General features: G+C 53.1%; 106 protein-coding genes and 1 pseudogene (2 of these 107 cut by a window edge). 38 read left to right on the top strand and 69 right to left on the bottom strand.

Features of this window, described 5'->3' with window-relative positions; all coding sequences use genetic code 11:
* From rpoD to IT893_RS15300, 3 genes are all read right to left on the bottom strand, one after another.
* Positions 1-1414 carry the 5' portion of an RNA polymerase sigma factor RpoD gene (gene rpoD / locus IT893_RS15290; RefSeq protein WP_197145765.1) on the bottom strand. 668 nt of this gene lie to the left of the window's left edge, so only the first 1414 of its 2082 coding nucleotides appear in the window; it begins with the start codon at positions 1412-1414; its stop codon lies off the left edge, out of view.
* A 116-nt stretch (positions 1415-1530) separates the two neighbouring features.
* Positions 1531-3420: a DNA primase gene (gene dnaG / locus IT893_RS15295; protein ID WP_197145767.1), complete on the bottom strand. Its 1890-nt coding sequence runs from the start codon at positions 3418-3420 to the stop codon at positions 1531-1533.
* A gap of 160 nt (positions 3421-3580) precedes the next feature.
* Positions 3581-4036: a GatB/YqeY domain-containing protein gene (locus IT893_RS15300; RefSeq protein ID WP_008889523.1), complete on the bottom strand. Its 456-nt coding sequence runs from the start codon at positions 4034-4036 to the stop codon at positions 3581-3583.
* A gap of 368 nt (positions 4037-4404) precedes the next feature.
* Between IT893_RS15300 and carA the strand changes: the two genes are divergently transcribed.
* The 3 genes from carA (at position 4405) to greA (ending at position 9487) form a co-directional block, all read left to right on the top strand.
* The gene (gene carA, locus IT893_RS15305; protein WP_064787337.1) at positions 4405-5571 is read left to right on the top strand and encodes a glutamine-hydrolyzing carbamoyl-phosphate synthase small subunit; all 1167 of its coding nucleotides are present in this window, start codon (positions 4405-4407) and stop codon (positions 5569-5571) included.
* A gap of 96 nt (positions 5572-5667) precedes the next feature.
* Positions 5668-8910, top strand: a complete 3243-nt coding sequence (gene carB, locus IT893_RS15310; protein WP_197145777.1) for a carbamoyl-phosphate synthase large subunit — start codon at positions 5668-5670, stop codon at positions 8908-8910.
* Positions 8911-9013: 103 nt separating this feature from the next.
* The gene (gene greA / locus IT893_RS15315) at positions 9014-9487 is read left to right on the top strand and encodes a transcription elongation factor GreA (protein WP_008889520.1); all 474 of its coding nucleotides are present in this window, start codon (positions 9014-9016) and stop codon (positions 9485-9487) included.
* Positions 9488-9624: 137 nt separating this feature from the next.
* Here greA and IT893_RS15320 read toward each other — a convergent pair whose 3' ends face one another.
* The 3 genes from IT893_RS15320 to IT893_RS15330 form a co-directional block, all read right to left on the bottom strand.
* On the bottom strand, positions 9625-11088 hold the full coding sequence (locus IT893_RS15320; protein WP_197145779.1) for a methyl-accepting chemotaxis protein: 1464 nt from the start codon (positions 11086-11088) through the stop codon (positions 9625-9627).
* 17 nt (positions 11089-11105) lie between these two features.
* Positions 11106-11483 carry a hypothetical protein gene (locus IT893_RS15325; RefSeq protein ID WP_167549068.1) on the bottom strand — a complete coding sequence of 126 codons (378 nt, stop codon included), beginning with the start codon at positions 11481-11483 and terminating at the stop codon, positions 11106-11108.
* Between the two features lie 368 nt (positions 11484-11851).
* Entirely contained in the window at positions 11852-12337 is a 486-nt protein-coding gene (locus IT893_RS15330) for an Lrp/AsnC family transcriptional regulator (RefSeq protein WP_008889517.1), read from the bottom strand.
* A gap of 345 nt (positions 12338-12682) precedes the next feature.
* Here IT893_RS15330 and trxB point away from each other — a divergent pair, with 345 nt between their 5' ends.
* From trxB to IT893_RS15350, 4 genes are all read left to right on the top strand, one after another.
* The gene (trxB, locus tag IT893_RS15335) at positions 12683-13633 is read left to right on the top strand and encodes a thioredoxin-disulfide reductase (RefSeq protein WP_008889516.1); all 951 of its coding nucleotides are present in this window, start codon (positions 12683-12685) and stop codon (positions 13631-13633) included.
* A 311-nt stretch (positions 13634-13944) separates the two neighbouring features.
* Positions 13945-14877: a LysR family transcriptional regulator gene (locus IT893_RS15340; protein WP_064779685.1), complete on the top strand. Its 933-nt coding sequence runs from the start codon at positions 13945-13947 to the stop codon at positions 14875-14877.
* A 919-nt stretch (positions 14878-15796) separates the two neighbouring features.
* Positions 15797-17185 (top strand): adenylate/guanylate cyclase domain-containing protein, encoded by a 1389-nt coding sequence (locus IT893_RS15345; RefSeq protein ID WP_197145781.1) that lies wholly within the window; start codon positions 15797-15799, stop codon positions 17183-17185.
* Positions 17186-18072: 887 nt separating this feature from the next.
* Positions 18073-18543 (top strand): Dps family protein, encoded by a 471-nt coding sequence (locus tag IT893_RS15350; protein WP_008889506.1) that lies wholly within the window; start codon positions 18073-18075, stop codon positions 18541-18543.
* Between the two features lie 148 nt (positions 18544-18691).
* Here the strand turns inward: IT893_RS15350 and IT893_RS15355 are convergent, their stop codons facing one another.
* Complete coding sequence (locus tag IT893_RS15355; RefSeq protein ID WP_197145783.1) at positions 18692-19726, bottom strand: TRAP transporter substrate-binding protein; 1035 nt, start codon at positions 19724-19726, stop codon at positions 18692-18694.
* Positions 19727-19878: 152 nt separating this feature from the next.
* A complete protein-coding gene (locus tag IT893_RS15360) occupies positions 19879-20895 on the bottom strand; it encodes an aromatic ring-hydroxylating dioxygenase subunit alpha (RefSeq protein ID WP_008889504.1) in 1017 nt (338 codons plus the stop codon).
* A gap of 175 nt (positions 20896-21070) precedes the next feature.
* Here IT893_RS15360 and IT893_RS15365 point away from each other — a divergent pair, with 175 nt between their 5' ends.
* Both IT893_RS15365 and IT893_RS15370 read left to right on the top strand, forming a co-directional pair.
* The gene (locus IT893_RS15365) at positions 21071-21793 is read left to right on the top strand and encodes a GntR family transcriptional regulator (protein ID WP_040822962.1); all 723 of its coding nucleotides are present in this window, start codon (positions 21071-21073) and stop codon (positions 21791-21793) included.
* A gap of 134 nt (positions 21794-21927) precedes the next feature.
* On the top strand, positions 21928-22893 hold the full coding sequence (locus IT893_RS15370) for a PDR/VanB family oxidoreductase (protein ID WP_197145785.1): 966 nt from the start codon (positions 21928-21930) through the stop codon (positions 22891-22893).
* Positions 22894-22943: 50 nt separating this feature from the next.
* Here the strand turns inward: IT893_RS15370 and IT893_RS15375 are convergent, their stop codons facing one another.
* Positions 22944-24218: an amidase gene (locus IT893_RS15375; RefSeq protein ID WP_197145787.1), complete on the bottom strand. Its 1275-nt coding sequence runs from the start codon at positions 24216-24218 to the stop codon at positions 22944-22946.
* 245 nt (positions 24219-24463) lie between these two features.
* Here IT893_RS15375 and msrP point away from each other — a divergent pair, with 245 nt between their 5' ends.
* Positions 24464-25432, top strand: a complete 969-nt coding sequence (msrP, locus tag IT893_RS15380) for a protein-methionine-sulfoxide reductase catalytic subunit MsrP (RefSeq protein ID WP_197145789.1) — start codon at positions 24464-24466, stop codon at positions 25430-25432.
* Between the two features lie 87 nt (positions 25433-25519).
* Here msrP and IT893_RS15385 read toward each other — a convergent pair whose 3' ends face one another.
* Both IT893_RS15385 and uvrB read right to left on the bottom strand, forming a co-directional pair.
* Positions 25520-26290, bottom strand: a complete 771-nt coding sequence (locus tag IT893_RS15385) for an ABC transporter substrate-binding protein (protein ID WP_197145791.1) — start codon at positions 26288-26290, stop codon at positions 25520-25522.
* A 112-nt stretch (positions 26291-26402) separates the two neighbouring features.
* Positions 26403-28538 (bottom strand): excinuclease ABC subunit UvrB, encoded by a 2136-nt coding sequence (gene uvrB / locus IT893_RS15390; protein ID WP_197145793.1) that lies wholly within the window; start codon positions 28536-28538, stop codon positions 26403-26405.
* A gap of 316 nt (positions 28539-28854) precedes the next feature.
* On the opposite strand from uvrB, the gene IT893_RS15395 reads away from it, so the two are divergent.
* Together IT893_RS15395 and IT893_RS15400 are read left to right on the top strand one after the other, a co-directional pair.
* Positions 28855-30057 (top strand): aspartate transaminase, encoded by a 1203-nt coding sequence (locus tag IT893_RS15395; RefSeq protein ID WP_197145795.1) that lies wholly within the window; start codon positions 28855-28857, stop codon positions 30055-30057.
* A gap of 154 nt (positions 30058-30211) precedes the next feature.
* Complete coding sequence (locus IT893_RS15400) at positions 30212-31018, top strand: alpha/beta fold hydrolase (protein ID WP_197145797.1); 807 nt, start codon at positions 30212-30214, stop codon at positions 31016-31018.
* 92 nt (positions 31019-31110) lie between these two features.
* On the opposite strand, the gene IT893_RS15405 is transcribed toward IT893_RS15400, so the two are convergent.
* Together IT893_RS15405 and IT893_RS15410 are read right to left on the bottom strand one after the other, a co-directional pair.
* Positions 31111-31647: a carboxymuconolactone decarboxylase family protein gene (locus tag IT893_RS15405; protein WP_008889484.1), complete on the bottom strand. Its 537-nt coding sequence runs from the start codon at positions 31645-31647 to the stop codon at positions 31111-31113.
* 181 nt (positions 31648-31828) lie between these two features.
* Positions 31829-32356, bottom strand: a complete 528-nt coding sequence (locus IT893_RS15410; protein ID WP_197145799.1) for a peroxiredoxin — start codon at positions 32354-32356, stop codon at positions 31829-31831.
* Between the two features lie 165 nt (positions 32357-32521).
* On the opposite strand from IT893_RS15410, the gene IT893_RS15415 reads away from it, so the two are divergent.
* The 4 genes from IT893_RS15415 to IT893_RS15430 are packed head-to-tail and all read left to right on the top strand — an operon-like array spanning position 32522 to position 36058.
* Positions 32522-33445 (top strand): LysR substrate-binding domain-containing protein, encoded by a 924-nt coding sequence (locus IT893_RS15415; protein WP_197145801.1) that lies wholly within the window; start codon positions 32522-32524, stop codon positions 33443-33445.
* Positions 33446-33499: 54 nt separating this feature from the next.
* Positions 33500-34465, top strand: a complete 966-nt coding sequence (locus tag IT893_RS15420) for a rhomboid family intramembrane serine protease (RefSeq protein ID WP_063088729.1) — start codon at positions 33500-33502, stop codon at positions 34463-34465.
* A gap of 36 nt (positions 34466-34501) precedes the next feature.
* Entirely contained in the window at positions 34502-35542 is a 1041-nt protein-coding gene (locus IT893_RS15425) for a zinc-dependent alcohol dehydrogenase family protein (RefSeq protein WP_197145803.1), read from the top strand.
* Positions 35543-35545: 3 nt separating this feature from the next.
* Entirely contained in the window at positions 35546-36058 is a 513-nt protein-coding gene (locus tag IT893_RS15430; protein WP_197145805.1) for a DUF2478 domain-containing protein, read from the top strand.
* 9 nt (positions 36059-36067) lie between these two features.
* Here IT893_RS15430 and IT893_RS15435 read toward each other — a convergent pair whose 3' ends face one another.
* From IT893_RS15435 to rfaD, 10 genes are all read right to left on the bottom strand, one after another.
* On the bottom strand, positions 36068-36805 hold the full coding sequence (locus tag IT893_RS15435; RefSeq protein ID WP_197145807.1) for a GMP synthase: 738 nt from the start codon (positions 36803-36805) through the stop codon (positions 36068-36070).
* Between the two features lie 143 nt (positions 36806-36948).
* Entirely contained in the window at positions 36949-38052 is a 1104-nt protein-coding gene (gene ychF, locus IT893_RS15440) for a redox-regulated ATPase YchF (protein ID WP_063088725.1), read from the bottom strand.
* 64 nt (positions 38053-38116) lie between these two features.
* On the bottom strand, positions 38117-38911 hold the full coding sequence (gene pth / locus IT893_RS15445) for an aminoacyl-tRNA hydrolase (protein ID WP_197145809.1): 795 nt from the start codon (positions 38909-38911) through the stop codon (positions 38117-38119).
* Between the two features lie 15 nt (positions 38912-38926).
* Positions 38927-39556 (bottom strand): 50S ribosomal protein L25/general stress protein Ctc, encoded by a 630-nt coding sequence (locus tag IT893_RS15450; RefSeq protein ID WP_064787368.1) that lies wholly within the window; start codon positions 39554-39556, stop codon positions 38927-38929.
* Between the two features lie 123 nt (positions 39557-39679).
* Complete coding sequence (locus IT893_RS15455; RefSeq protein WP_063088722.1) at positions 39680-40612, bottom strand: ribose-phosphate pyrophosphokinase; 933 nt, start codon at positions 40610-40612, stop codon at positions 39680-39682.
* 315 nt (positions 40613-40927) lie between these two features.
* Entirely contained in the window at positions 40928-41941 is a 1014-nt protein-coding gene (locus IT893_RS15460; protein ID WP_197145811.1) for a hypothetical protein, read from the bottom strand.
* Positions 41942-42333: 392 nt separating this feature from the next.
* Positions 42334-43155 (bottom strand): peptidoglycan editing factor PgeF, encoded by an 822-nt coding sequence (gene pgeF, locus IT893_RS15465; RefSeq protein ID WP_197145812.1) that lies wholly within the window; start codon positions 43153-43155, stop codon positions 42334-42336.
* Between the two features lie 43 nt (positions 43156-43198).
* The gene (locus IT893_RS15470) at positions 43199-44326 is read right to left on the bottom strand and encodes a class I SAM-dependent methyltransferase (protein WP_197145814.1); all 1128 of its coding nucleotides are present in this window, start codon (positions 44324-44326) and stop codon (positions 43199-43201) included.
* Positions 44327-44328: 2 nt separating this feature from the next.
* Positions 44329-45162, bottom strand: coding sequence for a prolipoprotein diacylglyceryl transferase (gene lgt, locus IT893_RS15475; protein WP_197145816.1), 834 nt, complete (start codon positions 45160-45162; stop codon positions 44329-44331).
* Between the two features lie 114 nt (positions 45163-45276).
* On the bottom strand, positions 45277-46263 hold the full coding sequence (rfaD, locus tag IT893_RS15480) for an ADP-glyceromanno-heptose 6-epimerase (protein WP_197145818.1): 987 nt from the start codon (positions 46261-46263) through the stop codon (positions 45277-45279).
* A 210-nt stretch (positions 46264-46473) separates the two neighbouring features.
* Between rfaD and IT893_RS15485 the strand changes: the two genes are divergently transcribed.
* The 6 genes from IT893_RS15485 to IT893_RS15510 all read left to right on the top strand — a co-directional run bounded on the left by IT893_RS15485 (position 46474) and on the right by IT893_RS15510 (position 50658).
* Positions 46474-46800, top strand: coding sequence for an accessory factor UbiK family protein (locus tag IT893_RS15485; RefSeq protein ID WP_064787372.1), 327 nt, complete (start codon positions 46474-46476; stop codon positions 46798-46800).
* Positions 46801-47046: 246 nt separating this feature from the next.
* Entirely contained in the window at positions 47047-47553 is a 507-nt protein-coding gene (locus IT893_RS15490; protein WP_120224348.1) for a YbjN domain-containing protein, read from the top strand.
* A 343-nt stretch (positions 47554-47896) separates the two neighbouring features.
* A complete protein-coding gene (gene proC / locus IT893_RS15495) occupies positions 47897-48712 on the top strand; it encodes a pyrroline-5-carboxylate reductase (RefSeq protein WP_197145820.1) in 816 nt (271 codons plus the stop codon).
* 42 nt (positions 48713-48754) lie between these two features.
* On the top strand, positions 48755-49471 hold the full coding sequence (locus IT893_RS15500; RefSeq protein WP_197145822.1) for a TetR family transcriptional regulator: 717 nt from the start codon (positions 48755-48757) through the stop codon (positions 49469-49471).
* 197 nt (positions 49472-49668) lie between these two features.
* Positions 49669-50121, top strand: coding sequence for a phasin family protein (locus IT893_RS15505; protein WP_063088716.1), 453 nt, complete (start codon positions 49669-49671; stop codon positions 50119-50121).
* Between the two features lie 189 nt (positions 50122-50310).
* Positions 50311-50658 (top strand): tRNA-binding protein, encoded by a 348-nt coding sequence (locus IT893_RS15510; RefSeq protein WP_063088715.1) that lies wholly within the window; start codon positions 50311-50313, stop codon positions 50656-50658.
* 74 nt (positions 50659-50732) lie between these two features.
* Here the strand turns inward: IT893_RS15510 and IT893_RS15515 are convergent, their stop codons facing one another.
* From IT893_RS15515 to IT893_RS15525, 3 genes are all read right to left on the bottom strand, one after another.
* A complete protein-coding gene (locus tag IT893_RS15515) occupies positions 50733-52085 on the bottom strand; it encodes a PAS domain S-box protein (RefSeq protein ID WP_197145824.1) in 1353 nt (450 codons plus the stop codon).
* A gap of 224 nt (positions 52086-52309) precedes the next feature.
* Entirely contained in the window at positions 52310-53800 is a 1491-nt protein-coding gene (locus tag IT893_RS15520) for a PAS domain-containing methyl-accepting chemotaxis protein (protein WP_197145826.1), read from the bottom strand.
* A gap of 224 nt (positions 53801-54024) precedes the next feature.
* Entirely contained in the window at positions 54025-54801 is a 777-nt protein-coding gene (locus IT893_RS15525) for a ferredoxin--NADP reductase (RefSeq protein WP_063088712.1), read from the bottom strand.
* Between the two features lie 432 nt (positions 54802-55233).
* Here IT893_RS15525 and IT893_RS15530 point away from each other — a divergent pair, with 432 nt between their 5' ends.
* Positions 55234-55929 carry a nitroreductase family protein gene (locus IT893_RS15530; RefSeq protein ID WP_197145828.1) on the top strand — a complete coding sequence of 232 codons (696 nt, stop codon included), beginning with the start codon at positions 55234-55236 and terminating at the stop codon, positions 55927-55929.
* Between the two features lie 70 nt (positions 55930-55999).
* Here the strand turns inward: IT893_RS15530 and IT893_RS15535 are convergent, their stop codons facing one another.
* From IT893_RS15535 to IT893_RS15545, 3 genes are all read right to left on the bottom strand, one after another.
* Positions 56000-57334, bottom strand: coding sequence for an ATP-binding protein (locus tag IT893_RS15535; RefSeq protein ID WP_252723975.1), 1335 nt, complete (start codon positions 57332-57334; stop codon positions 56000-56002).
* A gap of 45 nt (positions 57335-57379) precedes the next feature.
* On the bottom strand, positions 57380-58108 hold the full coding sequence (locus IT893_RS15540) for a response regulator (protein WP_197145830.1): 729 nt from the start codon (positions 58106-58108) through the stop codon (positions 57380-57382).
* A gap of 104 nt (positions 58109-58212) precedes the next feature.
* A complete protein-coding gene (locus IT893_RS15545) occupies positions 58213-58728 on the bottom strand; it encodes a MarR family winged helix-turn-helix transcriptional regulator (RefSeq protein WP_008889456.1) in 516 nt (171 codons plus the stop codon).
* A 113-nt stretch (positions 58729-58841) separates the two neighbouring features.
* Here IT893_RS15545 and IT893_RS15550 point away from each other — a divergent pair, with 113 nt between their 5' ends.
* The 3 genes from IT893_RS15550 to IT893_RS15560 all read left to right on the top strand — a co-directional run bounded on the left by IT893_RS15550 (position 58842) and on the right by IT893_RS15560 (position 61719).
* Positions 58842-59738 (top strand): branched-chain amino acid aminotransferase, encoded by an 897-nt coding sequence (locus IT893_RS15550; RefSeq protein ID WP_008889455.1) that lies wholly within the window; start codon positions 58842-58844, stop codon positions 59736-59738.
* Positions 59739-59920: 182 nt separating this feature from the next.
* A complete protein-coding gene (locus tag IT893_RS15555; protein WP_197145832.1) occupies positions 59921-60874 on the top strand; it encodes a hypothetical protein in 954 nt (317 codons plus the stop codon).
* 284 nt (positions 60875-61158) lie between these two features.
* A complete protein-coding gene (locus tag IT893_RS15560; RefSeq protein ID WP_063088708.1) occupies positions 61159-61719 on the top strand; it encodes a DJ-1/PfpI/YhbO family deglycase/protease in 561 nt (186 codons plus the stop codon).
* 100 nt (positions 61720-61819) lie between these two features.
* Here the strand turns inward: IT893_RS15560 and IT893_RS15565 are convergent, their stop codons facing one another.
* Together IT893_RS15565 and betC are read right to left on the bottom strand one after the other, a co-directional pair.
* A complete protein-coding gene (locus tag IT893_RS15565) occupies positions 61820-63469 on the bottom strand; it encodes a BCCT family transporter (RefSeq protein WP_197145833.1) in 1650 nt (549 codons plus the stop codon).
* 488 nt (positions 63470-63957) lie between these two features.
* Positions 63958-65472: a choline-sulfatase gene (gene betC, locus IT893_RS15570; protein WP_197145835.1), complete on the bottom strand. Its 1515-nt coding sequence runs from the start codon at positions 65470-65472 to the stop codon at positions 63958-63960.
* A 245-nt stretch (positions 65473-65717) separates the two neighbouring features.
* Here betC and IT893_RS15575 point away from each other — a divergent pair, with 245 nt between their 5' ends.
* Positions 65718-66602: a LysR substrate-binding domain-containing protein gene (locus IT893_RS15575; protein ID WP_083952676.1), complete on the top strand. Its 885-nt coding sequence runs from the start codon at positions 65718-65720 to the stop codon at positions 66600-66602.
* 95 nt (positions 66603-66697) lie between these two features.
* On the top strand, positions 66698-67648 hold the full coding sequence (speB, locus tag IT893_RS15580; RefSeq protein ID WP_197145837.1) for an agmatinase: 951 nt from the start codon (positions 66698-66700) through the stop codon (positions 67646-67648).
* A gap of 64 nt (positions 67649-67712) precedes the next feature.
* On the opposite strand, the gene hemF is transcribed toward speB, so the two are convergent.
* Both hemF and IT893_RS15590 read right to left on the bottom strand, forming a co-directional pair.
* The gene (hemF, locus tag IT893_RS15585) at positions 67713-68591 is read right to left on the bottom strand and encodes an oxygen-dependent coproporphyrinogen oxidase (RefSeq protein ID WP_371810702.1); all 879 of its coding nucleotides are present in this window, start codon (positions 68589-68591) and stop codon (positions 67713-67715) included.
* Positions 68592-68641: 50 nt separating this feature from the next.
* Positions 68642-69121, bottom strand: coding sequence for a tRNA (cytidine(34)-2'-O)-methyltransferase (locus tag IT893_RS15590; RefSeq protein WP_008889444.1), 480 nt, complete (start codon positions 69119-69121; stop codon positions 68642-68644).
* Positions 69122-69513: 392 nt separating this feature from the next.
* Here IT893_RS15590 and petA point away from each other — a divergent pair, with 392 nt between their 5' ends.
* From petA to IT893_RS15605, 3 genes are read left to right on the top strand one after another with little or no spacing between them, the layout of a single operon-like run.
* Positions 69514-70065, top strand: coding sequence for a ubiquinol-cytochrome c reductase iron-sulfur subunit (gene petA, locus IT893_RS15595; protein WP_008889443.1), 552 nt, complete (start codon positions 69514-69516; stop codon positions 70063-70065).
* A gap of 11 nt (positions 70066-70076) precedes the next feature.
* The gene (locus IT893_RS15600; RefSeq protein WP_063088700.1) at positions 70077-71345 is read left to right on the top strand and encodes a cytochrome b N-terminal domain-containing protein; all 1269 of its coding nucleotides are present in this window, start codon (positions 70077-70079) and stop codon (positions 71343-71345) included.
* Complete coding sequence (locus tag IT893_RS15605) at positions 71338-72114, top strand: cytochrome c1 (RefSeq protein WP_197145841.1); 777 nt, start codon at positions 71338-71340, stop codon at positions 72112-72114. Before IT893_RS15600 ends, IT893_RS15605 begins: the two co-directional genes overlap by 8 nt.
* 99 nt (positions 72115-72213) lie before the next feature.
* On the opposite strand, the gene IT893_RS15610 is transcribed toward IT893_RS15605, so the two are convergent.
* Entirely contained in the window at positions 72214-73053 is an 840-nt protein-coding gene (locus tag IT893_RS15610; RefSeq protein WP_197145843.1) for an ABC transporter substrate-binding protein, read from the bottom strand.
* 76 nt (positions 73054-73129) lie between these two features.
* Complete coding sequence (locus IT893_RS15615; RefSeq protein ID WP_197145845.1) at positions 73130-73960, bottom strand: class I SAM-dependent methyltransferase; 831 nt, start codon at positions 73958-73960, stop codon at positions 73130-73132.
* Between the two features lie 378 nt (positions 73961-74338).
* Here IT893_RS15615 and gloB point away from each other — a divergent pair, with 378 nt between their 5' ends.
* Entirely contained in the window at positions 74339-75109 is a 771-nt protein-coding gene (gene gloB / locus IT893_RS15620) for a hydroxyacylglutathione hydrolase (RefSeq protein ID WP_197145847.1), read from the top strand.
* A gap of 12 nt (positions 75110-75121) precedes the next feature.
* Here the strand turns inward: gloB and IT893_RS15625 are convergent, their stop codons facing one another.
* Positions 75122-76369, bottom strand: coding sequence for an ROK family transcriptional regulator (locus IT893_RS15625; protein ID WP_008889437.1), 1248 nt, complete (start codon positions 76367-76369; stop codon positions 75122-75124).
* Between the two features lie 226 nt (positions 76370-76595).
* On the opposite strand from IT893_RS15625, the gene IT893_RS15630 reads away from it, so the two are divergent.
* The 4 genes from IT893_RS15630 to IT893_RS15645 all read left to right on the top strand — a co-directional run bounded on the left by IT893_RS15630 (position 76596) and on the right by IT893_RS15645 (position 80335).
* Positions 76596-77624, top strand: coding sequence for a sugar ABC transporter substrate-binding protein (locus IT893_RS15630; RefSeq protein WP_063088695.1), 1029 nt, complete (start codon positions 76596-76598; stop codon positions 77622-77624).
* A 173-nt stretch (positions 77625-77797) separates the two neighbouring features.
* A complete protein-coding gene (locus IT893_RS15635) occupies positions 77798-78880 on the top strand; it encodes an ABC transporter permease (protein ID WP_063088694.1) in 1083 nt (360 codons plus the stop codon).
* Positions 78877-79671, top strand: a complete 795-nt coding sequence (locus tag IT893_RS15640; RefSeq protein ID WP_064779722.1) for an ATP-binding cassette domain-containing protein — start codon at positions 78877-78879, stop codon at positions 79669-79671. Before IT893_RS15635 ends, IT893_RS15640 begins: the two co-directional genes overlap by 4 nt.
* A 34-nt stretch (positions 79672-79705) precedes the next feature.
* Positions 79706-80335, top strand: a complete 630-nt coding sequence (locus tag IT893_RS15645; RefSeq protein ID WP_197145849.1) for a nucleoside triphosphate hydrolase — start codon at positions 79706-79708, stop codon at positions 80333-80335.
* 91 nt (positions 80336-80426) lie between these two features.
* Here IT893_RS15645 and phbB read toward each other — a convergent pair whose 3' ends face one another.
* The 6 genes from phbB to IT893_RS15675 all read right to left on the bottom strand — a co-directional run bounded on the left by phbB (position 80427) and on the right by IT893_RS15675 (position 85885).
* Positions 80427-81149 (bottom strand): acetoacetyl-CoA reductase, encoded by a 723-nt coding sequence (gene phbB, locus IT893_RS15650; RefSeq protein WP_197145851.1) that lies wholly within the window; start codon positions 81147-81149, stop codon positions 80427-80429.
* Positions 81150-81396: 247 nt separating this feature from the next.
* Positions 81397-82569: an acetyl-CoA C-acetyltransferase gene (locus tag IT893_RS15655; protein WP_120224322.1), complete on the bottom strand. Its 1173-nt coding sequence runs from the start codon at positions 82567-82569 to the stop codon at positions 81397-81399.
* 312 nt (positions 82570-82881) lie between these two features.
* A complete protein-coding gene (locus tag IT893_RS15660; RefSeq protein WP_197145853.1) occupies positions 82882-83322 on the bottom strand; it encodes a DUF411 domain-containing protein in 441 nt (146 codons plus the stop codon).
* A 41-nt stretch (positions 83323-83363) separates the two neighbouring features.
* Positions 83364-84875, bottom strand: a complete 1512-nt coding sequence (locus tag IT893_RS15665; RefSeq protein WP_197145855.1) for a multicopper oxidase family protein — start codon at positions 84873-84875, stop codon at positions 83364-83366.
* A gap of 131 nt (positions 84876-85006) precedes the next feature.
* Entirely contained in the window at positions 85007-85237 is a 231-nt protein-coding gene (locus IT893_RS15670; RefSeq protein WP_147419458.1) for a hypothetical protein, read from the bottom strand.
* Between the two features lie 186 nt (positions 85238-85423).
* A complete protein-coding gene (locus IT893_RS15675; protein WP_197145857.1) occupies positions 85424-85885 on the bottom strand; it encodes an Lrp/AsnC family transcriptional regulator in 462 nt (153 codons plus the stop codon).
* Between the two features lie 173 nt (positions 85886-86058).
* Here IT893_RS15675 and IT893_RS15680 point away from each other — a divergent pair, with 173 nt between their 5' ends.
* On the top strand, positions 86059-87033 hold the full coding sequence (locus IT893_RS15680; protein WP_197145859.1) for a nucleoside recognition domain-containing protein: 975 nt from the start codon (positions 86059-86061) through the stop codon (positions 87031-87033).
* Positions 87034-87143: 110 nt separating this feature from the next.
* Here IT893_RS15680 and IT893_RS15685 read toward each other — a convergent pair whose 3' ends face one another.
* From IT893_RS15685 to IT893_RS15785, 21 genes are all read right to left on the bottom strand, one after another.
* Positions 87144-88265, bottom strand: a complete 1122-nt coding sequence (locus IT893_RS15685) for a DegT/DnrJ/EryC1/StrS aminotransferase family protein (protein WP_197145861.1) — start codon at positions 88263-88265, stop codon at positions 87144-87146.
* On the bottom strand, positions 88262-88870 hold the full coding sequence (locus tag IT893_RS15690; protein WP_197145862.1) for an acyltransferase: 609 nt from the start codon (positions 88868-88870) through the stop codon (positions 88262-88264). Before IT893_RS15690 ends, IT893_RS15685 begins: the two co-directional genes overlap by 4 nt.
* Before the next feature lie 3 nt (positions 88871-88873).
* Complete coding sequence (locus IT893_RS15695; RefSeq protein ID WP_064779732.1) at positions 88874-89815, bottom strand: Gfo/Idh/MocA family protein; 942 nt, start codon at positions 89813-89815, stop codon at positions 88874-88876.
* A 64-nt stretch (positions 89816-89879) separates the two neighbouring features.
* Entirely contained in the window at positions 89880-91016 is a 1137-nt protein-coding gene (locus tag IT893_RS15700) for a glycosyltransferase family 4 protein (protein WP_064779733.1), read from the bottom strand.
* A complete protein-coding gene (locus IT893_RS15705) occupies positions 91013-92134 on the bottom strand; it encodes an N-acetyl sugar amidotransferase (RefSeq protein WP_064779734.1) in 1122 nt (373 codons plus the stop codon). Before IT893_RS15705 ends, IT893_RS15700 begins: the two co-directional genes overlap by 4 nt.
* Positions 92134-92892, bottom strand: coding sequence for an AglZ/HisF2 family acetamidino modification protein (locus IT893_RS15710; protein ID WP_064779735.1), 759 nt, complete (start codon positions 92890-92892; stop codon positions 92134-92136). The genes IT893_RS15705 and IT893_RS15710 overlap by 1 nt, the downstream gene beginning before the upstream one ends.
* Entirely contained in the window at positions 92889-93512 is a 624-nt protein-coding gene (hisH, locus tag IT893_RS15715) for an imidazole glycerol phosphate synthase subunit HisH (RefSeq protein WP_064779736.1), read from the bottom strand. Before hisH (IT893_RS15715) ends, IT893_RS15710 begins: the two co-directional genes overlap by 4 nt.
* 2 nt (positions 93513-93514) lie before the next feature.
* Positions 93515-95467, bottom strand: coding sequence for an asparagine synthase (glutamine-hydrolyzing) (gene asnB, locus IT893_RS15720; protein WP_064779737.1), 1953 nt, complete (start codon positions 95465-95467; stop codon positions 93515-93517).
* Positions 95468-95477: 10 nt separating this feature from the next.
* Positions 95478-96116, bottom strand: coding sequence for an acetyltransferase (locus IT893_RS15725; RefSeq protein WP_064779738.1), 639 nt, complete (start codon positions 96114-96116; stop codon positions 95478-95480).
* Positions 96117-97097 (bottom strand): NHL repeat-containing protein, encoded by a 981-nt coding sequence (locus IT893_RS15730; RefSeq protein ID WP_197145866.1) that lies wholly within the window; start codon positions 97095-97097, stop codon positions 96117-96119. It lies immediately after the preceding gene.
* 3 nt (positions 97098-97100) lie between these two features.
* Positions 97101-98039, bottom strand: coding sequence for a Gfo/Idh/MocA family protein (locus IT893_RS15735; RefSeq protein WP_209272103.1), 939 nt, complete (start codon positions 98037-98039; stop codon positions 97101-97103).
* Positions 98040-98078: 39 nt separating this feature from the next.
* Entirely contained in the window at positions 98079-99488 is a 1410-nt protein-coding gene (locus tag IT893_RS15740; RefSeq protein ID WP_197145868.1) for a hypothetical protein, read from the bottom strand.
* Positions 99489-99577: 89 nt separating this feature from the next.
* Entirely contained in the window at positions 99578-100837 is a 1260-nt protein-coding gene (locus IT893_RS15745) for a hypothetical protein (RefSeq protein WP_157097691.1), read from the bottom strand.
* A 232-nt stretch (positions 100838-101069) separates the two neighbouring features.
* A complete protein-coding gene (locus tag IT893_RS15750; RefSeq protein WP_064779742.1) occupies positions 101070-102200 on the bottom strand; it encodes a hypothetical protein in 1131 nt (376 codons plus the stop codon).
* Positions 102201-102205: 5 nt separating this feature from the next.
* Complete coding sequence (locus IT893_RS15755) at positions 102206-103225, bottom strand: phosphotransferase (protein WP_064779743.1); 1020 nt, start codon at positions 103223-103225, stop codon at positions 102206-102208.
* Positions 103212-104294: an N-acetylneuraminate synthase family protein gene (locus tag IT893_RS15760; protein ID WP_064779744.1), complete on the bottom strand. Its 1083-nt coding sequence runs from the start codon at positions 104292-104294 to the stop codon at positions 103212-103214. The genes IT893_RS15755 and IT893_RS15760 overlap by 14 nt, the downstream gene beginning before the upstream one ends.
* 505 nt (positions 104295-104799) lie before the next feature.
* Entirely contained in the window at positions 104800-105525 is a 726-nt protein-coding gene (locus IT893_RS15765; protein WP_197145870.1) for a class I SAM-dependent methyltransferase, read from the bottom strand.
* Positions 105518-106231, bottom strand: coding sequence for a cytidylyltransferase domain-containing protein (locus IT893_RS15770; protein WP_064779746.1), 714 nt, complete (start codon positions 106229-106231; stop codon positions 105518-105520). The genes IT893_RS15765 and IT893_RS15770 overlap by 8 nt, the downstream gene beginning before the upstream one ends.
* Positions 106232-106240: 9 nt before the next feature.
* Complete coding sequence (locus IT893_RS15775) at positions 106241-108082, bottom strand: ABC transporter ATP-binding protein (RefSeq protein WP_197145872.1); 1842 nt, start codon at positions 108080-108082, stop codon at positions 106241-106243.
* Between the two features lie 40 nt (positions 108083-108122).
* Positions 108123-109439, bottom strand: coding sequence for an N-acetyl sugar amidotransferase (locus IT893_RS15780; RefSeq protein WP_197145880.1), 1317 nt, complete (start codon positions 109437-109439; stop codon positions 108123-108125).
* A 377-nt stretch (positions 109440-109816) separates the two neighbouring features.
* Positions 109817-110632 carry an SDR family oxidoreductase gene (locus IT893_RS15785; protein WP_197145882.1) on the bottom strand — a complete coding sequence of 272 codons (816 nt, stop codon included), beginning with the start codon at positions 110630-110632 and terminating at the stop codon, positions 109817-109819.
* 346 nt (positions 110633-110978) lie between these two features.
* Here IT893_RS15785 and IT893_RS20315 point away from each other — a divergent pair, with 346 nt between their 5' ends.
* Positions 110979-111101 (top strand): hypothetical protein, encoded by a 123-nt coding sequence (locus tag IT893_RS20315; RefSeq protein WP_353799520.1) that lies wholly within the window; start codon positions 110979-110981, stop codon positions 111099-111101.
* Between the two features lie 39 nt (positions 111102-111140).
* On the opposite strand, the pseudogene IT893_RS20320 reads toward IT893_RS20315, so the two are convergent.
* The 6 genes and pseudogenes from IT893_RS20320 to hisF all read right to left on the bottom strand — a co-directional run.
* Positions 111141-111548, bottom strand: a pseudogene (locus tag IT893_RS20320) (Gfo/Idh/MocA family oxidoreductase); the annotation flags it as partial.
* On the bottom strand, positions 111533-112360 hold the full coding sequence (locus tag IT893_RS15795; RefSeq protein WP_197145884.1) for an SDR family NAD(P)-dependent oxidoreductase: 828 nt from the start codon (positions 112358-112360) through the stop codon (positions 111533-111535). The gene IT893_RS15795 and the pseudogene IT893_RS20320, both read right to left, overlap by 16 nt.
* Complete coding sequence (locus tag IT893_RS15800) at positions 112335-113027, bottom strand: cytidylyltransferase domain-containing protein (protein WP_064779752.1); 693 nt, start codon at positions 113025-113027, stop codon at positions 112335-112337. The genes IT893_RS15795 and IT893_RS15800 overlap by 26 nt, the downstream gene beginning before the upstream one ends.
* A gap of 58 nt (positions 113028-113085) precedes the next feature.
* Entirely contained in the window at positions 113086-114165 is a 1080-nt protein-coding gene (locus tag IT893_RS15805) for a Gfo/Idh/MocA family protein (RefSeq protein WP_157097692.1), read from the bottom strand.
* On the bottom strand, positions 114159-114809 hold the full coding sequence (hisH, locus tag IT893_RS15810; protein ID WP_083996942.1) for an imidazole glycerol phosphate synthase subunit HisH: 651 nt from the start codon (positions 114807-114809) through the stop codon (positions 114159-114161). The genes IT893_RS15805 and hisH (IT893_RS15810) overlap by 7 nt, the downstream gene beginning before the upstream one ends.
* Positions 114809-115343, bottom strand: the 3' portion of a protein-coding gene (gene hisF / locus IT893_RS15815) for an imidazole glycerol phosphate synthase subunit HisF (protein ID WP_064779755.1). Its footprint extends 236 nt past the window's final position; the window shows 535 of its 771 coding nt (coding positions 237-771); its start codon lies off the right edge, out of view; the stop codon is at positions 114809-114811. The genes hisH (IT893_RS15810) and hisF overlap by 1 nt, the downstream gene beginning before the upstream one ends.

Here is a 115343-nt window from a genome sequence, read left to right on the forward strand (position 1 = left end):
TGGCGATCGAGATCACGAGACGCAGGTTGGCCTCGATCATTTCCTTTTTCGCACGACCGGCTTCGCGTTCGCCCTTGTTGACCACGCCGTAAACGCGGCGGAATTCACCAACCGGCAAACCGACCTCGGCCGAAACACCGCCGATGCCTTCGCGCAGATTGGCGATTTCTTCGGAATAGCGTTCAACAAAGGTTTTCCAGCCCTTGCCCGGCAAGCCGCCAACACGTTCCATCCAGTTCGGGTCAAGTTCATGACCCTGATACTGTTTGATGAAATCGGGGCGTTTGATCTTGCAACGATCCGCAAAGCGCAGAAGCTTGCCTTCAAGGCCGAGCAGACGGTTGTTCAAACCGGTCAGGTGATCAAGAAGTTCCTCAATGCGGAAGTTGTTCAGGTGAACATCTTCCATCAGGTCAACCATCTCGTTCTTGAGCTTGTTATAGCGCTTTTCAGTTGCGGCCGGAACGGCCTCGCCCTTGTTCATTGCCACCAGACGCTGTTCCTGCGCCTTGTGCAATTTCTCATAGGTCTTGGCGATCAGTTCGAACTTCTCGAGAACCTGCTCGGTCAGTTCCTCTTCCATTTTGGAAAGCGAAACGTTGACCTGCTCGTTCTCGTCATCGTCGTCATCATCGTCGCCGTCGCCAGTAGCCTCACCCTCTTCATCCTCGGACTTTTCAGACTCGTCGTCCTCTTCGTCCTCGTCTTCTTCGGCCTCATCGGTGAGGCCGGCCGGGGTTTCGGTCTCGGCTTCTTCGTCATCGTCGTCATTGGCCGACTCGAAGCTTTCGACATCTGCCTCTGCATCGACGTCGGTATCTTCTTCGTCTTCACCTTCGGCCGCGGCGATTTCCGCTTCCGGGCCACCGCCATAGGTGGTTTCAAGGTCAATGACGTCACGGAGCAAAAGTTCGCCAGCCTGAAGCTGGTCATGCCAGTTCACAATCGCACGAATGGTCAGCGGGCTCTCACAAATCCCGCCAATCATCATGTCGCGACCGGCTTCGATACGTTTGGCAATGGCGATTTCGCCTTCGCGCGACAGCAGTTCGACACTGCCCATTTCGCGCAGATACATGCGCACCGGATCATCGGTCCGGCCAACATCATCTTCGGAGATGTTGCCACGCGGATCAGCATCGGAATCGTCGTTGTCGTCATTGTCGTCGGCTTCATCGCCATCGATGACATTGATGCCCATCTCGTTGAGATTGCTCATCACGTCTTCGATCTGCTCCGAGGAGAAATGCTCGGATGGCAGGGCCGCGTTCAACTCATCGACCGAGATGTGGCCTTTCTCCTTGCCCTTGGCAATGAGCTTTTTTATGGCCGACTTATATGTATCGAGAAGAGGTCCGTCTGCGTTTTCAGAAGAGTTCTTTTTCTCTTCAGCGTTCGAAGTCTTAGACGACATCTATTCCCCGTTTCCCGCTGGGTACGTTCGTACCGTTGTTGTCCCAAGCGCCGTGTCTTTCAGCGCAAATCACAAATAGCCCGATCGCTGATCCAGACCACACACGTGATCAATGATCAGTCGTCGAGCTTAAACACTTTCTCCCGGCGTCGGGCCAGATCCTCTCGTCTGTGAGAAAATCTTTCCCATTCCTCCTCGCTGGTATCTGCTGCCAACTGTCGGACGGCGTATTTTGCCTCTTCGTCCTCCAGGGAGCTTACAGCCATGGAAAAAACCTGTTTCCAACCCGTCAGGGCCCGTTCGAGCGGCGTTTCGGGCTTGGCGAAAGCGGCGTGCGCAATAACATCGGCACTAACCACCCGCAAAACTGTCTCTGACAGCCCGTCGCGCTCCAATTGGGCCTTGATCGTTTCGCAATCAAGTCCAGGATCATCGTCAAGCAGCTTTAAGACGGCCCGACGAAGATTGTCAAGCGCGGAGTCCGCACAACTATAGATTCCCAGCTGTTCACCAATCTCATCATGCAACGCAGGATGGTTGATCAATGTCAGCAAAAGAATGGAGTCTTGCAGGTCACGCTTCTTTTGCATGGGCGGTCGCGACATGCCCGGAACCGCTTTACCGGCCGGACCCCAGAAATGGTCATTTTTTCCGCGTTTGCCACCCCATCCGGATTTTTTATTTTGGAAATTGCCCGAATTTCCTGACCGGTTTGCGGGCTTTCCGCCCCGATCGCCCTTGAACAGCTTCCAGATACGATCGCGGAAAAACGAATTGTATTGCGACCGCACCGCTTCATCCGCGATCACGGAAATGCGTTGATTTATCGTCGCCTCAAGGGCTGCACGACGTTCCGGGGTATCAATCTTGTGCGTGCCCGCATCCATGCGCCAGACAAGTTCGGCCAACGGCACGGCATGTTCGATGATTTTGCGAAAACTGTTAAAGCCATCCGGGGCTGCCATCAGGCTGTCTGGGTCTTCGCCCTCAGGCAGGATCGAAAACAGCAATGACTTGCCCGGGCGCAAAATTGGCAGTGCGCGTTCTGCCGCGCGCACCGCTGCGCGCTTACCGGCAACATCGCCATCCAGACACAGGATCGGCTCGTTGGTCATTTTCCAAAGTTCGCCAATCTGTTCTTCGGTCACCGCGGTGCCAAGTGGCGCCACCGCCCCGCGAAAGCCCGCACGGTGCAGGGCAATCACATCCATATAGCCTTCGGTAACAATGATCGGCGCATCCTGTTGCGATGCTTCTCGGGCCTGCGGCAAACCATATAACAACCGCCCCTTGTGAAACAGTGGCGTATCCGGGCTGTTGAGGTATTTCGGCTTGCCATCACCCATAACGCGCCCGCCAAAGGCCACCACCCGTCCGCGCCGATCCAGGATCGGGAACATGACCCGCCCCCGAAAGCGGTCATAGCTTTGCCGGTTGCCATCTTCGGGCTCGATCAGAAGCCCGGCCTCGATCATCAGTTTTTCGTCAATATCTTCGCGCTTGAGCGCTGCCTTCAGCGCGCCGCGACTGTCCGGGGCATAGCCCAGCCGGAATTCGGATATCGTTTTGTCATCCAGTCCGCGTTGATGGAAGTAATCCAGCCCTTCCTTGCCTTCTGGCATGCGCAACATGCGTTCGAAAAACGCACAGGCTGCCTCCATGACCTCGTAAAGGGTTTTGGCCTTCTGTTCGCGTTCCTGGGCTTCGCGGGATTGTTTGGGAACTTCCATGCCGACCTGATTGGCCAGCACCTCGACCGCCTCGATAAAGGTCAGGCCACGGGTATTCATCACAAAGCTGATGACATCGCCATGCGCACCGCAACCAAAGCAGTGATAGAAACCCTTTTGCTCATTGACCGTAAAGGACGGGGATTTTTCAGAATGGAACGGGCACAGCCCGGAATATTCCCGGCCGCGTTTGATCAGCTTCACCGATGTACCGACGACATCCGCCAGTCCCACCCGCGCCCGCAGGTCGTCTAGAAACGACTGGGGAAAGCTCATGTGTGCCCCGTTCCCGTAATGTCACAGCAGTGTGCTGCAACTCTGTTGATTGGTCCCTGCCCCGGTCGACCTGATTGATGTGATTATTGTCCGGTCCCGGGACGACGAAAGCCGGACGATTTTACACGCCCGGCTTTCAAATGACATAGTCCTGTTGCGATTAACCCAACAGTTTTTTGGCGACACCACCGGCTTTGCCGAAATCCATCGTGCCGCTATATTTTTCACGAAGGGCTGCCATGGTGCGGCCCATATCCTTAAGGCAGGTCGCACCGATTTCCGAAACAGTGCCACGCACGGCGTCTTCGATTTCTTCATCGGACAGCTGGGCCGGCAGGAACTTTTCGATGACCTCGATCTCGGAGGCTTCCTGTTCGGCCAGTTCCGGGCGATTGCCCTTGGTGTACATTTCAATGCTTTCGCGGCGCTGTTTTACCATCGCCTGAAGCAGATTGATGATTTCATCATCTGAAATGCCATCGGTGTTGCCGTCGCTCCGTGCGGCGATATCGCGTTCTTTCAGTGCCGCCAGAATAAGGCGCACGGTGGTTACGGAGCAGGCATCCTTGGCAAGGACGGCCTTTTTCAAAGCGTCGTTAAGCTGCGATCGCAGCATGGCTCATCTCTGATTCTGTGGAAGAAAGGAGCGAACATACCGCAAAACGGCATTTGACGCAAAGAAAACGTTAACGCATAAGTTATTGATATTATTGCAAAAATAAAAGTTTAGATGCGTCCTTGACATGCCATGGCGACTCCCGTAGACATCCGCCAATTTGCCTGCCGGGATCACGCTTTGCCCCGCTTTCCGCAACCCCTTGCTGACGCTTTTGCGCTGTCGGCATACCTTGCTGGAAACCACTTGGCACGTCTGCATGGCCGGTATGCAGGTTAACAGCAGCCGTTTTTGTCGGCCTGCGCAGAATTATTATATATAAAAAGAATCCGTGTTTCACCGTGGAAAGATCGAAAGGACATTTGCCAATGTCAGCGCCCACGCACACCCCGCCCCCTGGTGCTTCTGCCGTTCTGGTTCTCGCAGATGGTTCAGTTTTTTGGGGACGCGGCGTCGGGGCCCGAGGAGAGGTCGTTGGTGAAGTCTGCTTCAACACGTCGATCACGGGCTATCAGGAAATCATGACCGACCCTTCCTATGCCGGTCAGATGATCACCTTTACCTTCCCCCATATCGGCAATGTCGGCACCAACGACGAAGATATCGAAAACGCCAAACCGGTCGCCCTTGGCTGCATCCTGCGCCAGGACATTACCGAGCCGTCAAACTACCGCGCCCAGAAACATTTCAACGACTGGCTGGCTGAACATGGCCGGATCGGGATCGCCGGTGTGGATACCCGCCGCCTGACCAAACGCATCCGGACCGAAGGCGCGCCAAACGGTGTGATCTGCCACAGCGAAGATGGCAGTTTTGATATCGAAGCCCTGATCGCCAAGGCCAATGACTGGCCGGGCCTCGAAGGCATGGACCTTGCCAAGGACAACAGCTGCACCACCGGTTACGACTGGGACGAAGCGCTTTGGACCCGCGAAGGCGGATACGGCAAGGTTGGCAATGCCAAGCACCACGTCGTTGCCATCGATTACGGCGTAAAGCGCAACATCCTGCGCAACCTGGCAAGCCTTGATTGCAAGGTCTCGGTTGTTCCGGCCACCACCTCGGCCGATGAAATCCTTGCGATGAACCCGGATGGGATTTTCCTGTCCAACGGCCCGGGCGATCCGGCGGCCACCGGCGAATATGCGGTTCCGACCATCAAAACCCTGATCGATAGCGGCAAGCCGGTATTTGGCATCTGCCTGGGTCATCAGATGATGGCGCTCGCCCTGGGTGCGAAAACCATGAAAATGGATGTCGGCCATCGTGGTGCGAACCACCCGGTCAAGGACACGACCACGGGTGTTGTTGAAATCACATCCCAAAACCATGGCTTTGTCGTCGACAAGGACAGCCTGCCGGCAAACGTCGAAGCAACGCACTTCTCGCTGTTTGATGGCTCCCTTGCCGGTCTGCGCCTGAAAGACAAGCCGGTCTTCGCTGTTCAGTATCACCCCGAAGCATCGCCGGGGCCGCATGACAGCCACTACCTGTTCAAACGTTTCGTTGGTCTGATCGAGGACGCCAAAGCCTGATCCCCGGATCAGGATACGCCCGAGATTACGCGATTAACGGACTTAAACGAGGCGGTGCAGCCATAGCGCCTGCCCTTGCGAAAAGCGGAAAACGACATGCCGAAACGTACAGATATCAAATCAATCCTCATCATCGGTGCCGGCCCGATTGTTATTGGCCAGGCTTGCGAGTTTGACTATTCCGGTGCCCAGGCCTGCAAGGCCCTTAAGGAAGAAGGTTACCGCGTCATTCTGGTCAACTCGAACCCGGCGACCATCATGACCGACCCGAACCTGGCCGATGCCACCTATATTGAGCCGATCAAACCGGCCATGGTCGCCAAGATCATCGAAAAGGAACGTCCGGACGCGATCCTGCCGACCATGGGTGGTCAGACGGCGTTGAACACCGCACTCGCCCTGTTTAACGACGGCACGCTGGAAAAATACGGTGTCGAGATGATCGGTGCGAAAAAGCACGTCATCGAAAAGGCCGAAGACCGCCAGCTGTTCCGCGAAGCCATGGACAAGATCGGCCTTGAAAGCGCGCGCTCAGCCATGGTTCGCACCTTTGAAGATGCGGTCAAGGCACTCGAAGTCACCGGCCTTCCGGCAATCATCCGCCCAAGCTTCACCCTTGGCGGCGAAGGCGGCGGCATTGCCTATAACCGCGAAGAGTTCGAACAGATCGTGCGCAATGGTCTGGCGATTTCGCCGACCCACGAAGTGCTGATCGAAGAATCCATTCTCGGCTGGAAAGAGTATGAAATGGAAGTGGTCCGCGACAATGCGGATAACTGCATCATCATCTGCTCGATCGAAAACGTCGATCCGATGGGCATCCATACCGGCGACTCAATCACTGTCGCCCCGGCGCTCACCCTGACCGACAAAGAATACCAGATCATGCGCGACGCCTCGCTGGCGGTTCTGCGCGAGATTGGTGTTGATACCGGCGGCTCGAACGTTCAGTTCGCGGTTAACCCGGATGACGGTCGCCTGATCGTGATTGAAATGAACCCGCGCGTTTCGCGTTCTTCCGCCCTGGCATCCAAGGCAACCGGCTTCCCGATTGCCAAGATCGCAGCCAAGCTTGCGGTTGGGTATACTCTGGATGAGCTCGATAACGACATCACCGGCGTCACCCCGGCCTCGTTCGAGCCGACCATCGACTATGTCGTCACCAAGATCCCGCGCTTCACCTTTGAAAAATTCCCGGGTGCCAAGCCGCTTTTGGGGACTGCGATGAAGTCGGTCGGCGAAGCGATGTCCATCGGTGGCTGCTTTGCCGAGAGCCTGCAGAAAGGTCTGCGGTCGATGGAGACCGGGCTTACCGGCCTGAACGAAGTCAAAATCGAAGGTGCGCCGGACAAGGCCGCCATCCGCGCCAAGCTGACCCAGCCGATCCCGTTCCGTATCCTGTATGCGGCCCAGGCCTTCCGTCATGGCCTGACGCTTAAGGAAATTCAGGGTGCGACCAAATTTGACCCCTGGTACCTCAAGCAGATCGAAATGCTGGTCGCCGAGGAAGAAAAAGTTCGCGCAAACGGCATTCCGACCGACAAGCAGGAATTGCTGCGCCTCAAAAAGCTCGGTTTCTCGGACGCACGTCTTGCCGAACTGGCTGGCAAGGACGAAGACGCCGTTCGTGCGGATCGTCACGCCCTTGGCCTGCGCCCGGTTTACAAGCGCATTGATACCTGTGCCGCCGAATTCCCGTCGCGCACCTCGTACATGTATTCCATGTATGAAGGCGATGGTTTCGTTGAGCCGGAAAACGAGGCAGAAGTCACCGACCGCAAGAAAGTCATCATTCTTGGTGGCGGCCCGAACCGTATCGGTCAGGGCATCGAGTTCGATTACTGCTGTGTTCACGCGGCCTATGCGCTGCGCGAAGCCGGCATCGAAGCCATCATGGTCAACTGCAACCCGGAAACGGTTTCAACCGACTATGACACCTCGGATCGTCTGTATTTCGAACCGCTGACCGCCGAAGACGTGATCGAGCTTTGCCAGCTTGAACAAAGCAACGGCGAACTGCTGGGTGTAATTGTTCAGTATGGCGGCCAGACCCCGCTGAAACTTTCTGCGGCCCTTGAAAAGGCTGGCGTTCCGATCCTCGGCACCAGCCCGGACAGCATCGATCTTGCCGAAGACCGCGACCGGTTCCAGGCCCTGATCAACAAGCTTGGCCTGCGTCAGCCGGCAAACGGCATTGCCCGTTCCGTCGACGAGGCCGTCAAAATCGCCGAGAGCATCGGATACCCGATCGTCATCCGCCCAAGCTACGTTCTGGGTGGCCGCGCGATGGAAATCGTTCACACCACCGAAGACCTTCTGCGCTACATGCACGAAGCGGTTCAGGTATCAGGCAAAAGCCCGGTTCTGATCGATAGCTTCCTGCAAGACGCGATCGAGATTGATGCCGACGCCGTATCTGATGGCGAGAACGTCTTTGTCGCCGGCATCATGCAGCATATCGAAGAAGCCGGTATCCATTCCGGGGATTCGGCCTGCTCGCTACCGCCCTACTCGCTTGATGAAACGATGATCGAACGCCTTAAGGAACAGACAGTTCAGCTTGCCAAGGCGCTTGACGTTATTGGCCTGATGAACGTTCAGTTCGCGATCAAGGATGACATCATCTATCTGATCGAAGTGAACCCGCGTGCCTCGCGTACGGTGCCGTTCGTTGCCAAGGCAACCGGCAACCCGATTGCCAAGATCGGCGCGCGTATCATGGCCGGCGAAAAGCTCGGCGACTTTGAAATTGATCATGGTCCGTTCAAGCATATCGCAGTCAAGGAAGCGGTCCTTCCGTTCAACCGCTTCCCGGGCGTTGATACCTTGCTTGGCCCGGAAATGCGTTCGACCGGTGAAGTCATGGGTTTGGACACCGATTTCGGTCGTGCGTTTGCCAAGGCACAGATGGCTGCTGGCCATACCCTGCCGCTGGAAGGCAAGATTTTCATCTCGGTGAAAAACTATGACAAACCGGCCGCTGTTCAACTGGCGCGCGACGCCATTGCGCTTGGCTTTGGCATCGTTGCGACCCATGGCACGGCAGAAGCTCTTGAAAAAGAAGGGCTAGACGTCACCCCGGTCAATAAGGTACAGGAAGGACGTCCCCATATCGTGGACATGATGAAGAACGGCGATATCAAGCTGGTGTTCAACACCACCGAAAGCAAGCAGGCCGTGGTCGACAGTTTCTCGATCCGCCGTACTGCGCTTACCGATGACATCCCGTACTACACCACTGTCGCCGGTGCCCGCGCTACCCTGCGCGCCATCGACAACCTGAAACGCGGCGCACTTGAAGTCCGTCCCGTTCAGGAATATCTTGGGGACAAGTACTAAGGTTCTTAATCTGAACCTGACAGAAGAATTCAGACCGCCCGGCGGGATGCCGGGCGGTTGATTTTGTAGTATCGACCGCTAATAAGAATAGGCTGTGAGCGCGATGGAAAAAGTACCAATGACCCCCCAGGGGCATCAGCGTCTCGAAGAAGAACTGAAGCATCGCAAGTCCGTCGAACGCCTTGAAATCATCAAGGCCATCGCGGATGCCCGCGAGCATGGCGATCTTTCGGAAAATGCCGAATACCATGCCGCACGCGAACGCCAAAGTTTCTGCGAAGGTCGTATTGCCGAGCTCGAAGACGTGCTCAGCCGCTCCGAAGTTATCGACATCAAATCCCTTGCGGGTGATGTCGTGAAATTCGGCGCCAAGGTTCAGCTCGTTGACGAAGACACCGACGAGGAAACCACCTATCAGGTGGTTGGCCCGATCGAAGCCGACATCAACGCTGGTCGCATTTCGACCACGTCACCAATCGGCCGTGCGCTGATAGGCAAGTCGGTCGGTGACTCTGTCGAAGTCACCGTGCCCGGCGGCACCAAAAGCTATGAAATTCTCAAGGTCGATTTTTCCTGACCGGGAAACAACTGATGCGTATCAGGGCCCGGGCATTCCCCGGGCCTTTTTCATTTCAGAATTTCATCCGAGACACAGACAAAGAAAAAGCCGGGCAAATGCCCGGCTTTTTCGCAGGTTGGGACGCGTATTGCGATTTATCCCGATTTCGCCAACTGATCGAGGACCTCTTCAACATTTTGGTTCAGATCGGATGCTTCCGAACCCAGGTGATCCGCACTGCCCAAAAGCTCTGTCGCGGTTTCCCCGGTCTGATCGGAAATTTCGGAAAGCTGATGGATCAGGTCCGACAGATCGCGGGTGGCGTCAACCGTCACATTCAGGCTTTGCGCAATCTCACGCGTTGCGCCTTGCTGTTGTTCCATCGTCGCTGAAATCGTGGTTGTGACTTCAACCAAATCGCCAATGGTTTCAGAAACCCCGTTTACGGCCGAAACGGAATCCCCCGTGGCAGCCTGGATTTCGGAAATCTGCTGGGCAATCTCGTCGGTCGCACGTGCTGTCTGGTTGGCAAGGTTCTTGACCTCGTTGGCCACAACCGCAAAACCTTTGCCCGCTTCACCGGCACGCGCCGCCTCAATCGTGGCATTGAGTGCCAGCAGGTTGGTCTGGGACGCAATATCGGTAATCAGGTTGACGACTTCACCAATTTTCTCGGCCGCCTTGGACAACCATTCGATCCGCTCGCTTGCGGTTGAGGAACGCGCAACCGCGTTATCGGTGATTTCACGCGCCCGAACTATCTGACGCGAAATCTCGTCGGCGGATGCGTTGATTTCTTCCACGGCTGAGGCCGCTGATTGAACATTCTGCGAGGTTTCCTCGGACGCATGAACCGCACCGAGCGATGCTTCGCGGCCCGTGCGTGCGCGATCATTCAGACGCTGCGCACGCTTCTGCAATTGAACCGATTCCGCATCCACGGCACCAGCAGATTTCCCAATCATCTTGGTGATCTGATCTGCCAGTTCGCGCTTGAAGTTATCGCGTTCAATGTTGCGCTGTTTACGGAGCTGTTCGTTCTGGGCCAACAAATCCTGTGCAGATTTGGCGGCCTCTTCGGCTTCGCTGCGCGCGATATCGGCATGTGCCAACGTCGAATAAAGGCTTTTGCACGACCAGACCAGAACCCCGGCCTCAACAATCACCACCACCGCATGCAAAACCACACGGAAGAAATCGGCACCTTCCGGAAATACCCAATAGGGCACAACAAAGTTCAGGATCAGGTGGTGCAGGGCAATCACGCCGGTTGCAACAACAATCGTTCTCCAGCACACCAGCGCGCCAAGCACAGCAAGTGCTGCAAAGAAATACATATGAATGTCGATCTGCCATTCATGTCCGCGGAAGGCATAGACCAGCACCGCGACCTGCAAAATCATCGCAGAAGAAACAATAAAGCGCGAAATCTGGGCCTGCGGTCCGGCAGCACGGCAAACGACGAAGGCAACAGCCGCAAAGATCGCACTGGCGATCAATGGCGAAACCGCATCATTGCTGGCGAAATATCCGGCGACCGCACTTAGCGGAATATGGATTGCCAGAATAACGAACAAGGCCTTGATCGCATTCGCGCGAATTTCGACTAACTTTTCCATAGGTTCAAACCCGATTATCAAAAGGCGTTTTTGGAGGCGTCAGCATCAAAACAGACCGACGCAATCAAGGGAGAAAGGGTAAACAAAGCACCGAAATCGTCGGCTTCTGGCACCACACCATCGTCATGCACGACAACAGCCATATGCCCAAAACCGCCAAACCTCGTAACGCGACCGCCAGAAGCACCCACCCGTTCAAGGATCTCTGCCTCGGTCATGTCAAACGGGAACACCATCCCAACCCCCTGAAGCGATTCAGAAGGGCGATAGGACAGAATTACAAGCAGCACCACACCCGCAAAGGCAAACAGCCCGGTTGGCACAATCCCGCGCCAGCCATCTTCTTCCGAAGACAATCTTGGCGTCACGTCCGTATGTTTTTGAAACAATTCCAATTACTATCCCAAAATATAAAACTGATCTCGAATGGATAGGCACTCTTTATGTATGCACTATACCGGCAAGCAACAAGGACACTTTGGCGAGATGTTTCTGCGCCCTAAAGAAAATGTTCTTTGAAATCGGAGAAAATGGCCGTCTATCTGGGATTATTTACGCAAACCATCTGATACGGATCATGTTAACTGCCAAATAAATGGCGTCTTTGATCAGGCGCAATGGCACATAGCAATATGTATAGGTCGATTAGGATTGATTAGATTGCCCGCGCGGTAAAATGGCGCAAAACAAATAAACCGGCGCTTCTGGGCGCCGGTTTCTGCGGGGTTCGTCAGGGATGTCAGATGTCGTAAAAACTGACTAATCAGTCTTCGACCTCAATATCGATCGGCACACCGGGCATGTTTTTCGCGGTGCGAATCGAAAGTGCCGATTTAACGTGATTGACGTTCTCGGCAACTGTCAGTTCGGTGGTCAGGAATTTCTGATATTCATCCCAGCTGTGCGAGACGATTTTCAGAAGAAAGTCCATTTCACCCGCCACCATGTGGCATTCGCGGACTTCTGGCCAAGCGGCCGCACGGGCTTCAAATGCACGCAGATCATGTTCTGCCTGGCTGGCAAGCCCGACCATTGCAAACACAGTCACGTTGTAACCCAGCGCCTGCGCATCCACATCGGCATGGTAGCCCTGAATGAAACCGGTTTCCTCGAGTGCGCGCACACGACGCAAACAGGGGGGCGCTGAAATACCTGCACGGCGTGCAAGTTCCACATTGGTCATGCGGCCATCTTCCTGCAGATCGCGCAAAATTCTGCGGTCGATCTTGTCGAGTTTGACCCGTTGCATTTATTCCTCGATTCTGTGCGCGAAACTTACCCCGATTGAAACAATATTACAGCGAGGCAAGTTGCTGGCAATAATATAATCCGCATCAGAATGCAATCTTGTGCTTGGATGCCGTAACTGAAAACGCTGAAAAATCTGCTTTTTGGCGCAAATTTCCGCCATCCTGCACGACCATTCCGATACGCTTCGATGCCACAATGAAACTACCTGTTTCAAACGTAAAATTTCACCATTCAAAAAACGCGAAACAAGGCGCTCAAACTTTGCGTGAAGCGGTTGCGTCTTGGCCGGACTGCCCATATGTTCGATCTCTGTTTTTACTCATCTCGGACGTATACAAAGAACATGGCCCAGGAACATCAGACCAAAGTCCTCATCATTGGCTCCGGCCCTGCCGGGTACACCGCAGCGATCTATGCCGCGCGCGCGAACCTTGAACCTATGATGGTGATGGGTCTTCAGCCGGGTGGCCAGTTGACGATCACAACTGATGTCGAAAACTATCCGGGCTTCGCGGATGTCATTCAGGGTCCGTGGCTGATGGACCAGATGAAGGCACAGGCTGAGCATGTCGGCACCAAAATGGTGCATGACCTGATCACCGAAGTCGATTTCTCCAAACGTCCGTTCGTCTGCAAGGGCGACTCCGGCGATACCTATATCGCAGATACGGTCATCATCTCGACCGGCGCGCAGGCACGCTGGCTTGGCCTTCCGGGCGAAGAGAAATTCAACGGCCGTGGCGTTTCGGCCTGCGCGACCTGTGATGGTTTCTTCTATCGCAACAAGCCGGTCACGGTTGTCGGTGGTGGCAACACCGCGGTTGAAGAAGCCCTTTATCTTGCCGGTATCTGCTCCAAGGTCACCCTGATCCACCGTCGCGATGAACTGCGTGCGGAAAAAATGCTCCAGGACCGTTTGCTGAAGCATGAAAAGATCGAGGTCGTCTGGGACAGCGTTGTTGAAGACATTCTTGGCGGTGATGGTCCGATGGACGGCGTCGAAGGTGTGCGCGTTCGCAATGTCAAAACCGATGCGCTGCTTGATATCCCGGCGGACGGTTTCTTTGTTGCCATCGGCCATGATCCGGCAACGGCTGTGTTCAAAGGCCAGGTCAACATGGATGACGAGAACTATATCCTCGTCAAACCGGGCAGCACGGTGACCAATATCGAAGGCGTCTTTGCCGCAGGCGACGTTACCGACAAGGTCTATCGTCAGGCGGTGACTGCGGCTGGCATGGGCTGCATGGCCGCCCTTGAGGCAGAAAAGTTCATCGCAGAGCAAGAAGCCTGATCTTCTGGCGTAAATGAGCTTAAAGACCAAAGGGGACGCATCTGGCGTCCCCTTTTTTAATCGTTTCAAACGGCCGCGATCCGGCCAATTGACTGACATTGCGTCGAAAACCGCACCCCGCCATGGACTTTGCAGGAAAATGTCTTCTTGCAGAAAATGTCACAGGCCTCATATTGATTGAATAATCATGCACTTGGTCAAAGCTTGTGATGCACTTAATAGTGTGGAAACCAAATTGGCCATAAAAGAAGAGAACAATTATCAGGGGTCCTGCGCATCGACCGTGCGCTGGCACATCTAGGAGCAGGTCTATGGACTGGGACAAGCTGCGTGTTTTTCACGCTGTTGCCGAAGCCGGGAGCTTCACCCACGCAGGGGAAAACCTTAATCTGAGCCAGTCGGCCGTCAGTCGACAGATCAGCGCACTAGAAGAAAGCGTGAAAGTCCCGCTTTTCCATCGCCATGCGCGTGGCCTGATCCTGACAGAACAGGGCGAGTTGCTGTATCGCACGGCACATGATGTTTTTGCCAAGCTTTCCATGGCAGAAGCCCGCATTCGCGAATCAAAAGAACGACCAAGTGGGCCGCTCAAGGTCACGACAACGGTGGCCTTCGGTTCGACCTGGCTGACGCCGCGCATCAACGAGTTCCTTGAACGGTATCCGGAAATCGAACTGTCGCTGGTGCTCAATGACGAGGAACTCGACCTTGCCATGCGTGAGGCCGATGTTGCCATCCGCATGCAGCCGCCCCGTCAGGCCGACCTGGTTCAGCGCCAGCTGATGACGCTGCGCTATCACGTGTTTGCATCGCCGGAATACATCAAGCAGCACGGCATGCCCAAAACACCAGAAGACCTCAAGGACCATCGCCTGATCATCTATGGCGCGGATGCCCGTCCGCCGGTTTCCAACGTCAACTGGATGATGGCAACCGCACAGCAGTTCAAACCGGACATGCGCCCGATCCTGAAGCTCAACAATATCTATGGCATTTTCCGCGCCACCGAATCCGGTCTTGGTATTTCGGCACTGCCCGATTACTTGCTGCCAACCAACAGCAATCTGGTTCGCATTTTGCCGGAACTCGAAGGGCCAAGCTTCGATGCCTATTTCGTCTATCCGGAAGAACTGCGGCACTCCAAACGTATCGCCGTATTCCGTGACTTCCTGATCGAGGAAATTTCAAAGGTCAAGGCAAAGGCCGCGGCAGCCGCCAGCGCAAGTGCCACGACCGAGAAATAGAATTCCGGATATTTTCTATCCGATTCTGCAACAGCCCGGCCCTGCCGGGCTGTTGGCGTTTATGGGGTGTTTTACCAATATCGGGGCACATCAAATATCAGTCGTGCCATAATGTCTTAAAATTGCTGACATTTTATTGTCATGCGCCTGACGCATGGTTGACTTGTAGTCATTCTATTTTTGGTCCACCTAAGGATCACTTATATTCATATCATAAGTTGTGAGCATACGCACAAAGCGAGCTTGCTCCGGCTTCCCGATCTTTGGACGATCCGTCCGCCGGAACGATATCCGGCCTGGAATCTTCAAGAGATTCCCTACGTCTCCCAGACGTAAGCCTCCCTGTTGATCTTGCCGGTAGCTCCCCCGCTACCGGCTTTTTTTTGTGCCCCTGCACAATGAATTATCCCCGCAAACAGTGATCTAGCCAGAAAACCGTCGGAACGAACTCGTAAAATCGTATAAATATCAAATACTTGACATCATTCTAAACGTCCCCATATATTTATGCAGAAAATGCATGGCTGAAAAAGCAATTTGGCAGTGGTCATTATCGTCAAAAACGCTATCTTCTCCCTCGAACCGCAGCGGAACACTCCGCACCGCGGTACAGAGTTTTCTCCCTGACCGATTATGTCGGTCTTTAGCCGGACGCCCTGTCCGGCTTACCCAGGGCCCTGCGAAGGGTCCTACGTCTCCCAGACGTGAAGCCTCCCTGATAAACTTGCCGGGCACATTTGTTGCCCGGCTTTTTTTTTGCTTTATCACCTCCTCGCCTTCTCCCCATTGCGCCTACTCGCACGCAGCTGTGATCAGCCGTCACCCGATCTCGACTTGGCAAGTGCCGCCCTTGGTTTCACTATGGGCAATCACTGTGTCCAATAGGGACACCCATCTGCATGATCGGGACATCGGCTCCATGAAAAGCACGCTGAGCGCCTTCCTGTTTGGCAAGAATGCCAACAGTCACCTGCCAGAGCGCGTCCAGAGCGCGATCGAAAAGCAACAATATGAAAGCGAAAAGCTGATCGGATGGGTTCAGCTGTTGCTGGTCACGATCTTTGCAAGCCTCTATGCCATCTCGCCCAAAACCGTGATGTCCGATGGCATCCATCCTGTGCCATGGGCATTGGGCCTGTATTACCTGTTTACCCTCAAACGCCTTGCCCTGACCTATCGCAACAAGCTATCGACCTGGTTTCTGACTGCTTCAGTGATCGCCGATATCGGTCTTCTGATGGTCCTGATCTGGAGCTTCCATATCCAGTACATGCAACCAGCAAGCTTCTATCTCAAAGCACCGACCGTGCTCTATGTCTTCATCTTCATTGCCCTGCGCAGCCTGCGCTTTGATCCACGCTATATTCTGATAGCTGGCGGGACAGCGGCGGCAGGCTGGATCATCCTGACTGGCTATGTCATCTGGTCGGAGGGCGGCAAAAGCATGATCACGCGTGATTATGTGACTTACCTGACCTCAAACTCGATCCTGATCGGGGCGGAAATTGACAAGATTATCGCAATTTTGCTGGTTACCGCTGTTCTGACCGTCGCCGTGATGCGGGCCAAAAGATCGTTTATTCGGGCTGTCACGGATGAAATTGCCGCGCGCGATCTGTCGCGCTTTGTGTCACCCGAAATTGCCGATCGCATCACCCATGCCGAACAACAGATCCGGCCGGGCGACGGTGAAGCAGTCAACGCGACGGTAATGTTCACCGACATCGAAGGATTTTCATCAATCGCCGAAAAGCTCGCGCCAAAAGAACTAGCCACCATGCTCAATGAATATTTCACCGAAACCAACGCGGTGATTTCGCATTTTGGCGGGGTCATTACCCAGTTTGAAGGCGACGCGATGCTGATCACCTTTAATGCCGTGACCCCCGATGCCGATCACGCACTCAATGCCGTGCGCACCGCCCTTGCCATTCAGGAACTCGCCAATCGGCGCATTTATTCTCATGGCGGGCAATTGAAAACCCGCTGCGGGATCAATTCAGGTGAAATTGTTCTGGGTGCGGTCGGCTCCGAAAGCCGCCTGACCTTTACGGTGCATGGTGACAACGTCAATATCGCATCCCGGCTTGAGGCACTGAACAAGGAGTTCGGCACCTATATCCTTGCAACGGAAGATACAGTGCGCGCGTGTGGCAACCACGACGATATTCCGGCATGGACGCCGCGCGGCGATGTCACGGTGCGTGGTCGGGAAAACCCAACAAAGATCTTCTCGCTCACACCAATCAAAATCACCGATCAAACCCCAGCACAAGACACGGCCCACCAGACGGTATCACGCGCCTGAAAATCGTGACAAACGGCACGTCCCGGACAAATTAAAAGCCCGGGGAGCTGCAAGCTCGCCCGGGCTTTGGGGACAGATGGTCTTGGGGAGACCTGTCAGATGCGTTGCCTTGCCCGTGGGGTGCATGACGCCTTGGGGGATAAGGGCGTCCGTTCCGGGCCTCGATGCGCCGTGAGGGAGGGGCACGGCATCGATGTTTTCGCATCCGACAGTTAGGAATATGCCTTTGAAATGCGGCTCAAAATACGGTGTCTGATGACCATTTGGGGGCAAATTGGGGCAATTGCGGCGACGCTTATATGGGGTGATCTTGCTGCCCCGCCATCCGGACAAAAAAGTGGGGCGGGATAAAACCCGCCCCAATCTATTCGGGGTCATTCATGGTCTTGGGGAGACCAAGTCAGCCGGGGTATTTCAGGTGGGGGAACAACCTGAAACCATTTGGGCCAGTATCGTGAGGGGGGACAGAGACTGCTGACCACGTCCTCGACTGACAGTTGTGAATATGCCCGGAAATCAAGGCGGGAAAACAGGTCACATTGGGCCATTTCAGGGCGAATTGTGTTCCAATAAAGGCACCTGAAACTCAACCTGTTGATTTCATTGAATTCAACTGTCGCCCACTAGGCCCAAAAGCATCATATCGGCTTTTTTCAAGATCAGTGACACAGGCAAATACCCGGCTTTTCATCGGGTTTGGATGATGCCAAGCGTCTGGAATCCGCGTTGCGGGCACCTTAAAAATAACCCCACTTCCAGTAATAGAATTGCCCTATCGCAAACAGTTAGACAATCAATTGGTGTAACTAACAGCTGTCATTCATACTGCCTTCAACACGAAAAAGCACAAAGCCCGCTTGGATTGAAAGCGGCGAAAGGAGATAAACATGCAGATCGATATCGGCATCAATGAATCCAACCGCACCGCTATCGCCGACGGACTTGGCCGCGTTCTGGCCGACAGCTATGCGCTCTATCTGAAAACGCACAATTTCCACTGGAACGTGACGGGTCCGATGTTCCAGACCCTGCACACCATGTTTGAAGAACAATACACCGAACTGGCCACCGCGATTGACGAGGTTGCGGAGCGTATCCGTTCGCTGGGTGCCTATGCGCCGGCCAGCTTTTCGGCCTACGGCGAACTGACTGCGATCAAGGAAGAAAAAGGTGTGCCTGCCGCCAAGGACATGATTGCGCAACTGGTCGAAGGCCATGAAACCGTGATCAAGACTGCGCGTTCGCTCTATCCGATTTGCGATAGCTCGGATGACGACGCCACCGCAGACCTTCTGACCGCCCGCATTCAGGTCCATGAAAAAACCGCCTGGATGCTGCGCTCCCTGCTTGAAGGCTAAGCACCAACTTTTCGCGTCCCCAACGCAAAACGGCCCGGAACATTCCGGGCCGTTTTTATATATGTGCGTCACAAGAACACCACACCCCTGCGACGCACGAAGCCTGTGACCAGGAAAGGAGCAACCCGGTCAGCAGGCTGAAAGCTTCTTACTGGCTGTGCTTGGCAATCGCCTCACGTGCCGCCGCGACAATGGCCGCACCATCAACACCTTTGTCGTTCATTTCCGCGATCCAGCGATCAATCACTTCGTCGGCCTTTGCGGCGAACTTTGCGGTTTCATCTGCTGAAAGCGTCACCAACTCGCCCGATTTGGCGAAAATCTCTTCACCGCGCGGTTCAATCGCATCCCATGCCTCGCCAATTTCGCGCGCGATGTTCTGGCCAGAGTTATCATCGATAACCTTCTTCAGATCATCTGGCAGGGCTTCATAGCGATCCTTGTTCATCGCGAACATGAAGACCAGCGTTCCAAACCGGACACCCTGATCACCCTCGATGGCATACTGGGTCATATCCGGGATCTTGAACGGAATGGCGACCTCGTGCGGGATCAGCGCACCATCCACAACCCCAAGCGACAAGGCCTGCGGCAAATCAGGAACCGGCATGCTGACCGGTTGTGCCCCCCAGCTTTCGAGCATCCAGGCCCCGGTGCGTGACGGCGCACGTAGTTTCATGCCTTCGACATCGGCAAGACTTTCGATCTTTTTCTCGGTGGTGAAGATCGCCTGCCCGGTATGGACATGGATCAGCAATGGCTTGATATCGTCAAAGTCCTGCGACAGGTGCTCTTCATAGATATCCTGAATGGCCATGTTGGTGATGGCCGCACTGCCGGTATGAACAAATGGCAGCTCGAACACTTCACTGCGCGGATAGACACCCGGCGTATAGCCAAGTGCGCTCCAACCCAGATCCACCGCGCCATCGCGGATATGACTGTAAAGTTCGGTCGGTTTGCCACCAAGCGCCATTGCCGGATAAATCTCGATCTTGATGCGACCGTCAGATTGTTCCTCGATCCGCTTGGCCCAGGGCTCAAGGAATTTGGCCTGTGCCGTTGCCTTTGGCCCCAGCACATGTTCCAAAACGAAGGTAAATTCCGGTTCGGCCTGCGCGGAAAGCGCGCTTGCCAAACAGCCAGCAGCAACTGCTGCCGATACAAACAGGCGTTTAAACATTTTCAACCTCAGACGTTTTCCCTGAAAATGCGCTCAGCACCCCCGCCCGCTTGGCACGGTTTTGGTGCGGTGTTTCACAGCACTGAGCGTCTCTCTCTTTTGGTAGCGTTCTTTGACCGGTTCGGATCCGGCTTTGTCTTTTTATGCGTTGGTTATTCCGCCGCAGCAGCAAGTGCCCGATCAATCAGACGCCGTGCACGCACACCGCCCGCATCAATATTGAAGTTCAAAAGCTTGCGTTCCGGATGGCGCAGCATGTTGGCCTGCTGGCCTTCCACAACTTCAAGATCCTCATAGAAAACCTTGGCCTGCGCATCTTTGATGTTTTGGGTCAGCCCGTTATCATCGATGTCAAAGTTGCGCACCATGCCCCAGTAATAGCGGCACGTGGTTTCTGTTTCCGGCGTCATGCAGTTCACGACAATACCGGTTACACCTTTGGATCGGTCGCCCTGTTGCGCGCCGGTCCCGGCAAGCGCAACACCGACATCAATCATCACATTGGATGGCAGGGTAAAGGTACAGATCTGCCAGCGATCGCAGACTTCCTTGGATTTCAGGTTATTGGCCCAGAACGGCGGCGGCACGATGTTTTCCATCCAGCGTTCGACCGTGACACTTTCGTCATCGGACCGTGTCTGCGGCAGGCTCTCGGTGATTTCAAGCTGACCGATGCTGGACGGATGCACATAGGTCTCGTGGCTCAGATCCATCAGGTTATCGACCAAAAGCTCGTACCCGCATTTCACATCATAGGTCCCGCCGTCAAAGACCCAGCCTTCTTCGGATGCATGCGGGATGTCGGGCACAAGCGCCTCGTCGGCCTTTTCCTTGTCGCCGATCCAGACCCAGACAAAGCGGTCCTTCTCGACCACCGGATAGGCGCGCACACAGGCCTCGGGGTGGATGCTTTGCTGGTTGGGCATATGTACGCATGCACCATCACCATCAAATTCCAACCCGTGATAGCCGCACACAAGACGATCGCCTTCGACATAACCCTGGCTCAGCGGCAGAAGGCGATGCGGGCAGCTGTCTTCAAGTGCGACCAGTGACCGGTCGGCACGGCGATACAAAACGACATTTTCATTGCAGATCGTGCGCGCGACGGGGGTGCGACCAATTTCGCCATCCCAGCCTGCGACGTACCAGAAGTTACGCAGGAACATGTTTCTCTCCCTTGGCGCAAGGCCAATCAAGGTTGCTTGCAGGTGGAATTTTTACCACCAAGATTTCTTGTTATGCTTCTAAGCGTAATGAAATTGGATCCAATTTGGCAAGATGCTTTTTAAACAATTCGATCTGAACTATGATCGCCCGGCAGTCACAAAAACGGAAACCGGCATGAGCAAACACGGCCAGCGCGTCCTGATCACCTTGCGGAAAATGATCGCCAACGGGGAACTTCCACCGGGCGAACGGGTTGCGGAAATCCCGATTGCTGAACGGCTTGGCGTATCGCGCACACCGGTCCGGATTGCCTTTCGAACCCTCGAACAGGAAGGCCTGCTGCGCAAAGGGGATCGTCGCGGATACACGGTGCGCGCTATCACCCCGACCGAAATAGCCGATGCCATCGAAGTGCGCGGCGTGCTCGAAGGACTTGCCGCCCGCCTTGCCAGTGAACGCGGTATCTCCCTTCCGGCGCGCAGCCATTTGATTGAATGCCTGTCGACGGGTGACGCCTTGTTTTCCAAGGGATTTCTGACCGATGAAGACATGGAAATCTATCATGATTTCAACATGCGCTTTCACAACACCATCATCGAGGCCAGCCGCAACATCGCCATCGAAGATGCCCTGTCACGCAATGATCACCTGCCATTTGCATCCGTGTCGTCCATCGCCTTTAACCGCGATGACATGACCGGCGAATTCCGCCGATTCAATTTCAGCCACATGCAACATCACATCATTTTCGATGCCATCGATAATGGCCAGGGGGCGCGCGCCGAAGCCCTGATGCGTGAACATGCCAATGCGGCACTGCGCTATACGCAAATCCTTGGTCCGACACAGGATATGCCCGACAACTTCACCGTTATCGAACGCGAAGATACCGCATAATCCACCCCGACCCGCATTTTCCGATCCCATCAGGTTTGACAAAATTGGATCCAATTGGTCTAATCCGGATCCAGTCAAGCCCAACAGACAAACACACTCAGAGCTAATCTGAGGACCTGGGAAGGAAAATCGCCATGCCTGAAGTTACCGTTCAACAGGTCCACGACCTGACCGACCGCATACGCGGTTTTGATCTTGTTGCCACAAATGGCACAAGCCTGCCGCCCGCCGAACCGGGCGCACATATTAAACTCACCGTCACCGACACAGCCGGCCAGTCTGTTAAGCGGTCCTATTCGATCATCAATCCGGGAGAGACTGATCTCTATCGGATCGCCGTGCTGCGCGAGGAAGGCGGCGAAGGCGGGTCCATGTATATGCATCAAAAGGTCAAAACCGGCGATGTCCTTGAAATCGACCTGCCGCAAAACGACTTCCCGCTTGTTGAAAGTGCGGCCAAAACCATCCTGATTGCCGGCGGCATTGGCATCACGCCCATCCTTGCGATGGCGACCGCGCTCCAACAGGCCAGCAAGGATTTTGTCCTGCATTATGCCAGCCGCAACCACGCCGACATGGCCCTGATGACCGAGGTTCTTGACGCCGCCGACGGGCGATGCGCGCTTTATTTCGACGGCGGCGACACGTCACGCAGCATGCCGCTCGCCAGCCTCCTTGGCACCTCAGAAGCCGGCAAACACGTTTATGTCTGTGGCCCGGGCGGCCTGATTGATGCCGTGCTTGATACCGCACGCCGCAATCGCTGGGCGTCGGAGAATGTTCATTATGAACGCTTCACCACCCCTGCCGCCCAGCTTGATGACACCAGTTTCGAAGTTCATCTGGCGCAAAGCGGCCAGACATTCGAAGTGCCGGTTGGCAAATCAGTTCTCGATGTCCTGATCGATGAAGGCATCGATCCGCTTTACGACTGCAAAAAGGGCAATTGCGGGATCTGTACGTCGGTTGTGATTTCGCATGATGGCGATCTGTCGCATCGCGACGCCTATCTTAGCGACAGCCAGAAAGCCCAGAACGATCAGATGTGTATTTGCGTCTCCCGCATGCAAAGCAGCGGTCGTCTGACGCTGGATCTCTAAACGAAAACGGCCCGGAAGTTCCGGGCCGCTTTCTTGTTAAGTCAGCTTCTTCAGGAAAAAAGCGGATCAATCAACCGGGCCGCTGCCAGGACCGCCTGATCATGACCGTGTGGCGCCCCGATCATAAGGGCGGCCGGTACAACCTCGCCTTTGATCTGAACCGGCATCGACATCGCGCAGGCATCGACCAGGTTCAGGTAACCGGTATTGCGCAGCATCAGCGCATTCAGGTTATCAAAGTCGGCCTCGACCTCGGCAATCTTGGGCGCCATGCGCGGCAAAGCCGGGGCGATCATGACGTCAACATCCGCCATCGCCGCCCCGAACATTGACACGATATCGGTTCGCTTGGCATAGGCGTCGATCACCTCATCACTTGATAGCGTGTCGGCAAACTTCATCCGCGACAAAACGCGCGGATCGCCCAAGGTTTCAAGCTTTGCGAAATCCTTGGCATAGATCCGGTGCGCTTCAAACGACACCAGCATCTTATTTAGGATCGCGTTCTGGGCGATGAAAGCAAAATCAATCTCGATCAGCTCATGCCCGGCCTCTTTCAGCTTTGCACAGATCATTGCAAAGTCTGCCTTCACCCGGTCATCCAGCCCATCGACAAACGCGTTCATGGGCACGCCAATGCGAAGCGATTTTGCCGCGTCTTCTGGCGGTGTCACGGTGATGTCTGTCAGGACTTCAAACGCACGAATGGCGGTTTCAAGATCGCCCGCCAACGGCCCCGGCGTATCAAAGCTTTTGGCCAACGGATGAATGCCCGCCCCCGGCACCGAAAGGCGGCTTGGCTTGATGCCATAAAGCCCGTTGATCGCCGATGGAATTCGGATTGATCCGCCCGTATCCGTGCCAAGCGCCAAATCAACAATCCCATGCGCCACAGTCAAACCACCGCCCGATGTTGAGCCACCCGGAATGCCCTCGGCATCAAAGATATTGCCCGGCGTACCGTAATGCGGATTAAGCCCGACACCGGAATAGGCAAATTCGCTCAGCGTCGTTCGGCCAAACGGAATGGCCCCGGCGGCCTTGATCCGACGCACGCATTCGCTGTCGGCCTCGGCCGGCGCACGCCCCTTCAAAAGTTCGGATGCCGCCGTGGTGGCAATGCCCGCCTCGTCATACAAATCCTTGACCGATACCAGCATCCCGGCAAGTGCGGCGCCGGGATTTTGCGCGCAATATTGCTCCGCCTCGCCAGCAGCCTTTAAAATCCGCTCAGAATCAAACTCGGTAAAGATCTTGTTCTTAAGCTCGCCAAGTTGATTGACCTTGTCGATTGCTTGTCTGGCCTTGTCGATCATTGCACCCATTTGGCACCCCGATTTGTTGTTTTGGCGCGATCCGACGGCCCCATTCGATCCGCGCCGCGCATTTGTGTTTCACTGTCATAGGATGGCACCCGTGCCTGATCAAGGATCAGATCGGCAATTTCGCCCGTACAAAAAGGGAAGTAGCCCGAAATGATCACCATTTCACCCGCTGATCACCGAGCCGTGACTTGCCCAAAGCCGGTTTTCAAAGGACATTTAGAAAACCCGCGCAATTGGAGGACGACATGCTGATACGCCGCAAAAAGGGTTGGGAAATCCCCGAACGAGACGCAACGCCGGAATCGATCTATAAAAACCGCCGCCAATTCCTTAAGGGAATCGCCGCCGGATCGATCGGCGCAACAGCATCAAGCCTCCCGCTGGGCTCTGCATTGGCCCAAGGGTCGGGATCAACTGCCGATCTTTATCCGGTGGATCGCAACCCGGCCTACACGGTCGAACGCGAAATGACCGAAAAGTCCAAGGCGCTGACCTATAACAACTTCTATGAGTTCGGATCGCACAAATCGATCTCGCAGGCAGCCCAGGCCATGCGCATCCGTCCCTGGACCGTGGTGATCGACGGATTGGTTGAAAAACCGATCGAAATTGATTTCGAAGAACTGGTGCGCAAGATGCCGCTCGAAGAGCGCGTCTATCGTTTCCGTTGTGTCGAAGCCTGGGCCATGACCGTGCCCTGGTCCGGTTTCCCGATGAAGGCACTGGTGGATTTCGCAAAGCCCCTGTCAGGGGCGAAATATGTCGAAATGGAAACCGCCAGCCAAAAGGACACCATGCCGGGCCTGCGTCAGTTCTGGTATCCGTGGCCCTATATCGAAGGCCTCACGATGGCCGAGGCCACCAATGAACTGACCATGATCGCGACGGGCATTTACGGCGAAGAACTGCCCAAACAAAACGGCGCGCCGCTGCGTCTGGTGACACCGTGGAAATACGGCTTCAAGAACATCAAATCGATCGTGCGCTTCACCTTCACCGACACGCGCCCCAAAAGCTTTTGGGAAGACATCAACGCCGACGAATATGGCTTCTGGGCCAACGTAAATCCGGAAGTCCCGCATCCGCGCTGGTCGCAGGCTTATGAGCGGCTGCTGAATAACGGCGAAAGCGTGCCAACTCGGATCTATAACGGTTATGGCGAATATGTTGCCGATATCTACAAGGGCATGGAAAACGAACGGCTGTTTATGTAGCCCGCACGCCAGTAGCGCCCAAACGCAAAAGCCGGTGTTTTACGACACCGGCTTTTTTCTTGGCGATTTTCTTGGTCATCGAACACGTTACGAATCAGTATTGGCGTACCGGCCATAGATTTCCTCAAAGGTGCCGTCCTGGCGCATATCGATCAGGTGTTTATCAAGTACGGTAAAGCTGCCATCGGTGAAAAAGTCCGACTGGCGCGATATCGCGATGAAAGATGGCTTTCCCTGTAACAACAAATCAGATCGTTTGATCCGAAACGGCCCGAACTTGCGGATATGAGCAACGGCAAGAAGCTCCGGCACAATCAGCGCATCAATCCGGCCAAGATCAAGCATTCGAAATAGCGTCTCGTAATCCGCAGCTTCGACAAACCGGATATAGAGCGCCTCACTAAACTGCCAGCCATAACTGGCCCCGCGCAGCACACCGGTCAGTTTGTGTTCAATATCCTCGATCTCGATCACGTTGGCATCCAGTGCGCCGGTATAAATCACCTTCGGTTCACTCGGCAGGGCTGCGCCGAAATAATACATGTATTGCAGACGATCATCTGTGCGATTGGGACCAAGCATCAGGTCCGCCTGCCCGCTCTCCATCAAGTGCGAGGCACGCTTAAACGGCACCACCTGAAACACAAGATCAATCCCCGCACGTCGGGCGGCTTCGCGCACGACATCAACATAGATGCCGCTATAGACCGGCTCATCAGTTGTTTCGGTCACAATCCGATAAGGCGGGGCATCATTGATCGCGACGATCAATGTACGCGCGGCAACCTCGTTGCCATACCATCCTGCCCCAAGCAGGAACGCCGTGAAGACCAAACTCCAGGCTTTCAAACGCCACATCAAGTCTTCTCCATAGCGATCACACAGCGATCTGTGTCGCTGTTGTTATATGTGATCACGACAAATATTCTCAACGTCGAATGCAACCTGTATTTGTAATTTTCTAAATATCCTAAGCCCCTTTTCTACGGCGCCCTTTGTATTTCGGTTTATTGGCCGATTTTGACCCGGGGCCAACAGTGCCAATGGTGCGGGCCATCGGTCCGGCCTCGGCCAGCCCCAGTTCCTGATCCTCAAGGCGTTTGATCTCGTCACGCAGACGGGCTGCTTCCTCGAACTCAAGGTTCCCGGCGGCATCGCGCATGCGTTTTTCAAGATCCTCGATATGGGCACGCAGGTTATGGCCAACCATGATGTCGCCCGACACCCCGGTATCAACCGTGACGTAATCCTGTTCAGCAACACTTTCGAGGACGTCATTGATCCTTGAGCGCACGGTTTCCGGCGTAATGCCATGTTCCGCGTTATAGGCCATCTGCTTTTCACGCCGGCGGTTGGTTTCGCCAATCGCGTATTCAAGGCTGTCGGTCATCTTGTCTGCATAAAGCAGCACCCGACCTTCAACGTTACGCGCCGCACGGCCAATCGTCTGAACCAGCGATGTCTTGGAACGCAGGAAACCTTCCTTGTCCGCATCCAAAATCGCGACCAGCGCACATTCCGGGATATCCAGACCTTCGCGCAGAAGGTTAATCCCGACCAAAACGTCAAACACGCCAAGCCGCAAATCACGGATGATCTCGATGCGCTCCAGCGTATCAATATCCGAATGCAGATAACGTACACGTACGCCATGCTCATGCAGGTATTCGGTCAAATCCTCTGCCATGCGCTTGGTCAGGGTGGTAACCAGAACACGCTGTCCCTTGGCGGCACATGCCTTGGCCTCGCCCAGCAAATCATCGACCTGGGTTTCAACCGGGCGCACGATACAGATCGGGTCAATCAGACCCGTCGGGCGAATAACCTGTTCGGCAAACACACCACCGGTGCGTTCCATTTCCCAGTTACCCGGGGTTGCGGAAACAAACACGCTTTGCGGGCGCATGGCTTCCCATTCCTCGAATTTCAGCGGTCGGTTATCAACGCAACTTGGCAGGCGGAAGCCGTGCTCGGCCAGGGTAAATTTGCGATTATAGTCCCCGCGATACATGCCGCCGATCTGCGGCACAGCCACGTGGCTTTCATCGACAAACAGCAATGCATTTTCCGGCAAATATTCAAACAGGGTCGGCGGCGGCTCCCCCGGATTACGGCCCGACAGCCAGCGGGAATAGTTTTCAATCCCCTTGCAGTGGCCGACCGTTTCCATCATTTCCAGATCAAAGGTCGTGCGTTGTTCGATCCGCTCGGCGGCCAACAGCTTGCCCTCGGCCTGGAACTGCGCCAGACGGTCTTTAAGCTCCTGCTTGATGCCGGCCATCGCCTGTACCAGCGTCGGCCGCGGGGTGACGTGGTGCGAATTTGCGTAAACCGTGACCGAGTCCATGCTGGCAAACTTGTGCCCGGTCAGTGGGTCAAATTCGGCCAGCTCCTCGACCTCGTCACCAAACATCGAAACGCGCCATGCCCGGTCCTCGGCGTGGGCCGGGAAGATTTCCAAAACATCGCCGCGCACCCGGAAAGTGCCGCGCGAAAAGGCCGCGTCATTACGGGTATATTGCAACTCCACCAGACGCTTCATGATGTCGTTGCGATCAACCTCGTCACCAACCGAAATACGCTGGGTCATCTCAAGATAGGTTTCCACCGCCCCGATACCGTAAATGCACGATACCGATGCCACGATGATACAGTCGTTGCGCTCCAAGATCGCACGCGTGGCTGCGTGGCGCATCCGGTCGATCTGTTCGTTAATCGAACTGTCTTTTTCGATATAGGTGTCGGATCGCGGGATATAGGCTTCGGGCTGGTAATAGTCGTAATAGGATACGAAATATTCGACCGCATTATCCGGGAAGAAATACTTCATTTCCGCATAAAGCTGGGCGGCCAGCGTTTTGTTGGGCGCCAGAACAAGGGCGGGTCGCTGCGTCCTGGCGATGATGTTTGCCATCGTAAACGTCTTGCCAGACCCGGTCACGCCAAGCAGAACCTGATCGCGCTCGCCCTCATCAATACCCGCCATCAGCTCGGCAATTGCTTGCGGCTGATCACCGGCGGGCTCGTATTCGGTCACCAGTTTGAATTCCCGTGATCCTTCAACAGGCGGGCGACGTTTGGTCAAAAATTCCGGTAGCGCATTCATCGGGCAGATCCCTTTTCATTCCAACCCTAGTTATAGGTCAGATACGCCCAACCGCAAGCCCCCGCCCTGACAGTTCCTGTCAGGAAGTGTCAGGAGACGTCAGGATGTAAATCCGGGAACAACGCGTGTTTTGGCACGTTTGCAAAACAGTTCTTTCCGCTCGGACTTCTGAAAGGCTGCAAAATTGGATAAAATCATCCCAAAGAACCCGCAGAAGGCCCTAAACAGCCTTGAATTGGAATTAAGGCAGGCGTAGGGTCCGAACCGAAAGAACACGATTCTTTTCACTTCTCATAAATTCCAGGGAAACAGACCAATGGCGTTCATTGCCGACCGTTTGAGCCGTATCAAACCCTCTCCCACCATTGCTGTCACCACCAAGGCTGCCGAACTTAAGGCTGCTGGCGTTGATGTGATCGGACTTGGCGCAGGTGAGCCGGATTTCGATACCCCCGACAATATCAAGGAAGCTGCCAAAGCCGCGATTGACGCTGGCAAGACCAAATACACTCCGGTCGCCGGCACGCCGGAGCTTCGCAAGGCCATTGTCGAAAAGTTCAAGCGTGAAAACGATCTGGAATACACCATCGACGAAATCACCGTCGGTTGCGGTGGCAAGCAGACCCTGTTCAACGCGTTCTTCGCGACCCTGAACCCGGGCGACGAAGTCGTCATTCCAGCACCATACTGGGTATCTTACCCGGACATGGCGCTGATGGCCGAAGGCACCCCGGTCATTGTCGAATGCCAGGAAGAGAACGACTTCAAAATTACCGCCGCCGAACTTGAAGCCGCGATCACGCCGAAAACCAAATGGGTTGTTCTGAACTCGCCGTCGAACCCGACCGGTGCGGCCTATTCGCGCGCCGAACTGCGCGCGCTTGCCGACGTGCTTCTGAAACATGAAAACGTCTACATCATGTCTGACGACATGTATGAGCACCTTGTCTATGACGGTTTCGAATTCACCACCATCGCCCAGGTCGAGCCAAAGCTGAAAGACCGCACGCTGACCTGTAACGGTGTGTCGAAATCCTATGCCATGACCGGCTGGCGCCTTGGTTATGCCGCAGGCCCGGTCGAGTTGATCAAGGCCATCAACAAGGTTCAGTCGCAGTCGAGCACGCACACTTCCTCGATCAGCCAGGCTGCTTCGGTCGAAGCACTCAACGGTGCGCAGGACTTCCTGGCAGAACGTGCTGAAGTGTTCAAAAAGCGTCGTGACCTTGTGGTTGCTGCGCTCAACGAATGCGAAGGCCTGTCGTGCAAGACGCCTGAAGGCGCGTTTTATGTCTATCCGTCCTGCGCGGGCGCGATTGGCAAAACCACCCCGGATGGCAAGAAAATCGAAACCGACACCGACTTCGTCACCTACCTGCTTGAGGCAGAAGGCGTTGCTGCGGTTCAGGGTTCGGCATTTGGCTTGGCACCGTATTTCCGCATTTCCTATGCGACCTCGGACGATGCCCTGATCGAAGCCTGCAAACGCATCAAACGTGCGTGCGCAGCCCTGAAATAAGGTCTGCTGTCCCGATCTTCGGGATTAAATCGTATCAAACAGGGTCCGGCACTTGCCGGGCCCTGTTTTTTTGGTCATGATCACAATTAAATAATTACGCACCGAATTACCGATAAATCATCCGAACAACGCCCCAACAAAGATTGCCCCTCACATGAAGATCGAAAATTTCTATGCCACCGTGAACGGTATCAGCTTGTCATGTCAGCGGATCATCCCCGAGGACGTCCGCCCTGATGCACCAACCATCCTGATGCTGCACGAAGCCCTTGGCACGATTCGCATGTGGCGGGATTTCCCGGCCAAACTGGCGACGGCGACCCGTCATCCGGTGGTTGTCTATGAACGGCGCGGCCATGGCAGATCCGACCCGCATGCCGAGGGCGATATTCCGCGCGCGATTGATTTTCACAACACCGAAAGTGATGTCTATCTGCATGGGCTGATCACGGAACTGGGCCTCGCCAAACCGATCCTGTTTGGCCACAGCGACGGGGCAACCATCGCGCTGAAATATGCCGCACGCTTCCCGGATAATGTGACGGCGGTGATTTCCGAAGCCGCCCACGTTTTTGTCGAGGATGTCACGGTTGCCGGCATTACCGAGGCGGCAAAAATCTATGCAACAACGGATTGGAAAACCAAACTGCAACGCCACCACTTTGCCCAGACCGACGATGTCTTCCGCGCCTGGGTCGATACATGGCGGCACCCGGATTTCCTTGACTGGAACATGGTCGATGAGCTTGCCAACATCACCTGCCCGCTTCTGGTCATTCAGGGCGATGACGACCAGTTCGGCAGCGACGAACAGGTCCACACCATCTGCGCACATACCGGCGGCCCGGTGACCAAAATGCTGATCAAGGATTGCGGCCACATCCCGCATTTCGATCAACCCGATCAGGTGGTCAAAGCCAGCCTCAACCATCTTGGCATTACAGAACCCGCATCAGCTTAACGGATGCCCCGACAAATCGACGCAAAACAAAAGCCCCGGCACCATAAGGTGACCGGGGCTTTCTGCTGGGCGATTGCCCGAATATTTTAGGCTTATTCGGCCAGTGCGTCTTCTGCATCAATCACGACCGCAACCGCATGGATAACCGATGCGATGCGGATGGCGTTCTGGATGGTTTCCTTTTTAACGCCAGCGTTCTTCAGCACCTTGTCATGGGAATCGATGCACATGCCGCAACCATTGATCGCCGAAACCGCGATCGAAAACAGTTCGAAGTCGGCCTTATCAATACCCGGCTTGCCGATGATGTTCATGCGCAGGCGGGCTGGCATGGTGCTGTATTCTTCATCCGATACCAGGTGGTTGAACCGGTAATAGATGTTGTTCATGCCCATGATGGCAGCCGCACCTTTGGCAGCTTCAATCGCCTCAGGCGTCAGTTTTTCTTTTGCTTCTGCGGCAACGGCCTTGGTCAGTTTGGCGTTGCGCGATGCAAAGGCACACGCAAGGGCGGTGCCATAAACCTGCTGGTCGGTCATGCCCGGATTGTTGGCCATGCTCGAAAGGTTCAGTTTAAGGTCCTTGGCATAGGCCGGCATGGAGTCCTTGATTTCAACGATCGACGTCATGGAAAAAATCCTCTGAAGCTGTCTGAAACGATAAACGCGTAATTCAATAACGAATGGAGGGATTGTCAGCCGTGGCAGTGCCGCACTTGGTCGGGCGCACAATGCGCAAGTCGGCGAAAGTCACAGGCTGAAAGGCGGGACCGGGCCAAGGCCCGATCCCACAAATAGGTCCGGACTGGACTTACAGGGTTTCGTCGCCCTGGTTCCAGTTGCACGGGCAAAGTTCGTCGGTCTGCAGGGCGTCGAGAATACGAAGCGCTTCCTGCGGGTTACGACCAACGTTCAGGTCGTTGACCTGTACGTGACGGATGATGTTGTCCGGGTCGACGATGAAGGTCGCACGCAGGGCAACACCGGCGTCTTTCGCCAGAACACCAAGGGCGGTCGAGAGTTCTTTTTTCTCGTCAGCCAGCCATACGAACGGGCTGTCGCCCAGGTCTTCGTGGTGGGTACGCCATGCAGCGTGCACGAAGTCGGTGTCGGTCGAGCAACCCAGAAGAACCGCATCACGGTCTTCGAAATCACCATTCAGTTCGCCGTAACCAACGATTTCGGTCGGGCAAACAAAGGTGAAGTCTTTCGGCCAGAAGAACAGGATCTTCCATTTGCCTTCATAGGACTTGTCGGTAACCGGTGCGAAGCTGTCCGGGGTTTTGCCCGAAACGCCGGTAAGATTGAATTCTGGAAGCGTATCACCAACGGTAAGCATTATGGTTACTCCTAACCCAGTTTGTAAAAACAATGAGCGGCCCCCGACAGGCCGCAAAAACTTTTGTGTGCAGTTGCAAAAAATGCACTGCTTGCTAGCGATTTGTAGAGAAATGCATTACCTAAGACAAATAGATAAAACTTGGATTCTTGATAGGAAAAATTTATGGCTGCCCAACCAAGCATCAAGCAGCTCAAATACCTTGTCGCGCTGTCCGAAACCGGACATTTTGGCCGCGCTGCAGAGACTTGCTTCATTACGCAACCAAGTTTGTCGGCTGCGATAAGCGAGCTTGAGAACCTTCTGGGTGCCCAACTGGTCGAACGCAACAAGCGCCAGGTCCTGATGACGCCACTCGGTGAAGAGGTCGTCTCGCGGGCGCGAAATATCCTTCAGGAAGTTGATGAATTAACCACCATGGCACAGGCCGCCTCAGACCCGCTTTCGGGCCCGATCCATATCGGTGTCATCCCGACCATCGGCCCCTATCTGTTGCCCGATGTGATGGCCGCACTCAAGGCGGGCTTCCCGAAATTGCAGCCGCTTTTGCGCGAAGACCAGACCGCCAAGCTGGTGGAACTTCTGATGGCTGGCAAACTCGACATCGCCCTGATCGCGCTTCCTATTGATGAAAACTGGCTTGAAGAGTTCGAACTGTTCGAGGATCGCTTTGTCTTTGCCTGTGCGCCAAACAATCCGCTGACCCACAAAAAGTATCTCGAAATCAGCGACATCAAGGATGAAAAACTCCTGCTGCTTGAAGACGGGCATTGCCTGCGCGATCAGGCGCTTGAAGTCTGCCAAAAGGCCGGCTGGAACAAGTCGGCCGATTTCCAGGCCAACAGTCTGTCGACACTGGTTCAGATGGTCGGGGCCGGCATCGGCGCCACACTGTTGCCGGAAATGTCGCTTGAAGTCGAAGCCCGTCGGCCGGATCTGCTTAAGATCGTGCCGTTTAAAAATCCGGTGCCGATCCGGCGCATCGGCATGGTCTGGCGGCGTAGCTCGGCCCGCAAGCTGGAATATCGTCAGCTGGCGGCCTACCTGCGTGATCGCCTTGCCCCGCGTGATCAGGCCGTCGTCGCCTGATCGGCAGCCCTTTGCCCGCCGTACCACTTAGGACACAGACAACAGACATAGCCAATGCTGCCGATCAAGGACAATAACCCGACCACCATCACGCCATGGGTCACCTACGCGATCATTGCGATCAATGTCGTGGTGTTTCTGGGCACCGTCACCCTTGATCCGCGCGCGGCCATTCTTGTGAACCTGCAATATGGTGCGATCCCGGCCGTGCTGTTTGGTCATGCCGAACTGCCACCGGGTTTTTCCCCCTTCCCCGCCGGTTTCGGGTTCCTGTCGATCTTTTCGGCCATGTTCATGCATGGCGGCTGGATGCATCTTGGCGGCAATATGCTGTATCTCTGGATCTTCGGGAACAATGTCGAAGACGCGATGGGTCATTTCCGCTTTCTGATCTTTTATCTTGCCTGTGGCGTTGCCGCCGCCCTTGGGCACGGGTTGCTTGATACCCAGTCGGAAATCCCCATGATCGGGGCATCCGGTGCGCTTGCCGGGGTGCTGGGTGCCTATTTCCTGCTTTATCCCAAGGCCCGCGTGCTGGTCTGGTTCTTCTGGGTGTTTATCTTTTATGTCCCGGCCGTGGTCGTGCTTGGCTTCTGGTTTATCACGCAGGTGATCAATTTCGGCAGTGGTGCTGGCGGCGGCATTGCTTGGGTTGCCCATATCGCGGGCTTTGTCGCAGGCGTCGCCCTGATCCCGCTCTTCAAGCATCGCAATGTGCCGCTGTGGCATGATGGCTCGCCCGCACCGGCCTTTGGCATCTATCGTCCCGGACGTAAAACGCGTGGCAGCACATCGAACATCCCGCCCTGGGCGGCTGCCTATGAGGCAGAGCGCGCAGCCAAACGTGCCAATATGCGCCGTGATCAGCGTGGGCCCTGGGGGAAAGAGGGCGAGGAGCGCGATGCATCCCCGTGGGGTCGCTATCAGCCGAAATCGTCACCAAAACCAAAATCCAAACCATCGGTTGGCGTCCCGAAAGTTGTCCGCTTGCATCCGGACCGCAACAAGGACGATACTTAGCCCAAAGAAAAAATATCGTCCCAGGAGGATACCGTCATGCGCGCAGCCTACTTCACCGACTATCAGGGCCCGATCGAGGTTCAGAATGTCGCCGATCCGACCCCGCAAAATGGCGGTGTGGTCATCAAGGTCGAGGCCACCGGCCTGTGTCGCAGTGACTGGCATGGCTGGATGGGCCATGATTCCGATGTGCAAGTCCCCCATGTACCGGGCCATGAGTTTGCCGGCACCATCATTGCGGTCGGCAAGGACATCAAACGCTGGCAGGAAGGTGATCGTGTCACTGTCCCGTTCGTATCTGGCTGCGGTCACTGCCCGGAATGCCATAGTGGTAATCATCAGGTTTGCGATCATCAATTCCAGCCGGGCTTTACCGGCTGGGGCAGCTTTGCCGAATATGTCGCGATTGATTATGCCGATACCAACCTTGTGCGCCTGCCCGATGAAATGGATTTCGCGACCGCCGCCAGCCTCGGCTGTCGCTTTGCCACCAGCTTCCGCGGCGTGATTGATCAGGGCAAGGTTTCTGCTGGTCAAATCGTCGCCGTCCATGGCGCGGGTGGTGTTGGCCTGTCGGCGATCATGATTGCCGCGGCCGCCGGTGCCTATGTCATCGCGGTCGATATTGATGATGCCAAGCTCGACTTCGCCAGAGAAATCGGTGCCAATGCGGTGTTAAATGCCCGCGCAATTGACGACATTCCGGCTGCGATCAAGGACATCACCCGGGGTGGTGCGCATGTGTCGGTCGATGCACTTGGAAGTGCCGTGACCTGCTTTAACTCGGTCGCATCCCTGCGCAAACGCGGCAAACACATTCAGATCGGGCTGATGACCGGTGATCATGCCCATGCCAAGGTACCGATGGATCGCGTTGTTGCCCATGAACTTGAAATTCTCGGCAGCCACGGCATGCAGGCATTTCGCTATGATGCGATGCTCGACATGATCCTGTCTGGCAAGCTTGCGCCGCAAAAGCTGATTGCCGATCGCGTCACCCTTGCCGAAGGCGCAACGGCACTGATGAATATGGACAGCTTCTCCTCGACCGGCGTCACCGTGATTGATCGGTTCTGATCCATGCTGGCCGGGATTGCCTTTCAGCCCAAAGACCCGATTGATGATCTTCTGGCCGGGATTGCCGACGCCATGTTGGCAAACGGCAAGTCGGTTGCCGGTTACGTTCAAAAACGCCGCAAGGATGCCGATTGCGGAACCCTTGTGCATGTCCGCAATCTGCGCAGTGGCGATGAAATGCCAATCACGAAAAACCGTGGCAAAATGGCCAAGGGCTGCAAGCTGGATGGCGATGCGCTTTCGACCCTGGCCGCGCAGCTTGCCCGCGATGTCGAAGCCGGGTCCGATATCCTGATCATTGCACGCTTTGGCCGAAGCGAGGCCGAGGGGCGCGGGCTTCGTGATGTGATTTCGCGCGCGCTCGATCTGGAAATTCCGGTTCTGGTCGGGGTGCGCGATGAATATCGCAATGCGTGGGATGCCTTCCATGGCGGCTATGCCGATGTGCTCGCCCTTAACACTGAAGCCATCGAAAACTGGCTGTCGCAAACACCCGCAGATACGCTGGCGGTCTGAGGATAGCGGCTAGCTGCTCTGCCCGACATCGCAGGACATACGGTTCTTGACCAGAACCTTCTCGGCAAAGCGTTCAAACCACGCTCCGAACGCCGCATCATATTTCGCCCGCCCTTCCCGCTGGGTATCCGGGCACTGTGCGTTCGGACGATCCGTCTTGTCGGCCGCATTCGAAAGCCAGCGTTCATGGGCTTCGTCATCCACCTCCGGGTGGAACTGAATGCCCCAGATACGCTCGTCAATGTGATAGGCCTGATGGGGGAATGTCGGGCCGGTCGCGACCAACTCCGCCCCGTCGGGAATGCCAAATCCTTCACTGTGCCAGTGATACACCATCAGTTCTTCGGGAAACAGGTGTTCGCCTGCTTCTGTCGCCTGCACCGGGTAATAGCCGATTTCGGTCATGCCTTCGGGATGGGGCACAACATCCGCACCAAGATGGCGCGCCATCATCTGTGCGCCAAGGCAAATGCCCAGACACATCGCATCACTGGCTACCACATGCGGCAGCCAGTTCATGATCGCACGCACATTATCCAGATGATCATCATTGGCACTCATCGGCCCGCCAAACACGACAACCAGATGATATTTGCCAAGATCGGTCGGAAGTTGATCGCCTTCGCCGGGACGGCGAATATCGAACTCAAACCCGTAGCGGCGCATCACCGTTCCCAACCGCCCCGGCTGTCCGGTGGCAGAATTGAAAACAAGTAGAATGCGGTTTTTCGGGCTCAGGTCGTTCATGCGGTCCTCATTGCTGCATTAGCGAAGGTAGACTGCACCACGCCGTTTTGACAAGCCCCGCGTCACCAAAACAGCCCGACCAAAACAAAAGGCCACCGCGCAATTTACGGTGGCCTTTGGAATGTTTCCGAAAAAGCGGACGCTTAGACATTGAATTTGAAGTGGAAGATATCGCCGTCCTTGACGATATAAGTCTTGCCTTCCTGACGTAGCTTGCCGGCATCGCGCGCACCCGCTTCACCGTTAAATTCGATGAAATCGTCATAGGCGATGGTTTCGGCCTTAATGAAGCCGCGCTCGAAATCGGTGTGAATGACACCGGCTGCATTCGGGGCGGTTGCGCCCTTGAACACCGTCCATGCGCGTGCCTCTTTCGGGCCAACCGTAAAGAAGGTCAGAAGATTAAGCAGCTTGTAGCCTTCGCGGATGATGCGCGCGAGGCCGGTTTCCGAAAGACCAAGACCTTCAAGGAACTCTTTCTTGTCCTCAGCACTGTCAAGCAGGGCAACTTCCGCCTCGATGGCCGCAGAAATCACCACCGAACGTGCACCCTGTGCCTCGGCCATGGCGGCAACCTTGGCCGAAAGTTCGTTACCTTCCGCCGCACTGTCTTCATCGACGTTGCAAACATAAAGGATCGGCTTGCTGGTCAGAAGCTGCAGCATACGGAACGCCTTGGCTTCGTCTTCGCCGTCAATCTCGACCACGCGGGCCGGCTTGCCTTCACGCAGCACTTCAAGCGCGCGCTCGATCAGATCCATCGCCAGCTTGGCGTCCTTATCGTTCGAACGCGCCTTTTTCTGCAGACCCGGAATACGTTTTTCCAGGCTTTCCATGTCGGCCAGCATCAGTTCGGTTTCGATGGTTTCCGCATCACGGACCGGATCGACCGAGTTGTCGACATGGGTAATGTCGTCATCTTCGAAACAACGCAGCACGTGAACGATGGCATCGGTTTCACGAATGTTGGCAAGGAACTGGTTGCCAAGGCCCTCGCCCTTCGATGCACCACGGACCAGACCGGCAATATCGACAAATTCCAACTGGGTCGGAATGATGTTGGCCGAATTTGCGATCGCCGCAATCTTGTCAAGGCGCTCGTCCGGGACGCTGACACGACCGGTATTGGGCTCAATCGTGCAGAACGGGAAGTTTGCTGCCTCGGCTGCTGCCGTCTGGGTCAGGGCGTTAAAAAGGGTCGATTTACCAACGTTGGGCAGACCGACAATACCGCATTTGAATCCCATCTTTCCGGGCTCCGTCACTTGAATTTCTGTTTATCAGGATCGGTTTGCGCATGTGCAAACCAGACTATTTCTTTTTGCCAAATGCCTTGGCAAGCGCTTCGGCCATGGCCGAGGCTGCATTACTTACCGGGGTATCGGCGCGCTCAAGCCGCACCTTTGCTGCCCCTGAAAGATCATTGATGCCTTCACCTGCCTGCGGCTCGGTTGATGCATCTTTGTTTTTCTCGCCCTTGTCGCCCTTGGATTTGTCGGCGGCCGGTTTGTCTTTTTTCGGCGCCTTTGGCTTGGGCGGTGAAACAATGGCGGAAACCTTACTCATAAAGCCGCCATCATCGCCCTTGGTCAGGCGCCCGAATTCCGCGGCCACCGCATCCAGAAGCGTCATCAGCCAGCCATCCTGTTCGGCCTTGGAGAAATCCCCAAGCACATGACCATGCACGCGGGATTTATCCCCCGGATGACCAATGCCCAAACGAACGCGGCGATATTCCTTGCCACAATGGGCGTCAATCGATCGCAGACCGTTATGGCCGCCATGGCCGCCGCCGCGTTTGACGCGCAGCTTGCCCGGTGGCAGGTCCAGCTCATCATGCAGGACAATAACGTCTTCGACCGGAATCTTGTAAAAGCGCAGCACTTCGCCAACGCTTTGCCCCGAAAGGTTCATGAAGGTTTCCGGTTTCAGAACCAGAACCTTTTGGCCGTTCAATTCACCTTCGGAAATCTGGCCCTGGAACTTTTTGCGCCAGGGACCAAAAGAATAGCGGCGGACGAGTTCGTCCGCCGCCATGAAGCCAATGTTGTGACGATTGGCGGCATATCCCGATCCCGGGTTTCCCAATCCAACCACCAGAAACATCGTAAGACCTCGATCTTATTCTTCGGTCGCTGCTTCTTCTTCGCCTTCTTCGTCAGAAGATTCGTTCTCTTCCGAACGCAGAGCAGACGGCGCAGCAACGGTTGCGACCGTGAAGTCACGATCGGTAATCGTAAGCTCGACACCTTTCGGCAGTTTGATCGCCGAAATGTGGATCGAGTCACCAACTTCAACACCGGTCAGGTCAAAGACCAGCTCTTCCGGAATTGCAGACGGTGCGCAAAGAACTTCGACGTCGTGACGAACGATGTTCAGAACACCGCCTTTTTTGAGGCCCGGGGATTTCTCTTCGTTTACGAAGCGAACCGGAACTTCAACGTTGATCGTCTGGCCTTTGGAGAAGCGCAGGAAGTCAACGTGCAGAATTTCGTCAGATACTTTGTCGAACTGAACGTCGCGCGGCAGAACTTCGTATTTCTCTTTGCCAACCTGAACGGTCAGAACGTGGGAATAGAAGCCCGGCGCATGCAGAAGTTTCCAAAGCGGACGCGGGTCAACCTGGAACAGAACAGCTTCCTGTTTTGCACCATAGATAACACCAGGGACCATACCGGCACGACGCACGGCACGGGCGGCCCCCTTTCCGGCCCGTTCACGGATTTCCGCAGTGATAACAGAATTTGCCATCGGAAAATCTCCTTGAACTAAAAGTAGTTTGTCCCCGCAGGTTGGTGAGAATCACCGCTGAAAGCCTGCGAAAACAAGTGCGGTGGCCTCCAGGGGTGCCACCGCAGCGAGGGCCTTATACCCTCAATCGAAAAGAACGGAAACAGATTTTTCTTCCGAAATGCGGCGGATGGCTTCTGCCATCAGCGGTGCAATCGGAAGCTGTCTGATTTTTCCACAATCACGCACCGCATCGGATGCCTTGATCGAGTCACTGGTGACAACTTCGGTCATCGGGGAGTTGGCAATACGCTCAACCGCCGGACCCGACAGAACACCATGCGAAACATAGGCCGCAACCGACGATGCACCGCGTTCTTTAAGCGCACCGGCCGCATTGCAAAGCGTGCCAGCCGAATCAACGATGTCATCGACCAGAATGCATGCCGCGTCCTTGACGTCACCAATGACGTTCATGACTTCGGAAACACCGGCCTGCGGACGACGTTTGTCGATGATGGCAAGTTCCGCATCCAGGCGTTTTGCAACCGAACGCGCACGAGCCACACCGCCAACGTCCGGGCTGACGATGACCAGCTTCTGGCCGTCAAACTTGTTGCGGATGTCGCTGGTCAGAACCGGCGATGCAAACAGGTTATCAAGCGGAATATCAAAGAAGCCCTGAATCTGACCGGCATGGAGATCCATGGTCAGAACGCGGTCTGCACCGGCAACCGTGATCAGGTTGGCAACCAGTTTCGCCGAAATCGGGGTACGGGGGCCCGATTTACGGTCCTGACGGGCATAGCCGAAATACGGCATCACAGCCGTGATACGACGTGCCGAACCGCGGCGCAGCGCATCAAGCATCACCAGCAGTTCCATCAGGTTGTCGTTTGCGGGATAAGAGGTGCTCTGAATGACAAAAACGTCCTCACCGCGGACGTTTTCCTGTATTTCGCACCAGATTTCCTCATCAGAGAAACGCTTAACATCTGCGCGGGTAAGCGGCAGATTAAGATGGTCAGCAATTGCCTCAGCCAACGGGCGGTTACTGTTACCAGCGAGGATCTTCATATCGGGGCCTCGGTTAATGGGTGCCGGGAAAGCGAATAACTAAATCTTTTGCGACTCCGACCCGAACAGATAGCCGTCCCTAGCCTTTTGTTGCCCTTGCCGCCCAACAGCCCGGAAACTGGGAATTTCCCGACCAATCAACGACGCCTTCACGACACTCAAAGACCAAATCCTGACACTTCTGCATACCGGCAGATCGCGGCGGCTTTATAACCAGCCGTTAACAGTCTGTAAATGGGCCCAATGCCGAATAACGACAAGGCAGTCATGCATGTCCGGCCCATCGGCCTCTGGCATCACCAATCACAACGGCAATCAACGCGCCAAAGCTGTCCTGTTATCGGGACGCAGTTGAAGCTTCTTGCTGGTTGCGATCTGTCCCAGAACACCTTCAAGGGTTTCAACCGCCGCCTGGGCGGCAAGGGACGCCACCGAACCCCATCTTTCATCAAGCTGGCCGCGCGGCACGACATTGTTCTGGTTCATCTGGCCCAGTTCCGTGCCATCGACTTCCATGATGATCCATTCAATCGATACACGATCCAGCGGTGTGGTGGTTTCTTCCTCGACCGGGCTGACATCAATGGTGGCAGACAGGATGACACTGTTTTCATCCATCTCGCGGTTATCGACCGTGATCCCGCGCGCCTTCAACAATGCCCCGGCCGACCGTGCCAGGGCCGTATTGCCATCGCCCGGCGCACCAGCAAAATCAATGAGCGCCACCTTCATAAGCGGCGCTGCCCGCAACGAAGACCGGTCACCGGTAATCATGAAGGCAATCTGATCGGCAGGTTCGGCGACCAGCCCTTCATAGGTTTTCGCCACCGGGTCCTCGGCCTTGCCTTCAAGTTCGCGGACTTTATCAACCAGCTCTTTCGGGATGGCGAGGTTGCTTTCCTCGGGCCCGGTGGGTTGATCGGCAAACCACTGATCGGCGGCCAGTTCGCCGGTTGACCGGGTGGTATCAATCGCAAGCCCGTCCGGGCGCATCAGAACCCAGGTGATATCAAGATCAGCACCGGTATCACTCAGGCTGGCCTGAACATTCGGGCGCAGGATGTAATCGCCGCCCGTCTCAGATTCGCTATAGGCCGGAATATCACGCAGACGAAGGGCACGTGCCATCGCACGCGCCAGATGGGCAGATGCCCCTTCGGGCAGGTCTTCGGTATTTTCCACGCGCACGGTGCCGGTATCACGCAGCTCAAGCAATGCCGGATCACCGGCCCGACCTGCCCCCTCGAACGGGCGTGGCAAATCGCCACAGGCCGCAAGCAACCCAGCCAGACCGATAACCAAAACAAAAGAACGCAGGAAAGACTTCATAGGGGCACTTCTAAAACGGGATTTACGCCATCACATGATGACGCAACCAACCATGGTCGCGATGATCATAAAGAAAAAAAGCATTATCAGATGTGGCATGGCATATCCCCCGGGGTCCGCATAAGCACCCTAGGGTCCAAACTAATTCAAATGACCGTTCCGGTCTCCCGGATTTGTGCGGATATGCGAAGCAAAATCGCAGGAAGATATGCATCTTTCAAGGTTTTGCGACAAAGTAGCCCGTACAAATCCGGGTGATCCTAAGGACAACTGATATGAGAGAAAGCCTCTGCGTCAAATTCCTTGATTGGGGATCACCCCAATCTGCGGGCTTTTCCTTGCTTTTTCTCTCATATCCGTTGCCGGATCGATCATTTGAATGAGTTTGGACCCTACGCCTCTGTCAACATGATCGCCGAAAGCTGCCGACCGTAATCGAGCTCCTTGCGAAGCGTCGTGCGGCGATAACTGTAAAAAAGATCTTCCTCGGCCAGTGTATCGCGCGCCACAAGCTCGACCGAGGCAACCCCGGTGGCAATCGTCCGCCGCCTGACATATTCCGGCAGATCAAACATGAAATGCCCGTCGCGGGCCGATGGATCAAACAGGTCTTCCTGGCCTTCCGGTCCGGCAAGGATGGTATCGCGGAACGCGCCATCAACCTCATAGGATTTGCGCGCAATGCAGGGCCCAACAGCGGCGTGAATGTTTTCGCGCTTGGCCCCCAGTTTTTCCATCGCATCGACCGTGCTGGCCGACACCCCGCCATGCGATCCGCGCCAACCGGAATGACAGGCCCCGATGACACCGGCCACCGGATCATGAAACAGAACCGGCGTGCAATCAGCAGTCAGAATACCCAGCATGATGTTCGGGCGATCTGTCACCATCGCATCGGCCTTTGGTGCCTCGTCACGCGACAGCGGCTTATCCAGAACGGCCACATCAATGCCATGCACCTGATACACCGTCGTCAGACGATCAGGGCTGGTGTCAAACGCGGATGCCGCGCGCGCCCGGTTTTCAGCCACGCGGTCCTTGTCGTCATCGGATCCGAAACCGACATTAAGCCCGCCGTGGATACCATCACTGACCCCGCCTTTGCGGCTTAAGAACCCGTGGCGCACTCCATCCTTGTCCGACAGGTTTGCGGCTTCAAACCACGTAAGCCCGTTGGCGCTGCGTTCAATCCCGTCGGTAATCGGATATGTCATGCTGGCCTTCTCCGTTCCCAAAGGCGTTGTGCTTGCGGTCAATTTAGCCCGCCACGCCACTGACGCAAGGCGGCGGGGTGGTATCGCGACCATACGCGATCAGAACTTTAAAAAGCGTTCCCATCTGATCGGCATCAATCAACCGCGACAACGCCTGATCAATTGCTGTTTTCTGGGCGTCATCTGCACTGGTTTTCAAATGCTCGGCTCGCTGTTCGATGCCAAGCATCCGCAAAAACGTCCCTTGGGTCAGGACGGCACCGGTGCGTGCCCCCGCCTCGTTCATTGCCCGCCCGATGGCGGCAAAATCAACATGCGCGGTCAGATCGGCATCGCCCGGATTGCTCAGAACCGGGTGATATTCATGGCCCTTGAGCGCCTGGAATGTATCGCCAAACGCGCTGCCGGGATGGCCGTAATCAATAAACAGCGCCCCACCGCCCGTTTCATTCAGACGCCGTGCAATTTGATCGGCAATGGCAATTGCGGGCGCACAGCTTTCAAAGATATCACCCTTTTTCGCAGCCCCGCGCATGGTGGCCGGGATCAGCGCATCCGTGATCGGTGTTTCAGCACCTCGGACAAAACCAAGTTCGCCGGTTTTGGCATCAACGCTTACCAAACGCTCGGCCCAGCCTTTCTCGCCGCGCTCGAACTGACGGATCGGCAGCGCGTCAAAGAACTCGTTGCCAATCACAATTGCCGGGACGTTGGCACGGGTCGAAATGTCATCAAACGTTTCATGCCAAGTGGCGGGAATGCCGTACGCCATGATCGATGTTTGTTGGTGGGTGCGCAAAACCGGGCTGGTTTCGACAAACCGCACGGTCAATGCATCGCCAATGCCCGGCACATTGCGGACCGCACGCAGCGCGTCCGACATCAATGTTCCGCGCCCCGGCCCCAATTCGATCAGATCTATTTTCGGCGGGCTGCCCATCTGTTGCCAGGTGACCGCCGCCCAAAGGCCGATCAGTTCGCCAAACATCTGGCTGACTTCCGGTGCGGTGATGAAGTCACCGGCACGCCCGAACGGGTCCTGCTTGCGGTAATAGCCATGCTCCGGATGGGCCAGTGCCTCGGTCATGAAATCGGCAATGGTGATCGGGCCCGATACATTGATCCGGCGTTTGATATGGGCCAAAAGCGGGCTGTCGGTCGCAGAAGTCATAATTACGCGTTTTCGGCTTCTTTGGGGTGAATGCGGGTTTCAATCGGTTTGGATTTCAGCGCATAGACAATGCAGCCAACACCGACCAGCACCATCGGGATAGACAGGGTCTGCCCCATGGTAATGCCCCCGGCAAGGTAACCAAGCTGCGCATCGGGCTGGCGGAAGAATTCGACGATGATCCGCGAAATGCCATAACCCGCGACAAACGTTCCGCCAAGTATCCCCGGACGGTGGCGCACGAACACCTTGCGCGACAGGATAAACAGCACAACAAACAGGATCAGACCTTCAAGCGCTGCTTCATAAAGCTGGCTTGGATGGCGTGGCTCCGGCCCGCCATTGGGGAACACAATTCCCCATGCCACATCGGTCGTGCGGCCATAAAGCTCGCCATTGATGAAATTGGCAATCCGGCCAAAGAACAGCCCAATCGGGGTGGCGACGGCTGCGGCGTCCAGCACGGCAAGGATCGAAATATTGCGCTTTCTGGCAAACAGAATGATCGCAACAATCACGCCCATGAACCCGCCATGGAACGCCATGCCGCCCTGCCAGACCTTCAGGATGTTGGCCGGGTTATCCAGATAATAATCCAGATTGTAAAACAGGATATAGCCCAACCGCCCGCCAAGGATCACGCCAAGCGTCGCCCAGAACAGCAAGTCATCAACATCGCGCTTGCTCATGATGTTGGGTGTTTTGGTGCAGTAATAGACCACATATTTCCAGCCCAGAAGCAGACCGGCAATATAAGCCAGCGCATACCAGCGAATGGCAATCGGGCCGATGGAAATCGCAATCGGGTCTATCGCCGGAAAGGCAAGGCTCAGCATCTGGAATACTCCGGATCAGCAGATTGGGTGTTTATCGGCGAGGTGTTTGCTCTGAGGTCGCAAAGGAGTGGGGCAGCATCATGGCAAACCCATCCCGAACCATGCAGGTCGCACTCAGCGGAACGGGTCCTCGGTCGCAAGATAATCCTGCACATAAGACCGCACGCCTTCTTCAAGCGATGTCATTTCCTTGCCATACCCTGCTTCGCGCAGCTTGGTCATATTGGCTTCGGTGAAATACTGGTACTTGTCGCGGATCGATTCCGGCGTCGGCACGAACTTGATATCAGGCTCCTTGCCCATGGCGCTAAACACTGCCAGTGCCAGATCCTTGAAACTGCGCGCCTTGCCGGTGCCGATATTGAAAAGATCGCTGACCTGCGGATTGTCATAAAGCCACATGATGATATCGACCACATCACCGACCCAGACGAAGTCACGCAACTGGCCGCCATCTTCATAATCGGGATGATGCGATTTAAACAGGGTCGCGGTTTCGCCGTTTGAAAGCTTGTCAAACAGCTGCGACACCACGGACCGCATGCCGCCCTTATGATATTCGTTCGGGCCATAGACGTTAAAGAACTTAAGCCCTGCCCACTGTTTCGGCCGGAAACCGTTCTGATCGAGAATACGGCGGAACCGGCGATCGGTGGCATGCTTGGACCAGCCATAGGCATTGAGCGGTGCCAGTTTCGCCAGATCGGCGTCATCAAAGCTGTCATCAAAGCCCTGCTTGCCATCGCCGTACGTTGCCGCCGACGATGCATAAATCAGGCGCGATGAGTGGCGCGAACACCATTCCCACAGCCAGGCCGTCAGTTTTAGGTTGTTGACAACAATCTTGTCGGCATCGGTTTCCGTGGTCGCGGAAATCGCGCCCATATGGAAAATCGCCTCGACATTGCCTGCATGCTCTTCAAGGAAATGCGGCAGTTCATCGGGATGAACAATGTCACGCAGGTTCCGCTTGGCGATGTTTTTCCATTTGATGCCATCGCGCAGGCGATCAACGACGACAATGTCGGTTTCGCCACGCTCTTCAAGGGCAGCAACAATATTGGAACCGATAAACCCGGCACCACCAGTGACGATAAGCATTGCATTCTCCTGACGGGGCCGCCCTGCCCCGATGGGCCAAGGCGACTGATCACGTTTGTCGACACTTTATAAGACCGCCCCTGATCTGGAGCAAGAAAAGCCATGCAAAATAACGATATCGTCACGTCCGCTTCATGACGTGCGGCTTGCCCTGAGCCGATGATGCGCCATATTATGCCCAACAACAGTTTAAAAAAGCCGGAGACCACCATGCAGATCAACAACCGCATTCTCGATGACCTGACCCGTGTCACCAATTCCGCATTGGGCACCATGACCGGTGTCAAAGGCGAAGTAGATGCCATGATCCGCCAGCAGTTTGAAAAGATCCTGCTTAATATGGATCTGGTCACCCGCGAGGAATATGACGTCGTGCACGATGTTGCTGTTCGTGCTGCTGAACGCATTGACGCGCTCGAAGCCAAGATTGCCGATCTTGAAAAGCGCCTTGATGCAGCTGAGCCCGCCAAGAAACCGGCCGCCAAACGCAGCACCACCAAGGCTGCCCCCAAAACGGCGGCAAAAAAAGACGCCTGATCGGGGCAACCATCCCCATATAATTCCCATATATGCGAAATGACGCGGGCGTTTTACGCGCCTGCGCCAACATTTGCTGTCACAAGCAGGGCCGCTTGACGGTCGATCAGATAGACCGGGTAAACAGGCCGGGTGACAATGATCCGAATATTCATTGCTGTCCTGCGCGCAGCAGCGGTTGAAACAAAGCGTTCACCGGCATATAGTGCGCGCCCTTTCGCACATGCTTGAACAGGCTGGGTATTAATGAACGACCAAATGGAAGATATCGGCGACATCGGCGATGAAAACCCGCTGATCCTGGTCGAGGATATCGCCCGCACCAACCAGTGGCATCTGGAACGCCGCAGCTCGGACGAGATTGTGGTCGAAATTCCGGCCCACTGGTGCACCTATCTGGTCTATTTCACCTGGCGTGAAGATGCCGAGGCACTTCATATCGCGTGCTGCTTTGATCTGTTCGTGCCCGAACCGCTGCGCCCGCGCATCTACGAACTGGTTGCCAAATGTAACGAGCAACTCTGGATCGGGCATTTCGGTCTGTGGCTTGAAGAAAACATGCCGCTGTTCCGCCATACCCTGCTGTTTGGCGGCGATGTTCCGCCGATGGTCGAACAGTTTGAAGAGCTGATCGATATCGCGCTTTCGGAATGCGAACGTTTCTTCCCGGCGTTTAACTTTGTCCTCGGTCAGGGCAAAACCCCGGACGAAGCCCTGATGCACGCGATGCTCGAACCGGCCGGGCAGGCCTGATCACATCAGCCCATCCAACCTGCCAAGGACGGCCTCATCGCCGTCCTTTGTCATTTTCGGCTGATTTTTTTTGGGGCCTTTGCCGCCAGACGCCAATTCAACACAAAACCGGCAAACCGGCTTTCCCGGCCGCCTTTCACAACAGAAAATTCCTTAAAAGCCGCACCTTGCCCACCAAAGTATCCTTATCAAGGCTAATCGCCTGCAAACACAGGCTGTTTTCACGTCCCTCTTGCCCTCTGCGCTGACTTGACCCACCTTGAGAAGATCGCTACGGCATTGCATCATGTGCGTTGATCCCCCACGATCAACCAAACCCGATGGATAAAGCGGAGCAGAATTTATGAATACGCGTCTTTTGCTGGTTGGCTGTGGCAAGATGGGCAGTGCCATGCTCGAAGGCTGGCTGGCCAGCGGGCTTGATGCCGCCAATGTCTTTATCGTTGAACAGACCGAAACGGCTGAAAAGCTCGAAGCGCAATACGGCATCAATGGCGTTCCTGATGTTGATCACATCCGCGAAGACTTCATTCCGCAGGTTGTCTTGTTTGCCGTCAAGCCACAGGTCCTGCCCGATCTGATCGACGCCTATAAACCGCTGGTGCGCGCCGAAACTGTCTTTTTGTCCGTCGCCGCAGGCAAAACCATCGACTTCTTCACAAGCCACCTTGGCGAACATGCCCGCATCGTGCGTGCCATGCCCAACACACCGGCTGCCGTTTCGCGCGGTATGACCGTGATGTGCCCGACCGAAAACGTCAGCATCGCCCAGCGCGACATGTGCCAGACCCTGCTTGAAGCCGTCGGCATGGTCTCCTGGATCGAGGATGAAGGCCTGATGGATGCCGTCACCGGCCTGTCGGGCAGTGGTCCTGCCTATATCTTCCATCTGGTCGAAGCCATGGCGCAGGCGGGCGAGGCTGCCGGCCTTCCGGCCGATCAGGCGATGACCCTTGCCCGCCAGACCGTGGTGGGTGCGGGCTTCCTGCTTGATGCCAGCGAAGAAAGTGCCGCCACCCTGCGTGAGAATGTCACAAGCCCCGGCGGTACGACAGCGGCCGCACTCAACGTTCTGATGGATCCGAAAACCGGCCTACCCGATTTGATGACACGCGCGGTCGCCGCCGCCCGTGACCGGTCCAAGGAACTGGCAGGCTAATACCCGCCTACGCCCGAAGACACCCAACCCAAGGAGAACATCATGCCACCCAAAAAGGATATCCCCAATCTCCTGATCGATGCGGCCCTGAAGCTGGCCGCAGAAAAGGACTGGCATGATGTCACTCTGCTTGATATCGCAACCGAAGCCGGCGTTTCGGTTGCCGAATGTTACGACCATTGCCGCAGCAAGGGCGATCTTCTGCGTCGCTTTGTCAAACGCGTTGACCGCGAAGTTTTGGCCGATATCGACTCTGAGGATTTCAACGAACCCGGTCATGACCGCCTGATCGCGGTGATCATGGCGCGGTTTGATATTCTCTCTGATTACCGCCCGGCCCTGCGTTCGATCATCAATGCCGGGGGCGACCTTGGCCCGGCCGACGGGCTGCGGGCGATCAAGACCCATTTTGGCGCCATGCGCTGGATGCTCGAGGCCGCCGGTTTTCAAACAGCCGGCCTGCATGGCAGCATGCGGGTTGCGGGCTTGACGGCGGTTTACGCCAAGACCTTCAAACACTGGCTTGATGATGACAGCACCGATTTTGGCCCGACCATGGCCTACCTTGATCGCGAACTTTCCAAGGCCGCCAATTGGGACCGTCAGGTTGAAAAGGGTCTTGGCAAAGCATCATCGATTTGTGGTAAAATCAGGAAACGGTGCCGGAATTTTTCGATCAAAAAATCACCGTCCCCGGGCGATAACAGCCCTGCCGATGCACCATCAGATCAGGCGACGTCAACCACGGCCAACAGCTAATTCCCTGATCTGAAACGCAAAAACCAGCTATATACCCAAGGTTATGATTTTGACACAAAACAATAACCTATAAGTTTTTGTGCAGTGCAAAATAATCCTTGACGACAGGCGATCATTCCGGCATATTGCAGTTGAATTTGTGCGGCGCACAATAGCGCCTCATTGCATATCTGTCGCAAACTAATGGAGTGCAAACCATGACCGCCGCAAAAAAGGCAACCAATCCGTTCTTTGATCTCGACTTCACCAAATACACTGCGGATTTCAAAGTTCCGGGTGTAGACGTGAACGAAATGATGGCTTTCCAGCGTAAAAACGTGGAAGCCCTCACCAAAGCCAACAAGGTGGCCTTCGACGGTTTCCAGGCTGTCGCTCAGCGCCAGAGCGAGATCTTCAAAACGCTGCTGGATAAAGTTCAGACCCAGGGCAAAGATTTCGCTGCTACTTCCGCTGACGACCCGATGGCTTCGGCTGCAAAACAGACCGAAGCTGCAAAAACGGCTTACGAAGAAGCCCTTGCAAATGCCAAGGAACTGTCAGGTCTGGTAACCAAGTCACAGGAAGAAGCGCTTGCTCTTCTGCAGACTCGCTTTACCGAATCCCTTGACGAATTCAAAGCTGCTATCGAAAAGACCGCAGCTTCGAAATAACAGCTTTGGCTGTTAAATTCCCGTAATCTACTTGATGGCAGGGCCTTATGGTCCTGCCATTTTTCTTTTGTGGTCCCGTCCGCAATCACGCGTTTTTGCTCAAACTCCGGAATTCATATCGCATTGATGGTTTGGGCTTATCAGTCTCGGCTGATCTCACTAAGCTGCCTTCATAACAAGGAGACAGCTATGAGCACCGAAATCAGTTTTGATGATTTCCTGAAGGTCGACATTCGGGTCGGCACCGTGATCGACGCACAGGAATTTCCCGAGGCCCGCCGCCCAGCCCTTAAGCTCTGGGTCGATTTCGGGCCCGAGATCGGGACAAAGAAAACATCGGCACAGATAACCAAGCACTACACACCCGAAAAGCTGATCGGCCGTCAGGTTGCCGGTGTGGTCAATTTCCCCAAAAAACAGGTCGGTCCCTTCATGTCGGAATTCCTCTGCCTTGGTTTTCCTGACGGGGATGACGACAAGGGTATTGTCCTGATTCGTCCGGATCAGGATGTGCCAAACGGGTCGCGCCTGTTCTAACCACAAAAGAAAAGGACGGATATCGTCATTGCGATACCCGCCCTTTTCCCGCTCGTGCCACGCTCCCGGCAGGGTTAGCGTGCCAAAATGCCTGATGCTTCACGCGTTCGACCAACGATCAGGGGAATATCTTCTGAGGCCTTGATCATGTCGTTGAACGAACGCTGGGATGTCTCAAGGGAAGTCTGTACGCCGCGCATCTCGCTGCTGACCTGATGGGTGATTTCAGCTTGCTGTGAAACAGCCAGCGACACCACCGCCACCCGACTGAGCATCGCCTTAAGATCCCCCCGGACAGCTGTCGAAACACGTGCCGTTTCACCGACGCATTTTTCCAAAACGTTGATCTGCTCAATAATGGCGGGATCATCACGTGCGCAGTCGCGCAACACATCAAGTGCCTTTTCAATCGATGCAATGGCCCCGTCACTTTCAATTGCATGATCGAATGCGTGATCGGCAACCGATCGCAGCTCGGTCATGCGTTGGGCTGTTTCATCCACACTGCTGACAAGCCGCCCGGCAACCATCGCACTGACTTCCAGATGCGCATGCGCCCGACGCCATGACGCAGCGATATCCTCGTAACGCTGGTCAATCTTGCCAACGGTCTGATCAATTTCGTCGAAACCGGCTTCAAGTGTCGATTTCAAATTGGCCAGTGACGTGACCTGTTCGGTAATATCGGTGGCAAGTTTGACGATCTTGCAAACTTTCCCGTCGGCGCCGTAAACCGGGCTATAGCTTGCTTCAAACCAGACCTCGCGACCGTCCTTGCCAAAACGCTTGAACTGGCAGGCCCGGTTCCTTCCCTTTGCCAGCGTCCGCCAGAATGTACGGTACTCGGCACTCGCGGCATATTCGGGATCAACAAACATGCTGTGATGTTTGCCTGCCACTTCCGACAGGCTGTAACCCATGGCGACGAGGAAATTGTAATTGGCTGTCAGGATGTTGCCCTTGGTGTCGAACTCAATCACGGCCTGGCTATGTTCAATCGCGTCCACTTTGCCTTGCAGATCGGCCAAACTGTCATGACGCTCGGTAACCTCAACGCCAAGCCGGACAATGCGGATGACCTTGCCATTGCGATCCTTCACCGGACCGACGGTTTCTTCAACCCACTTGCGCTCCCCGGTCTTTGTGATCCATGGCAAGATGACACTTTTGGATTTACCGGCCCGCAAATCAACCCAGCACAGACCATACTCGGCCGCCTCGACCACATCGTCCGACAAAAACATCGAATGGTGACGGCCGAGAACCTCTTTTTCGTCATATCCGGTCAATGCAATGAAATTGTCATTTACACGGATGACATTGCCCGTCAGGTCCAGCTCCGCAACAGAAAACGACGCGTCAATCATGCCGAAAACGTCATCGAACTCATCAGCGGGTTCAACAGTTATGGATGTCAGTGAATTCATGGACAACTCCGGCATATCGCAACTACGCTAAACGGGTTCATTTGATGTGCCGACTATCGCCTGACCATGCCTGATACGATATCCCCATTTGGGGAGGGTTAATATACATCAGTATATATATTGGTATAATTTTTATAGCAAGGCACTAACGTATAAAAAGGGGCAGAATGCAAAAGCATCCTGCCTCTTCTGTTCAAATGGTCTGAGCTTTGGGCTTGAGGCTCTTAGCGCGCAAGCACCAGTGCTGCCTCTCGGGTGCGCCCGACACTGCCCGATACGATCGAGGATGCATCACGAATAAAGTTCACGCTGCTCGCGAACTGCTCAACAGAGTTCGCCATGCTTTGCATGTTGCTTGAAACCTGCTGGGTCACAGCACTCTGTTCCTCGACGGCCGAGGAAATCGTGGTGACATTGTTCAACACGTCTTCAACTTCCGTCCGAATTGACCCCAGTACGCCGGCGACTTCGCCAGCGATGTTCTGGACACCTTCGATCTCGCCAGTAATCTGTTCGGTGGCCTTGGCAACCTGATTGGCCAGGTTTTTGACTTCATTGGCGACAACCGCAAAGCCTTTGCCTGCTTCGCCAGCACGGGCGGATTCAATCGTCGCGTTGAGTGCCAGCAAATTGATTTGCCCTGCAATACCCTGAATGACATCAATGATGCTGCTCATCGCCGTAACGACTTCGCTCATTTTTTCAGTTGATGCACCTGCGGCAATGGATTTTTCAAACACCTGATCTGTTGATGCGCGCGCCTCTGCCATACTGCGAGAGATTTCCGCAATAGATGCAGCAAGCTCTTCAGCCGCCGCAGCAACTGTTTGCACATTCGAAGATGTTTCTTCACAGCTTGAATGCGCAACCGTGGAACGCTGTTCCAGCTCACCCAGGCTCTGGTCAATTTCGCCAAAGTTGCTGTCGATCATCTGCTTCAGGTCGGTCAGAAGTTTGACCTGTTCTGTGATGTCACTGGCATATTTCACGACCTTATAGGGCACTCCATTGGCATCAAAGATCGGGTTATAGGATGCCTCGATCCAGATTTCCTTGCCACCCTTGGCAAACCTTTTGAATTGCTGGGAGGTAAAGTTACCTTTGGCGAGTTCACGCCAGAAATCGACGTATTCACGGCTATTGGCATAATCAGGATCAACAAACATGCGATGATGTTTACCGACAATTTCTGATAGCTGATAGCCCATCGCGTTCAGGAAGTTGTCATTGGCATCAAGGATATTGCCATTCAGATCGAACTCGATCACAGCCTGGCTGCGATTAATCGCATTCACCTTGCCCTCGAAATCGGCCAATGCTTCCTGACGCTTGGTGATGTCAGATGCAAATTTCACAATCTTGGTAACATTGCCCTTGCTGTCGCGCACCGGGTTATAGGTTGCCTCAATCCACACCCTTTTTCCGGTTTTGGTAATGCGCGGAAACGCTGCACTCTTGAACACACCTTTGCGCAGATCAGACCAGAAAGCGTCGTAATCCGGACTTTTGCGGATTTCCTCTGGCACGAATACCGCATGCTGCTTGCCCACGATCTCTGAAAGCTCATAGCCCATGACATCAAGAAAGTTCTTGTTCGCATGCAGGACTTTCCCCTGCAGATCGAATTCGATCACTGCAAGTGATTTGTCGAGTGCATCCAAAGTCATGGCAGCACTCTGGGAACCGGAACGTTTGAAAATATTGAGAAAGCCCATTTTTGTCTCCATTGACACCGCACCAGGACATTGAACAAGTTTCCAAACCTGACGCTTCATGAGCTCAAATTACGCGACTGCGAAAATTCCAAACATCCCCATTTGGGGAGGCATATATACCTACGTATACAACCAAGTATAAATCCCGGATTTCGCCAAAACAAAAAAGGCAGCACCCGACGGATGCTGCCTTCTGATCTCGCGGCCAAAATGTGGCCAGCTACTTATTTCTCGACGAACGCCTTTTCGATGACGAAGTGGCCCGGTTCGTTCATGTTGCCTTCCTTGCCACCCCACTCAAGAAGCATCTTGCGGGTGTCGGCAATCATCTGCGGGTTGCCACACAGCATGAAACGGTCGTTTTCAAGTGTCGGCTTTTCCAGACCAAGGTCATCATAAAGCTTGCCCGATTCCATCAGTTCGGTGATACGGCCCTGATGCTTGAACTCTTCACGGGTCACGGTCGGATAATACAGAAGCTTGTTCTGAACATCTTCGCCGAAGAATTCGTTGTTCGGCAGTTCGCTGTGAATGAATTCCTGATAGGCCAGCTCGCGGACTTCGCGGCAACCATGCACAAGGATCACCTTCTCATAGCGCTCATAGGTCTCGTAATCGCGGATCACGCTCATGAACGGTGCGAGGCCCGTACCGGTCGACAACAGCCACAGGTTCTTGCCCGGCAAAAGGTTGTCATGGATCAGGGTTCCGGTCGGCTTGCGCCCAACCAGGATCTTGTCGCCAACCTTGATGTGCTGCAAACGTGATGTCAGCGGACCGTTCGGCACCTTGATCGAGAAGAATTCAAGTTCTTCATCATAATTCGCACTGACCATCGAATAGGCGCGCAAAAGCGGCTTACCATCAACTTCGAGGCCGATCATGGCGAACTGACCATTGATGAATCGGAAGCCCGGATCACGGGTGGTCTTGAACGTGAAGAGAGTGTCAGTCCAGTGGTGGACATAGGTGACGGTTTCTTCGTTTAAATTGCTGGCCATAACGCTACATCAATCCGTTTCGTCTGTCTGAGTGTGGAACCGTGGCGGGAAACACGGAGTATATATCCCGGCACGCATTCCATGCCAAGTTGCCGCGATTTAACATCAATCAATCGTATATCGCAAGCAAACAATCAAAATTTATTGTCATTTTGTGTGAATTACATAATTTTATGTATATTTAGTGTGAAATACCCTTTTGCGAACCGCCCGCCCCCGGGACAAGTTGGTTTCACGCCAATTGCTTCTGTACGATTTGATAAGCCCGCCTGTCACTTGATGCAATGACACATCGCAATGAATGCGGGCGAAGTTGGTGCGTAATTGCTCGTCTCTCACGTCTGTGTGTCTATTGGCGTTTGGCCTTGTCGCACAGACCAACGCTTCATAAGATCAGGCTATATCCATAAACAAAAACAATCAGGAAGCGCCATGCCGTCGAACAAGCCTCTGACCACAGATTTCATTCCCATTCCACTGCCCGACTACCGCGAATATGACGTGGAAGAAATGCGCACCCGCGCGCAAGAATTTTACGACGACATCAAAACCCGCCATACCGTCCGCGATTTCTCTGACCGCCCCGTGCCACGCGACATTATTGAAACCTGCATCCGTGCTGCGGGCACCGCACCAAACGGGGCCAACCATCAGCCGTGGCATTTCTCTGTGATCGGCGATCCGGCGATGAAACGCAAAATCCGTCTGGCGGCAGAGGAAGAAGAACGCGCTTTTTATGAAGGCCGTGCTGGCGAAGAATGGCTCGATGCCCTCAAACCGCTGGGCACAGATGACGCCAAACCGTTTCTGGAAACCGCCCCGTGGCTGATCTGCATTTTTGGTGAACGCAAAAGCACGTCGGCCGACGGCAAACTTCGCAAAAACTATTACGTGCCGGAATCGGTTTCGATCGCCACAGGCTTCCTGATTGCCGCCCTGCACCGCGCTGGCCTTGCCACCCTGACCCATACACCAAACCCGATGAGCTTCCTGACCGATATCTGCGGCCGCCCGGACCATAACAAGCCCTACATCCTGCTGGTCACAGGCTACCCGGCGGCGGACGCCACCATCCCGGCCCACGCGACCGAGAAAAAGGACCTCTCGGAAATCGCGACCTTCTTTTGATCACCCGCACCGCTCAAACAAAAAGCCCCGCCGTTCAATGGCGGGGCTTTTGCAATTCAATGCTCAGAACTTAATGCCCGATCGGCAGAACCAACCGCACGCGAAGCCCACCGCCCGGCGCATCTTCAAGCAAGACCTCGCCACCGTGACCACGTGCGGAATCACGCGCGATGGTCATGCCAAGCCCGACGCCGCCGGTCGCCTGATTGCGCGACTCTTCAAGACGGTAAAACGGCTTGAACACCTCTTCGCGTTTGTCGGCCGGAATGCCGGGACCATCATCGTCAAAGACAATCTCGTAATCCTGCCCCCGGCGCCCCGCACGCACTGACAGGTTTGTCGCATACCGCCCGGCATTGGACATGATGTTTGCAATACAACGTTTCATCGATTGCGGACGCAGCTCCATCTCCAGGCTGTCTTCGATGTGAAGATCAATCTGCTGCCCGTCACGCAATGCCTCGCCAACCTGATCGGTCAGAAGCTTGCCAATATCGGTCAGAACCGCCTTTTCGCCCTCTTCGCCGCGCGCAAACGCCAGATAGGCATCGACCATGCGCTCCATATCGATGACATCCTGTTTCAGGGCATCAACACCGGGCGAACTTTGCTGCATGGCCAGTTCAAGCTTCATGCGGGTTAGTGGCGTGCGCAAGTCATGCGACACCCCGGCAAGCAAGGCCGTTCGTTGCGACAAATGTCGCCCGATGCGATCGCGCATCGACATAAAGGATGTCGCCGCCATACGCACCTCGGCGGCGCCTTCGGGCTTGAAGTTATCAACATCAACACCGCGCCCGAACTGATCGGCGGCCTTTGCCAGACGTCGGATCGGACGCACCTGATTGCGCATGAAGATCACCGCCACCCCATAGAGGATCAGGGCAGACCCTGCGATCCACATAAAGAAGATATAGGTGGTCGAGTTGTACAGGCGCTTGCGCGGGGCGATGATCGACATCACCCCGTCTTTCAACTGTACGCGGATTTCAAGTTTGCGGTCATCAAGATCAAGATCAAAGAAGAACGGTCGCTGCAAACGCTCCGACAGGGCGACATACAGTTCCTCGGACACGAAACCGAGTGGTGGTTCGGTAATCTGGCGCTCAAGGATGGCATCAGGCTCGAAAAACAGATCAAGCTCCATCCGTGCGCGTGCCGTGCTCTGAATCCACTCGTAATGCTCCGGATCAGGATACTGGCCCAGATAGTCGATCACGAAAACAACATCCCCGGCAAGCCCCCGGCTCAGTTGCCGGGCAACCGTGTCCCAGTGCCGTTCAAAGAAGATCAGCACCGTAACAATCTGCAAAAGCAGCATCGGCGTCATCAGGATCAGAAGCGACCGGCCCAAAAGCCCCGTCGGCATCAATGACTTGATCCGTCCGTTCTGTTCGCTACCCACGCTGCTTATCCCTGTCCGTTTTCATGGTCGCTCATTTTGCGTTCCTCAATCCGTATACAGGACATAGCCCTGACCACGTACTGTCTGCAAGTATCTTGGTTGCTTGGGGTCTTCTTCGAATTTGCGCCTAAGGCGGGTGACCTGCACATCAATGCTACGCGACGCCGCGGGATCAATGGCATTGCCGCTGATCATGCCCTGAAGTTGCTCGCGCGATGTGGTCTGACCGCGGCGTTTGACAAGCGCTGCCAGCAAGGCCTGCTCAGCCGTCGTCAGATAGATATGCTCATCGCCACGTTGCAGGATCATGCGTGTCATATCAAACCGGAACGCGCCAAAGGATGCCGTATTGTCAGATGGGTCTGGCGATCCTGAGTTTTCCGGTTCGGGCAGCTCGCCATAGCGACGCAGGATTGCCTCGATGCGAAGCACCAGTTCGCGCGGCTCAAACGGCTTGGCCAGATAATCATCCACGCCGGCTTCAAGCCCGGCAATGCGGTCTTCGGTCTCCGACAGTGCGGTAAGCAGAAGGATCGGAACCTTTGATCCGGCGTCCCGCAGGCTGCGCGCCAGATCAACACCCTTTTCGCCAGGCATCAGAACGTCAAGAACGATCAGATCAAACTGTAATCCCGACAGGCTGGCACGCGCATTCGCCGCATCTCGTGCGGCAGATACGTTAAAGCCGTTCTCGCCCAGATAGCGGGTAAGAAGGTCACGCAAACGGTCATCATCATCGACCACAAGTACATGTGGCTGATCAGCACCGGTCATCGGATTTCCCTGGGTTCAGGATCGCTGGAGAACAATTTGGCTGCAAAGTCTTTCAAAAGCGTAAGCATGACGACGTCAAAATTATGACAGATCTCACACCCGCCTCACCCGGCACGGCGGCGCAGGCCACCGGGACCATCATCCTCGAACCGTTTGCGGTCCTTTTCATCCATCATGCCCATCATGACCTTGCGGAACCCCTCGACCGATTCTGCCCCGGCCTCGCGATAGGCCGCCGCAATCAGGGCACGTTGCTGTTCGGTCAGCTCGCGTTCAAGCGCCTCGCCCTTTTCAGTCAGGGTCAGCAAACGCTGGCGCCGGTCCTGCACACCGGTCTTTTGTTCGATGAAGCCTTCACGCACTAACTGGCCCAGCACGCGCGACAAGGACTGCTTGGTGATCTTGAGAATCGACAACAGGTCACTGACCGTAATACCGGGGTTGCGGCTGACGAAATAGATGACCCGATGGTGGGCGCGACCAAAATTATATTGCGCAAGCATCTGATCCGCGACTTCAGTGAAATCACGGTAGGCATAGAACAGCAATTCAATGCCTTGTCTAAGCTCTTCTTCCCTCAGGAAAAGAGGGTTGACCTTGCGTGTAGAGATATCTGCCATGCTTATCCGTTATGTCAGTTATATTGACACATTAATCTATGAATGTTACCCCGACCAGACAAATAAGGACATAAAGTTACGTCCAGGAACGTTCTTGAAATGGAATTTGGCAAATGACAGCTCCGACCTTTGATAACCGTGATGGTTATATCTGGTATAATGGTGAACTTAAACCATGGCGTGAAAGCACTTTGCATGTGCTCAGCCACGCTGTCCATTACGGGAGTGCGGTTTTTGAGGGCGAACGTTCCTATAACGGCAAGGTTTTCAAGCTGGCCGAGCATGGTGAACGCCTGATCAAGTCCGGCGAAATCCTGGACATGAAAATCCCCTATAGTGCTGCCGAACTCGATGACGCTGTCATCGAAACGCTGGCGGCCAACGACATTACCGATGGCTATATCCGTCGTATTGCCTGGCGCGGCAGCGAGATGATGGGCGTTTCGGCCCAGACCACGCGCATCAATGTCGCCATCGCCTGCTGGGAATGGCCGAGCTACTTCAAGCCCGAAGAACGCCTAAAGGGCATTCGCCTTGATCTGTCGAAATGGGCCCGCCCGGCACCGAATACCGCGCCAACCAATGCCAAGGCGGCCGGTCTTTACATGATCTGCACCTTGTCCAAGCACGAGGCAGAACGCAAAGGCTATGCCGATGCCCTGATGCTTGATTACCGCGGTCAGGTTGCGGAGGCGACCGGTGCCAACGTGTTCTTTATCAAGGACGGTCAGATCCATACGCCGAAGCCTGATTGCTTCCTGGATGGCATTACGCGGCGCACTGTCATTGGACTGGCCAAGGCGCGCGGCTATGAGGTGATTGAACGCGCGATTATGCCAGAGGAAATGGAAGGCTTTGAAGAATGCTTCCTGACTGGCACCGCAGCCGAGGTCACGCCGGTTGCGGAAATCGGGCAATATACCTTCACCCCGGGTCAGGTCTGCAAGACCATGATGGAAGACTATATGGCGCTGGTGCGCGGTGAAAATACGGCTGTTGCCGCTGAATGATTTTTTTGAATAATCAGATCGATTATTCACATTTTTTGAAAAACACCCCGGATGTTTCACACCGGGGTGTTTTTTATTGATTTTGTCACATGACAAAATTTTACCCGGCAAAGGATGTAATCGGGTGTGCGCGTCCTCACATTGTGGCAATCACCACCAAAACATCGTGACCGGACCACCGCATGAGCCCCCAGACTGGTGCCAACAGGCCAGCAGACACAACCAGAACCGGCATTCTTGTTGCCCTGATTGCTATGCTTTGCTCATTCGCTGATTTTGGCAGCTACAGTGCAAACGCCACAGAAACCATCGACATCCGCTTTCCGGTGCGTGAAAGCGAGTTTGATACGGTTTTTTCCTGCCAGAATGACAACAATCCGGACTGCCGGTCCTGCCTTGCCAATCGCCCCGACAGTGCGTCGCTGGTGATGTATTCCATCTTGCAGGAAGCGCTGAATGCCGGGGGGCTTGCCGCCCGGGTACAGATCGTGCCATCGCCCAATTCCGAACGCAGCCGCAAGATGGTCAGCGAAGGCTTTGCCGATATCAAATCGGACTGGGATTTTAATATCGATGCGGATCCTGATGTCTTGAAATCGCTGCCGATCCTGCGCCGAGGCGAGGTGGAGAAAGGTATTTACGTCAGTCAGGACACCTTCGCACTTAGCAGTGATACGCCGGTTTCCGATGTGCATCACATGAGTGCGGTATCCATTCGCACCTGGCGACTGGATTGGGAAGTGCTTGAAAGTCTGGCCCCTGCAAGCCTGACCAATGCGGCGACCAAGCAGCAGATCTATGCGCTGATCAATGCCGGTCGGGCCGACTTTACCTTGCTGGAATTTTCAAGCGGACCCGGCATGGTGCGCAGCAGTGACGGGATACGGTTATACCCGATGCCCGGCGTCAAGGTGATCCTGCCCGCCAGCCAGCATTTCATGATTTCACGTCATCTGCCAGATGCCGAAAAGATCGTTGCGGCGCTCAATACCGGGATCGATGCCCTACACGCCAATGGGTTCATCCACCAATGTCTGGTCAATAGCGGGATCATCAATGAACAGGTCGAGAGTTGGCAGATCCTGAACCCGACAGAAGACCAGATCGCGCACCAGAAAACCGTCCCGTCAAACTGAGCTTCCCCCGCCCGGCCGTAAACACGCCGTATTCCTTAAAGTATGAGGATTAGAAGTCGGCTGTTTTTCAGACGGATACGCGGGATTGCCGCCCTTTGCCCCGCCGCCAGACAGACCACTGAGAAGGCGGGATATAAATCCTCATACAATTTAAAAGCGCGTCAGAGGCAATTCGGTGTTTCACATCACCTCTGCAGCCGTGCCACAAAATGATCACATTGAAATCCGGAACGAGAGCAGGTCGCAGCCGTTGGCAAGGTGTCACCAATGAAAGGAGCGACATTATGCCTGCGATTGATACCGCAAAGATTCTGATTCTTGCCACCGATGGCTATGAACGGTCTGAACTGCGTGTTCCGCTTGAAAAATTGTCAAACCACGGGGCCGACGTCAAAATCGCATCGCCCAAATCTGATCCGATCAAGAGCTGGGATAAAAGCGATTGGGGCGACACGGTCGATGTCGATGTCGAAGTCAAAGATGTCGATATCAAAGACTATGACGCGCTGGTCATCCCCGGCGGGCAGATCAACCCGGACCTGCTGCGCAATGACGAAGCGTCTGTCAGTCTGGTGCGCGAGTTTGTCGCATCGGGCAAACCGGTTGCCGCCATTTGCCATGGCCCGTGGCTTCTGATCGAGGCCGGAGCACTGCGTGATCGTCATGCAACGTCATTTGCATCAATCAAGACCGATATGCTCAATGCCGGTGCGCTGTGGCGCGACGAGGCTGTGGTCTGCGAAGACGGCATTGTGACGTCGCGTTCACCGCAGGACCTTGATGCCTTTGTCAGCAAAATCGTCGAGGAAGTCAGCGAAGGCACGCACCACCAGCGCGCGGCATAAGACCGACCAAGATGGTCTAAACACCCTCAAAGCAACGGACGGATGGCCTGTGCCATCCGTCCGTTTTGTGTTTGTGTGTCACCGTACCAATTTGGCGTTGTTATTCAGCGTGCCGTGGTGCGGTGATCGACGGCCCCGGGTGAACATCGGGGAGTTCGGTTTCGTCGACATAGGCATTGGGCAGGTTGTGTTCTGCCTCATGCTCGGTCTCGTACCATTGCTTGTAGCGATAGAGCACAAGGGAATCGCGCCCAAGGCCACGCAACAAGCCATACATCATCACGAGTATCACGGCCGCAAACGGGAAGCCCGCCACCACGGCCGCGGCTTGCAGGGCCGATAGCCCGCCTGCGATCAGAAGGACCGCGGCAATCACGCCTTCGGTCGTGGCCCAGAACAGGCGCTGAATACGGGGCGGATCGGCATCACCACCGGCGGTCAGCATGTCGATCACAAACGAGCCACTGTCAGACGAGGTCACAAACCAGATGACGATCATGACGATGACAACGGTGGTAACAAATTTGGTCAACGGCATGAATTCAAGCAGCTTGAAGATCGCACTGCCGTAACTGGCCTTGGTGGCCTCGATCAAACCGGGATTGCCGATCATTTCCATATGGATCGCAGCCCCGCCAAAGGCGGTAAACCAGAAGAACAGGATAACGACCGGAATGAACAACACGCCAAGGGTGAATTCACGCACCGTACGACCCCGCGAAATGCGGGCGATAAAGATGCCGACAAACGGCGACCACGACACCCACCAGGCCCAATAGAAGATCGTCCAGCCGGCCTGCCAGTTGCTGTCGGTGTAGGCTTCGCTCCAGAAACTGATGACGACCAGATTGCTGATATAGTTGCCGACGTTTTCAACAAAGCTGTCGAAGACGAAAAGCGTCGGGCCGAAGATCAGAACAAAGCCGAGCAACACAAAGCTGAGCTGAATGTTGAGGTTACTGATGCGTTTGATGCCGCCATCAAGACCTGCCATGACCGAAATGGTCGCAAACACGGTGATGATGGCAATCAATACGATCTGAACCGGCAGCGTATCGGGAATGCCAAACAGCGAATTCAGACCGGAACTGATTTGCATGACGCCAAGACCAAGGGTCGTGATAATGCCAAACATGGTGCCAAACACGGCCAGAATATCGACCACGTGGCCCCAGGTGCCATAAATCCGTTCGCCAATGATCGGATACAGTGCCGAGCGGATCGAAAGCGGCAGGCCCTTGCGATAATGGAAATAGGCAAGCGACAGGCCAACGATGCAATAAAGCGCCCAGCCATGGATGCCCCAATGCAGGAACGAAATCATCATCGCCTGTTCGGCGGCCTCGATGGTTTCGGGTTCGGCCGTGGGGGGTGCGAAATAGTGATAAAGCGGTTCGGCCACGCCCCAATAGAGCAAGCCAATGCCGATACCGGCACTAAACAGCATCGCCGTCCATGAAAACAGACCATATTCGGGCTTGTCAGTCTGACGTCCCAAACGCACTCGCCCATAGGGGCCGATGGCAAGATAAAGACTGACCACCACGGCCAGATTGGCAACGATGATCAGGAACCAGCCAAAATAGTTTGCGATGGCGGCCTGTGCGGCGGTGAAAAGCGCGCCCGCGGTTTCCGTAAACACCGCCCCGAATATGATGAACCCGACGATCAGGATTGCCGAGACGGAAAAGACCGGCTTGCTGACCCGCGGGAAGGGCCCGAGTGGCCCCACCTTCATTTTGTCGTCCATGATTACCTCACTGTTTCGGGTACCCAACTTTTCGTTGTTTATGCCCCCCGATCAGCGCCGGGGGTCTCCCGGACGATAGGGTCAGGACCTACTAATCTGGTCTGACTGGTTCACCGGATTTGTGCGGATACGCGAAGCAAAACCACAGGAAGATATTTATCTTTCAAGGCTTTGCGACAAAGTAGCCCGTGCAAATCCGGTTAATCCGAAGGACAGACGTTATATTTGCAAACTCCGGCGTCAAAACCCTTGGCCGGGATACCAGCCCGACCGGCGGGCTTTTCCTTGGATTTCACAAATATAACGTCTGCCATTCAAACCAGATTAGTAGGTCCTGACCCTAATGATCAAATATGCTGTCCGTACCCGAGCCGGACAGCAAGGCGGCTTTGATTAGGCACTCCAGGTCTTCCTTTCTTCAGCTCTTGCTACACAAGAGTTGAGGCAGCGCCGGCCCGCCGTCCCACATGGCTGGCCGACGCTGCTTCTTACTCCCCTCGCGGGAAGCGCTGTTTGTCTTCGAGTTCGTTCAGGTCCATATGATTGCGCATATAGCGTTCGGATGCCTTTTGCAGCGGCTGGTAATCCCACGGGAAGTAGGAGCCGTTGCGCAGCGCCTCATAGACGATCCAGCGACGTGCCTGACTTTCGCGGACCGCAGAATCAAATGCCTCCAGATCCCATCGCGCAGCCCGCTGGGCACGAAATGCTTCAAGCTGGTCGGCGCACGCCGGATCGGTTGCAAGGTTGGTGAGTTCCTTGGGATCGGCTTCAAGGTCAAACAGCTGTTCGGGATCAAGCGTGCAATAGGTGTATTTCCATTTGCCTTCGCGGATACAGACCAGCGGGGCATAGGACCCCTCGGCGGCATATTCCATCAGGACAGGTTCGGTGCGTGCCTTGCCCGCCAGCATGCCACACAGCGACATGCCATCGGTCCAAGGTGCTACTTCATCCATCGAAATGCCGGCAAGATCGGCCACGGTCGGGGTGACATCAAGGCTTGAGACCGGATCGGTATAAAGGCCCGGTGTGATGTTTGGCCCGGCCATCATCAGCGGCACACGCGCCGAGCCTTCAAAGAAGCTCATTTTGAACCACAGACCGCGTTCGCCCAGTATATCGCCATGGTCAGAGACAAAGATGATGATGGTGTTATCGAGCTGACGGGTGGTTTCAAGCACCTCCATGATCTGCCCGACCTTGTCATCGATATAGGAGATGTTGGCGAAATAGGCCTGACGGGACCGTCTGACATCTTCCTTTTTGATGTCAAAGGCGGTGTAGTCACTGGCCTTCATCAGACGCTGGGAATGCGGGTCCTGATCATCGAAATCAAACGGTGCGACTTCGGGTTCGAGTTCCGGGCAATCTTCATACAGATCCCAGAATTTCTTGCGCGCGACATAGGGGTCATGGGGATGGGTGAAGCTGACCGTCAGGCACCACGGGCGTTCATCATGGCCGCGCGACAGGTCATAAATCTTGTGCGTCGCGTTATAGGCAACCTCGTCATCATATTCCATCTGGTTGGAAATCTCAGCCACACCGGCACCGGTGACAGAGCCAAGGTTATGATACCACCAGTCAATGCGCTCGCCGGGTTTGCGATAATCCGGGGTCCAGCCGAAATCGGCCGGATAGATGTCAGTGGTCAGGCGTTCTTCAAAACCATGCAGCTGATCGGGGCCAACGAAATGCATCTTGCCCGACAGGCAGGTGTAATATCCTGCGCGGCGCAAGTGATGAGCATAGGTCGGAATGTCTGATGAAAATTCGGCGGCGTTGTCATAGACCCGGGTGCGATTGGGCAACTGACCGGCCATAAAGGATGCACGTCCCGGCGCACAAAGCGGGGAGCCTGTATAGCAATTGCGGAAACGCGCCGAGCGCTCAGCAAGCTTGCGCAAATGCGGCGTATGGAGGAAATCCGCAGGACCATCGGGAAACAGGGTCCCGTTCAGCTGGTCGGCCATCAGGATCAGGATATTCGGGGACGTCATTTATCATGCACTCCTTCACAGGGTGCAATCCGCCGATCACCGAGATGGCAGCATTGACGACAAAAGCACCCCTGGGTCGTTTGGTGCGAGACAAAGCAAGCGCAAAACTGCCCCTTTTCGGGTGTCTTTTATCGGGTCTTGTCGTTAATCCGCTTGACCTTGATCGCGTGACAGACATTAAATCCATAAATCAACTTTCAAAGAAACCCGGTGTTTTTTAATCACTTCCATAAAGAATTTTTATAATGCAAAGACCCCTCGACATTGGCTGGCTGAGAATTTTTGAGGCAGTCGGGCGGCTTGGCAGCCTGACACGGGCTGCCAATGAGCTGGGCTTGAGCCAGCCTGCGGTGACCTATCAGATCAAGCGGGTCGAGGATCAGCTGGGTGTGTCGCTGCTGCATCGGTCCCAAGGCGGCAGTCGATTGACAGATGCGGGCGAAATCCTGTTTGAGGCGGTGAAAACCAGTGTCGAGAGCATCGACAAGGCAGCGCGCGATACACGACGCACCACACAGGATCATGCGGTGCGGATCTTTACCGATTTCGGCTTTGCCGCCTTCTGGCTGATGCCACGCGTGACCGATTTCCGCCGCCTGCATCCCGAGGCCGAAGTCCATATCATCGCATCCCAGGGTCTTGATGATGCGATGGCGCGCGAAACCGATGCCGCCATGCTGTTCGGGGCGGCGGATGATTTCCCCGATACCGCACAGCTTCTGATCCCGGAAAGGGTGGTGCCGGTTTGCACACCGGGCTTTCTTGAACGCTATGGTCCGTTTGACGATCCGGCCAAGTTTGCCCGTGCCCCGCTTTTGCATCTGGAAGTCGCCGGCAAGTCACGCTGGCTGACATGGGAAAGCTGGCTTGCCGATCACGGAATTACCCGCAAACCGGCCCAAGGTGATCTGGGGCTTAATACCTATGGCTTTGTCATTCAGGCTGCCCTTGCCGAACAGGGTGTGGCACTTGGCTGGCGGGGATTGGTAGACCATCACCTTGAACAGGGCAGCCTCGTTGCCATTGGACGCGAAGTGGCGCGCGCCGATCGCGGATACTGGGTGGTGCCGGGTGCGTCAGTCAGCACTACCACCACCACGCTGCTTGATTGGCTGATCAACGAGACGTGATTGCCGCCAAGCACCTGAATTGTTTTGCTGTATCACAGGCGGTCCGTCCCCTAGAGTAGTGGTTTGCGCGCACCACTTTCGACAGGGGATTTTTCATGTCTGAGCATGGCTATAACAGCGGGCGGTTAAACCTGCCCTTTGTGGGGATTTCGACCTTTTCCAAAAGCCCCTATGTCGAAAACTGGGATGCGATTGACGCCGATGTTGCCATTCTTGGTGCGCCGTTTGATTTCGGCACCCAGTGGCGATCCGGTGCGCGGTTTGGGCCGCGTGGCATTCGCGAGGCATCGACACTTTTTGCCTTTGGCCATGCCGGGGCCTATGACCATGAAGATGACGTGACCTATCTTGAAGGGATTCGGATGGTCGATATTGGCGATGCCGATATCATTCACACCGACACGATCAACAGCCACGCCAATATCGAGTTTGGCGTCCGCAAGATTTTGGCCGCCGGTGCCCTGCCCGTGGTTCTGGGCGGCGATCATTCAATCAACATTCCCTGCATCAATGCCTTTTCCGAACAGGAACCGGTGCATGTGGTGCAGTTTGATGCCCATCTGGATTTCGTTGATGAGCGCCACGGGGTGCGCAATGGCCATGGCAACCCGATGCGCAGGGCAATTGAAAAGCCGTGGGTCACGGGCATGACCCAACTTGGCATTCGCAATGTGTCCTCCACCGCCAAGGAAGGATACGATTATGCTCGCGCGCAGGGATCAGACATCCTGTCCGTGCGCCAAGTCCGCAAGCTTGGTGTCGAGGGTGTGCTGGAACGCATCCCGGCCGGGAAGCGATACTACCTGACGATTGATATTGACGGGTTTGATCCGTCGATTGCGCCGGGTACCGGCACGCCAAGCCACGGCGGGTTCCTGTATTATGACGTGCTGGAAATCATCGCAGGCCTTGCCAAGCGCGGCGATATCGTTGGCATTGATCTGGTCGAAGTCGCGCCGGATTACGACCACACCGGGACAACCGCCATTCTGGCCGCCCAGATATTGCTTAATACCATCGGGCGGATTTTTGCTGCGCGGAAGTAGTGGTTAGCCCGAAGAGCCCGCTGGGCGAGATCCCCCGCCTTCGTGGGGATGACGGTGTAAGGCGTTATGGCCAGTTGGCTTCGGGCGGGAGCGACATCAGGATGGCTTCGGTGTTGCCGCCGGTCATCAGGCCAAAGCGCGTGCCACGGTCATGGAGCAGGTTGAACTCGACATAGCGGCCGCGCTTGATCAGTTGGGCGCGGCGTTCGTCATCGGTCCAGGATTGGTTGTAGTGGCGTTTGACGAGTTCCGGATAGATATCGCGGAAAGCACGCCCGACATCCTGGGTAAAGGCGAAATCGGCATCCCAGTTGGCATCAAGATAATCATAGAAAATCCCGCCAACCCCGCGCGGTTCGTTACGGTGGGGCAGCCAGAAATATTCATCGCACCACTTTTTGAAACGGTCGTAATAGTCATCACCATGGGCATCGCAGGCAGATTTAAGCGCGCCATGGAAATCAGCGGTATCTTTTTCCTGCGGGAAGACCGGGGTCAGATCGGCCCCACCGCCAAACCATGCCTTGGTAGTGACGATGTGGCGGGTGTTCATGTGCACGGCCGGAACATGGGGCGAGCAAGGATGGGCGACCAGTGAAATGCCCGCGGCCCAGAAGTTGGGGTTTTCATCGGCACCGGGGATTTCCTTGCGGAATTTTTCGGAAAATTCGCCATGCACGACCGAGATATTGACCCCGACCTTTTCAAACACCCGGCCCTTCATGACCGACATTTCGCCGCCGCCTTCGTTTTCACCGCGTTCCCATACGGTGCGTTCAAAACGCCCCGGTGCACGATCAGAAAGCGGTCCTTCGTAGCTGTCCTCTAGCGCCTCGTAACTGGCGCAAATGTCATCACGCAATTGGCGGAACCAGTCCCGGGCGATCTGTTTGCGTTTGGCAATCACGGCATCGTCGACCTTATGGTCGGTGCTGGTTTTCATTGCCTGTTTTGCAGCAATTTTTGCGTCCGTCATTGCGTTACTCACTTGGTTCATTCACTCGGTCGGCTTGCAGGAAAGCCATCGGTCTGTCGGAGCGCTTCGCCCAATGTCATTGCGGTTGCCATGGCGACATTCAGCGAGCGCATTTGCGGCTTCATGGGAATGACGACGCGGGCATCGACATAGTCATGGACGCTATCGGGTACCCCTTTGCTTTCGGATCCCAGCATCAGGATATCATCGGCGCGAAATTCAAAATCGCAATAGGGTTCGGCCCCCTTGGTCGTCAGCAACACCAGACGCCCCGGCACCGTGCCGTCCTGGCGGGCTTCGACAAAGGCGCGCCAGTCAGCATGGCGTATATAATCGGCCTTTTCGAGATAATCCATCCCGGCGCGCTTAAGCGCACCGGACGTCAGAAGAAAGCCGCACGGTTCGATGATATCGACCGGCAGGCCAAAACAGGCCGCCATGCGCAGGATGGTGCCGGTGTTTTGCGGGATGTCGGGTTCGAATAAACAAATTCTCATGGCTTCTTTTAGAATCGTTGGTGAACAAATGTCGAATCAGTTCATCAGCGACATATAATTACCCGTTAACGCCGCTATTAGACTTTTTTGGAATATGAAGAACTAAAGCCACAAGTCCTTGGCGCACAAAGGGCGCGATACCCGCAATTACGCTATGTTTTACCGAATTGTGCAGCGCAAAACCCAATGATCTTGTTGAATGCAAACAATTTGCAACTCCAAGTTCTCCTTAACAAACCGAATTTTTGTTAGTATACGGACCGTCAAACAGGCCTAAGGGCTTTGAGCGGCAAGATTGTTTGATTTTCATCAATGGAATGTAAACATGAATGCCCTAAGTCTTGGTTTGGCATTCCGCATGCCTGTTTTGGGGGCAGAAAGAGGGATTAATTATGTCGCAAACGGTGCATTCCTCCGGCGAACACCAGCCGGACGAGAACCGCAGGGATTTCCTGACCTTGGCGACCACAGCAGTTGGCGCCGTTGGCGTTGGTTGCGCGTTGTTGCCGTTCGTGGACAGCATGAACCCGTCCAAGGACGTTCTCGCACTTGCCTCGGTTGAGGTTAATCTGGCCAACATCCCGGTTGGTCAGGCAATTAAGGTCATGTGGCGAGGCAAACCTGTCTTCATCCGCCATCGTACCGAACGCGAAATCAATGAGGCCGAAGACGTCGCATTGAACGAACTCGTCGATCCGCAGACCGACGATGCGCGTGTCGAAAAGAAAGAGTGGCTGGTCGTCGTCGGCGTCTGCACCCATCTGGGCTGCATTCCGATGGGCACCGCCACAGGCGAAACCCGTGGTGATTATGATGGCTGGTACTGCCCATGCCATGGCTCGCACTATGATACGTCGGGCCGTATCCGCCGCGGCCCCGCGCCGTTGAACCTTGTCGTTCCGGAATATGAATTCCTGACCGACACGTCGGTCCGGATCGGGTAAGGAGCAGGTTTATGAGCGCACCTCAGTGGAACAACAAAGTGGTCAAGTGGGTTGACGACCGTCTTCCGGTCATCTCCATGTTGCACCACTCTGCATACGAATATCCGACCCCGAAAAACCTGTCCTATATGTGGAACTTCGGTTCCCTGGCCGGTTTTGTTCTGGTGACGATGATCCTCACCGGTATTTTCCTGGTGATGAACTATACCCCCCATACCGATATGGCCTTTGAGTCGGTCGAGCGCATCATGCGTGATGTTAACTATGGCTGGCTGATCCGCTATATCCATATGAACGGCGCATCGATGTTCTTCATCGTTGTGTTCATTCACATTTTCCGTGGCCTGTATTACGGGTCATACAAAGCACCGCGCGAGATGCTGTGGTGGATCGGTATCCTGATCCTGCTTGCGATGATGGCAACCGCGTTCATGGGCTATGTCCTGCCGTGGGGCCAGATGTCCTTCTGGGGTGCAACGGTTATTACCAACCTGTTCTCTGCCTTCCCGATCATCGGTGATCCGCTGGTGACCTGGCTTTGGGGTGGATTCTCGGTTGATAACCCGACGCTGAACCGGTTCTTCTCGCTGCACTATCTGATGCCGTTCGTCATTCTGGGCCTTGTTGTCCTGCATGTCTGGGCATTGCATACCGTGCGCTCGAACAACCCGACCGGTGTTGAGATCAAGACCCCGGCGGATGCCATTCCGTTCCATCCGTACTACACGATCAAGGATCTGTACGGCATGGGCGTGTTCCTGATCTTCTTCTCGGTGTTTGTGTTCTTTGCACCTGACTTCCTGGGCCACCCGGATAACTACATCCCGGCAAACCCGCTGGTCACACCGCCGCACATCGTGCCGGAATGGTACTTCCTGCCATTCTATGCGATCCTGCGCTCGATCGACTTCACCATCTTTGGCATCCCGGCAAAACTGCTTGGCGTGCTGGCGATGTTTGCCTCGATCGTGATCCTGTTCGTTATTCCGTGGCTTGATACCTCCAAGGTGCGCAGCTCGAAATTCCGTCCGGTTTACAAATGGTTCTTCTGGCTGTTTGTGATCGACACCTTCATCCTCGGCTATTGCGGGGCGAAGGCACCGGATGACTACTTCCTGGGTATTCCGGGTCTGAAAGTCATCGTGATGGGTCAGCTTTCGACGCTGTATTACTTCGCACACTTCCTTGTGGTCATGCCGTTGGTTGGAAAAATGGAACGAACCAAGCCGCTTCCTGCAAGCATCAGCGAATCTGTTTTGAAGGAGGGTGCAAATGCGTAAGTTCGCACTGACCGCAATTGCTGCCGCCTTCGCGGTAACCGCATTCACTGGTGGTGCAGCCAAGGCTGCCGGCGATCAGCCGGCTCCTGCGGCACAGGATTGGAGCTGGCAGGGTCTGTTTGGCACTTATGACCGTGCCCAGCTGCAGCGTGGCTTCCAGGTCTACAAGAACGTCTGTGCCGGCTGTCACAGCCTGCGCTTCATTGCCTTCCGTAACCTTGAAGGCATTGGGTTCAACGAAGACCAGATCAAGGCGATTGCCGCCGAGTATGACATCGAGGACGGCCCGAATGACGATGGTGACATGTTCACCCGTCCGGGCGTTGGTTCGGATTACTTCCCGTCTCCGTTCCCGAACGAAAAGGCGGCGGCCGCATCAAACAGCGGCGCCATTCCGCCTGATCTTTCGCTGATGACCAAAGCCCGTGTGGGTGGCCCGGACTATGTGTTCGGCCTTCTGACCGGCTATGAGGAAGAAGCACCAGAGGGCTTCGACCTTGCGGACGGGAAATATTACAACCACTACTTCCCGGGTCATCAGATCTCCATGGCACCGCCGCTTTATGATGAAGCGGTCGAGTACACGGATGGCACCCCGATGACCCTGGAACAGCATGCACGTGATGTGACGGCCTTCCTGAACTGGACGGCACAGCCGGAACTTGAAGCCCGTAAGGCGCTTGGCATGAAAGTGATCCTGTTCCTGCTGGTTCTGACGGCAATGCTGTATGCGGTCAAACGCAAGATCTGGCGCGACGTCGAACACTAAGACGTCCTGATCTGCCCGATATTGAAACAGGCCACCGACATTCGGTGGCCTGTTTTTTTGTGCGCTACTCAAACACCCCGAAGCATATGGCGGGCGATATCAATAAGAGAAATAGGACACAACCAGCCGGTCGATCTCGCCGCTTGCGAGCATGTCACTCAGCACGCGATCAAGGGCGCCGACAAACTGGTCGCGGTAGGGCCATTTGCCTTCCGGGTCCGGGCCATAGGCCACGTAGCCAAATTCGTGCCCGATGACCGCGGCTTCGTCAAACAGGCGGGCGACTGCCTTGTCGACGGCCAGTTCGCGCATCCCGGCCAGAATGGCCATGCGTTCATTGACATAACAGTCGACACGACCAGCCATCAGGAAACGCAGGTTGCTTGCGGTGGTATTGGCTTCTTCAAGGGTAATCTCGCCCGCCTCGACCATGTCAAAGAATGCAGGCCCAGCCAGACGATATCCGGCGTTGTTGGCAAAACGTGCCCCTTTGAAATCATCCGGGAAGCGCTTCAGATCGTTGCTTTGCGCGTAATCCTTGCTGCAGATTGCCACGACGGTTTCGCGCAAGATCGGGATGGAATAGCGTTCGATCCAGTCGCGATCCCCGCGCGCGTAAGGCGGAAAGAACCCCATGATCTTGCCATCCTTGAGCAGCTCCATCCCGCGGCGAAACGGCACATTGACAATATCGAGCCGATAGCCCGGCAGGCGATCAAATGCTTCCTGCAGGATGCGGACATAAATGCCTTCGGGGCTCACCCCATCAAGAAACGCATAGGGTGCGTTGCTGTCTTCGGCGTACAGCGTGATGGTGCGGGGCATGTTGCTGTCTTGCACCGGCTCGGCCACGGCGTGCAATGGCAGAAACAGCGCACCGGCAAATAGCGCGCGTCCGGTAAACCTGACTGTGTTTCGCAAAACAGATTTGAATGACATGACGTTATTATGCAGCCAATCATGGCGTGCCTGTCAATTATCATCATGTAACAAAACCTGCCGTGATTTTGCGGACTTACTGGTCCAACTTGGACGGCTGTGTTGGTTTGTCTTCGTCCGACGGGTTGTTTTGGCACTCATCCGTCTGGTCGTGCGACACACGGTGCTGTTGATTGCCATCGGCCGGGCGCAGCGGCGGGACCGTCACCGGGATATGCACCAGACGGCGTTTGCGCTGTGGCGTGCCGGAGCTGGCGTAAAGCTGCTTACCGGCTTCGACAATCGAGACACCGGCAAAGGCCTTGAACAGGCGCGATCCGATATTTTCAAATACCTGCGACCAGCGCAGCAAAAGCCGCATGTTGGTCGGCGGCATGAAAAGGGCGCGGCTGTGCTGGATCGGCAGGAACATGTTTTCACGCAGCAGGTTTTGCAGCTGTGAGACGCTATGGGGATGGCCATAGCCAAAGGGCGTTTTTTCCGACCATGACCAGAGCGAGCTTCGGTTCGGCGTCACCACGACAATCCGGCCATTGGGCGTCAGTACCCGCCAGCATTCGCGCATCAGGCGACGCATCGAGTCTGTATGTTCGACCAGATGCACAACCAAAATACGATCCACCGAACTGTCAGGCAGCGGCAACATGGTTTCTTCGGTCAGCGCCACACGGTTATCTTCACCGGCAGGCCAATGAACGCAGCCCTGCTGGGCTGGCATGAAGGCCATGACACGCTCCGCCTCGCCAATAAAGGGGCGCAAGTACGGCGTGGCATAGCCAAAACCAAGGACGCGCATGCCCCGGACATCCGACCACATGACGCGCAAACGCCTGCGGATCAGACGCCGTGCGGCTTGTCCGATGCTGCTTGCATAAAAACGGTGAAGATCAACGACATCCTGACGCATGCGATCAGCCTATCATCCCCGATCCAGCACGGGAATGTTTTTGCGTGATTGTTTCAAGACACTAGGCTCAGGACCTATTAATTTGGTTGGAATGGCAGACGTTATATTTGTGAAATCCAAGGAAAGGCCCGCCGGGCGGGCTGGTATCCCGGCCAAGGGGTTTGACGCAGGAGTTTGCAAATATAACGTCTGTCCTTTGGATTCACCGGGTTTGCACGGGCTACTTTGTCGCAAAGCCTTGAAAGATACATATCTTCCTGCGGTTTTGCTTCGCGTATCCGCACAAACCCGGTGAACCATTCAAACCAAATTAATAGGTCCTGAGCCTACATCCTGATAGTCTTGCCCCAACATAGAAATTACATTTTGAGGTACGCCATGGCTGCCGGTGAAGTCATCGTCATTCCCTGTCTTTCAGACAATTACACTTATCTGGTGCGCTGCCACCGCAGCGAAGTCACCGCCATCGTTGATCCGGGCGAAGCGGCCCCTGTGATTGCCGCCCTTGAAGAGCGTGACTGGAACCTTGATCTGGTGATCAACACCCATCACCACCATGACCATATCGGCGGCAATGCCGAGTTGATCGAGAAATACGGCGCGAAATTGCTGGGCCCGACGGCCGAAACCGCGCGCATCCCCAACATGGATGAAACCTGTGCCGAGGGCGATCAGGTCCTGATCGGGGATCTGGAAGGACGGGTATTTGATGTGCCGGGCCACACCAGCGGGCATATCGCATTTTATTTCTCGGCCATCACCGCGCTGTTTTCCGGCGACAGCCTGTTTGCACTGGGCTGCGGGCGTTTGTTTGAGGGCACACCCGAACAGATGTGGCATTCCTTGCAGAAGTTTCGCAATCTTCCGCCCAGCACGCAGGTCTATTGCGGCCATGAATATACCCAGGCCAATGCAAAATTCGCCAAAACGATCGAGCCCGATAACGCCATTCTGATTGCACGGTGCCAGGATATTGACGGGCTTCGCGCACGCAACTTGCCGACCATTCCATCACGTCTGGATGTCGAGCTTGCCACCAATCCGTTCCTGCGCGCCGATGAGCCATCGGTTGCCGCGGCACTGGGCATGAGCGGCGAAAGCCCGGTTGCGATCTTTACCGAGATTCGCAAACGCAAAGACAATTTCTAAGCTGATGTTGGATCAGGCCATCTGTTTGAACAAAACGTTCTGATCAAGCAGATAGCGCGAGAACAAGGGCAGACTTGCCGCACCGATGGCGCGTGCGGCACTGCCCACCCGGCCCTGTTCGATGCGGGGGCGTTCGATGCCTTGCAGATCGAGCTCGGAAATCGCAGCACGGGTTGCGGCAACCACCCGTTCGCAGACATCGGCCGGGAAGCCGCCATCAACAATCACGGCTTCGAAATCAATCACCGAACAGACCGAGGTGATGGCAATCGCCAGACTGCGCGCGGTGTGTTCAATCCAGATATCAAGCGTCTTGCCAAGGCCATGCCAGTAATCGGGATCGCGCCACAGCATCGCCGGATCGCCGCCTTCGCGGGTCAGCATCTGTTCAAGCACAAAGATCGAGGCCTGATCAATAAGCTGACTGGGATGGCCGCTGCGCGAGGAGACCGGCATGGAGCCAAAGGCGCCTGCATTGCCCGTCCGCCCGGCATAAAGCGCCTGATTAAGCACAACCCCGCCGCCAATAAACGACCCGATAAAGAAATAGGCGAAATCGGAATAGTTCGGGCCAAGACCAAAGACCAGTTCTGCCCCACAGGCCGCGGTGGCGTCATTTTGCTGAAAGACCGGGAACGGCACGATGGCGGCAATGGCGTCGACCAGATCAACCTCGCGCCAGGCATTCATGTCTTCGACCGGGGCGCCGACCTCATCGACCCAGTTCCAAAGTTCAAACGGGGCCGCGATACCGACCCCGGCAATGCGATCAATCTGGTTGCGATCAAGGCCGGTCAGGATGTCATCGACAGCACCACGAACGAACCGGCGAATGCCATCGGGGGTGGGATATTTATACGCTTCGCGTTTGGTTGCCCGCACCGATCCGACAAAATCCATCAGGATCAGTTCCGTGCTGCGCCGCCCGATCTTTAGCCCAAAGGAATAAACCCCGTCGGGATTAAGCGCCATCGGCACCTTTGGCTTGCCAACATTGCCGCGTACCGGCGTGCCGCGCATCAAAAGCCCATCCTTTTCAAGGGCGCGCATGATGACGGAAACGGTTTGGGCCGACAGCCCGGAAAGCCTTGCAATTTCGGCCTTTGAAAGACCGGCGTTACGACGCACCAACGACAAGACAAGCCGTTCGTTATAGGCGCGCACACGCAACTGGTTTGCGCCCCCGCCCGGATGCAAGGGACGCGCGTTGCGATCATCCGCCCCGATATTGTCCGGGTTCGCAGAGATGCTGTCAGTCATTGGTTCCTCCCACTCGGGATCCTTAATGCCCGATTAGGGATCATGGTGACAGGAATAATTAATAAATCAATCGGATTTATTAATTGACAGGATCGCCGGTTTGGTGTGTCGTAAGACCATACAGATTGAAGACCCGCGACAAAAAATGTGCGTCACGATCTGTTGGAAAACAGCAAAATCAGGCCAAAATGGCCAAATATTCAGGTTCAGTCCTGGGAGGAAACAAATGAAGAAAGCACTTCTTGGCGCCGCCCTTGGTGCGCTTGCACTGGGTATGACTGCGGCCCCGAACGCCGCAAAAGCCGACGAAATCGGCGCCTGCCTGATCACCAAAACCGACATCAACCCGTTCTTCGTGAAAATGAAGGAAGGTGCGTCTGCCAAGGCCGAAGAACTTGGCATTAACCTGTCGACCTATGCCGGCAAGATTGATGGCGACCATGAAACACAGGTTCAGGCCATCGAGTCTTGCATCGCATCGGGTGCCAAGGGCATCCTTCTGACCGCATCGGACACCAAGGCGATTGTTCCGGTTGTCAAAAAGGCCCGCGATGCTGGCTTGATCGTAATTGCACTTGATACACCACTTGAGCCGATTGATGCAGCCGATGCCACCTTTGCCACCGACAACTTTAAGGCTGGTGAACTGATTGGTCAGTGGGCCGCGGCCAAGCTTGGTGACAAGGCAGCAGATGCCAAGATCGCCCTGCTTGACCTGACGCCGAGTGCGCCGTCGGTTGATGTGCTGCGCGATCAGGGCTTCCTGAAAGGTTTCGGGATCGACATCAAGGACCCCAACAAGATCGGGGACGAGGATGACGACCGGATCGTTGGCCATGACGTGACCAACGGCAACGAAGAAGGCGGCCGTACTGCGATGGAAAACCTGATGCAGCGCGATTCCGACATCAATGTTGTTTACACCATCAACGAACCGGCCGCTGCCGGTGCCTATGAGGCACTGAAATCGTTCGGCATGGAAGACGGCGTTCTGATCGTGTCGGTCGATGGTGGTTGCCCGGGTGTTGCCAACGTCAAGGATGGCGTGATTGGTGCGACCTCTCAGCAGTATCCGTTGCTGATGGCGTCCAAGGGTATCGAAGCGATCAAGGCATGGGCTGACAGCGGTGAAAAGCCGCAGAACAGCCAGGGCCTTAACTTCTATAACACGGGTGTCAACCTTGTGACCGATCAGCCGGTTGACGGCGTTCCGTCGATTGACGTTGCCGAGGGCATGGATCGCTGCTGGGGTTAATCCGGGGTTTATCCTGACCTGCTTCGAAGGAGGGCAGCATTATCCCCTGCCCTCCTTGTCCCACTTTGCTTTACACTTGGTATGTCATCCGAACCCGCCACAAGAGCCGGGCGGAAGACAGCGAACGGATCAGGGATGCCTGATCCTGTTTTCGACCAGGTCCGGAGGAAACGATGAGCGAGACACCCAAATCGTCGCGCCAGAAACAGGAATTCGAGCACGCGCTTGAATCCAGCGACCGCAACGTCGCGCAATTCGAACATAAACACCGCAGTCTTTTCGGCAACGTGCAGCATTTTTTGCATGGCAACCCGACCATGGTGCCGGTGATTGTTCTGATATTTTCGATCATCATTTTCGGCTTTGTCGCCGGCAGTAAATTCTTTTCGCCCTTTAACCTGTCGCTGATCATGCAGCAGGTATCGATCATCGGCATTCTGGCCGCGGCGCAAAGCCTTGTGATTCTGACCGCCGGGATTGATCTTTCGGTCGGTGCGATCATGGTTCTGATGTCGGTCATTATGGGCCAGCTTGCCGTCACCATCGGCATTCCAGCCCCGATTGCCATTATCATTGGCTGCATCGGCGGGATCTGTGCCGGGGGACTGAACGGGTTTCTGGTCACCCGGATCAAGTTGCCGCCGTTTATCGTGACACTCGGCACCTGGAATATTTTCTTTGCGCTTAACCTTTGGCTTTCGGGCGCACAATCAATCCGCAGCCAGACACTTGATGAAATCGCCCCGCTTTTGAAGTTCTTTGGCGAAAGCATCGCGCTTGGCGGGGCTCGGATCACCTATGGGTCGATCCTGATGCTCGTGATCTTTGCGGTGCTTTGGTACATCCTGAACCACACCAGTTGGGGGCGGCATGTCTATGCCATTGGCGATGACAAGGAAGCGGCCGAACTTTCGGGCATTCGTACCAACCGCACCCTGATCACGGTTTACTGCCTTGCGGGCCTTGTTTGTGCGATTGGCGCCTGGGCATCGATCGGACGTGTTGGATCGGTTTCGCCACAGAGTTTTCAGGAAGCCAACCTGCAATCGATTACGGCTGTTGTGATCGGGGGCATTTCGCTGTTTGGCGGGCGTGGATCAATCATTGGCCCGTTGATCGGGGCGTTGATCGTTGGCGTGTTTAATTCCGGCCTTCGCCTTGCGGGGGTGGATGTTCTTTGGCAGGTCTTTGCCATCGGCTGGCTGACCATTATTGCTGTCGCCATTGACCAGTGGATCAGAAAGGTGTCGTCATGAGCAACACTTCCCAATCTGTGCAACCTGTTCTCAAGGCACGCGGCATCGTCAAACGATATGGTCGTGTCACCGCCCTTAACTATGCCGATTTTGATCTTTATCCCGGCGAGGTTCTTGCCGTGATCGGCGATAACGGGGCGGGGAAATCATCGCTGATCAAGGCGCTTTCGGGGGCTGTGACGATTGATGAAGGCAGTATCGAGCTTGATGGCAAGCCGATCCAGTTCACATCGCCAATGGAGGCCCGCGAAGCCGGGATTGAAACGGTTTATCAGAACCTTGCACTTTCGCCGGCACTTTCGATTGCTGACAACATGTTCATGGGCCGCGAGCTTCGCAAGAAGGGCTTTATGGGCAAGTATTTCGGGGCGCTAGATCATAAGGAAATGCAGCGTCTGGCACGTGAGAAGCTGACCGATCTTGGCCTGATGACCATTCAGAACATCAATCAGGCGGTTGAAACCCTCTCGGGTGGGCAGCGCCAGGGTGTTGCGGTTGCCCGTGCGGCGGCATTCGGATCGCGCGTGGTGATCATGGATGAACCGACCGCCGCCCTGGGCGTTAAGGAAAGCCGTCGCGTGCTGGATCTTATTGCCGATGTGAAGGCGCGCGGCATGCCAATTGTGCTGATTTCGCATAACATGCCGCATGTGTTCGAGGTCGCCGATCGCATTCATGTGCATCGGTTGGGCAAACGCCTTTGCACCATCAAACCCGATGATTACAGCATGTCAGACGCAGTTGCCTTCATGACGGGGGCCAAAGAGCCCCCGGCAGAAGACGCCGCATAAAACATCGTACCCCGGATATGAGAATCATAGTTTCATGACACCTGATCTCGACGCGTTGGCAGACGCCATTCGCGCCAAGCACGCCGACAAGGGCCGCATTCTTGTGGCCATTGTCGGTGCACCAGCCTCGGGAAAGTCAACCTTGTCCGACCGGCTTTATCACCATCTGGGGGGTGATAAAGCCGGGGCTGCTGTGGTGCCTATGGACGGGTTTCATTTTGACAATGGCATTCTGGAAGACCGCGGCCTTCTGGCCCGCAAGGGTGCGCCGGAAACCTTTGATGTTGGTGGGCTCAAGCGCACCTTGATGGCCCTGCATGACACGCCAAACGATGACGTTTACGTGCCGTTGTTTGATCGGACAATTGAAATATCACGTGGGTCGGCCCGGGCGATTACACCAAACCACAAAATCATTCTGGTCGAAGGCAATTACCTACTTCTCGATCAATCCCCGTGGGACCAACTTCACGGCCTGTTTGATCTGTCGATCTATCTTGATGTACCGGAAGACACGCTGCGTGCCCGATTGATCGCACGTTGGCGCAGCTTTGGCTTTGACGACGCCACCGCCACCCACAAAGCCACCAGCAACGATCTTCCCAATGCACAGACCGTGATACGCGGGACCGGGAAAGCCGATATTCGCGTGCGGATTTCCTGATCCGTCACATTATATGTCTAAAAGAAAACGCCCCGCATTCCTGCAGGGCGTTTTGCTTTATCAGTGATGTTTCGCCCAATGGGCCAAAGCATCAGAACATATGCTGACCGCCATTGATTGACAGGCAGGAGCCGGTGATGAAGCCTGAATTCGGGCCGCAGAGATAGAGGATCGCCTGCGCGATCTCGTCTGCTTCGCCCAAACGGCCGACCGGGATTTTGGAAATGATGCCTTCAAGGACCTTTTCCGGAACGGCGGCCACCATGTCGGTATTGATATAGCCAGGCGCGATGGTGTTGACCGTAATGCCTTTACGCGCGACTTCCTGGGCAAGTGCCTTGGTAAAGCCGTGCACGCCTGCCTTGGCAGCGGAATAGTTGGTCTGGCCCAACTGACCGGCCTGCCCGTTGATCGAGGAAATGTTGACGACACGGCCAAAGCCGCGTGCACGCATGCCCTCAAGAACCGGTTTGGTCATATAAAAGAGCGAGCTTAAGTTGGTGTCGATCACCGCGTTCCAGTGCTCGGTCTCCATCTTGTGCATGAAACCGTCGCGGGTGATGCCGGCATTGTTGATCAGAATGTCAATCGGGCCGACTTCGGCTTCGACCTTGGCGATGCCAGCGGCACACGCATCGGCGTCGGCCACACTCCATTTATAGGTCGCAATGCCGGTTTCCTCAGAGAAGGCCTTGGCGGCCTCGTCATTGCCGGCATAGTTCGCCACAACGGTGTAGCCCGCGTCCTTGAGTGACAGACTGATTGCCTTGCCGATCCCGCGTGTTCCACCGGTTACCAGTGCTGTTTTTGTCATGGTCGCCTCCCTAAACTTCGTTCATCAAACGTGTCATCATCGCGATTTCCGTAGCTTGCCCTTCTACGACTTGCGTAACTTTAATCCATAAATTGCGTTATATACGTAACTTTATTACTTCTCCATCCTCGAATTCTACAAAAGCGCTTAGTCTTTCGTCGCACTGCAGCAAATTCTGCATCAATGCAAACGGGGCATCCCCATCAAGAGGACACCCCGCATATGTTATTTGCCGGCAAAAGGTCGCTTAGCGTTCAACGCAAAGCGCAACCCCCATACCGCCACCAATGCAGAGCGTCGCCAGACCTTTTTTGGCATCGCGTTTCTGCATTTCGTGGAGCAATGTGGTGAACACACGGGCGCCGGATGCGCCGATCGGATGGCCAAGTGCAATCGCACCGCCATTGACGTTAACCTTATCGGTATCCCAGCCCATGTCGCGGTTAACCGCAATCGCCTGGGCGGCGAAGGCTTCGTTGGCTTCGATCAGGTCAAGGTCGGCTGCGGACCAGCCGGCCTTTTCCAGTGCCTTTTTCGAAGCTGGGATCGGGCCGGAACCCATGATCGCCGGATCGACACCCGCCGTCGCCCAGCTTTTGATCGTCGCAAGCGGGGTCAGGCCACGCTTGGATGCCTCAGCCGCCGACATGACAACAAGGGCGGCCGCCCCGTCATTGATGCCCGATGCGTTACCAGCGGTCACCGTGCCTTCCTTATCGAAGGCCGGGCGGAGTTTGGCCATGCCGTCGACGGTGGCACCGTGACGCGGATATTCATCGGCATCAAAGATGGTTTCACCCTTGCGATGCGCGATGGTCACAGGCGCAATTTCATCATTGAAGCGACCGGCTTTCTGGGCGGCCTCGGCCTTGTTCTGAGAGGCGGCGGCGAATTCATCCTGCTCTTCGCGGGAGATACCCCATTTCTTGGCGATGTTTTCAGCGGTGTTGCCCATGTGATAGCCGTTGAACGCACACCACAGGCCATCCTTGATCATGCTGTCGATGAATTTGACATCACCCATTTTGTGCCCGGCGCGCAGATGCGCAACATGGGTTGAAAGCGACATGTTTTCCTGACCACCGGCAACGACAATGTTGGCGTCCCCCGTCATGATCTGCTGTGCCGCAAGGGCAACGGTACGAAGCCCCGAACCGCAAACCTGGTTGATCAGAAACGCGGTTGTACGATCAGAAATGCCCGCACCAATGGCGGCCTGGCGTGCCGGGTTCTGACCCTGACCACCTGTCAGGACCTGACCAAGGATCACTTCGTCAACAGCATCGCCTTCGACACCTGCGCGTTCGAGTGCAGCCTTGATGGCAATAGCACCCAGATCGTGCGCCGGTGTATTGGCCAGCGTGCCACTGAATGCGCCGATTGGTGTCCGTGCGGCACCCACAATTACGACGTCGGTCATGAGATCCTCCGATTAATCCTGATTACGTTTCCAAAGATCGGGCGAAGGTCGTTACGAGCCTTGCTCAGATCCAGCCTCGATCTTACCGCGCCGCAGCAAATTTCCAAGCGCTGATACCTACCACTTTCGGGTCAGTCGAATATGTACAACTTGCAAGCGAGGAGCATCAAAGGACTCCCAGCAGGCGATACATAGAGTGTGTGCCTATAGCGGCGAGATCGCAAGCCCTGTGCGCAACTTTAAGGGCAATGTCACGCATAATTTCGACTTATAAGGCCCGGCCCCTTCACCGGAGCCGGGCCTTACAGGCGGTTAGCGGACGTCGTAGACCTCGGCGGCGTTGTCCTTGATCTGATAGACTTCGAACGGGGCATTCTTGACCCCGCCCATACCGGGCGAGCCCATCGGCATGCCTGGCAGGGTATATGCCTTGACCTCAGGCCGTTCTGCGAGAATGCGGTCGATGGTTTCAAACGGGACATGACCGGAAATGGCGTAGCCTTCGATCATGGTCAGATGGCAGCCCTGCATTTCTTCGGGAATCCCCATCATGCGTGACATCTGAACAACCTGATCGCTTTCGATCACTTCGACTTCATAGTCCCGCGCAACAAGATAATCGGCATAGATCGCACAGCAGCCGCAATTGGGATCCTTGTAGACTTTTGCCTGCAAGGGATTGGCGTGGCTGTGGCCGGACAAACTCATCGTTGCCAGGCCAAGGGTCAGCATAAATGCAAAGAAACGTTTCATGGTTTTGATCCTGTCGTTTTTCGATTGCAGCTTTGCGGCGGTCAGGCGGTCCGGATGAAGCCGGACATGCCGCCGAATTTGTGTTCGAGAATGTGACAATGAAGCATCCAGTCGCCGGGATTGTCGGCAACAAAGGCGATTTCGGCCTGTTCTGCCGGGGCAAGAAGGACGGTATCCTGCCATTCCTGATAGCGAGTTGGTTGCCCGTCGCGTGAAAGCACCCGGAAGGCATGACCATGCAAGTGGATCGGGTGATACCAGGCCGTGGCATTGGTGACGGTCACGACACAGCTTTCCCCGCGGCCGAGTGAAAATAGCGGGCCGAGATCATCGCGTTCGGGATCGCGGCCATTGACCATCCAGATGCCACCGCCGGTCATCATCCCCATCATCGATTGCGCCATGCCGCGCACTTCACCAAGGAAGCCGGCATCAATTTTGGCGGTTTCAACAAGATGACGCAGCACACCACCGCCCATCATGCCGCCAGTATAAAGCAGCTGTTCGCGCCGGGCATTTTGCAGATCAGGTTCGGGCAACGGGTTATCGGGCAAGGTCATGCTGGTTTGCGCAACGTCGCCACGCACCGGATCCCCCGCGACCCGGAGGTTTGCCAACGGGTTTTCAAGCCCGTCATAAAAACGGTCGATCAGGGAAAACTGGCCACTGGCATCAGGCGGGACATCAACAATAAAATCAGCCCGCATGCCGGGTGCAAACAAAAAGACCGGCAGGTCTGGCACATGCGGTGTGACCGGATGACCATCAAGGGCAATCAAATGCGGAGACAAACCTGCAAAATCGATGGCAAAGACACGCGCATTGGCCGTGTTGATCATGCGCACCCTGATCCGTTCGCCGGGGCGTACCGAAATATCGGGATTTGCCACACCATTGATGGTGACAAGCCCGCCCAGACGCCCGGCATGACCAACATCATGCCCGGCGTTAAACACCGGATCGATTTCGCCATCTTCCCCAAGACGCCAGTCATCGATCAGCCAGACAAATTCCCGATCGACGCTGACCGGTTCGGCCTCCTCGACGATCAGGGCACCATAGAGGCCACGGGCAAGCTGGGTCGGTGAATTGATATGCGGATGATACCAATAGGTTCCGGCATCCCGGGCGTTAAAGCGGTAATCGAATGTGTCGCCTGGGGCGACCGGCTTTTGGGTCAGGCCCGGTACCCCATCCATGGCATTGGGAACACGTACCCCGTGCCAGTGGATGCTGCTTGGCTCCGCAAGCTGATTTTCAAAGCGGACATGGACGTCTTCGCCCTGTTTGACGCGCAGAAGCGAGCCCGGCACCGTGCCGTTAAATGCCCATACCGGTGTTGGCACAGCACCCCCGGGAAGAAGGCGGGCAGTGGCGGGTGCGGCGGTCACTTGCTGGACGCCCCCTGTCTCGGCGGCGTGGGCCATGCCGCGCCCGATGCCCGGAATCATGGCTGGCAAACCGGCAGACAGGGCCGCGGCGGTGACGCCACCGGCACCCAGCGATTGCAAGAAACGGCGCCGTGACGGGCGCAAAGTGGAAAGGTTCTTCATGAGGATGACTTTCCTGACAGATGACAGTTTCCCGGCATTGCACATGCCGGAATGGTTGGCGCGCAGCACCGTTATTGGGGCGCGCGCACTTGGCCGGTCTGTGGGGCAATGCCGCCAAGTACCGGGTCGGGTCAGGAAAGAAGGCGTGGCGGGGCGATTTCCGGGCGTTGCGTAATGCCAGCGGCGCGATGGGCCACGGGCAGGATATGAAGCTGTTTGACCGAAAGGAGGTTTGCCAGCGGTTCCTTACGCGCAATCACGGCCGGGACAGCACAGATGATATCGCAGGCATCGGCCACCTGTGGCGAGGCCGCGCAATCATCGCAATCGGCCATCATCTGTTCCATGGTTCCATGAGACATGCTGGCCCCTGCGATCGGCATTGCCGAGGCGGAAGCAGATATATGTGTCATGCCCGCGACCGAGGCGCTCAGCAAACACAGTGTCATGAAGATATGGAGCAGCTTGTTCATAAGCCAAAAACTATCGCGAACCGGTGGGCGCGTCCATGATCTTGATCATATCGACCACTGACATTCACATGAAAGCTAGATCGCCGGTCCGAATTCATCCTTCAGCGTTTCGGTGATGATATAGGTGCGGTACCAGACGATGTTGTCGTCGGCATCAAAAAGCGTTTCGCAAAGGGCGGTATATTCCGCCATGTCACGCATCTGCAAAATCATCACCCCGGTGACTTCGCCGGTGACGACATGGCATTGGCGTACGGCATCAAGTTTGCGGACCTTGCGGATGAAGTCTGGGCGGAACTGATTGCCGTGACGATGGAATTCAAGATTGATCACCGCCCCCAGCGGACGTCCGACCTGTGCCGGGTCGATCACCGCGACGGTTTTGCGGATCACACCTGATTGACGCAGCTTGGCCACGCGCCGCAAACAGGCCGACGGCGACAAGCCGATCCGGTCAGCCAATTCCGCATTGGGGATATCGGCGTTTTCCTGCAACTGGCGCAGGATTTTGGTATCGATCTGATCCAGTTCGGGCATATCACGCAACTCCACCGCGCCAATCAGCTTAATAACGCTTCCATATTGCACGAAGATGCGCAAATACGCTGCACAAAAATCAAAAACCCGTGGCATGATCGCGGCCTTGAACGACCTTACATGCGCCTACCACCAGCATTAAAACCCTCAATACCTAACCGGATTGCCGCCCCATGCATCGCTATGCCTTTGACCTGATCAACCGCAGCCAGAAACTGTTCATCACCCTGATCAAGGTGATGTTGCCCGTGATGGTGGTTGTCCGCATTGCCGAGGAATTCGGGGCGGTTGAACTGGTATCCAATTGGCTGGCACCGGTGATGGCGCTGATCGGACTGCCGCCGGAGGCCGGGCTGATCTGGGCGACCTGCGTTTTGGTCAGCATGTATGGCGCGGTCGGTGCGTTTGTCGGGCTGGCAGCACACCTTGATATGACCGCCGCACAGCTGAGTGCGCTGTGTGCGATGATGCTGTTTGCCCACGGCCTGCCGGTCGAACAGGCGATTGTCAAACGGGCCGGGGCAAGTTTTTGGGCGACCACCGCCCTTCGCGTCGGTGCCGCAATCGGATATGCCGCACTGGTGACCTGGGTGAGTGATATCACCGGATGGCTTTCCGAGCCGGTTGATTTTTCCTGGATGGCGGGGAGTGAAACCACGACTGCCGCCAGTGGACTGGCCGGTTGGATCGACTGGTCGATCCAAATGTTCAAATCGCTTCTGGTGACCTTTGGCGTGATTGTCGGATTGCTGATCCTGCTTGATCTGCTCGAGAAAACCGGGGTCACGGCGCGCATCACACAGGCGATGATGCCGGTCCTGCGTATATCGGGCATTTCACGCGACGTAGCACCGGTAACCACCATTGGTGTGCTACTTGGCATTACCTATGGCGGGGCGCTGATCATTGATGAGGCGCGCAAGAACAACTATCCGCCAAGGACGCTTTTCCTATCACTCAGCTGGTTGTCGCTGTCGCATTCCCTGATCGAGGATACGGCGATCATGCTGGCGCTTGGGGCCGATATCTGGGTGGTTCTGGTCGGGCGGGTGATCCTGACCCTGATCATCATCGCCCTTCTGGCGCGCCTGACCCTGCGCTGGGCGCCGGAGCGCGCCCAACTTGCCACGGAGAGCTCAGTTAAATGAGTTCTACAGAACTTAGATTTCAGGGCGCATAAAGACGAAGCACCACCCAACTTGTTGCTACCAAGGGACAAACCCAAATCGATTTGTCGCGAAGTTAGTACCCAGGGTATTTATTGGGTTATGGCATCAATAACGTGCTCTATAATCTGCTGCTGGGTCTTTTCAGGCATGTATGCGTGCATCGGCAAGCTGAGTACTTGGCTAGCGAGTTTTTCTGACACGGTTACGCCGCTAGAGACTACAGGGTAATGCATGTATGCGTTTTGCTGATTCAGTGGTTTTGGGTAGTAAACAGCAGTAGGAACCCCTACCTCTTTAAGCTTGGACTGAACCTCGTCTCTTCGCTCTAATTTGATGGTATATTGCGCCCAATTTGAAATTGCACCTTCTATCAAAGAAGGCGTTTCAGCAAATTCTTCAAGACTTTTACTGTATCTTTTCGCTATTTCGTTCCGCGAACTCAGCTCATCTTCGAATACTTTGAGTTTCTCAAGAAGAATAGCAGCTTGGATCGTATCAAGGCGGCTGTTTAAACCGATATTAACATTATCGTACTTTTCACCCCCCTTACCATGCTGCATTAATGATCTGATAAGTGTAGCCTTGCCATCCAAGTCTGTTAATATCGCACCACCATCGCCGTAGCACCCCAACGGTTTGGCCGGGAAGAAACTCAACGTAGTGTAATCGGCCAAAGTACCTACCCTTTTGCCGTATAACGATGCGCCGAATGCTTGCGCTGCGTCAGCAACTAGTATCAGACCATGTTCTTCTGAAACGTCTTTTATTGAGTTGTAGTCAGCCGGTTGACCAAACAAATCAACAGCGACCACCATCTTAGGTTTTAGGCCAGCCAATTTTGAGTCAGCAATTCCCTGTTTCAGGCTCTCCACTGACAAGTTGAACGTGATAGGGTCAACATCTATCAGATATGGAGTTGCACCGAGAACGCTGAATGCTTCAGCAGTAGCGACAAATGTAAATGCTGGAACAAATACAGCATCTCCGGCGCCCAAGCCCTCGGCCATACCGACTAAAGTGAGCGCATCAGTGCCATTACCACATGTCAAGGAGTGAACTGCACCGGTAAAAAGGGAAAGAGCTTCTTCGAACTCTTGAACCTCCTTTCCCTGAATGAAATCTCCACGTTCTAGCACACGCTTAATAGCTTCATCTAGAAGCGGCCCCAAAGCTTTTCTTTGGGCCTGCAAATCAATAAAAGGAATACTCATTCTGGTTTGCCGCCTACAAATTCCAGCGTCCCACAATCGTTTAACTGATACTGAGAGCCATCATGTGGGCATACGAGGTCTTTATCTAGCTTCATACCGGCACGACTAACCCAACCAACACGTTTGGCTGGAACTCCAACCATCAGCGCATAGTCAGGAACGTCCGTTGCTACAACGGATCCTGCAGCGACGAAACAATACTCACCTAAAGTATGACCGCATACGATTGTAGCATTTGCGCCGATGCTCGCACCTCGCTTGACTAAGGTCGAGCGAAACTCATCCTTGCGCTCGATATTAGCCCTTGGATTATTCACATTTGTAAATACACATGAAGGACCACAAAAAACGTCGTCCTGCAGCGTCACGCCCTTATAGACACTAACATTGTTCTGGATTTTAACCTGATTACCGATGGTTACATCCGGGCCAACAACAACATTCTGACCTAAAACGCAGTTTTCACCAATTACCGTATTCTGCAAAACGTGCGAGAAATGCCAGATTTTGGTTCCCTTGCCAATTCTAACAGGCATGTCCACATAGGCACTTTCATGAACTGTCACCGAGGCAAAATTTGGGGCACGAGATCGAGAATCTTCCATACGTTAGTTTCGCTCTATAACAAAGGAATGCATATCGCCTTTTTGCGGTTCCAAAGCTTTGCTGCGAATTGACGATACCAACTCAATTGATGGACGCACCTGATCTATACCAAACCCACCGCCGTTAAGAATATCTTGGTAACTCCGCGTATGCAGGTCTGTAAACCCACCAGAGAACTCAACTTCATCACCATCGACGGTGATTGATCGATAGGTCGTTTGACCATCTGGGGTTTGGGTTGGAAGGTCATTTCGATCGACTGAGAGGAACCAGCGGACACGCGCACGTTTGAATTCTAGATATCCTGCTGCATGGCTCGGCTCACGAACATGCACATTATTACACTGCAACTCACCGAACACAAATGAAAGCATATCGTAAAAATGCACCCCAATATTCGTAGCAATTCCGCCTGATTTCGCTTCATTTCCTTTCCATGACACATAGTACCAAGCACCGCGCGATGTAATGTAGGTCAGGTCGACTTCAAATATCTTATCGATTGGAGCCGCATCAATGCGTTGTTTTAGAGCCATAATCGCGGGATGGAGTCGGAGCTGCAAAATTGTGTAAAGCGTCCTGCCGGTATGCTGCTCCATCTCTTGCAAGCCATCAAGGTTCCATGGATTCAGCACCAACGGCTTTTCACATATTACATCTGCCCCGGATCTCAAACCGAAGCGTGAGTGCGCATCGTGCAAATAGTTCGGCGAACAAACACACATGTAGTCCACACCGTTTCCTGAACGGGATAGGACATCAATATGACGGTCAAAGCGCTCAAACTCCGTAAAAAAACTTGCGTCTGGAAAATAACTGTCCATAGCCCCAACGCTGTCTGCAGGATCAAAAGCCGCAACCAGCTCACCCTGAACTTCCTTTATCGCCCTCATGTGCCGTGGCGCGATATATCCGGCAGCTCCGATTAACGCGAATTTATTCATATCGAGAAAGTCCCAGAATCTTTATGAAATAGTGATGAGATATGCTACTTTTGTAGTATCTATTTTACGTTGCCTTAAATGAAAGAACGGCCTGAAGAACACTATCTGTGTCCTTAGCCCTAGCTAGCCAAGAATGGCTTTGAACAACTACTCTCCGCGCATTTTCAGACCATTTCAGGCGCTGATCTTCTGACTCGACGAGCTTCGACACGGCATTTGCCAAAACCTCCGGCTGCCCTGGCTCGATAACTATGCCGCAATTCTCTTCACGTATGAGTTCTGCTTGAAACGGCTGATTGGTAGCAATTACTGGAACGCCGGACGACAAACTTTCGAACAACTTGAGGGGGGCCAACCCTGTGACTGCCCGTCCCTCCAAGTTTTCGGGGCAGACTAAAGCCCCTGTCGCGCGCGCAACAATTGTAGCTAATGTCTGATAAGGCACCCGGCCATAATAGTGCACGTGGTCTAGACGTTCTGCTGCCATTTCGACAAATTCACGATCTTCGCCATCACCCGCAAAAACCACATGCATCCCAGCTGGCCAAGCAGGTTCTTCGATTGCTTCTAGGATAGTTCGAATACCCTGCCAACGAGCCATGGTGCCAAAAAAAATCAAAAACCTTCTAGGCAATATTTCTGTTAAACCGTTCACTTCTTTGGCAGCCTCAGGAGAAAACACATCTGTATTTGCGCCGTTTGGGATTAACGAGACAAACTTCTCTTCTCCGCAGATTTTCTTGGAAAGACTTACCAGACCGGGCGTAACAGCCACCACAGCATCCGACCAATTGAGTTGACTCTTCATCAACCAAGAGAAGAATGCCTTGAATCTTCTTGTATGTGGCCAGGCGATAAACAAATCATCTATTGGGCCGTTGACTTCTACAACGGTTGGAACACCGCCTATTTTAGCCCAAAGCGCCAATGGCCAAGCCGCGAAATGCCAGCGCATGTAATAAATGTCTGGCTGCCTCCTGAAAATAATAAGCGTTAAACTACGAGCAATCCCCGCCACCCGAGACAAAGCCCCGGGCAACCTACTCTGCTCATAATCAGGACAAAACAGATCAACCTGCCACCCTATATCCCTAAGATGGCGAACAATTTCGTGAACATGCGTATAGGACGCATGGCCCTCTCTGTTAGGCTCAGGACTGAGATAAGCCAGACGATATTTTTTGGTAGCCACCTGCGTCATAGCCCCAATTTTTCCGCTATATCCTTAATTATAATGCGAATATTCTTATCCGTGCGGTAGCAACTGTGGGGAACAGGGTCTGCCGCCATGACAGTATCAAACTCTCCCTGGCTTAGATTAAGCTTTTTAAGGACGTAGGCTTGATCTCTGCGAAGTTCATCTTCTTGGTACAAAGGTTTTTCGAGCTCCAACAGCGCTTGCGCTCGTGTGAGCTCACCATTTCTAACTAAAGCTGACAGATGGACTTTTCGTTTATCAATATTAAATTTGACCGGTAAAATGTACGCTTGGTAGAATTTCGTAAATATCGATTCGTAGTGTTTTCCTCCATAATATGTCCATCCAGTTTCCTCACTCAAAACTTTCATAGCAGCATCTTTGCGAAAATTAACTAGATTAAGAATTTCGACAAACTCGAACCCCATGTGGAATTTTCGCCGAATTGTACTCTTTAATAAACCCATACGAGGAAATGACGTTAGCTTAATTTCGCCAAATTTTCTGTGGATGTCTTCAATATTCGTAAGGTCATTCTTGTTCCACACCCAAGTTCTAGGCATACCGTGTTCTGTGGCAATATTGGTGCCCGAAAGAACATACCGAACGTTATGACGCTTAGCTAAATCAAACATTGACGCCATAATTGCGTGGTCGGAGAGCATCTCTATGTCGACGACACCGGCACGGATAAAACTCCGTTGTAAATCCCTGAATTCAGGCCAATTAATTACGTAGGTTTCGAGGTCAAATCCGAAAGCATCGACTAGGGTCTTAATATTCTTCACAGCAACTTCGGAATTCCATCCATTGTCGAAATGCACCGCCAAGACTCTCAAACCAAGTTTATGAGCGAGCAATGCAACGTAAGATGAGTCTACCCCGCCAGACATACCTACAACTGCATCGTATTTCCGATCAGCTGAGTAGCTGCGAATTCTATCCACCAGTTGACCGATCTTCTGCCGAGTTTCGTCTGGTGTTAGTTTAACCTGTGCCAGGCTCAACTCTGCCTGTTTGCAATGGTTACATACCCCAAACTGATCAAACGAAATTTCGGGATCTGAGGTGTCCATTACACATTTCGAACAAATTTGGCTGTCTAAAGTGCGATCATTCATTACGGTAAGACATTCTCAAGTTCACTACGGTTCGGATACGATATCAGCACGGCACGATGAGGGCCGTGATAAATGAAGAAGCTTCCGGCAGCCACGGCAGATGCGCCAGCTTTCGTTGCTTTTTCAAAATCTGCGATATCTCTAGCACCACCGCAAGCCACTATCGGAATGTCTACACAACTTGCAACCTCATTAATCAGCTGCAAATCATATCCCGATAGAGTTCCATCTTGATCAATTGCATTCAGAAGTATTTCCCCTGCTCCGCGCATAACCATTTCCTGTGCGAAGTCCTTCGGCTTTTGCCCGGTCTTCCGCGTGCCACCATGGGTCATCGCATGATATTGCCTCGTAATCCCTTGCTTTTTTACATCGATTGAAACGACAACACTTTGCGACCCGAAGCGCTTAGCCAAAATACTGACCAAGCCAGGATCATCGGCAAGAATACTGTTGAGAACGACTTTCTCCACTCCCAGGGCAAGCAACTCACCAGCCTGCCTCTCGGTTGTTATACCTCCTCCATATGCAACCGGCATAAATGCCTCGCTTACGATCTCACCAATGGCATTAAAGTCAGGAGCTCTTCCTTGCTTGCTTGCCGATATATCAAGCACCATTAATTCATCGACTTCTTTACTGTTAAATATCCGGACAGCGTTAATCGGATCACCCACGTAAGATGGTCTCTTGTAGCCCGTTGTCTTAACAAGTCCTCCATCAGCGATCAGGAGGCAAGGAATCACTCTAGTTTTCATCCTGCTTCAAGCCCTGAAAACCTCTCAAAAAGCTTCATGCCGAAACGATGGCTTTTTTCCGGGTGGAACTGTGCGCCAAATATGTTTCCTCGTTCCACAACCGCTGTTATGTCGGAGCCGTGCCACACAGTCCCTATCACATCTTCAGCCTTATGACAGACGACATGATAAGAATGCACAAAATAGAATCTGTTTTGATCTGCCGTGTCATCAAACAGACGACCACCTCGAACGAGTTTCAACTCGCTCCACCCCATATGAGGAACCCGCAGTTTTTGAGCATTATCTTGAAGGTCAAAACGCTTTGCCCTGCCATGAATCCACCCCAAGCCAGCAAGGTCGCCTTCATCGCTACCATCACACAACAATTGCATTCCGAGGCAGATACCAAGAACAGGCACTTTGCGATCCAGAACAGCTTCATTTAGTGCCTCTGTGAAGCAAAGCTCGTTTAGGCTTCGCATACCGTGATCGAATGCTCCCACACCCGGCAGGATAATCTTTTCGGCAGTTTTTATCTGTTTCCAGTCGGTCGCTATCTCTGCCTTGATCCCGAGATAGTTTAGCATATTGGTTATAGAACCAATATTTCCTGCCCCCCAGTTCACTACGGTAATCATCTCTATACCCGAACTTTAAATCGTTTCATCCACAGCCCAAAGCAAATCATTCTCCACAGCCTAGAATTGTATGGAAGATCACCATCAATCATCGCCGAGCCAATGTTGAACGCTTCTTCTTTCAGTATCCCCTGAGAGTTTTCTACGGCATCTTTGAGCATCCTTTTGAAATCGGCAGGACTGTCCTTACACACCCAAATTTCCTCCGGCGTTACAAACCCCATCTTATCTTTTCGGTTTCGAACCTTTTCCGGCAGCAACTGCTTCATTGCGGAGCGCAGAATTCTCTTAGATACCCCACCATCAAACTTATATTCATCCGGCATGCTGAGCACTAACTCAATAAGACGATAATCCATAAACGGTGCCCGACTTTCTATGGAATGCGCCATAGAGTCCCGATCCACCCACTTTAACTGCATCGGCAAGCTGGTCGCAGTTAACTGAGCGCGAGACAAACCTGAGAGATTTGGTTCCTGTCGCTTTTGAAGGCTCTGCATCGGATCGACAGGCATAATTCCCAATAACTCGGTGTTGATCCACGAAGGGCAAGACACTGAGCGCCCGCTTAATTTTCTAGCAAATTGCCGTAACCAATTAGGAGCCAGGTTATCAAGTATCTCGACAAGTAGAAAAAGAAGAGCTTTGTTCTGATATTTTCTTTGCGCTGAAAACTCTTTCAAGAACTGCCCAAATTTTCCTCTGGTGAGAAGGGAGGATAGGAAAAAACCAACATTACTCTTATATCCTGCAAGGGTTTCGTCAGCACCATGACCGTCAAGCACGACCTTTATCCCCGCCTCTTTTGATTCCTTGAAGACTCTCCACTCTGCGTAGACACTGGTCGATCCGAAAGGCTCATCATGGTGCCAGATAAGCATGTCCAAATCACGCCGCAAGCCATCATTATCAGGATAAATCATATGTTGAACGGTTGATGTTTTTGATGAGACAGAATCAATAAAATCGCCTTCATCAAATCGTTTGTCGACAGCTCTGGCTGAGAACGTGTGCATTGTTTTAGCGTCGCTTTCTCGATTAAGCACATCCGCCACACAAACGATAGATGAGGAATCTAGCCCCCCTGACAAGGCAGCACCAACTTCAACATCTGCATTTAGCCGAAGTTTTACAGCATTAACGAAGACGTTTCTAAAATTCACAACCGAGTCTTTATAAGGCTGCCTCCAACACTTTTGAGGTAACTCATACCACTGCTTTATTGGTAACGCGGAAGCTATTTCATCAATATTGCATTGAACGTAATGGCCCGCAGGCAATTGCCAAACACCTTCAAACAAGGTTTTTGAAGTATGGTCGGTTAAACCCCAGTTCAAATAATCGAATGCAGCCTTGCGTTCCAACTTGGGAGCCCAATTGGATAGAAAGGTAAATTGTTTTATTTCAGAAGCTAGAGCCAGAGACTGAGCATCCGGACGCCACCAGTACAGAGGCTTGACCCCATATCGGTCACGAGCAGCGAAGATGGTTTCGGAAATCGAGTCAAATATAACAAATGAAAACATGCCGTTAAGATGACGTAGGCAATCATTCCCCCATTCAGCGTAGGCGCAGATTAGGACTTCGGTATCAGAGTCCGAAGTGAATCCGTAACCTTTAACCTCCAACTCTGCTCGAAGTTCCTTGAAGTTATATATCTCGCCATTGAATGTGATCCAGTATCGTCTTTGAGATCCAAAACTCATTGGTTGACTCGCGGCACTGGACACATCAGTAATCGCCAACCGCCTGTGTCCTAGAGCGACTCTTGTTCTCTCTGACTTCAGTTGAAGTGCCTCTTTGCGAGTGCAAGTAAGTTTCTGTCGGCCATCTTGACTGAAAAAAGCATAACCTTGACCGTCGGGCCCCCGATGAACGATCGCATCGCACATTTTCACCAAGTCATGTGCTTGGCTTCTTGCAGTTTGTGAAATAAGCGCAGCAATTCCACACATCTTCCAAACCTTATTGTTTAGGGGATTTAGCGATCTGGCGAGCAGGAACACCTACCCAACAGGTATCCTGTGGAAGAGATCGGATTACAACTGTCCCTGCTCCAACGACAGCGTGTTGGCCTACCTCTAGATTCGGAGAAATTACTGCGCCCGCGCCAATCATAGCACCGCGCCGCAAAGAAACACCACCCGTCAGTATTGCTCCGGGAGATATCGAGGAAAAATCCGCGATATCGCAGTCATGATCAATAGATGAGCTTGTATTAACAATGACATGACATCCAATCCGGACACCTACATTTATTGTTGCGGAGGCAGCAACGAACGAACCATCGCCAATCTGCACATCGTCGGCCACAACAGCATTAGGATGAACTACGGTTGCAAAGTCTGTTATACTAATCTTAGCTGCGACCGATTGTCGTAAAGCGTTATCTCCAATCCCCACAATCACCTTTAAATCAGCTATACTTTTCTTGAGATTTGTAAGTATATCGTCTCCACCGAGAATGGGCAGCCCGTCTACAAGAAGTCCTGCAGGTAAGTTGTTGTCAAGGTATCCAAGGACGGAAAATTTCCCGGATTTCTGTGCCGCAGATGCAATAACGCGAGCATGACCAGAAGCACCGGCAACTACTAGACTATCCATTTAAAGTAAACTCTTTACGTAAACTTCGCCTTTTGCTGAGTTTGCCACTACGCATCTACCATCAAATATTTGTGCATCATATGGGTTCTCAAGCGGGAGACTGTAATCATCAGCCACAAAGCGCCCTTCGGCGTCGAACCACTGCAATCGACTGTTCCCCCAGTCGGTAACGACTAAGTTTGCGTGGCTATCGAAACTTATCGATACAGGTGCGTAAAAAGCTCCGAGGCTCTTTGACGCTTCCACGGACTTTGCAGTACGTACCCACCCCTTTTTCTCACCTCCAAGACATCCGATAAATTCGCCGTCAGGGCTAAATTTCTGCAACCGGTGATTCCATGTATCGACAACGATCAGGTTTCCTTCATGATCAGTTCTTGCCATATGCGGCCGATCAAAGAAACAAGCACCACTTCCAGGCATGAAACCTTCACTTTCTCTAAACCCAGGCCTCCCGCCCCCAAGTGCGCCTTTCAGTGACATTGTATAAGTGTCATATGCAAACACTGCGTTCAAGCGATACTCAGTAACCCAAAGAAGACCATTTGCACCTAAAACCCCGGTGGCGGGTCCAGCCAAAGTAGGCTCATTATCCTCTCCTCTCCCCCATACTTTAAGGAGGCTCCCCTCCGAAGAGAGCATAATGACGCCGGGATCATAATATGTGGTAACAAACATCGCACCATCAGCCGCAACTGCAATCGAATGCGGGCCATTAAAGTCCAAAGGTTTTCGACGCTTGTGTGATTGCACCCGACCATTTAGCACTTCGACTGGGGATGACCACCCGGCGACATTGTCTAGCCACTGAAAATATTCGAGTTTCGCATCGAACCGAAAAATACAATGCAAATCCATGTCTGCAACGTAATATCTTCCCTGCAGATCTGCAGCTAATCCAAAAGGCCTTCCAAAACCAGTGAGACAACACGCTCCCGAGATAGTTTCTCGGCTGATGACCGGGCGAAACCGCGAAAACAACTGTCAAACACCAAAAATCTGGTTGATGAGCCGCATCGTATGAAGGCTATCTTCAAGGCTAACCGCGTGACTTTCCTCCCCCCTCACCCGAGCGATGACAGCCTCGGCCTGACGCAAAAAACCGGCCTTAAACTCAACATCAATCGGATCAATTTCCACGGGATTTTGAACGCGTTCATTCACATTTTGGTAAGCTGCTTTTTCCAGTGGTTGCATTACCCACCGGCGGCTTGGAGTACTCAAAGCACAAGCCCATGGCCCAGGCCCCTTCCAAATCCCTTCATATAAAGCGCTATCACCACTATCAAAGTTTATGTGAGCCAGAACCACTTCAGTATCTGCACCCTTCCAAGGCATAACAGGCTGAACATTTGTAACTTTCCCTCTGCATAGGCAAAGCATCATATCAATGACGTGAATAGAATTGGCATACATAAATTTCTGCACAACCTCTTCAGGATGCCCATGCAAGCGAGCCTCTTCGTAATTTTGTTGATCCTGAACATGAACGTAGCGGTGCTCATTTCGTTGTTCAACATCGAGAAGAATATTTTGCAAGCTGCTGTAAAACCTGCGATTAAACCCGACCATAACAGGTTTATCTCGCCCTTTTGCCGCAGCAGCTATATCTTCTGCATCACTCAAGTCGTAGCCAGCAGGTTTCTCTAGTAAAACGGCCCAATCATGAACGAAGACCTCCTTAGCGACAGCATTTGCTGCGAGCTCAGGAACAGCAACTACCACCAGATGTGCAGCACTTTTTTCCTTTAGCTCCGCAATGTTGTCGCAGACATTGCCAAAGTTGTGCTCTTGTGCCAGAGCTTCGGCTTTCGCACGGGTCCTGCTGTAGATCCCGGTAACTTGCACACCATTCAGAGCACTAAAAGCCCGAATGTGCTCCTTTGCCATCGACCCTGCGCCGACTATTGCCACATTAATCATTTAACCTCTCACAACTAACAGCAGCTATCTAACACCGCATTACTCAGAAGCTCTAACAACGTCCTCGTATGCGCACATTTCTTCAATAAGGGCGACAATTCGATCTGCAGACTTCCCATCCAGCATCCCCCAACGATGGGCGGCCAGCTTTGCATCACGCTGAAGATCCCGAAACTTGTCACAATTAGGCCTTAGGCTTTCAAGCGCATTCTTGAAACTATCCTCTGAGGCAACGGTAAGCACGCCCGGCACCCCCTTGAAATCGTCATAGTCGTAGTGGAAAAGGTCATAGTTAACAACGGGCACTTCGCAAGCAATGGCCCACCTGATCGTAGCCGAAGCAAAAGCCAAATAAACATCAGACAAAGCTACTAGCCTAGCTGTATCAAATTCAGTAACAATAATCCCATACTTTTCGAGCCCGATTCCCATTTCCAAATTATTGGGGTGCGGGCGGAAAATTACATCATAAACATTCGTGAGAGGTTTAAGGAGAGTTCCCAAGCGAACAATGAACTGGTGGAAGTCGCTGTATTCGAAACCGGAAGGACAACAACCGGATTGATCAGGGCATCCCCCAACAACCAATATAGGCTTATCCCCCTCGATATGCAGGTCGCCCTTCAATCTGCTCACTTCTTGTGCTTTATTATTTTTAAACTGTGCCAGATGATCATCCGAAATTGACCCAACCACTCTTATTTTTTTTTTCGGAATTCCGGACTGCAGATAATAATGTTTCATTGCCAAATTTTCGACCGCGATCACGTTTGCAAAACCCGAATTCATCATCCAAGGATTTGGCGGAGAGGTTTTAGTGAGAATCTGCCCCAGAATATAAGGAGCTGGCATTCTTACCAAAGATACCCCATCTTGGCTCATAACCCAATTCGGGAATAGTTTTCCCATTGCGCGGTTCCAGATTCCTTTCAAATGATAATGCGCATTTCCACATAAACTCTTGAATGCCTCTTGTTCATTTGCAATCGTGTATGGAATTATTACTGTCGGTATATTTAACTCATGCCCAGCTTTAATTATTAGCGGAGATATATACCCAACTACATCTTCAGGAACGATGATAACATCTGGACTTGATGTTTTGACGACCCCCTTCAACGCTCTTTTTTCAGATAAATAAAAACAAACAATTCTAACCGAATTATACAGAATCAATAAAGTCGTATATTTTGTCAAAAACTCCTTTATTTTTCCCAAAAAAATTCTTTTAGAGAGCGCTAGAAGATAATCATATAATCTTGTGAAACTAGATAATCTATCTGACGATGCTTCTGTTTTAGAACGCCTTCCCATACCAATTTGGCGTAACTCAACGTGAGAGAAGTCACCTTCATTCTCCTCTTGTTTAATGGAAGCAATGATATCAGTATCACTTCCGGTTTCCCCATGAAAATACAGGAAATGAATTTCCCAACCTTTATTTTTCAAAGTTTTAGCGCATCTCCTCATTTCGACATAGTCTGATGGTCTCTGAGAAACAAGAAGAGCCCTGCCTGAAGAGGCCTTATGGTTTATCTTCAAAGCACTAAATCCTCAACTGAAGGCGCATCAACGCTATATATACCGACTTTAGCAGTCAAATATGAATTGGAAACATCAGAAACATCGCTATTAAGCTCTTTGTTAAACTTCCCAACTATTTGGAAAAATTCGCTTTTGTCAAAGCAAGGAACAACGAATTCCGCCAACTCTGGCATTCTAAAGGTCTCGTCAATCCCCATTCCACTATTACGCTCTTGCAGCCCAATTACCGACAACCCGATTCCGATTGCTTCAACCATCATCAATGAAGTGTATCCAACAACTACATCTGAGGCTATGATTGCATCGAAAGCCTCAACGTCATCAGGCACAACCGAAACAGTGCTGGGATATTTCTTGGCTAATTTGCGGTATTCTCGCGCGCTTTGCCGCTCAAGCGGGTGAATTTTTATACTTAAATGGAACAGGTTACTTTGTGCACTTGTCATGCCTTCAAGCACATTCGTCCAGAAACTAATAGCATCTCTCCGGACGTAACCTTGAGTGGGGAATAGTAACTTTAATGGTCTAGGGCCACCCGGTTTTTCAAGTTTCCTTTGCTGCGACCACAGTTGCCGATACTCTTCAATCAGAGGATTTCGCGCGACAAGGATGTTTTCTGGTGACCAGTATCCGGCTTGGCGTAATTGCCTTGCCCATACCTCCCCAAAGACTACTTGGGAATCTGGGATCGCCCGCATGAAAGGCACATACCTGTGGCGTTTACTCCAAGAGTAGTCTGGCTCCCTTGTACTAAACATGCCGTGCTGGATTTCAGTTACATGGATCCCCAAAGATTTTGCGGCAGCAAGTTCGGGAACTTTTCCGTCGGCGTCTAAGACGATGACCTTACTGACCCGAGAACGAGCCAAAAGGCACCTAGTAAATAAAAATCTACAGCAAAAGCGAGCTAGTTGGTCAGAAATTAGATTAAATACCTCGTTCACATCAAGATGTGGGAATTCTTTTAAGAGCTCATCGGATAGAAGCTTAGCAATTTTTTGTTCCTTCTCTCTTTTTCTGAGGACACTCGCAAAAACCGCAACTACCGAACTAATTCCATAATCTTCAATTTCCCCGGGAAAAGGAAACCGCTTTCCTGCACGCCCCCAAGGAAAGCGATAATGTATCCATGATCGATTTCGTTCTATTCGCTCAAGATTTCCAAGATGAGGGTGAAGTTTCTGACCACTTGGCAATAATACAGGCCGCGCCTCATAGAATACAGCGCCACTCTTATGAGAGGGGTACGACAAGTTGGCGACAACCTGCCATAAGCCTGAAGATATTCTAAGGACAACCTCCGAGAACGCTATCCGGCTCCCCCCTTCAATAGCAACCGAATTGTTGAGACAGTATAGCCATAGTCTCTCTTTAACTATCGGCCATGCCCACCAACCGCGGAATGAAGTCTCAAGAATTACAGGATTATTGTCTAGACGAATAAATCGCGAGTTTACCTCTTCGTGACTTGGATTGGGGAGTACCTTAGCGTGCATTGGTTGCTACAAGAGAACTATGAATGTGATTAAGAACGATTTCAGGGGCTTTAATAGGACTTGGCAAGTGCTTTGCTGCAGACCAATACTTCTCTTTAACCCGCTTAGAACCGGCCAACGCCAAAACACTCGATAGGTCTCGAACGTCGTTAATTGCCAGGACCAAGCCCGATTTTAAGTACGGAAATTCATCGAGTTTAACCATCTTGTGGAAATAATCGATAATCTCTGGATCAAAAAACAAGGAGACCGGTGTGATAAGTGGAACCTCAGAAAAATAGTTCAAATAGGCAACATCATAGGTGCAATTTGAAAATGCGCTACATACGACATCACACGTCAAAAGAGAGTGCTCGACATCTTGCCCCTGGCAGATAACACATGGCATCCCAGCATCCGCAAAACGCTGAACGGTCCAACGTATATCGCCTTTATCTTCTCTGGGATGTGGTCGGTATAGCGCTTTGTATTCTCCCTTTTGAGCGATCATTGCATCGACCCATGCATTCAAAGTATTCCTGTATCCTTTAACCCAGTGCAATGCCTGCCCATAAAACCCAACGACAGTTGTTTCTTTGGATGCACCAATTCGCCTTCTTTCTTTTTCTCTAATCGCATTAATATCCATGCTTTGGTAGGCGGAGTGCCGAGGGGACCCCACACTGACAGCATTAAGCCCATGACGGTTTTCGCTTAGACGCACAGCCTCATCGTCCAGGGCGAAATATAGCTGAGCTCGGGCCCCAAAAAACTGGTTAGCCTCCCCCCAGAAGTCTTGCATAACGAATTTTGGCCCCTTGAAAACAGCTGTAATTGCTTCATCCAGCCCCCCATCAAATGGAGTAGACAATCCACTCAAAACAGCGTCTGGCTTCAAAGAATCGATCAGATCCCGCGATTTTTGAAGTAGATTTTCCCCTTCAACCGAAGGCATTTCTTTAGCGGGCGGAAGATCCACTACGGTGGTTAGAAAGCCTGCCTCATCAAAATACCTGCTCGCCGGCTGCTGCGTAACGATATCGATATGAAGGTCATCAAAGTTCCTAGAACACTTAGCTATTTCGATTAGATGAAGAGCTGCTGCAGGATCTCTTGCTGTAAGAAGTATTTTGTATTTCAAAGATATTAGTCCTTAAAAATATTTAGAATCACTTCAGCGCGATAACGGGACATTTTCTCAAGAAAGAAGAATTTTTTCCATTCACTTTCTAAAACTTTTGACCCGGAAAGCTCTCCATTGACAAGAACCATCAATGATCGAAGTGCGAGGGATCTAAGAACTTGAACAGGTTCAATATAGACGCTTTGTAGTTCTGTCTTTATTTGAGATCTATATCCATGCAGGAACGCCTTTCCTAATCGGCTTGCTTCCAAATCGTTGTCTACACGAACTAAAACAAAACGCTCAATTGCAAATAAAACCTCGTATTCAACAGGAAGAACGCTATGAGCAGTATCTTCAAAATCCATAAAAACAGGAGTGTTGTTCAAAATCAGCACGTTACCGGGGTTAACGTCCCCATGCAAAGGCTGTGTGAACCATTGAGATCTCTCAAAATCAAGTTCTGCGTCGTTCGCTAAGTTTAAAAGACGTTGCGGATAGGGGCCTAGTTCCACTCCACTACTCACAATATATTGTCGAGTTTTTGATAAGGCCTTTAATCTTTGCGCAGTCCTAAGCCTCCAACGTTCACGATGAGGCACGTTCCTTAGAGCCTTATGCAACTTAGCAAGGCTAACACCAAATGCAAAAAGCTCATCTACAGCTAACCCAACACGACGCCCCTCAAGATAGGGCATTTTGACGATGACTTCGCCACTCGGCAGTCGGTACTGACCTGACGCAACAACTACAGGAACTTTGTTAGAAGCGAGCCACGCGCTGGCTTTTTCTGCCTCTTCTGATTGACATACTTCACTGTCTTCTAATATTTTAAAAATGAATTTCCGGCCGTCTGGCTCGTCGAGCCTAAACATTCGATCAGACACAACGTCACCAAACTTTGCTGCCCAGAACTTCCCTTCGGAACCAACAACTTTTGCTATTTGGAAAGCGATATCTTTGGAAGCGACCTCCCAACCTGGTATCGCTGGCTCTAGCCCTTCCCAAGCTGGTGGGCGAATACTAAAGTTACTGGGCGACATCGGCCCACTGAATCGGCAGCCCAGCCAACACTTTTCTCGAGAGTTTCCGACCGCGAACACTATCCCAGTCTTGAACTGGGATGCCGCGACACGGAAATGCAAAACGCACGTTACCGAAATCAATAGGGTCGCCAACACTCATATCTTTGGCCGCCACTAGGCACTGACGCTGTGAAGTTCCTATCACTCCCTCAATCGGAATCCCTATGTCTCGTTCGAAATTACCGAGAGATAACCAAACATTATGTACCGAACGCAGGACTTCTGGCAGATCATCAAGATCCATGGTGTGTGAAATATCAATATCGAGATCATCAGGATCGACATGCACCCCCTTTTCGACAACAGCAGCTCCGAGAGCTATTGCTGCATAGAGCATTTCAATGCCGGTGTGATGATCAGACAGGCCTACAGGCAGATTGAACCTCTCCCTGTAGGTTTGAAGTATCCTCAGGTTATGCGCTTTTGGCAATGCTGGATGGCCATCGGGACTGTGTTCGACAACAATGTCATTACATCCGGCCTCCCTCGCCGCTTTGACCGCCATTTCGACTTCCAAGAGAGTTGCACGGCCAGTATCTATTACAAGAGGCAGCCCCTTAGTAGCGCAGTGCCGAATTAGTGGAATATGCACCAAATTTGCTGAGGCTATCTTTAAGGAGCAAGCTCCTATTTCATGCGCAAAGTCTGCTCCTTTGAAGTCGTAAACAGATACAATAAAGGGCGCCCCTGCATCACTACAATTACGCAAGATCTTCTCGTAGCTGTTGAGTGAGAGTACCTTACGCTCTATTAAATCTCTGTAGTTTTCCTGCTGTACTCGGCCATCTTTAGATGCATAAGTTTCAAGTGTGTCACCAGGCAAACATATCTCCGCATCGTGGAGAATTTCCGTTTTTAGTACCATTGGCTGTTCAGCGATTGATTGCCCAATGCCAATTATCCGCTGGACCATTTCTGAAGCCAACTCAACATCTTGACCAAAAAAACCCCCGATTTCCGCTAAAAACACCGGTGGCTTATCTTCCGAGTTGAGCTCATATCCGCCCAGCGAAAAAGAATGCACCATTCGAAATAACCCTTAACGTTAGTTTATCTGTTGGAAAGCCGAGATCAGATGCTTGACTTTATTCAGTTAATTTTGGCAAAGCCACGCTTGGGGCGTTTTCCATCACGCCCCAGAGCTTCTGCTTTGTACGATTGAGAATGTGCTCGTTCTTAATGTATACTCCGTTTTAAACAACTTCTTCGAGAAGTTTACAGTAGACGGAACCCCTTCTCAAAAACGAATTAAAACGCAGAATCACACTTGTGCACTTTCAACCAACACACTTCGTAATTCACCACATAGCTTTCGCAACCTAGCTATTTCGTACGATGGTGACAAAATACGTCAAAAGACATCATGTTCAACAATCGATCCAAAAAATTAAACCAAGGCGATCGTGAGGCTACAACAAACAGTATATCCCAGCACCTCTCGGGTAGCTATTATCCCGGCAAATTAAAGTTCACCCATTAATTTTACGTAGGGCAAAAGCACGTAGTCGGGATAGAAGACGCACCGCTATAGCTTATTTTTGGGGCTTGTGTACGATCATAAAATAGTGATCAATCATAATCTTAAGGCCATTGGTTAGCTGCAAATCTCGATATTGCGTCTGCATTGTCCAAGTTCTTATTGGATCCTCCCGTCTTGGAATATCGAACGGTATCTGGAAACGCTGTAGCTCGAGCCTTGCCCCCAGGTCCGCCACTAATTCTTCAATGGTCTCCCTACTGAATATATTCCAACCAGTCTCCCAAGAACCCGGAGAACCATCAGGTCGCTTACGATGACGTATCATCGCGTCAACACCAAACTCGTTCAGAGGAGATAAGACGACAATTAACCCCCCCGGTTTAGTAACTCGATAGAGATTGTCCCAGTACACATTTATTTCTAACTCATTAAAAATAGACATACAGCCTATTGAGGTAACGAGGTCAAATTTTTCAAACAAAGAGGCGGGTAACTCCAGCGCTGAGGCACGCGTAAATTGCGCCTCAGGGAGAAGCCTTGATCCCACATCTAAAAGGCTCTGAGTTACATCAACACCAACTAGTTCACACTCTTTAAATTCCGTCGACAAGAATCCAAGTAATTCGCCAGCGGCACAGCCTACATCCAAAACACTAGAACAATCCTCACCAATGCGCTTCTTTAGGATGTTTAGTAGCGACTTAAACGTCTCCTTCGGCTCATTACTCCAACCTTCATCTATGTAATGCTGATGATTTCTGTAGGTTGCATTACTCAAAATATGCCTCCTTACGAGCCTTCAAAATTAGTTCAGCCAACTGGAAATCAAATTCGTCGTCAATATCCACGCTATCAATTCTACTCATCAAATAAGGGACGCTTGGTTTACAATAGAATCTTTGTTCAGCTCTAAAAATGTCTGCATTTACTACATATATAGCGCCATTCTGCTGGTAGACGTCAGTCATATTTTGTCTGCGCGCTTCCATGTCCCGGTCAGTTGTAAACGGGCGAATTTCTGAATTCTCAATGAGAACCGTTTTCCCGGGATGCACAGCCACTTCACAAATGCTCATTGCCGAAGCCCCGTTGGCGTTTTCATACGCGCTAATACATTCGTCAATATTTTCCGCTGTCCTCAATGGAGATGTCGGTTGCAACAAGACCACAGTTTCTGGGTGAACACCCTGACTATCTAAAGTCCGCAATGCGTGGATAACTACTTCGTGATTTTGGGCAGTATCTGATGCTAGTATACTAGGCCTTTCAATTACGTTGGCCCCAGCAGCTGCAGCGCAAGTAGCTATTTCGATGTCGTCAGTAGACACATAGACTGCGTCTATTGCTTTAGCACTCAAAGCTGCCTCAATTGAGTACACCACAAGCGGTTTGTTCAATAGTAATCTTACATTTTTTCGCAGAATTCCCTTTGAGCCCCCGCGAGCCGGTATTATTGCGACAACTTTCGCGTTTTCTTCTTCCATGTTCACCAACTACTTCGAAGGAGCCATTTGTGAGAGATCAACAAGGGATCGGAATTGTAGACACTCATTATAAAGTTGTTCAAACGTTCCTGTCTGCAGTATACGCCCACTATCAAGCATAATAATCCTATCGCAATCACGTAATGTACTGAGCCGGTGAGCAATCATTATGATTGTGGAGTTTTTCCTGATTTCACAAAGGGCATCACTGAATGCCTTTTCATTAGCCGAGTCCAAGCCGGAAGTCGCTTCATCAAAAACCAAAAAATCTGGTCTCTCATAAAGCACGCGGGCAATCCCCAAACGCTGTCTTTGCCCACCGGAAAAACGGGAACCATCCTCTCCTACGAACTCGTGAATCCCATTTGGGAGGGTGCTTACAAATTCCTTCATTTGAGCTATCTCGAGGGCTTCCCAAACTTTCTGCTCATCAATATCTTCCGAAGCTTCGCCGAAGGCCACATTACGAGCCACCGTATCTTCGATAATAAAAACCGATTGAGGAACAAAACCGATATGTTTGTGCCAAGCACGCAAGTTTTTTTGCTCGCTAAGAGGCACATCATCAACCAAAATTGTCCCATTTTTGGGCGCAACCAAACCCATAAGAAGGGCAACTAGAGTGCTTTTCCCAGCTCCTGAGGCACCCGTAATCCCAATAGTTTCTCCCTTGAAGATCTCAAAATCCGCGCTCTCCACCGCGCAAGCCTGTGATTCTGGGTAGCAATATGAAACATCTTTGAAAGTAATTTTTGACTTGAAGGGTAAAGGATCAGGCTCAGTTACAGGCTTAAATATTCCTCGCTCAAGCTGATGGAATTCGTCAGCAATTATATCCACTGCATTGTTACTGATGTTCATCAATTGTAGCGAACCTAAAATTCGGTTTATTACCGGTGTCAGGCGAAAAAACGACGCCGCAAGGAGACCCAAAATAGCTAGTCCTGGCTGCTCTTGAGTGCTAAAAAACATCACATAGGTCACGACCGACAATATGCCAACGATAACCGCTCCCTCTGTTACCAGAGGAGGAATAGTTGCCATGAAGTTATAATGGGCTTGCCTTCCAAAGTTTCTAAACTCCACTTTCGCATATGCATCTAAAAAGAAATTTTCTTTTGCAGTTAATTTTGTTTCTTTAATCATACCAATAGACTGACGCATTATACTTTGGCGAACTTTGAAAAGATCGTTCAGCTCAGCCCCGATTTTCTTAAAAGGCCCTCTCATGAAAGCGTAAAGTGCCCAAGAAACGAAAGCGATTAGCAACAAGCTAAGCAACATTTCTACAGGCAAAACAAAAGTTAGTAGAATACAAAGCCCAATTAATATTGCGAAATTAACTAGTAAATTAATAAAAGGCGCAATAAATTGATCATATACAGCGGCCGTCAACGCCATATTTCGAATGATTTCTGAACTAGACTTGGCTAAGTGAACGCTATAGTCAGAGAAGAGATAAATATTCATCAATCTCTTTGAAAGATCTCCCTTCCATTGCGCTAAAGAACGCATCTGCATCCAATTGAACATGAGCATATAAGCGTTCTTACCAAGCAAAACTAGCCCAATCAGTCCAATAATAGCTATCGACAATGTAGTGTCTGATTCAATTCCAACAAAGTCGACTACTTGAGGAAGATACGGAATATTGGCAATTTTGTCAGGTGCAACTATAACGACTAGGAGCGGGAACACCAACCCCACCCCTGTCATTTCTATAAGTGCAGCAACAAAGCTTAGAACGACAAAGCCAAAAAATTGAGCCCAGCGAACAGATATTTCAGCTGCCACAAAGTCTAGCCCAACGGGAGACAAAGTTAGCCTTAGAAGTTTTAGCAGTTTTGACATGTAACCCTACTCGTCACGTTCTGCATATTTAAGCTTTTCACTAGGCGTCGTCACAAACAGTGCGCCTTAATTGCCATTGATTCCCTTCAAACTTCCAAAGGTGTGGTGAACGAAAAGTATTAGTTAACCTATCAAAGTATTCTCTATTCATTTCCGGGTGCTCAAACATTTTCGATGCTACAGGAAAATCTTTTGGGCTAATACTCAGGTAATCGAAGTTTTCCTTCTCAAACCTTTCGGAATATTCCCCATCAAATCGACGCACTAGACTAATTGCTTCATCTCTATCAATTTCGCCATTCCTAATTTCTTGCGAAGAATCATAGGTTGCGCGCCCAATACCAAACTTGATGAAAGTAGTATAGTAGTGCAGGTCATCAATCTTATCGTCAATGGAGCTATATTTGCTGTAGGTTCCTGCAGAACGCTCAGGAGCGGCCTCAAAACCACCATGCTCGACAGAGTAGTAGTAACATTCTTGCGGGTGCCACGGAATGTAATAACCAAGATAGTGCACGTCGACGTTTGCCTGCTTCAGTAACTCTGGATTTGGTGGCATATATGGCTTCAAATCGTGCTCACTCAGACCAAATGAGCTTTTGAGCTCAGCAACGGAGGTTCCCGCCAAGTAAATTTGGGATTGGTCTGGACTAGAAAAGAATTCCCAGTCTTTTGTCGCTTTGTCATCGGCAGCAGACGAATTGCCATATTCCGTCGGATTCTCGCCATAAAACACCAACGGGATGCCAAGCTGAGCAGCCATTTTAGGGGGGAAGTACATCTGTCCCATAATAAACGGCTGGAACGGATGGAACATCTGCTCCAACGCCAAACGCGTTAGAAGCCTATGAGCACGTCCATTGGGAGTGAAAAGATAGTTGTCGAACCCTGCATGCATCCAAGCTTGGAAATTTCGCCAGCCCCAATCAGTATATATATGGGGGGCCCAAGTAACAGTCAGTGGGTTCATTCCATATTCATACTTGAGCTTGTGAGCAGCAAAAAAACTATCCTTGCCTCCCGACCCGGGCACAAGACAATCGTATCCGCCGTCGTTCCGTCTATATCTGTCACATAGTTCACGGAGCCGTTGTTCACGCTCAACCCAATCAATATTCTTCTTTTTCTCAGCAATTCTGCAAGCGGCGCACACACCTTCATCGTCGAAGTCAACAGTCGGCTTGTTTGAAGCCCTAGTATGTTTGTACTCCTTTTCGGAGTTTGGCTTCTGGTTGCTATACGTACACGATTTGCAGAACTTCACGTTAGATGGCAGGCCATAAAACGGCTTGGCATCTGAAACATCTGCGGCGTATTGCGACAAATCTACGGGCTTTGGGTACGGAATGCGTTCCATAATGCTATCCTGTTGTTACTGTTTCGCTACAAAGGGCAGTTTTTTGGGGCTTCATAGCGACCTATATAGGCATTAGTCGCCGCAGCGTTCTCGCGGCTTTACTTTGGCTACGACTCAGAACAACATCATTCAGATGTCGGCAGTCTAATCTGGTTGCAGACGGTCATGATGAGTTAAATTAGGCAAGCTATCCAATAGGTACAAATTTAGCTCTGCAGTAACTGATTTTGAAGCCACCTTCAACCTGTATGAGGAGGGAAAGGACTCCAATGCGGCTCAGAGTCTTGTGAGCTAGTAATATCGAATGCTCAGCGACGGCAAGAAAAAGGCAGACGTTTCCCAAGTTACCCTTAAACACCAACCTTTAGAGCGACGAATCACCAAACCGATAGACCTCCATCGACCATCACATTTTGGCCGGTGAAATAGCTTGAAGCGTCTGACGCTAAGAACAAAATGGCTCCGTGCAGTTCGTCATCCCTACCCATACGCCCTAGTGGAATGCGTGCGCTGTACTTTTTTTTGAAGGTCTCGTTTTGCCCACTTTCAACTCCTCCCGGAGACAAAACGTTCACACGAATGTTTGCTTCTGCCCAATATGTTGCGAGATAGTTAGAAAGACCTATCAAGGCTGCTTTTGAGGCGCTATAGACTGCGGGTGTGTTAATTGCCACCCCCATGTATTCAGAGCCTTCATAAATCCTTTGGTCAGGCGCCAATACACCGTAAATTGAGGACGTATTAATTATACTCCCCCCGTTCCCCTGCTTGACCATTTGTGCGCCTACGGCCTGAGCGACCAGAAATGCGCCGTCGATGTTTATCGACATCACCTTACGCCAAAGATCAAGGTCATAGCTTTCGAACGGAGCAAAAAAGGCATTGAGATCGTCTGCTTTACTTGCTGCATTGTTCAATAAAACATCGATAGAGCTAAATTGTCTAACGGCAGAATTTACCATTGATGTCACACTATCCTTGTCCGCAACATCACATGCCAAAGGCATTATCTGAGCGCCTGGAACATTTTGGAGAATGTCCTCACAGGCCTTTTTAGCTCGCTCAATGGTTATATCGACAAGCACTACTGAAGCACCATACTCGGCGAGTACCTTGCAAAACCCCTTGCCTAAAATACCTCCACCGCCCGTAACTAGTGCAGTTTTTCCCGTCAGGTCAAAGTGTTTATGCATTGGAGACCTCAAGCATCTGAGATGGGGGCATCGATTTTGCCAGTCGAATCAAATTCATCGTACCGATAACGCTGTCTGGTGCTATTGGAGGTTTACGATCGACAACCATATTAAAAAAGCGCTCAAGAGTTCGCCGGAATGCCATAAAGTTATTGGCTAACTCCAAGTGCAAATTTCCGTTTTCTCCGTAAATGTTTATTCGAAAAGTCTTAGCAACCTTTCCGAGGCAATCCAAGCGAAGCGCAACGTCATTGTCGTAGCGGATATCATAAGACTCGTAGCCGGTATCCGCCCGAGAAATAAATCTCGGCTTACTGAATCCAAGTCCAGAGAGAGCATCCAAGATATGAATGCCGTACTTATCAAGGTCATTCACCACCGTCGCAGATACAAATCGAATATCGCCAATTTTATCCTTATTCTGTGTATATTCTTCAAGTTCGATCGCATAACGAAGGCCAGAGGTTGACATCAGCAAGCCAGCCTTGAGATATGGCTGGAAGGCCTCCAGTTCTGAAATATCCAGACTCAAAGGTTTATCAATGAAGACAGGGATACCAGCTTCTAGGAATGGCATTGCAAATTTCGCATGCGTCTGCCAATCGTCCCTGGCAATAATTAAAGCGTCAATTTGCCCCAGCATTTCTTCAGGCGCTTTAACTGCCCGCTCAATATTGCAAGCTGCGCATAGCTTCTGAGTCAAGGAGTGATCCTGCGTCCACGCACAACAGATTCTCGCGTCGCCAACCCCAAACCTGTCAGCAGGCTGGCGACTTAGATAATCAAGAATAACTGGCCATCCGGCCTCAGAAAATGCTTTGCGATCATAGCCGTTTACGATCGCCGAAAAGGAAAACGGATGACCGTTTCCCTCGCTGAAGCCAATGATGCCAGTACGGATCACCATACTGCCCATCCCCCGTCAACACATATGTTCTGCCCCGTAATATAGGCACCAGCGTCACTGCATAGCAGCCCAGCAGCTCCTTTAATATCAATTGGGATACCGATACGTCCCATGGGATTTTTTGCTTTAAGCCTCTCGATAAAATCCGGGTTTTCTAACTGCGTGCTTTCGAACGGAAAGGGGCCAGGACTAATACAATTGACCCTGATACCTTGAGGCGCCAAGAAGCTCGCCAAATATTTAGAAAGCTGTATAACCCCAGCTTTAGCCGCCCCGTAACTTGGTGGGTTTGCGAAACGTTCACTGTCATACATCCGATAATCTGGTGCGACGTGACCGTACATCGATGCAATATTCAGGATAACACCGCTTCTCGGAGACAGGAGCGGAACGGCCGATTTAATAGTTCGAAAAACACCATTCAAGCATACTTCGATATCCAGATCCCAATCCTCATCCGAAATCGACTCAAATGTATTCTTGCGACCTGACCACCCGGTGTTGACCAAGATATCCAGTCCGCCCTCTGTAACCTTCGACGCCTCTTCACAAAGTTTTCGGATTGAATTTCGATCCGTAATATCCACGCCCAAAGCTTGGTGATCACCCTTGAACCTCTCAGACAACTGTTTCACAAATGTCTGACACTTTCCCTTGTCGCGGCTAGCGACAATTACCCGAGCACCAAGCTCTGCAAGAGTGTACGAGATCTCACCACCAAGAAGACCAGCACCACCGATAACTAGCGCATCTCGACCTTTTAATGACAAAAGGTCGTTTAGGCTGCGCGCTTCTTTAGGATTCGAGTATGGCGTTTGCAATTATAAGATCCTTTCTATCATCAATATCTATCACTTTGTCTTTAGAGATAATCTCAGCCCCGATCTTACCAAACAGAATATTGGGTCCGTTTGTCGGAAGTCTATCGGCTCGGAAAGCGTAAACAGCACCGTTCAGCTGATAAGCGGCGGAAAGTTCCTGACGGGGTTTCCATGGAATTGCACCATCGATGAAAGGCTTTGGGATACCTTGTTCAATCTTCCAACATCTTTCCGGATTGATCTCCGCACTATGAAAAGTCGCAATTGAATCTAATTCTTCATCTAGCATTCTTCTCAGGCAATTTAAGATCATCTCAGGAGTGCGAAACGGAGATGTCGCTTCGAGCAGCACAATGATGTCGGGAGCTTTACCCTCTTGCTGCTGCTGACTAAAGAAATGCCGCACAGCATCGACCACAAGAGCAGAATCCGTTGCAAGTTCGTCCGGTCGCCAGTGAATCTTTGCTCCTAGATCTGCTGCAACCGTACCGATTTTCTCGTCATCTGTGGAAACAAACACTTCATCAATTTCGGGCGTGGCAAAAGCAACATCAACAGGCCACGCTAGCAGAGGCTTACCCCCCAGATCACAAAGATTCTTGTAAGGAATCGACTTACTTCCCCCTCTAGCAGGAGTGAGAGAAACGACCCTTTTCCCATTCAACATTATTCAAGCGCCCACTTAAGATTAAGGCAATTAATCAACACTCACCTTTTGCAAAAATCTATGCCCAAGGGAAAACTTGGTCATCAGAGTTATCGTTTGACCCGATACTGACAAGGACCGAGCTCTTTTGTGCAGAAGCGTAAGCTGCGGCTAAAGATGCGACAATTTTCTTTCCGTTCCCACCGGACGGATAATTCTCCCCTTGCAACAACGCTGACATAACCTCACGGGTAGGCCCAACGTTATCTGCCTGCGGGAATGCTATTGTTTTTCTATCCCATGGCATCCCGTATCGGGTCATAGGTTGACTTTGATGCTCCAAGAGGCGCGCTGTAACGATCATCTCGCCCTGCAACTCATCAACAAATACGTGACCAAATTGGGTCGCATACATTGACGTCATTCCGTGCCCTTGATCATGACCTATGCTCAACTTCAACCTTTGACCATTTTCAGAAATAAAAAGAAATTCTCCTGCCTGATCAAAGTAACGAGGGCCTCGAGGATTCTGAAATGGCTCACCTGTGAAATGGCCAGAAACTCTTGAAGGCCATGTCCCGGTTAAATAATTGAATGCCTCAATGTAATGGGATCCATTCATTGCCAGTCCGAAACACCCTGCAACAACATTCATGGAAGCAAGGAGACCCAATTCACCACGCTCGAGCTCCTTCTTCACCAATGCATACTGCGGCATAAAGCGCATCTGGTGGTTCACTGCAAGAGCAGTTCCTGATTTTTCACAGGCATCAATCATCCTGTCACATTGCTCCACCGAGACAGCCATCGGCTTCTCGCACAGGACAGCTTTGGAAGATGAGCTTGCAGCGAGACAAACCAATTCGCAATGCGTATCAGCTGTTGTCGCAACAATAACTAATTCGGCGCCCCCTAAAGAATCAAACATCTCTTGAGCATCAGAAAAGCAGTTCGATTTAGCGACACCAAAGTCATCAGCAAGGTTGTCTCGAACCTCTTTCCTAGTGTCACAAATCGCTTTTAAAGACATCCCTAGGTCTACAGCGGCCTGAGCGTGAGCTCTTCCCATACGGCCCGCTCCAACTAAATAGACAGATTTACTGTTCACGGCTGCTCCACATGGATTTTCATAGTTTTCAGAAGAGTTTGAACTTAGCAAGAGCGATCGCCCAGGGAAATAAAGTTTGAAATAACTTTCAATCCAATAGGGCCGCTCTTTTCAGGGTGAAACTGCAAGCCATATAGATTTTCTTTGCGCACTGCAGCGCATAGCTCTACCCCGTTGTATGAACATGTGGCTAAAACATCTTGTTCTCTCTCAGGATATGCAGCATACGAGTGGATGAAATAACAGTCAGCACCTGGAACGATTCCGTCCAATACAGTGCCTTCCCAAGCTTGCTTCTTCGGTTCTAGTCCTTCCCAGGTAACGTGAGGCACGCGATGTGGGTAGCCATCGCCCCCTTTATCAGGAATTTTCCGAACTTCTCCTGGGATCAGCCCCAAGCCTTTATGATAACCAAACTCGCAACTACCTTCCATGAGCATTTGCATACCCACGCAAATACCCAGAATTGGCTTCCCGCTCTTAATATATTCCAAAACGGGCAGATCAAGTTTCTTTCCACGCAACGAAGAAATGCATTTCCCAAAAGCACCGACTCCAGGCAGAATCAGCAGCCTCGCATTTAAAATTGCTTCTGGATCACTTGATAAAACAGGAGTTGCTCCGCAAACAGAAACGGCTCTCTCAACGCTTCGAATATTCCCTGCGTCATAATTAACAATTAAGAGTTCAGTCATCAAATTTTCCTCACCGGGATACCAGCTTCCAACGCTTTAGCGCGCACATCTTCAACCGACATGCGTTTGTAGTGCAGAACGTCAGCCATAGCGACCGCCTCAGCCTTTCCTAGTTCAAAGGCAGCAATCATGTCATTTGTATCCCCCATCCCTCCGCTAGCGATAACTGGAACATCAACCGTGGAGGAAACTGCCTGGATCAACTCAATATCAAATCCTTTGCGTGTACCTTCTCTATCAACAGAAGTAATAAGAACTTCGCCTGCACCAAGGGCCGTTGCTTTTTTCGCCCATTCGACAACGTCCAAACCTGTTTTCTCACGGCCGTTATCCGTGTAAGCTTCCCATGTCCTTGGGCCCACTTTCTTTGCCTCAACTGACAAAACGATGCACTGAGACCCATAAATGTTTGCCAGTTCAGAAATCAGATCTGGTCGTCTCACAGCGGCAGTGTTGATAGCTACTTTATCAGCACCGCATCGCAACATTTCCCCGACATCATCAGCAGAGCGAATCCCCCCTCCAACTGTAATA

The organism is Thalassospira sp. A40-3, assembly GCF_015871485.1.
In the GTDB taxonomy this organism is placed as follows: domain Bacteria; phylum Pseudomonadota; class Alphaproteobacteria; order Rhodospirillales; family Thalassospiraceae; genus Thalassospira; species Thalassospira tepidiphila.

Excerpts from the sequence above, each read along its gene's own strand:
- dnaG (WP_197145767.1), bottom strand. The coding sequence starts at position 3,420 with ATGAGCTTTCCCCAGTCGTTTCTAGACGACCTGCGGGCGCGGGTGGGA.
- IT893_RS15300 (WP_008889523.1), bottom strand. The coding sequence starts at position 4,036 with ATGCTGCGATCGCAGCTTAACGACGCTTTGAAAAAGGCCGTCCTTGCC.
- carA (WP_064787337.1), top strand. The coding sequence starts at position 4,405 with ATGTCAGCGCCCACGCACACCCCGCCCCCTGGTGCTTCTGCCGTTCTG.
- carB (WP_197145777.1), top strand. The coding sequence starts at position 5,668 with ATGCCGAAACGTACAGATATCAAATCAATCCTCATCATCGGTGCCGGC.
- greA (WP_008889520.1), top strand. The coding sequence starts at position 9,014 with ATGGAAAAAGTACCAATGACCCCCCAGGGGCATCAGCGTCTCGAAGAA.
- IT893_RS15320 (WP_197145779.1), bottom strand. The coding sequence starts at position 11,088 with ATGGAAAAGTTAGTCGAAATTCGCGCGAATGCGATCAAGGCCTTGTTC.
- IT893_RS15330 (WP_008889517.1), bottom strand. The coding sequence starts at position 12,337 with ATGCAACGGGTCAAACTCGACAAGATCGACCGCAGAATTTTGCGCGAT.
- trxB (WP_008889516.1), top strand. The coding sequence starts at position 12,683 with ATGGCCCAGGAACATCAGACCAAAGTCCTCATCATTGGCTCCGGCCCT.
- IT893_RS15340 (WP_064779685.1), top strand. The coding sequence starts at position 13,945 with ATGGACTGGGACAAGCTGCGTGTTTTTCACGCTGTTGCCGAAGCCGGG.
- IT893_RS15345 (WP_197145781.1), top strand. The coding sequence starts at position 15,797 with ATGAAAAGCACGCTGAGCGCCTTCCTGTTTGGCAAGAATGCCAACAGT.
- IT893_RS15350 (WP_008889506.1), top strand. The coding sequence starts at position 18,073 with ATGCAGATCGATATCGGCATCAATGAATCCAACCGCACCGCTATCGCC.
- IT893_RS15355 (WP_197145783.1), bottom strand. The coding sequence starts at position 19,726 with ATGTTTAAACGCCTGTTTGTATCGGCAGCAGTTGCTGCTGGCTGTTTG.
- IT893_RS15360 (WP_008889504.1), bottom strand. The coding sequence starts at position 20,895 with ATGTTCCTGCGTAACTTCTGGTACGTCGCAGGCTGGGATGGCGAAATT.
- IT893_RS15365 (WP_040822962.1), top strand. The coding sequence starts at position 21,071 with ATGAGCAAACACGGCCAGCGCGTCCTGATCACCTTGCGGAAAATGATC.
- IT893_RS15370 (WP_197145785.1), top strand. The coding sequence starts at position 21,928 with ATGCCTGAAGTTACCGTTCAACAGGTCCACGACCTGACCGACCGCATA.
- IT893_RS15375 (WP_197145787.1), bottom strand. The coding sequence starts at position 24,218 with ATGGGTGCAATGATCGACAAGGCCAGACAAGCAATCGACAAGGTCAAT.
- msrP (WP_197145789.1), top strand. The coding sequence starts at position 24,464 with ATGCTGATACGCCGCAAAAAGGGTTGGGAAATCCCCGAACGAGACGCA.
- IT893_RS15385 (WP_197145791.1), bottom strand. The coding sequence starts at position 26,290 with ATGTGGCGTTTGAAAGCCTGGAGTTTGGTCTTCACGGCGTTCCTGCTT.
- uvrB (WP_197145793.1), bottom strand. The coding sequence starts at position 28,538 with ATGAATGCGCTACCGGAATTTTTGACCAAACGTCGCCCGCCTGTTGAA.
- IT893_RS15395 (WP_197145795.1), top strand. The coding sequence starts at position 28,855 with ATGGCGTTCATTGCCGACCGTTTGAGCCGTATCAAACCCTCTCCCACC.
- IT893_RS15400 (WP_197145797.1), top strand. The coding sequence starts at position 30,212 with ATGAAGATCGAAAATTTCTATGCCACCGTGAACGGTATCAGCTTGTCA.
- IT893_RS15405 (WP_008889484.1), bottom strand. The coding sequence starts at position 31,647 with ATGACGTCGATCGTTGAAATCAAGGACTCCATGCCGGCCTATGCCAAG.
- IT893_RS15410 (WP_197145799.1), bottom strand. The coding sequence starts at position 32,356 with ATGCTTACCGTTGGTGATACGCTTCCAGAATTCAATCTTACCGGCGTT.
- IT893_RS15415 (WP_197145801.1), top strand. The coding sequence starts at position 32,522 with ATGGCTGCCCAACCAAGCATCAAGCAGCTCAAATACCTTGTCGCGCTG.
- IT893_RS15420 (WP_063088729.1), top strand. The coding sequence starts at position 33,500 with ATGCTGCCGATCAAGGACAATAACCCGACCACCATCACGCCATGGGTC.
- IT893_RS15425 (WP_197145803.1), top strand. The coding sequence starts at position 34,502 with ATGCGCGCAGCCTACTTCACCGACTATCAGGGCCCGATCGAGGTTCAG.
- IT893_RS15430 (WP_197145805.1), top strand. The coding sequence starts at position 35,546 with ATGCTGGCCGGGATTGCCTTTCAGCCCAAAGACCCGATTGATGATCTT.
- IT893_RS15435 (WP_197145807.1), bottom strand. The coding sequence starts at position 36,805 with ATGAACGACCTGAGCCCGAAAAACCGCATTCTACTTGTTTTCAATTCT.
- ychF (WP_063088725.1), bottom strand. The coding sequence starts at position 38,052 with ATGGGATTCAAATGCGGTATTGTCGGTCTGCCCAACGTTGGTAAATCG.
- pth (WP_197145809.1), bottom strand. The coding sequence starts at position 38,911 with ATGTTTCTGGTGGTTGGATTGGGAAACCCGGGATCGGGATATGCCGCC.
- IT893_RS15450 (WP_064787368.1), bottom strand. The coding sequence starts at position 39,556 with ATGGCAAATTCTGTTATCACTGCGGAAATCCGTGAACGGGCCGGAAAG.
- IT893_RS15455 (WP_063088722.1), bottom strand. The coding sequence starts at position 40,612 with ATGAAGATCCTCGCTGGTAACAGTAACCGCCCGTTGGCTGAGGCAATT.
- IT893_RS15460 (WP_197145811.1), bottom strand. The coding sequence starts at position 41,941 with ATGAAGTCTTTCCTGCGTTCTTTTGTTTTGGTTATCGGTCTGGCTGGG.
- pgeF (WP_197145812.1), bottom strand. The coding sequence starts at position 43,155 with ATGACATATCCGATTACCGACGGGATTGAACGCAGCGCCAACGGGCTT.
- IT893_RS15470 (WP_197145814.1), bottom strand. The coding sequence starts at position 44,326 with ATGACTTCTGCGACCGACAGCCCGCTTTTGGCCCATATCAAACGCCGG.
- lgt (WP_197145816.1), bottom strand. The coding sequence starts at position 45,162 with ATGCTGAGCCTTGCCTTTCCGGCGATAGACCCGATTGCGATTTCCATC.
- rfaD (WP_197145818.1), bottom strand. The coding sequence starts at position 46,263 with ATGCTTATCGTCACTGGTGGTGCCGGGTTTATCGGTTCCAATATTGTT.
- IT893_RS15485 (WP_064787372.1), top strand. The coding sequence starts at position 46,474 with ATGCAGATCAACAACCGCATTCTCGATGACCTGACCCGTGTCACCAAT.
- IT893_RS15490 (WP_120224348.1), top strand. The coding sequence starts at position 47,047 with ATGAACGACCAAATGGAAGATATCGGCGACATCGGCGATGAAAACCCG.
- proC (WP_197145820.1), top strand. The coding sequence starts at position 47,897 with ATGAATACGCGTCTTTTGCTGGTTGGCTGTGGCAAGATGGGCAGTGCC.
- IT893_RS15500 (WP_197145822.1), top strand. The coding sequence starts at position 48,755 with ATGCCACCCAAAAAGGATATCCCCAATCTCCTGATCGATGCGGCCCTG.
- IT893_RS15505 (WP_063088716.1), top strand. The coding sequence starts at position 49,669 with ATGACCGCCGCAAAAAAGGCAACCAATCCGTTCTTTGATCTCGACTTC.
- IT893_RS15510 (WP_063088715.1), top strand. The coding sequence starts at position 50,311 with ATGAGCACCGAAATCAGTTTTGATGATTTCCTGAAGGTCGACATTCGG.
- IT893_RS15515 (WP_197145824.1), bottom strand. The coding sequence starts at position 52,085 with ATGAATTCACTGACATCCATAACTGTTGAACCCGCTGATGAGTTCGAT.
- IT893_RS15520 (WP_197145826.1), bottom strand. The coding sequence starts at position 53,800 with ATGGGCTTTCTCAATATTTTCAAACGTTCCGGTTCCCAGAGTGCTGCC.
- IT893_RS15525 (WP_063088712.1), bottom strand. The coding sequence starts at position 54,801 with ATGGCCAGCAATTTAAACGAAGAAACCGTCACCTATGTCCACCACTGG.
- IT893_RS15530 (WP_197145828.1), top strand. The coding sequence starts at position 55,234 with ATGCCGTCGAACAAGCCTCTGACCACAGATTTCATTCCCATTCCACTG.
- IT893_RS15540 (WP_197145830.1), bottom strand. The coding sequence starts at position 58,108 with ATGACCGGTGCTGATCAGCCACATGTACTTGTGGTCGATGATGATGAC.
- IT893_RS15545 (WP_008889456.1), bottom strand. The coding sequence starts at position 58,728 with ATGGCAGATATCTCTACACGCAAGGTCAACCCTCTTTTCCTGAGGGAA.
- IT893_RS15550 (WP_008889455.1), top strand. The coding sequence starts at position 58,842 with ATGACAGCTCCGACCTTTGATAACCGTGATGGTTATATCTGGTATAAT.
- IT893_RS15555 (WP_197145832.1), top strand. The coding sequence starts at position 59,921 with ATGAGCCCCCAGACTGGTGCCAACAGGCCAGCAGACACAACCAGAACC.
- IT893_RS15560 (WP_063088708.1), top strand. The coding sequence starts at position 61,159 with ATGCCTGCGATTGATACCGCAAAGATTCTGATTCTTGCCACCGATGGC.
- IT893_RS15565 (WP_197145833.1), bottom strand. The coding sequence starts at position 63,469 with ATGGACGACAAAATGAAGGTGGGGCCACTCGGGCCCTTCCCGCGGGTC.
- betC (WP_197145835.1), bottom strand. The coding sequence starts at position 65,472 with ATGACGTCCCCGAATATCCTGATCCTGATGGCCGACCAGCTGAACGGG.
- IT893_RS15575 (WP_083952676.1), top strand. The coding sequence starts at position 65,718 with ATGCAAAGACCCCTCGACATTGGCTGGCTGAGAATTTTTGAGGCAGTC.
- speB (WP_197145837.1), top strand. The coding sequence starts at position 66,698 with ATGTCTGAGCATGGCTATAACAGCGGGCGGTTAAACCTGCCCTTTGTG.
- hemF (WP_371810702.1), bottom strand. The coding sequence starts at position 68,591 with ATGAAAACCAGCACCGACCATAAGGTCGACGATGCCGTGATTGCCAAA.
- IT893_RS15590 (WP_008889444.1), bottom strand. The coding sequence starts at position 69,121 with ATGAGAATTTGTTTATTCGAACCCGACATCCCGCAAAACACCGGCACC.
- petA (WP_008889443.1), top strand. The coding sequence starts at position 69,514 with ATGTCGCAAACGGTGCATTCCTCCGGCGAACACCAGCCGGACGAGAAC.
- IT893_RS15600 (WP_063088700.1), top strand. The coding sequence starts at position 70,077 with ATGAGCGCACCTCAGTGGAACAACAAAGTGGTCAAGTGGGTTGACGAC.
- IT893_RS15605 (WP_197145841.1), top strand. The coding sequence starts at position 71,338 with ATGCGTAAGTTCGCACTGACCGCAATTGCTGCCGCCTTCGCGGTAACC.
- IT893_RS15610 (WP_197145843.1), bottom strand. The coding sequence starts at position 73,053 with ATGTCATTCAAATCTGTTTTGCGAAACACAGTCAGGTTTACCGGACGC.
- IT893_RS15615 (WP_197145845.1), bottom strand. The coding sequence starts at position 73,960 with ATGCGTCAGGATGTCGTTGATCTTCACCGTTTTTATGCAAGCAGCATC.
- gloB (WP_197145847.1), top strand. The coding sequence starts at position 74,339 with ATGGCTGCCGGTGAAGTCATCGTCATTCCCTGTCTTTCAGACAATTAC.
- IT893_RS15625 (WP_008889437.1), bottom strand. The coding sequence starts at position 76,369 with ATGACTGACAGCATCTCTGCGAACCCGGACAATATCGGGGCGGATGAT.
- IT893_RS15630 (WP_063088695.1), top strand. The coding sequence starts at position 76,596 with ATGAAGAAAGCACTTCTTGGCGCCGCCCTTGGTGCGCTTGCACTGGGT.
- IT893_RS15635 (WP_063088694.1), top strand. The coding sequence starts at position 77,798 with ATGAGCGAGACACCCAAATCGTCGCGCCAGAAACAGGAATTCGAGCAC.
- IT893_RS15640 (WP_064779722.1), top strand. The coding sequence starts at position 78,877 with ATGAGCAACACTTCCCAATCTGTGCAACCTGTTCTCAAGGCACGCGGC.
- IT893_RS15645 (WP_197145849.1), top strand. The coding sequence starts at position 79,706 with ATGACACCTGATCTCGACGCGTTGGCAGACGCCATTCGCGCCAAGCAC.
- phbB (WP_197145851.1), bottom strand. The coding sequence starts at position 81,149 with ATGACAAAAACAGCACTGGTAACCGGTGGAACACGCGGGATCGGCAAG.
- IT893_RS15655 (WP_120224322.1), bottom strand. The coding sequence starts at position 82,569 with ATGACCGACGTCGTAATTGTGGGTGCCGCACGGACACCAATCGGCGCA.
- IT893_RS15660 (WP_197145853.1), bottom strand. The coding sequence starts at position 83,322 with ATGAAACGTTTCTTTGCATTTATGCTGACCCTTGGCCTGGCAACGATG.
- IT893_RS15665 (WP_197145855.1), bottom strand. The coding sequence starts at position 84,875 with ATGAAGAACCTTTCCACTTTGCGCCCGTCACGGCGCCGTTTCTTGCAA.
- IT893_RS15670 (WP_147419458.1), bottom strand. The coding sequence starts at position 85,237 with ATGTCTCATGGAACCATGGAACAGATGATGGCCGATTGCGATGATTGC.
- IT893_RS15675 (WP_197145857.1), bottom strand. The coding sequence starts at position 85,885 with ATGCCCGAACTGGATCAGATCGATACCAAAATCCTGCGCCAGTTGCAG.
- IT893_RS15680 (WP_197145859.1), top strand. The coding sequence starts at position 86,059 with ATGCATCGCTATGCCTTTGACCTGATCAACCGCAGCCAGAAACTGTTC.
- IT893_RS15685 (WP_197145861.1), bottom strand. The coding sequence starts at position 88,265 with ATGAGTATTCCTTTTATTGATTTGCAGGCCCAAAGAAAAGCTTTGGGG.
- IT893_RS15690 (WP_197145862.1), bottom strand. The coding sequence starts at position 88,870 with ATGGAAGATTCTCGATCTCGTGCCCCAAATTTTGCCTCGGTGACAGTT.
- IT893_RS15695 (WP_064779732.1), bottom strand. The coding sequence starts at position 89,815 with ATGAATAAATTCGCGTTAATCGGAGCTGCCGGATATATCGCGCCACGG.
- IT893_RS15700 (WP_064779733.1), bottom strand. The coding sequence starts at position 91,016 with ATGACGCAGGTGGCTACCAAAAAATATCGTCTGGCTTATCTCAGTCCT.
- IT893_RS15705 (WP_064779734.1), bottom strand. The coding sequence starts at position 92,134 with ATGAATGATCGCACTTTAGACAGCCAAATTTGTTCGAAATGTGTAATG.
- IT893_RS15710 (WP_064779735.1), bottom strand. The coding sequence starts at position 92,892 with ATGAAAACTAGAGTGATTCCTTGCCTCCTGATCGCTGATGGAGGACTT.
- hisH (WP_064779736.1), bottom strand. The coding sequence starts at position 93,512 with ATGATTACCGTAGTGAACTGGGGGGCAGGAAATATTGGTTCTATAACC.
- asnB (WP_064779737.1), bottom strand. The coding sequence starts at position 95,467 with ATGTGTGGAATTGCTGCGCTTATTTCACAAACTGCAAGAAGCCAAGCA.
- IT893_RS15725 (WP_064779738.1), bottom strand. The coding sequence starts at position 96,116 with ATGGATAGTCTAGTAGTTGCCGGTGCTTCTGGTCATGCTCGCGTTATT.
- IT893_RS15735 (WP_209272103.1), bottom strand. The coding sequence starts at position 98,039 with ATGATTAATGTGGCAATAGTCGGCGCAGGGTCGATGGCAAAGGAGCAC.
- IT893_RS15755 (WP_064779743.1), bottom strand. The coding sequence starts at position 103,225 with ATGTCGCCCAGTAACTTTAGTATTCGCCCACCAGCTTGGGAAGGGCTA.
- IT893_RS15760 (WP_064779744.1), bottom strand. The coding sequence starts at position 104,294 with ATGGTGCATTCTTTTTCGCTGGGCGGATATGAGCTCAACTCGGAAGAT.
- IT893_RS15770 (WP_064779746.1), bottom strand. The coding sequence starts at position 106,231 with ATGGAAGAAGAAAACGCGAAAGTTGTCGCAATAATACCGGCTCGCGGG.
- IT893_RS15775 (WP_197145872.1), bottom strand. The coding sequence starts at position 108,082 with ATGTCAAAACTGCTAAAACTTCTAAGGCTAACTTTGTCTCCCGTTGGG.
- IT893_RS15780 (WP_197145880.1), bottom strand. The coding sequence starts at position 109,439 with ATGGAACGCATTCCGTACCCAAAGCCCGTAGATTTGTCGCAATACGCC.
- IT893_RS15785 (WP_197145882.1), bottom strand. The coding sequence starts at position 110,632 with ATGCATAAACACTTTGACCTGACGGGAAAAACTGCACTAGTTACGGGC.
- IT893_RS20315 (WP_353799520.1), top strand. The coding sequence starts at position 110,979 with ATGAATGCCGTACTTATCAAGGTCATTCACCACCGTCGCAGATACAAA.
- IT893_RS15800 (WP_064779752.1), bottom strand. The coding sequence starts at position 113,027 with ATGTTGAATGGGAAAAGGGTCGTTTCTCTCACTCCTGCTAGAGGGGGA.
- hisH (WP_083996942.1), bottom strand. The coding sequence starts at position 114,809 with ATGACTGAACTCTTAATTGTTAATTATGACGCAGGGAATATTCGAAGC.